The 115,343-nt window shown below is 62.4% G+C and carries 103 protein-coding genes, 1 other RNA gene and 1 pseudogene (1 of these 105 running past the window's edge); 53 read left to right on the plus strand and 52 right to left on the minus strand.

The annotated features are described in order from the left end of the window. The first annotated feature begins 178 nt into the window (after positions 1-178). The 7 genes from INT40_RS06650 (at position 179) to INT40_RS06680 (ending at position 6,311) form a co-directional block, all read left to right on the plus strand. Entirely contained in the window at positions 179-1,435 is a 1,257-nt protein-coding gene (locus INT40_RS06650) for a D-alanyl-D-alanine carboxypeptidase family protein (protein WP_101572986.1), read from the plus strand. Between the two features lie 48 nt (positions 1,436-1,483). Next, complete coding sequence (locus INT40_RS06655) at positions 1,484-1,957, plus strand: hemerythrin domain-containing protein (RefSeq protein ID WP_193095770.1); 474 nt, start codon at positions 1,484-1,486, stop codon at positions 1,955-1,957. A 402-nt stretch (positions 1,958-2,359) separates the two neighbouring features. Then, positions 2,360-2,527, plus strand: a complete 168-nt coding sequence (locus INT40_RS06660) for a hypothetical protein (protein ID WP_180958991.1) — start codon at positions 2,360-2,362, stop codon at positions 2,525-2,527. Positions 2,528-2,728: 201 nt separating this feature from the next. Beyond that, positions 2,729-3,844, plus strand: a complete 1,116-nt coding sequence (locus INT40_RS06665; protein ID WP_101572990.1) for an FUSC family protein — start codon at positions 2,729-2,731, stop codon at positions 3,842-3,844. Positions 3,845-4,014: 170 nt separating this feature from the next. Next, on the plus strand, positions 4,015-4,203 hold the full coding sequence (locus INT40_RS06670; RefSeq protein ID WP_193071482.1) for a hypothetical protein: 189 nt from the start codon (positions 4,015-4,017) through the stop codon (positions 4,201-4,203). A gap of 1 nt (position 4,204) precedes the next feature. Continuing rightward, positions 4,205-4,384 carry a hypothetical protein gene (locus INT40_RS06675; RefSeq protein ID WP_193095771.1) on the plus strand — a complete coding sequence of 60 codons (180 nt, stop codon included), beginning with the start codon at positions 4,205-4,207 and terminating at the stop codon, positions 4,382-4,384. Positions 4,385-5,138: 754 nt separating this feature from the next. Continuing rightward, on the plus strand, positions 5,139-6,311 hold the full coding sequence (locus tag INT40_RS06680) for an AI-2E family transporter (protein ID WP_101572995.1): 1,173 nt from the start codon (positions 5,139-5,141) through the stop codon (positions 6,309-6,311). Between the two features lie 23 nt (positions 6,312-6,334). Here INT40_RS06680 and INT40_RS20565 read toward each other — a convergent pair. Further along, a pseudogene (locus tag INT40_RS20565) lies at positions 6,335-6,703 on the minus strand (hypothetical protein); the annotation flags it as partial. A gap of 121 nt (positions 6,704-6,824) precedes the next feature. Beyond that, the gene (locus tag INT40_RS06685; protein WP_193095772.1) at positions 6,825-6,983 is read right to left on the minus strand and encodes a hypothetical protein; all 159 of its coding nucleotides are present in this window, start codon (positions 6,981-6,983) and stop codon (positions 6,825-6,827) included. An 80-nt stretch (positions 6,984-7,063) separates the two neighbouring features. Here INT40_RS06685 and INT40_RS06690 point away from each other — a divergent pair, with 80 nt between their 5' ends. Next, positions 7,064-7,321: a hypothetical protein gene (locus INT40_RS06690; protein ID WP_226830896.1), complete on the plus strand. Its 258-nt coding sequence runs from the start codon at positions 7,064-7,066 to the stop codon at positions 7,319-7,321. A gap of 58 nt (positions 7,322-7,379) precedes the next feature. On the opposite strand, the gene nrdF is transcribed toward INT40_RS06690, so the two are convergent. The 4 genes from nrdF to nrdH all read right to left on the minus strand — a co-directional run bounded on the left by nrdF (position 7,380) and on the right by nrdH (position 11,302). After that, on the minus strand, positions 7,380-8,360 hold the full coding sequence (nrdF, locus tag INT40_RS06695; protein ID WP_101572999.1) for a class 1b ribonucleoside-diphosphate reductase subunit beta: 981 nt from the start codon (positions 8,358-8,360) through the stop codon (positions 7,380-7,382). 146 nt (positions 8,361-8,506) lie between these two features. Further along, positions 8,507-10,633, minus strand: a complete 2,127-nt coding sequence (gene nrdE / locus INT40_RS06700; RefSeq protein WP_257930185.1) for a class 1b ribonucleoside-diphosphate reductase subunit alpha — start codon at positions 10,631-10,633, stop codon at positions 8,507-8,509. 5 nt (positions 10,634-10,638) lie between these two features. Beyond that, a complete protein-coding gene (gene nrdI / locus INT40_RS06705) occupies positions 10,639-11,052 on the minus strand; it encodes a class Ib ribonucleoside-diphosphate reductase assembly flavoprotein NrdI (protein ID WP_101573003.1) in 414 nt (137 codons plus the stop codon). 1 nt (position 11,053) lies between these two features. Further along, positions 11,054-11,302, minus strand: coding sequence for a glutaredoxin-like protein NrdH (gene nrdH, locus INT40_RS06710; RefSeq protein WP_092106910.1), 249 nt, complete (start codon positions 11,300-11,302; stop codon positions 11,054-11,056). A 569-nt stretch (positions 11,303-11,871) separates the two neighbouring features. Here nrdH and INT40_RS06715 point away from each other — a divergent pair. Genes INT40_RS06715 through INT40_RS06745 form a run of 7 tightly spaced genes read left to right on the plus strand, consistent with a single transcriptional unit; the run spans position 11,872 to position 18,168 of the window. Then, positions 11,872-12,867, plus strand: a complete 996-nt coding sequence (locus INT40_RS06715) for an AAA family ATPase (RefSeq protein WP_101573005.1) — start codon at positions 11,872-11,874, stop codon at positions 12,865-12,867. Positions 12,868-12,879: 12 nt separating this feature from the next. After that, entirely contained in the window at positions 12,880-13,764 is an 885-nt protein-coding gene (locus INT40_RS06720; RefSeq protein WP_193095773.1) for a DUF58 domain-containing protein, read from the plus strand. Continuing rightward, a complete protein-coding gene (locus INT40_RS06725) occupies positions 13,751-14,203 on the plus strand; it encodes a hypothetical protein (RefSeq protein WP_193095774.1) in 453 nt (150 codons plus the stop codon). Before INT40_RS06720 ends, INT40_RS06725 begins: the two co-directional genes overlap by 14 nt. Continuing rightward, entirely contained in the window at positions 14,194-15,168 is a 975-nt protein-coding gene (locus INT40_RS06730) for a vWA domain-containing protein (protein ID WP_193095775.1), read from the plus strand. The genes INT40_RS06725 and INT40_RS06730 overlap by 10 nt, the downstream gene beginning before the upstream one ends. Beyond that, positions 15,165-16,247 (plus strand): vWA domain-containing protein, encoded by a 1,083-nt coding sequence (locus tag INT40_RS06735; protein ID WP_193095776.1) that lies wholly within the window; start codon positions 15,165-15,167, stop codon positions 16,245-16,247. Before INT40_RS06730 ends, INT40_RS06735 begins: the two co-directional genes overlap by 4 nt. After that, positions 16,244-17,035, plus strand: a complete 792-nt coding sequence (locus INT40_RS06740; RefSeq protein ID WP_101573016.1) for a tetratricopeptide repeat protein — start codon at positions 16,244-16,246, stop codon at positions 17,033-17,035. Before INT40_RS06735 ends, INT40_RS06740 begins: the two co-directional genes overlap by 4 nt. 23 nt (positions 17,036-17,058) lie before the next feature. Continuing rightward, the gene (locus INT40_RS06745; RefSeq protein WP_101573018.1) at positions 17,059-18,168 is read left to right on the plus strand and encodes a histidinol-phosphate transaminase; all 1,110 of its coding nucleotides are present in this window, start codon (positions 17,059-17,061) and stop codon (positions 18,166-18,168) included. 116 nt (positions 18,169-18,284) lie between these two features. Here INT40_RS06745 and INT40_RS06750 read toward each other — a convergent pair whose 3' ends face one another. Beyond that, positions 18,285-19,838, minus strand: a complete 1,554-nt coding sequence (locus INT40_RS06750) for a PucR family transcriptional regulator (protein WP_101573123.1) — start codon at positions 19,836-19,838, stop codon at positions 18,285-18,287. Between the two features lie 175 nt (positions 19,839-20,013). On the opposite strand from INT40_RS06750, the gene speB reads away from it, so the two are divergent. The 4 genes from speB (at position 20,014) to INT40_RS06770 (ending at position 26,285) form a co-directional block, all read left to right on the plus strand. Beyond that, the gene (speB, locus tag INT40_RS06755) at positions 20,014-21,024 is read left to right on the plus strand and encodes an agmatinase (protein ID WP_101573020.1); all 1,011 of its coding nucleotides are present in this window, start codon (positions 20,014-20,016) and stop codon (positions 21,022-21,024) included. Continuing rightward, a complete protein-coding gene (locus tag INT40_RS06760) occupies positions 21,024-22,748 on the plus strand; it encodes a thiamine pyrophosphate-binding protein (RefSeq protein ID WP_101573022.1) in 1,725 nt (574 codons plus the stop codon). The genes speB and INT40_RS06760 overlap by 1 nt, the downstream gene beginning before the upstream one ends. A gap of 49 nt (positions 22,749-22,797) precedes the next feature. Continuing rightward, entirely contained in the window at positions 22,798-24,288 is a 1,491-nt protein-coding gene (locus tag INT40_RS06765; RefSeq protein ID WP_193095777.1) for a sodium:solute symporter, read from the plus strand. Between the two features lie 344 nt (positions 24,289-24,632). Then, positions 24,633-26,285: a thiamine pyrophosphate-binding protein gene (locus tag INT40_RS06770; protein ID WP_193095778.1), complete on the plus strand. Its 1,653-nt coding sequence runs from the start codon at positions 24,633-24,635 to the stop codon at positions 26,283-26,285. On the opposite strand, the gene INT40_RS06775 is transcribed toward INT40_RS06770, so the two are convergent. The 15 genes from INT40_RS06775 to INT40_RS06840 all read right to left on the minus strand — a co-directional run bounded on the left by INT40_RS06775 (position 26,255) and on the right by INT40_RS06840 (position 41,704). Beyond that, positions 26,255-27,298, minus strand: a complete 1,044-nt coding sequence (locus INT40_RS06775; RefSeq protein WP_193095779.1) for a DUF418 domain-containing protein — start codon at positions 27,296-27,298, stop codon at positions 26,255-26,257. The two genes, INT40_RS06770 and INT40_RS06775, sit on opposite strands and share 31 nt — an antisense overlap. 68 nt (positions 27,299-27,366) lie before the next feature. Further along, positions 27,367-27,780, minus strand: a complete 414-nt coding sequence (locus INT40_RS21170; RefSeq protein ID WP_319021953.1) for a response regulator transcription factor — start codon at positions 27,778-27,780, stop codon at positions 27,367-27,369. Next, positions 27,758-28,009 carry a response regulator transcription factor gene (locus tag INT40_RS21175; RefSeq protein ID WP_319021954.1) on the minus strand — a complete coding sequence of 84 codons (252 nt, stop codon included), beginning with the start codon at positions 28,007-28,009 and terminating at the stop codon, positions 27,758-27,760. The genes INT40_RS21170 and INT40_RS21175 overlap by 23 nt, the downstream gene beginning before the upstream one ends. Next, complete coding sequence (locus tag INT40_RS06785; protein ID WP_193095780.1) at positions 28,006-29,091, minus strand: sensor histidine kinase; 1,086 nt, start codon at positions 29,089-29,091, stop codon at positions 28,006-28,008. The genes INT40_RS21175 and INT40_RS06785 overlap by 4 nt, the downstream gene beginning before the upstream one ends. 31 nt (positions 29,092-29,122) lie before the next feature. Beyond that, positions 29,123-29,677, minus strand: coding sequence for a hypothetical protein (locus tag INT40_RS06790; protein WP_193071474.1), 555 nt, complete (start codon positions 29,675-29,677; stop codon positions 29,123-29,125). Positions 29,678-29,901: 224 nt separating this feature from the next. Beyond that, positions 29,902-30,278: a transfer-messenger RNA gene (gene ssrA / locus INT40_RS06795) on the minus strand. A gap of 153 nt (positions 30,279-30,431) precedes the next feature. Beyond that, positions 30,432-30,902 carry an SsrA-binding protein SmpB gene (smpB, locus tag INT40_RS06800; protein WP_101573034.1) on the minus strand — a complete coding sequence of 157 codons (471 nt, stop codon included), beginning with the start codon at positions 30,900-30,902 and terminating at the stop codon, positions 30,432-30,434. Positions 30,903-31,113: 211 nt separating this feature from the next. Beyond that, positions 31,114-32,343 (minus strand): M23 family metallopeptidase, encoded by a 1,230-nt coding sequence (locus INT40_RS06805; RefSeq protein ID WP_101573035.1) that lies wholly within the window; start codon positions 32,341-32,343, stop codon positions 31,114-31,116. Position 32,344: 1 nt separating this feature from the next. Beyond that, positions 32,345-33,259, minus strand: a complete 915-nt coding sequence (ftsX, locus tag INT40_RS06810) for a permease-like cell division protein FtsX (RefSeq protein ID WP_193071472.1) — start codon at positions 33,257-33,259, stop codon at positions 32,345-32,347. Then, positions 33,256-33,945: a cell division ATP-binding protein FtsE gene (gene ftsE, locus INT40_RS06815; protein WP_101573039.1), complete on the minus strand. Its 690-nt coding sequence runs from the start codon at positions 33,943-33,945 to the stop codon at positions 33,256-33,258. The genes ftsX and ftsE overlap by 4 nt, the downstream gene beginning before the upstream one ends. Positions 33,946-34,132: 187 nt before the next feature. Continuing rightward, on the minus strand, positions 34,133-35,251 hold the full coding sequence (prfB, locus tag INT40_RS06820) for a peptide chain release factor 2 (protein WP_101573041.1): 1,119 nt from the start codon (positions 35,249-35,251) through the stop codon (positions 34,133-34,135). 160 nt (positions 35,252-35,411) lie between these two features. Further along, complete coding sequence (locus INT40_RS06825; RefSeq protein ID WP_193095781.1) at positions 35,412-36,638, minus strand: globin domain-containing protein; 1,227 nt, start codon at positions 36,636-36,638, stop codon at positions 35,412-35,414. Between the two features lie 223 nt (positions 36,639-36,861). Beyond that, positions 36,862-39,633, minus strand: coding sequence for a multicopper oxidase domain-containing protein (locus INT40_RS06830; protein ID WP_193095782.1), 2,772 nt, complete (start codon positions 39,631-39,633; stop codon positions 36,862-36,864). Then, positions 39,630-40,889, minus strand: a complete 1,260-nt coding sequence (locus INT40_RS06835; RefSeq protein ID WP_193095783.1) for a hypothetical protein — start codon at positions 40,887-40,889, stop codon at positions 39,630-39,632. The genes INT40_RS06830 and INT40_RS06835 overlap by 4 nt, the downstream gene beginning before the upstream one ends. After that, on the minus strand, positions 40,886-41,704 hold the full coding sequence (locus tag INT40_RS06840) for a helix-turn-helix transcriptional regulator (RefSeq protein ID WP_319021955.1): 819 nt from the start codon (positions 41,702-41,704) through the stop codon (positions 40,886-40,888). The genes INT40_RS06835 and INT40_RS06840 overlap by 4 nt, the downstream gene beginning before the upstream one ends. 52 nt (positions 41,705-41,756) lie before the next feature. Here INT40_RS06840 and INT40_RS06845 point away from each other — a divergent pair, with 52 nt between their 5' ends. The 9 genes from INT40_RS06845 to INT40_RS06885 all read left to right on the plus strand — a co-directional run bounded on the left by INT40_RS06845 (position 41,757) and on the right by INT40_RS06885 (position 51,508). After that, a complete protein-coding gene (locus INT40_RS06845; protein ID WP_193095784.1) occupies positions 41,757-42,548 on the plus strand; it encodes a DUF2249 domain-containing protein in 792 nt (263 codons plus the stop codon). 374 nt (positions 42,549-42,922) lie between these two features. After that, entirely contained in the window at positions 42,923-44,146 is a 1,224-nt protein-coding gene (locus INT40_RS06850) for a CpaF family protein (protein ID WP_193095785.1), read from the plus strand. Further along, positions 44,143-45,072: a type II secretion system F family protein gene (locus tag INT40_RS06855; protein WP_193071467.1), complete on the plus strand. Its 930-nt coding sequence runs from the start codon at positions 44,143-44,145 to the stop codon at positions 45,070-45,072. Before INT40_RS06850 ends, INT40_RS06855 begins: the two co-directional genes overlap by 4 nt. Then, positions 45,069-46,007, plus strand: a complete 939-nt coding sequence (locus INT40_RS21180; protein WP_193095786.1) for a type II secretion system F family protein — start codon at positions 45,069-45,071, stop codon at positions 46,005-46,007. Before INT40_RS06855 ends, INT40_RS21180 begins: the two co-directional genes overlap by 4 nt. A gap of 110 nt (positions 46,008-46,117) precedes the next feature. Then, on the plus strand, positions 46,118-46,363 hold the full coding sequence (locus INT40_RS06865) for a hypothetical protein (protein WP_226830897.1): 246 nt from the start codon (positions 46,118-46,120) through the stop codon (positions 46,361-46,363). Further along, the gene (locus tag INT40_RS06870; protein WP_193095787.1) at positions 46,360-46,788 is read left to right on the plus strand and encodes a TadE/TadG family type IV pilus assembly protein; all 429 of its coding nucleotides are present in this window, start codon (positions 46,360-46,362) and stop codon (positions 46,786-46,788) included. The genes INT40_RS06865 and INT40_RS06870 overlap by 4 nt, the downstream gene beginning before the upstream one ends. Further along, positions 46,781-47,227 (plus strand): hypothetical protein, encoded by a 447-nt coding sequence (locus INT40_RS06875; protein ID WP_193095788.1) that lies wholly within the window; start codon positions 46,781-46,783, stop codon positions 47,225-47,227. Before INT40_RS06870 ends, INT40_RS06875 begins: the two co-directional genes overlap by 8 nt. A gap of 1 nt (position 47,228) precedes the next feature. Further along, on the plus strand, positions 47,229-47,669 hold the full coding sequence (locus tag INT40_RS06880; protein ID WP_193095789.1) for a pilus assembly protein TadG-related protein: 441 nt from the start codon (positions 47,229-47,231) through the stop codon (positions 47,667-47,669). 143 nt (positions 47,670-47,812) lie between these two features. Next, positions 47,813-51,508: an FtsK/SpoIIIE domain-containing protein gene (locus INT40_RS06885; protein ID WP_193095790.1), complete on the plus strand. Its 3,696-nt coding sequence runs from the start codon at positions 47,813-47,815 to the stop codon at positions 51,506-51,508. Positions 51,509-51,597: 89 nt separating this feature from the next. Here the strand turns inward: INT40_RS06885 and INT40_RS06890 are convergent, their stop codons facing one another. Together INT40_RS06890 and INT40_RS06895 are read right to left on the minus strand one after the other, a co-directional pair. Beyond that, entirely contained in the window at positions 51,598-53,073 is a 1,476-nt protein-coding gene (locus INT40_RS06890; RefSeq protein WP_193095791.1) for an amino acid permease, read from the minus strand. A gap of 131 nt (positions 53,074-53,204) precedes the next feature. Next, complete coding sequence (locus INT40_RS06895) at positions 53,205-54,206, minus strand: GNAT family N-acetyltransferase (RefSeq protein ID WP_193095792.1); 1,002 nt, start codon at positions 54,204-54,206, stop codon at positions 53,205-53,207. Positions 54,207-54,252: 46 nt separating this feature from the next. On the opposite strand from INT40_RS06895, the gene INT40_RS06900 reads away from it, so the two are divergent. Then, positions 54,253-55,062 carry a purine-nucleoside phosphorylase gene (locus INT40_RS06900; RefSeq protein WP_193095793.1) on the plus strand — a complete coding sequence of 270 codons (810 nt, stop codon included), beginning with the start codon at positions 54,253-54,255 and terminating at the stop codon, positions 55,060-55,062. Positions 55,063-55,165: 103 nt separating this feature from the next. After that, positions 55,166-57,064 (plus strand): phospho-sugar mutase, encoded by a 1,899-nt coding sequence (locus tag INT40_RS06905; protein WP_193095794.1) that lies wholly within the window; start codon positions 55,166-55,168, stop codon positions 57,062-57,064. A gap of 212 nt (positions 57,065-57,276) precedes the next feature. On the opposite strand, the gene bioD is transcribed toward INT40_RS06905, so the two are convergent. From bioD to bioB, 4 genes are read right to left on the minus strand one after another with little or no spacing between them, the layout of a single operon-like run. Then, complete coding sequence (gene bioD, locus INT40_RS06910; RefSeq protein ID WP_319021956.1) at positions 57,277-58,044, minus strand: dethiobiotin synthase; 768 nt, start codon at positions 58,042-58,044, stop codon at positions 57,277-57,279. Beyond that, a complete protein-coding gene (locus tag INT40_RS06915) occupies positions 58,041-59,174 on the minus strand; it encodes an 8-amino-7-oxononanoate synthase (protein ID WP_193095795.1) in 1,134 nt (377 codons plus the stop codon). Before INT40_RS06915 ends, bioD begins: the two co-directional genes overlap by 4 nt. Beyond that, a complete protein-coding gene (gene bioA / locus INT40_RS06920; protein WP_193071456.1) occupies positions 59,171-60,505 on the minus strand; it encodes an adenosylmethionine--8-amino-7-oxononanoate transaminase in 1,335 nt (444 codons plus the stop codon). The genes INT40_RS06915 and bioA overlap by 4 nt, the downstream gene beginning before the upstream one ends. Then, on the minus strand, positions 60,498-61,751 hold the full coding sequence (gene bioB / locus INT40_RS06925) for a biotin synthase BioB (RefSeq protein WP_374701029.1): 1,254 nt from the start codon (positions 61,749-61,751) through the stop codon (positions 60,498-60,500). The genes bioA and bioB overlap by 8 nt, the downstream gene beginning before the upstream one ends. Before the next feature lie 300 nt (positions 61,752-62,051). On the opposite strand from bioB, the gene INT40_RS06930 reads away from it, so the two are divergent. Beyond that, positions 62,052-62,669, plus strand: a complete 618-nt coding sequence (locus INT40_RS06930) for a hypothetical protein (protein ID WP_226830898.1) — start codon at positions 62,052-62,054, stop codon at positions 62,667-62,669. 33 nt (positions 62,670-62,702) lie between these two features. Here INT40_RS06930 and INT40_RS06935 read toward each other — a convergent pair whose 3' ends face one another. Then, entirely contained in the window at positions 62,703-64,238 is a 1,536-nt protein-coding gene (locus INT40_RS06935) for a GMC family oxidoreductase (RefSeq protein WP_193071455.1), read from the minus strand. 48 nt (positions 64,239-64,286) lie between these two features. Then, on the minus strand, positions 64,287-66,053 hold the full coding sequence (locus INT40_RS06940; RefSeq protein ID WP_101573129.1) for an aldehyde dehydrogenase family protein: 1,767 nt from the start codon (positions 66,051-66,053) through the stop codon (positions 64,287-64,289). A 174-nt stretch (positions 66,054-66,227) separates the two neighbouring features. On the opposite strand from INT40_RS06940, the gene INT40_RS06945 reads away from it, so the two are divergent. Then, positions 66,228-67,379: a PucR family transcriptional regulator gene (locus INT40_RS06945; protein ID WP_101573071.1), complete on the plus strand. Its 1,152-nt coding sequence runs from the start codon at positions 66,228-66,230 to the stop codon at positions 67,377-67,379. Between the two features lie 75 nt (positions 67,380-67,454). Here the strand turns inward: INT40_RS06945 and deoC are convergent, their stop codons facing one another. From deoC to INT40_RS06980, 7 genes are all read right to left on the minus strand, one after another. Then, on the minus strand, positions 67,455-68,108 hold the full coding sequence (gene deoC / locus INT40_RS06950; RefSeq protein WP_101573072.1) for a deoxyribose-phosphate aldolase: 654 nt from the start codon (positions 68,106-68,108) through the stop codon (positions 67,455-67,457). Positions 68,109-68,193: 85 nt separating this feature from the next. Next, positions 68,194-69,483, minus strand: a complete 1,290-nt coding sequence (locus tag INT40_RS06955) for a thymidine phosphorylase (RefSeq protein WP_193095796.1) — start codon at positions 69,481-69,483, stop codon at positions 68,194-68,196. A gap of 147 nt (positions 69,484-69,630) precedes the next feature. After that, entirely contained in the window at positions 69,631-70,125 is a 495-nt protein-coding gene (locus INT40_RS06960) for a cytidine deaminase (RefSeq protein WP_101573074.1), read from the minus strand. Between the two features lie 27 nt (positions 70,126-70,152). After that, the gene (locus INT40_RS06965; protein ID WP_193095797.1) at positions 70,153-71,451 is read right to left on the minus strand and encodes an ABC transporter permease; all 1,299 of its coding nucleotides are present in this window, start codon (positions 71,449-71,451) and stop codon (positions 70,153-70,155) included. 1 nt (position 71,452) lies between these two features. Further along, on the minus strand, positions 71,453-72,685 hold the full coding sequence (locus tag INT40_RS06970) for an ABC transporter permease (RefSeq protein ID WP_101573078.1): 1,233 nt from the start codon (positions 72,683-72,685) through the stop codon (positions 71,453-71,455). Beyond that, entirely contained in the window at positions 72,682-74,280 is a 1,599-nt protein-coding gene (locus INT40_RS06975) for an ABC transporter ATP-binding protein (protein WP_101573081.1), read from the minus strand. The genes INT40_RS06970 and INT40_RS06975 overlap by 4 nt, the downstream gene beginning before the upstream one ends. A 74-nt stretch (positions 74,281-74,354) precedes the next feature. Next, positions 74,355-75,422 carry a BMP family lipoprotein gene (locus INT40_RS06980; RefSeq protein ID WP_257930183.1) on the minus strand — a complete coding sequence of 356 codons (1,068 nt, stop codon included), beginning with the start codon at positions 75,420-75,422 and terminating at the stop codon, positions 74,355-74,357. Between the two features lie 325 nt (positions 75,423-75,747). Here INT40_RS06980 and INT40_RS06985 point away from each other — a divergent pair, with 325 nt between their 5' ends. After that, the gene (locus tag INT40_RS06985) at positions 75,748-77,607 is read left to right on the plus strand and encodes an ABC-F family ATP-binding cassette domain-containing protein (RefSeq protein WP_101573085.1); all 1,860 of its coding nucleotides are present in this window, start codon (positions 75,748-75,750) and stop codon (positions 77,605-77,607) included. Positions 77,608-77,652: 45 nt separating this feature from the next. Beyond that, positions 77,653-77,997 carry a TraR/DksA family transcriptional regulator gene (locus INT40_RS06990; protein ID WP_101573087.1) on the plus strand — a complete coding sequence of 115 codons (345 nt, stop codon included), beginning with the start codon at positions 77,653-77,655 and terminating at the stop codon, positions 77,995-77,997. Between the two features lie 10 nt (positions 77,998-78,007). On the opposite strand, the gene INT40_RS06995 is transcribed toward INT40_RS06990, so the two are convergent. Together INT40_RS06995 and INT40_RS07000 are read right to left on the minus strand one after the other, a co-directional pair. Next, positions 78,008-78,676, minus strand: a complete 669-nt coding sequence (locus INT40_RS06995) for a response regulator (RefSeq protein ID WP_101573089.1) — start codon at positions 78,674-78,676, stop codon at positions 78,008-78,010. An 11-nt stretch (positions 78,677-78,687) separates the two neighbouring features. After that, positions 78,688-79,887 carry a sensor histidine kinase gene (locus tag INT40_RS07000; protein ID WP_180958996.1) on the minus strand — a complete coding sequence of 400 codons (1,200 nt, stop codon included), beginning with the start codon at positions 79,885-79,887 and terminating at the stop codon, positions 78,688-78,690. Positions 79,888-80,160: 273 nt separating this feature from the next. Here INT40_RS07000 and INT40_RS07005 point away from each other — a divergent pair, with 273 nt between their 5' ends. Genes INT40_RS07005 through INT40_RS07015 form a run of 3 tightly spaced genes read left to right on the plus strand, consistent with a single transcriptional unit; the run spans position 80,161 to position 82,273 of the window. Further along, complete coding sequence (locus INT40_RS07005; protein WP_101573133.1) at positions 80,161-81,081, plus strand: ABC transporter ATP-binding protein; 921 nt, start codon at positions 80,161-80,163, stop codon at positions 81,079-81,081. Next, entirely contained in the window at positions 81,078-81,890 is an 813-nt protein-coding gene (locus INT40_RS07010; protein WP_193071447.1) for a hypothetical protein, read from the plus strand. Before INT40_RS07005 ends, INT40_RS07010 begins: the two co-directional genes overlap by 4 nt. Before the next feature lie 35 nt (positions 81,891-81,925). Next, positions 81,926-82,273, plus strand: coding sequence for a hypothetical protein (locus INT40_RS07015; protein ID WP_101573095.1), 348 nt, complete (start codon positions 81,926-81,928; stop codon positions 82,271-82,273). Between the two features lie 91 nt (positions 82,274-82,364). Here the strand turns inward: INT40_RS07015 and INT40_RS07020 are convergent, their stop codons facing one another. Then, positions 82,365-83,207: an isocitrate lyase/PEP mutase family protein gene (locus INT40_RS07020; protein WP_101573097.1), complete on the minus strand. Its 843-nt coding sequence runs from the start codon at positions 83,205-83,207 to the stop codon at positions 82,365-82,367. A 423-nt stretch (positions 83,208-83,630) separates the two neighbouring features. Here INT40_RS07020 and INT40_RS07025 point away from each other — a divergent pair, with 423 nt between their 5' ends. The 7 genes from INT40_RS07025 to INT40_RS07055 all read left to right on the plus strand — a co-directional run bounded on the left by INT40_RS07025 (position 83,631) and on the right by INT40_RS07055 (position 90,197). Continuing rightward, a complete protein-coding gene (locus INT40_RS07025) occupies positions 83,631-84,029 on the plus strand; it encodes a hypothetical protein (RefSeq protein WP_101573099.1) in 399 nt (132 codons plus the stop codon). Next, positions 84,017-84,997, plus strand: a complete 981-nt coding sequence (locus tag INT40_RS07030; RefSeq protein WP_257930184.1) for an ABC transporter ATP-binding protein — start codon at positions 84,017-84,019, stop codon at positions 84,995-84,997. The genes INT40_RS07025 and INT40_RS07030 overlap by 13 nt, the downstream gene beginning before the upstream one ends. Continuing rightward, a complete protein-coding gene (locus INT40_RS07035) occupies positions 84,994-85,782 on the plus strand; it encodes a hypothetical protein (protein WP_193071446.1) in 789 nt (262 codons plus the stop codon). Before INT40_RS07030 ends, INT40_RS07035 begins: the two co-directional genes overlap by 4 nt. Before the next feature lie 116 nt (positions 85,783-85,898). Continuing rightward, complete coding sequence (locus tag INT40_RS07040) at positions 85,899-87,065, plus strand: sensor histidine kinase (RefSeq protein WP_193071445.1); 1,167 nt, start codon at positions 85,899-85,901, stop codon at positions 87,063-87,065. After that, positions 87,065-87,727, plus strand: a complete 663-nt coding sequence (locus tag INT40_RS07045; RefSeq protein WP_101575001.1) for a response regulator — start codon at positions 87,065-87,067, stop codon at positions 87,725-87,727. The genes INT40_RS07040 and INT40_RS07045 overlap by 1 nt, the downstream gene beginning before the upstream one ends. Before the next feature lie 141 nt (positions 87,728-87,868). Then, on the plus strand, positions 87,869-88,900 hold the full coding sequence (locus INT40_RS07050) for an acyltransferase family protein (protein WP_101575006.1): 1,032 nt from the start codon (positions 87,869-87,871) through the stop codon (positions 88,898-88,900). 250 nt (positions 88,901-89,150) lie between these two features. Beyond that, on the plus strand, positions 89,151-90,197 hold the full coding sequence (locus INT40_RS07055) for a homocysteine S-methyltransferase family protein (RefSeq protein ID WP_193071444.1): 1,047 nt from the start codon (positions 89,151-89,153) through the stop codon (positions 90,195-90,197). A 276-nt stretch (positions 90,198-90,473) separates the two neighbouring features. Here the strand turns inward: INT40_RS07055 and INT40_RS07060 are convergent, their stop codons facing one another. Both INT40_RS07060 and gndA read right to left on the minus strand, forming a co-directional pair. Then, positions 90,474-91,616 carry an alanine--glyoxylate aminotransferase family protein gene (locus INT40_RS07060; RefSeq protein ID WP_193071443.1) on the minus strand — a complete coding sequence of 381 codons (1,143 nt, stop codon included), beginning with the start codon at positions 91,614-91,616 and terminating at the stop codon, positions 90,474-90,476. A gap of 86 nt (positions 91,617-91,702) precedes the next feature. Next, positions 91,703-93,196: an NADP-dependent phosphogluconate dehydrogenase gene (gndA, locus tag INT40_RS07065; protein WP_193095798.1), complete on the minus strand. Its 1,494-nt coding sequence runs from the start codon at positions 93,194-93,196 to the stop codon at positions 91,703-91,705. Positions 93,197-93,371: 175 nt separating this feature from the next. On the opposite strand from gndA, the gene INT40_RS07070 reads away from it, so the two are divergent. Both INT40_RS07070 and INT40_RS07075 read left to right on the plus strand, forming a co-directional pair. Continuing rightward, positions 93,372-93,869, plus strand: coding sequence for a gluconokinase (locus tag INT40_RS07070; protein ID WP_193071509.1), 498 nt, complete (start codon positions 93,372-93,374; stop codon positions 93,867-93,869). A 51-nt stretch (positions 93,870-93,920) separates the two neighbouring features. Further along, positions 93,921-95,324: a GntP family permease gene (locus INT40_RS07075; protein WP_180959113.1), complete on the plus strand. Its 1,404-nt coding sequence runs from the start codon at positions 93,921-93,923 to the stop codon at positions 95,322-95,324. A gap of 28 nt (positions 95,325-95,352) precedes the next feature. Here the strand turns inward: INT40_RS07075 and INT40_RS07080 are convergent, their stop codons facing one another. Genes INT40_RS07080 through rsmA form a run of 3 tightly spaced genes read right to left on the minus strand, consistent with a single transcriptional unit; the run spans position 95,353 to position 98,005 of the window. Continuing rightward, complete coding sequence (locus tag INT40_RS07080; RefSeq protein WP_226830901.1) at positions 95,353-96,159, minus strand: FadR/GntR family transcriptional regulator; 807 nt, start codon at positions 96,157-96,159, stop codon at positions 95,353-95,355. Further along, positions 96,159-97,109, minus strand: coding sequence for a 4-(cytidine 5'-diphospho)-2-C-methyl-D-erythritol kinase (locus INT40_RS07085; RefSeq protein ID WP_193095799.1), 951 nt, complete (start codon positions 97,107-97,109; stop codon positions 96,159-96,161). Before INT40_RS07085 ends, INT40_RS07080 begins: the two co-directional genes overlap by 1 nt. After that, positions 97,106-98,005, minus strand: a complete 900-nt coding sequence (gene rsmA / locus INT40_RS07090; protein WP_101574995.1) for a 16S rRNA (adenine(1518)-N(6)/adenine(1519)-N(6))-dimethyltransferase RsmA — start codon at positions 98,003-98,005, stop codon at positions 97,106-97,108. The genes INT40_RS07085 and rsmA overlap by 4 nt, the downstream gene beginning before the upstream one ends. 196 nt (positions 98,006-98,201) lie before the next feature. Here rsmA and INT40_RS07095 point away from each other — a divergent pair, with 196 nt between their 5' ends. The 3 genes from INT40_RS07095 (at position 98,202) to INT40_RS07105 (ending at position 101,874) form a co-directional block, all read left to right on the plus strand. Then, a complete protein-coding gene (locus INT40_RS07095) occupies positions 98,202-99,473 on the plus strand; it encodes a class I SAM-dependent methyltransferase (protein WP_193095800.1) in 1,272 nt (423 codons plus the stop codon). Between the two features lie 51 nt (positions 99,474-99,524). Beyond that, on the plus strand, positions 99,525-100,361 hold the full coding sequence (locus INT40_RS07100) for a sulfurtransferase (RefSeq protein WP_193095801.1): 837 nt from the start codon (positions 99,525-99,527) through the stop codon (positions 100,359-100,361). A gap of 637 nt (positions 100,362-100,998) precedes the next feature. Beyond that, positions 100,999-101,874, plus strand: a complete 876-nt coding sequence (locus INT40_RS07105; RefSeq protein WP_193071439.1) for a C40 family peptidase — start codon at positions 100,999-101,001, stop codon at positions 101,872-101,874. A gap of 117 nt (positions 101,875-101,991) precedes the next feature. On the opposite strand, the gene INT40_RS07110 is transcribed toward INT40_RS07105, so the two are convergent. The 5 genes from INT40_RS07110 to INT40_RS07130 form a co-directional block, all read right to left on the minus strand. Then, positions 101,992-103,626, minus strand: a complete 1,635-nt coding sequence (locus tag INT40_RS07110) for a glycoside hydrolase family 3 N-terminal domain-containing protein (protein WP_193095802.1) — start codon at positions 103,624-103,626, stop codon at positions 101,992-101,994. A gap of 82 nt (positions 103,627-103,708) precedes the next feature. Beyond that, entirely contained in the window at positions 103,709-105,292 is a 1,584-nt protein-coding gene (locus INT40_RS07115) for a mannitol dehydrogenase family protein (RefSeq protein ID WP_226830902.1), read from the minus strand. Positions 105,293-105,338: 46 nt separating this feature from the next. Beyond that, positions 105,339-106,292, minus strand: a complete 954-nt coding sequence (locus INT40_RS07120; protein WP_101574990.1) for a carbohydrate ABC transporter permease — start codon at positions 106,290-106,292, stop codon at positions 105,339-105,341. After that, positions 106,289-107,239 (minus strand): carbohydrate ABC transporter permease, encoded by a 951-nt coding sequence (locus INT40_RS07125; RefSeq protein ID WP_101575002.1) that lies wholly within the window; start codon positions 107,237-107,239, stop codon positions 106,289-106,291. Before INT40_RS07125 ends, INT40_RS07120 begins: the two co-directional genes overlap by 4 nt. A gap of 89 nt (positions 107,240-107,328) precedes the next feature. Then, entirely contained in the window at positions 107,329-108,687 is a 1,359-nt protein-coding gene (locus INT40_RS07130; RefSeq protein WP_101574989.1) for an ABC transporter substrate-binding protein, read from the minus strand. 173 nt (positions 108,688-108,860) lie between these two features. Here INT40_RS07130 and INT40_RS07135 point away from each other — a divergent pair, with 173 nt between their 5' ends. The 4 genes from INT40_RS07135 (at position 108,861) to INT40_RS07150 (ending at position 113,755) form a co-directional block, all read left to right on the plus strand. Further along, positions 108,861-109,850 (plus strand): sugar-binding transcriptional regulator, encoded by a 990-nt coding sequence (locus tag INT40_RS07135; RefSeq protein WP_101574988.1) that lies wholly within the window; start codon positions 108,861-108,863, stop codon positions 109,848-109,850. Further along, the gene (gene xylB, locus INT40_RS07140) at positions 109,847-111,460 is read left to right on the plus strand and encodes a xylulokinase (RefSeq protein ID WP_193071436.1); all 1,614 of its coding nucleotides are present in this window, start codon (positions 109,847-109,849) and stop codon (positions 111,458-111,460) included. The genes INT40_RS07135 and xylB overlap by 4 nt, the downstream gene beginning before the upstream one ends. A gap of 8 nt (positions 111,461-111,468) precedes the next feature. Then, positions 111,469-112,566 (plus strand): ABC transporter ATP-binding protein, encoded by a 1,098-nt coding sequence (locus tag INT40_RS07145; protein ID WP_193071435.1) that lies wholly within the window; start codon positions 111,469-111,471, stop codon positions 112,564-112,566. A 61-nt stretch (positions 112,567-112,627) separates the two neighbouring features. Further along, on the plus strand, positions 112,628-113,755 hold the full coding sequence (locus tag INT40_RS07150; RefSeq protein ID WP_193071434.1) for a glutamate--cysteine ligase: 1,128 nt from the start codon (positions 112,628-112,630) through the stop codon (positions 113,753-113,755). A 206-nt stretch (positions 113,756-113,961) separates the two neighbouring features. Here the strand turns inward: INT40_RS07150 and INT40_RS07155 are convergent, their stop codons facing one another. Beyond that, positions 113,962-114,549, minus strand: coding sequence for an NUDIX domain-containing protein (locus tag INT40_RS07155; protein ID WP_180959051.1), 588 nt, complete (start codon positions 114,547-114,549; stop codon positions 113,962-113,964). Beyond that, positions 114,536-115,343: the 3' portion of a tRNA (adenosine(37)-N6)-threonylcarbamoyltransferase complex transferase subunit TsaD gene (gene tsaD / locus INT40_RS07160; RefSeq protein ID WP_193071433.1), read on the minus strand. The gene runs 272 nt beyond the window's last position; 808 of the gene's 1,080 nt are visible here — the last part of the coding sequence; its start codon lies off the right edge, out of view; the stop codon is at positions 114,536-114,538. The genes INT40_RS07155 and tsaD overlap by 14 nt, the downstream gene beginning before the upstream one ends.

The raw sequence follows: 115,343 nt of genomic DNA on the forward strand, positions 1-115,343 counted from the left end.
AGCCTGAGATCCCCGGGCGTGTGGCGTCTGCGTGGGCGTGTGTGGGAGTTCGACAGTCTGAGTCAGAGTGGACAGGTTTGAAACCAGCTCAGTCTGACTTCGACTGTCGAAGTGCTGTGCGATATCGCACGAGTCTGTCTGAGGACTGCTGCTCCTTTGCCGTCGTAGACTGGTGCGCATGCTTTCGACCCGCACTTCCTCTGCGTCACTGACGACATCTGCTCCGCATTCGTTCGGGGCGGGAGTGCGCCTCATCGTCGGTGCCGCTCTCGCCCTTCTGCTCATCGGCGCTCAGCTGGTCCTCTCCCCCACGAGCTCACATGCGGATGCGAAGCCCGACAAGAAGCAGGAGAAGGTCTACGAAACTCCGGCCGACCTCGGCGATGGAGCGAAGCCACCGAAACCGGTGGGCATTTCATGGCTGGTGGGAGACCTCGATACGGGCGAAATTCAGGCCGCCCACGACATCGACAAGAAGCACGCGCCGGCGTCGACGATCAAGCTCCTGACCGCTCTGGCTCTGGTCGACGTGCTCGACGATCCCAAACAGAAGGTCGAGGCGAAGTTCGAGGACATGGAGATCGACGGCACCAAGGTCGGCCTCATGCAGAAGAACAAGTACACCGTCGATCTGCTCTTCCACTCGATGCTGATGTCGAGTGCCAATGATGCCGCGAACGCGCTGGGACGGGCCGCTGGCGGTCAGGAGAAGGCCGTGGCCCTGATGAATGAGAAGGCCGAGGAGCTGGGTATGACGGACACCCACGCCGCGAACACTTCCGGCCTCGACGACAAGAATCAGTACATGACGGCTGCAGACATGATGAAACTGGCGTGGGCGGTGTGTGAGGATGACTACCTGATGAGCGTCATCGACACCGAGACCATCAAGTTCCCGGGCGGGAAGAACCCGGTCACGAAGGAGAAGTTCAAGGGCTACGAGATTCAGAACCACACTCAGATCGTCGGGCAGGTCGACGGCGGGCTCGGGCTGAAGAACGGGTTCACACGTAAAGCCAAGGGCGCCTATATCGCCGTGGCCGAACGTGACGGTCACCGTGTGGTCGCGACGATGCTCGGCATCGACAACAACTCCCGACAAGCCGCGGTCGACCTGCTCGAATGGGACTTTGCCCAGAAGGAACCCAAGTCTCTCCAGACGATCCCCGTCGGGCAGACCGTGACGCCGAGCGCCGATCCCAGCGCCTCGGCGAGCAGCAGTGATGCCGGCGGCAGTGGAAGCGACTCCCACGGCACAGAAAAGGAATCGGGTGAGAGCACCGATGATTCTACGGCTGCGGCGAACGGAACCGAGGCCTCATCGTCGGTGCTGGGCATCTCCGCAGAGAATCTCCTCCCATTCGCAATGTTGGCCGGCGCTGCGGTGCTTCTCATCGCGGCAGGGACCATCTGGGTCCGAATGCGCCGGAGCTGAGTGACCTGATCTCAGATAGAATCGGGACAGTCCCGTTCGGAGGTTGCCGTGAAAACACCATTGCTGTCCACACTCCTTGAGCGCGAACATGAGGAGATCGATGGCGGAATCGAGGAGTACGCCGACGGTCTGAGCAGTGGCGGAACTGACTCAGCGCCCCTGCTGCGGGCGATGGCGGCTCTGCGACGTCACATCTATCTCGAAGAGGAATTCATCTTTCCAACGCTGCGCACGGCCGGACTGATGATGCCTGTGTTCGTCATGCTCCGTGAGCACGGTGAAATCTGGGACGCGATGGCCTCCCTCGACGTGCAGCTGGCGGCTGACGCCGATTCGCAGACCATGGACGATGCGTGCCGGGACCTGCTGACTCGCCTCGATGCACACAATTCGAAGGAAGAGCCGATCATCTATCCGCGTGCGGATGCAGACCTGCCGGATGAGGCGACCAGCCGCCTACGAGATTTCCTTGACGCGGGCGCCATGCCTGAAGGGTGGCGGTGCGAAAAGGCAACGCGGTGATCCGGTCCACAAACTGTTTGGCACCCCCTCGCGCTGCACCCCACACCTTGATTTTGACATCTTCTGATGAACTTGTATAAGCTGATGTCTTGCGTTCGAAGCAGTCCGGCTTCATCGAACCTTTGATTCCACTCTTACCGCAACATGCCATTCATTACGGCAGTTGAAGAATCAGGTTCAACTTGCAGATGAAATACGACGGACTCTATGTCTCTTCTGAATGCAGATCCCCCACCGTGACGGAGCAACCCGCACCACGGTAAAACCCAGCCGGCTCGCCACCGAGATTCTCGTTCGGCAGCTAGCACTATTCGGTGACTACCCCGTCACCAACTCAACACGAAAAGAATCGCGTGCACAGATGCATGCCATTCAACAGAACTGTAATGAAAGGAGGGAACGATGACTCAGTTCCCACAATGGGTTCAGCGTGCCGTCGAGCATGCAGGACTGATCGAACCGAGGATCAGCACCAGGAACACCGGCGAAATCACGATCAGTGATTCCACCGGACGGACCGTGCTGTTCACCGGAACATCGCTGCGTGAGACCACGCCGCTGGCGGCTTAATCGCCGCCGTCTGTCGGGTTCCTCTTCGCACTGCTGGGTCTTAAGCAGAGCGGGAACTAAGACAGTCTGACCTCAGCCCGACATTTCGCAGGTTCTGCCTGCAGGAATGTCGGGCTTTTTCATCGCCCACCTGTGCACGTCACCGATTATGAATGCCAGGTAGGGTGAACACTCCATCCTCATGGTCCGAAAGGACGACCATTGCCGCAGAACTCGCAGCGACAGCTATCGCTACTTGCCCGACGCCCCGATGTCATCACCGATCTGCTCCAGATCGTCAAGGCGGTCATCGCAGCTACCGGCGCGTGGTGGCTGTCCGATAGCGTTCTGAACTCTCAGATGCCATTCCTGGCACCGTGGGCAGCACTACTGACAGTTCACGCCACCGTCCACCGCTCGTTGTCTCGCGGTGCGCAGTCGACTATCGCCTCAACCCTCGGCGTTGCCTTGTCCTTCGTGATCGGCAACTATCTGGGCGTGAGCATATGGACATTTGCGCTTGCGCTCCTGGTCGGCCTCTCTGCTGCTCGGCTGCCTTGGATCCGCGATGAAGGTATCGCGATCGCAACAACAGGCATCTTCGTCCTCGGGAGCGGCTTCGACAGTCAGCAACCCCTTCTCGGGGAGCGGATCTTGGAACTCTGCGTCGGCGTCGCCGTCGGCATCGTCGTCAACCTTCTGGTAATTCCACCTCTGCGCGATCAACAGGCAAAGCGCTATGTCGACAGCATCAACCGGCGCATGGGCGACACCTTGGTCGAAATGGCCGATGAACTGGACGAAGGATGGGACACAGACAACGCCAACGACTGGTTCCAAACGACCAAATCTATGAGCGAGGAACTGAACTCAGCATGGCAGTCGGTCAAGTTCGCCAGGGAGAGTCAACGGGCGAACCCCCGCGACCGTCTGCGTCGGCGACGCACCCCATCCGGTGTAGCCCGCGAAGTGCAGACATCGCCGGAGGACGCCAGCTACGAGAACATCCTGCAGCGGGTCGATGAAGGCATCTCCCACCTGCGCCATCTGACCCGGACTCTGCGCGAGGGCTCTTACGATACCGGCGAATGGGACACTCGCTTCCGCGAGAAGTGGACAACAATCGTCCGAGACGCCGGTCAATCGATAGCCGACCCAGATGCGGAAGTCGAACCGATCTTCAAACGCCTCGAAGAGCTGTCGGTGAACATGGCCGAAGATGACGGCCTCCCGGAACGTTCCTGGGCCCTATACGGTTCACTGATCGCGAGCGTGCAGCACATCGCCGCCGTCGTCGATGACGTCGCCTCCGCGCGTACAGCACGCGATGCTGGCTGACGCTGGCGGGTGACGCATCGAATCACAGACGACGACTGAAGCTGGTCTTACCTCAGGCGGTCTCAGTCTGCTGTGCGACACCCATAGTGGATTTACCGGCCGTATCCACACCACCTGGCTCCTATGTGATTCGGGTGCTAGAGAGACGATGATCTGAAGAAAGTGCGACAATGGCCGAGAACAATCAAGACTCGAATGGGACGACGACGGTATTTCTCCTAGCAGGCGCGATACTCCTGTTCTGTACTTTTATGGTGCTGCCCGGTGGCCATGATGAAGTTCTTCCGGTTGGGCTGCTCGCTACGATCGCTGTCGTACTGACAGGTTCCGTCATCCGTGCTCTCGAACAGAAGGACTGACTTGCGTCTTGCATTTGGACAGATACTCGTTTTGCTCGTGATCCTGGCCGTCATCGCTGCGATTATTGTGGGCGCGATCTTCGGAGTCATCAAGCTCGTCAAGTCCACGAAACGATGTGAAGCTGACCGCAAAGAAATGCTCGATCTCATGCGTAAGCAGAATCGACACGGCAGTGAGTAAGCACTTCAACCCCGACAACGCGCTCGTCAAGAACTCTGCGCGGACCACTGGTCGGTAAGCGCCCGATAGGCATTCGCGACCTCAAGCTCACGCTCCCCCTCGAGTTCGCGATGCCCTGCGAGTTTCGCACACGCCGACGCCATGCAGGTGATGCGGCGAACCTCGGACTCGTGCGGGCGGGCCCTTTCAGGATTGAACTGGGCTGACCGCACCAATTGCACAGGTCTGCCTCATATATAGTCAGTGCGGGTCTATGGGAAGATCGTGGGCAGAAGCCGCTTCCACTTCCGACGATGGTTGAATGCACGAAAACGGCCCATCCAAGCAGTAATGCTCGGATTGGCCGAAAGCCGAGGGCGTCCGCCCCTCAGCGACTCAGAAGGTGACTCAGAAGTCCCAGTCGTCGTCTTCCGTGTTCTCTCGGCCTTGCCGATGACGCAGGAGCATCCGGAACCGCAGAGGTCGTGGTTCGCTCTTGCCTCCCGGTCAGGGAGTCGACCGTTGAATTCTAGGCGGAGTTTACGAGTTTCTACCTGGACCCATCGGGGATGAATGTGGTCAAGATTTGGGCAAATTCTGGGCCCTCGCTTCCCCTCTCACCGCACGTCGTCATGGTGCAACCACATCGCGACAGTCTTCTGTTGCTCGCCAAGGGAATACCCACGGCCACAGCCGTATGGCTCGTCGCCAAGCCCCCGGGCACACCTCGCCAACTGCACTTCCCCGCAACAACGCTTGAGGGTAGTGTGAATTCATGTTGAACGACTCCCAAGACTCCATGGAGAAGAATCGGGACGACCCTATTCCCGAAGGATTGAAGCTCGGAGCTCGTTTCACCGGCTACCTTCTGGTCATCGTCGCGGGGATCACCGTTGCGGGATTCCTGGCATTGCAAATGGCAGAAATCGTGATCCCCTTTCTGGCGGGACTGATACTTTCGGCCCTCCTGGTCCCATTGTCGTCGTTCCTGCAGCGGCATCGGTGGCCGAAGTGGCTGGCCGTGGTCACCGTCTGGGTCGTCGTCCTCGGCCTGCTGGCCGGACTCGTCCTCCTCATCACCTTCCAGATCAGAAGCGAGATTCCTGCGATCCAGAAACAGGTGGCGACGTCTCTGGACGCGGCGAAGCAGTTCTTGGCAACGCAGCCGTTCGGGCTGACCGAAGCCAAGCTCAACGACCTCGTCACCTCCTCGGGGCAGTGGTTGCAAGACAATGCTGCCGGACTCGGCTCAGGTGCCGCCGAAGTCGGCACTACAGCGGCTCACATCGTCGAAGGCGTCATCATCGTCTTGTTCGTGACGCTATTCGCACTGATCGACGGGAAAGGAATCTGGACCTGGGCAGTCCAGATATGGCCCCGGAAATCCCATCAGCGAATCATTGCAGCCGGAGACGCCGGTTGGAAGACCCTGTCGAGCTTCATTCGAATCCAACTCGTCGTCGCCGCCACCGATGCGGTCGGAATCGGCCTCGGTGCACTGATTCTGGGAGTGCCGCTGGCCGTACCAATCGCGACCGTTGTGTTCCTAGGAGCATTCGTCCCTTTTGTTGGAGCGATCATCGGCGGAGCGTTCGCAGTAGGTCTCTCACTAATGTTCAACGGATGGATTCACGCCGTCATCATGCTTGGCATCGTGATCCTCGTTCAACAAATCGAAAGCCACGTTCTTCAGCCCTGGTTGACCGGCTCACGAGTCAAAATTCACCCCTTAGCAGTGATCCTGGGCGTCACCGCGGGGGCTGCTCTTGCGGGCATTACAGGGGCATTCTTCGCGGTTCCTGTCATCGCTACTCTCAATTCAATGTTCAGAGCCGCGAAGAATCCGCCCACCGATCAGTCAGCGGCGAGTGCCCATCACACGATCAGCGATGCTGAAATGACCAACGACAGCGCTGGGAACGATCTCGAACCGAACGAAGACCGGTGAAGTCTGAGCTGATAACTCCGGGGTCACTTTCCAGCCAACGCAACTGCTGAAGGTTTGGTTGACTCCGGAGTTTGTGCCGCCAGAGCGACGGCCTTGTGGTGAACAGGCTCGTAATCAACCGGGGCCAGTTTACCCAATCTCCGTTGCCGACGCTTCCGGTGATAGGTCCGCTCAACCCAGTGCACGATCGCAGTCCGTAACCTCGCTCTTGTACCCCAACGGCCCCGATCAAGGACGTTCTTCTGCAACACGACGAGGAACGATTCCATTGCCGCATTATCACCAGCAACGCCGACCCTGCCCATCGAGCCGACTCGCCCATGATGCCGTAAAGCGTGCTGGAACTACCTGGGCCGAAATTGTGACCCGCGGTCGGTGGGGACGAGGCAGCCGGCAACGACTCGAGCCTCATTCGACAAAACCGGCGTAACTCGTGGTCGGACCGATCTCGGCGCTGGTCCCTCCACTCGCCTCGAACAGGTCGTGTCCGATCGAGGCCGGAGGTTGCCCGTATCAACCTGGGGCGAACGCTTTCGCATCGGCAGTGATATCGGCTGCGGTCTTTGTCACGACCAGTCTGGTGCCGGCCTGGGCCTTCACTCCGGCCCTTGTGAGGTCATGGCCGAGTGATCGGAATTCGCTTGCGTCGAACGCTTTGCCACCACTCCTCATGCCGCCACCTTCTGTCCGTTGATGTTCTGGCACAGGTAGTCCCTGATCCAGTTCGTGGTCCCGGACTCAGCCACAAGCACTTGAAGCTCGCGCTCCTTGAGGTGTGGCTCGTCGGGATTGTCGATGGTCTGGATGGTGTCTCCGCGGTGTCGGCCCGCGCTTCGGTGAAGGTTGTGCAGAACATGTTGGGCCACAATCAGGCGGCGGTCACTCTCGACGTATACGCCGACCTATTCAGTACCGATATGGACGATGTGGCGGCTCGGATTGATGCGGCCCGGAATCGGAGTGTGCTCAAAATGTGCTCAAACGACAATTCCGCGGCGACGGGTGAGTGAATAAACGAAAGCGGCCCACCCAAGCATTTCTGCCTGGATGGGCCGCTGACCCGGTGTTTTAGAAGTCCCAGTCGTCGTCTTCCGTCTGTTCGGCCTTGCCGATGACGTAGGAGGATCCTGATCCGGAGAAGAAGTCGTGGTTCTCGTCGCTGTTGGGCGAGAGGGACGCGAGGATCGCCGGGTTCACCTCGGTGACCTCCTTCGGGAACATCGCTTCGTACCCGAGGTTCATCAGGGCCTTGTTCGCGTTGTAATGGAGGAACATCTTGCAGTCCTCAGCCAGCCCCACTGAGTCGTAGAGGTCATGCGTGTAGGCGACCTCATTCTCGTAGAGTTCGAACATGAGGTTCATCGTGTAGTCCTTGAGCTCCTGCTTGCGCTCCTCGGACTGTGACTCCAAACCCTTCTGGTACTTGTAGCCGATGTAGTAGCCGTGGACAGCCTCGTCGCGGATGATGAGGCGGATGAGGTCGGCCGTGTTCGTCAGCTTCGCATGTGCAGACCAGTACATGGGCAGGTAGAAGCCCGAGTAGAAGAGGAATGACTCCAGCAGCGTGGAGGCAACCTTGCGCTTGAGCGGGTCATCGCCTCGGTAGTAGCTGAGGATGATGTCGGCCTTGGACTGCAGGTAGGTGTTCTCCCGCGACCAACGGAACGCTTCGTCGATCTCTTTCGTCGAGCACAGGGTTGAGAAGATCGATGAGTATGACTTCGCATGCACGCTCTCCATGAACGCGATGTTCGTCATCACTGCTTCCTCGTGCGGCGTCACTGCATCCGGAATCAGGGAGATCGCACCCACGGTGCCCTGAATCGTATCCAGCAATGTCAGACCCGTGAAGACGCGCATGGTCAGCGTCTTCTCCTCCTCGGTCAGCGTCGCCCATGAAGGGATATCGTTGCTCAGCGGCACCTTCTCAGGCAGCCAGAAGTTTCCGGTGAGGCGGTCCCAGACGTCATCATCGACGGGATCGATGACACGATTCCAGTTGATGGCATCGACATGCGAAGCCAAAGTCAGGTTCTCCAACGTTTCCATCTCTCTTCCAAGTTGCAGGTACGTCATACGTACGTGTGGTCTGCCGTGCAGACTAAGAATGTTGAGTACCCGGAGACTGTTGTGTGCGCAGGCTCGGGGTCATGAGTTCAGCGGGCCGGTTGTCACCGGCCCGCTGAACTCATCGGTCACAGCATGCAGGAAACGCAGCCATCGACCTCGGTACCTTCCAGCGCGAGCTGGCGCAGCCGGATGTAGTAGATGGTCTTGATGCCCTTGCGCCATGCGTAGATCTGCGCCTTGTTGATGTCACGAGTTGTGGCCGTGTCCATGAAGAACAAGGTCAGCGACAGTCCCTGGTCCACGTGCTTCGTGGCCTCGGCGTAGGTGTCGATGATCTTCTCATAGCCGATCTCGTAAGCATCCTGGTAGTACTTCAGGTTGTCGTTATCCATGAAGGGAGCCGGGTAGTAAACGCGCCCGATCTTGCCCTCCTTGCGGATCTCGACCTTCGAAGCCACGGGGTGGATCGATGACGTCGAGTTGTTGATGTAGGAGATCGACCCTGTGGGCGGAACAGCCTGCAGGTTCTGGTTGTAGATGCCGTGCTCAGCAACTGCAGCCTTGAGCTCACGCCAATCGTCCTGAGTGGGGATGTGCACGCCCGCCTCGGTGAACATCTCGGCCACACGCGAAGTGCGTGGTTCCCACACTTCGTCGGTGTACTTATCGAAGTACTCACCGCTTGCATACTTCGACCGCTCGAAGCCGGCGAAGGCGGACTTGCGTTCCTTCGCGATCTCCATCGACGCCCGCACACAGTGGTAGGCGACGGTGTAGAAGTACATGTTCGTGAAGTCGAGGCCCTCATCGGAGCCATAGTAGATATGCTCACGAGCGAGGTAGCCGTGGAGGTTCATCTGCCCGAGTCCGATGGCGTGAGACATGTCGTTGCCGCGAGCGATCGAAGGAACCGACTGGATGTCAGAGGTTTCCGCGACAGCAGTCAGTCCGCGAATCGCGGTCTCAATGGTCTGCCCGAAGCTATCGGAATCCATTGTGAGCGCGATGTTGAGAGAACCGAGGTTGCAGGAGATGTCCTTGCCGATGACATCATAGCCGAGATCGGAGTCGTACTGGCTGGGCTCGGAGACCTGAAGGATCTCGGAGCACAGGTTCGACATGATGATCTTGCCGTCGATCGGGTTGGCACGGTTGACCGTGTCTTCGAACATGACGTACGGGTAGCCGGACTCGAACTGGATCTCCGCCAAGGTCTGGAAGAACTCACGTGCGCTGATCTTGCTTTTCTTGATGGCGGCGTTGTCGACCATCTCTTCGTACTTCTCTGTCACGTTGACGTCAGAGAAGGGCATGCCGTAGACGCGTTCGACGTCGTAGGGGCTGAAGAGGTACATGTCCTCATTGCGCTTGGCCAACTCGAAGGTGATGTCCGGGATGACGACGCCCAGTGACAGGGTCTTGATCCGGATCTTCTCGTCGGCGTTCTCGCGCTTGGTATCGAGGAACTTGTAGATATCGGGGTGGTGAGCGTGGAGGTACACGGCACCGGCGCCCTGGCGCGCGCCCAACTGGTTGGCATAGGAGAAAGAGTCTTCGAGCAGCTTCATGACTGGGATGACACCTGAGGACTGGTTCTCGATCTTCTTGATCGGTGCACCGGACTCGCGGATGTTCGTCAGAGCGAAGGCCACACCGCCGCCGCGCTTGGACAGCTGCAGTGCGGAGTTGATGGAGCGACCGATCGACTCCATGTTGTCTTCGATGCGCAGCAGGAAGCAGGAGACGAGTTCACCGCGCTGCTTCTTGCCTGCGTTGAGGAAGGTCGGCGTGGCCGGCTGGAAACGGCCGGCGATGATCTCGTCGACGAGCTGGGTGGCCAGCTTCTCGTCGCCGCGAGCCAAGAACAGTGCGACCATGACGACGCGATCCTCGAAGCGTTCGAGGTAGCGCTTTCCGTCAAAGGTCTTCAGCGTGTAAGAGGTGTAGAACTTGAAAGCACCGAGGAAGGTCTGGAACCGGAACTTAGCCGAGTAGGCGCGCTTCGAGAGCTCTTCGACGAAGTTGAAGGAGTACTGATCGAGGACTTCGGGTTCGTAGTATTCCTTCTCGACGAGGTAGTCGAGCTTCTCCTTGAGGTCATGGAAGAAGACGGTGTTGTTGTTGACATGCTGCAAGAAGTACTGCCTGGCAGCCTGTTTGTCACGCTCGAACTGGATACGACCATCCTGGTCGTACAGGTTCAGCATGGCGTTGAGCGCATGGTAGTCAAGATCCGTCTCTTCGCGGATGATGTCTTCTACATTGCGGTCTTCAGCGAGCTCGCGCACAGTTTGTCCAATCCTAAATTCACTGCTTCGACTTCCTCTGGGGTTCCGAGGAGTTCGACACGGTACAGCACGGGTACATTGCATTTTGCGGCCACTTTGTGTGCCGCGCGACAGTATTCTTCGCCGAAACTCGTATTTCCAGCGCCGACGACGCCGACGAGATGGCGTCGATTCGATTCGATATTGAGGAACTTGATCACTTGCTTGGGAACGGCCCCTCTGTTGGCACCGGCACCGTAGGTGGGAGTCACGAGGACGAACGGTTCGTCGATCGTCAGCGTCTCTTCTTTCGTCAGGAGGGGAAGCCGGCGCGAGGGGTGCCTCAGCTTACTGACGAAGCGGTCGGTGTACTCAGAGCTGCTCGAGTAGTAGACCAGGAGCATGTCAGGCCACGACGGAAACCGAGGTCTGCTCGCCGGCCAGAGTGGCGATCTTGTCCGGGCGGAAACCTGACCAGTGGTCGTTGTCGGTGACAACGACGGGAGCCTGCATGTAGCCCATGGCCTTGACGACATCCAAGGCGTTCTCATCGACACTGAGATCGACCGATTTGTACTTCAGCCCTTTGGCATCAAGCGCACGGTACGTGGCGTTGCACTGGACGCAAGCTGGCTTGGTGTACACGGTGATCATCGCGACTCCTCATTTCTGCACTTCGGCTTAGATTTCACGGTATGTCCACGCCGGATCCTTGACCTTGACAATGACGAATATCACGTCAAGCAAGCCCGGGCATGACCACTAGATGTTGTGTTCGGGTTCGACTCTACCCCTATATCCAGTGTTACACCAGTGTTGTTTCGACCGTCCACACCCTGTGTTCAAACCGTCCACAGTCATCCACAAGTCATGAGTGACACCGATGTAGTTCGATCACCTGCGAGGACGCTGGGCAGAGCGGTCGAAAAGCCACTTCCGGGCACCTCCCCCGACCCCGTTTTCCACATCTGTCCACAGATAAATTTTTCACCTGTGGGTATTTTTTTCGGCGTGTCACATTCGCTTCTGCTTCCACCTGCCCGGGGTCCGTCTGCACTGTCGATTCCGCCTCCTTCTGCGCCCCTATTTCACGCCGTCACCCACTCCTGCAAGCCGGTCTCCTAAGGGTATGTGTCGGTACTGACACGACAGAGTCCAGTCCCGTGTCAGGCTCAGCCCATATGCTTGTCTTGTCAGCCAGTTGAGATTCGAGAGGCCCCACCATGACGGCAACGGCACCCGCCAACACCCAAGAGATCGCACACGCTCAATCGATCCTCGGCGGTCTGGAATCCTATCTGGATCATTTCGTCGTCGGTCAGCAGCGCCTGCGCGAAAGCCTGCTCATCGGCCTCCTCTCCGGCGGTCATCTTCTCCTGGAGAGTGTTCCCGGCCTGGCCAAGACGACCGCGGCGGCAGCGCTGGCCAATGCTGTGGACGGTGAGTTCTCCCGCATCCAGTGCACACCCGACCTGCTTCCCGCCGACATCATCGGTTCTCAGATCTACAACGCCCACGAAGGCTCGTTCAATACAGTCCTGGGCCCCGTCCACGCCAACATCGTCCTCCTCGATGAGATCAACCGGTCGTCTGCGAAGACGCAGAGTGCCATGCTTGAAGCAATGCAGGAGAAGCAGACGACGATCGGCGGCCAACGGTTCGAACTTCCCCGTCCCTTCCTGGTCCTGGCCACTCAGAACCCGATCGAGCAGGAAGGCACCTATCAGCTTCCCGAAGCGCAGCTCGATCGGTTCATGATCAAGGACCTCCTCACCCATCCGAGCCCCAATGAGGAGATGGAGATCCTGGCCCGCCTCGATTCGGGCGTCTTCGACCGCGACTCCGTTCCGAAGCCCTCCTGCAACCTCGAGGACGTCGAGACGCTCCAGAACTATGCACGCACCATCTATGTCGACCCTTCGATCACCCGGTACCTTGTCGAGCTCGTCCATGCGACCAGGAACACCGCCAAGTATCTGGGCCGACTCGCCCCGTTCATCGAATATGGTGCCAGCCCCCGCGCCTCGATCGCCTTCACCAACGCGGGACGGTCCCTGGCGATGATCCGGGGTCGCAACTACGTCATCCCCGAAGACATCAAGGATCTGGCTCACCGCATTCTCGATCACCGCATCCAACTCAACTTCGAAGCCGCAGCGGAGAACATCACGAGCGCCCAAATCGTCGATGCCCTCCTCATGGCTGTCCCCACTCCCTGATCGGGTGCATCGATGACTGCTCTGCTCAATCGGATCAAAGCGCGGCTGACCATCCACGCGCACCGCCGGACCCGGCGGCTCCTCGATGGGGACTATTCTTCTGTCTTCCACGGCCACAGCCTCGACTTCGATGATCTGCGCGACTACATCCCCGGCGACGAGATTCGCGACATCGACTGGAAGGCCACGGCTCGACATTCGAACCCCCTGGTCAAACGCTACGTCGCCCATCGCAGACATATTCTTGCCCTCGTCGTCGACTCCTCTCGGAACTTCGACGCAGTAACCTCAGCCGGGGTCGACAAACGCCAGCTCGCGATCCTCATGGCCGGAATGACCGGCTATCTCGCCGTCCGCCATGGCGATGACGTGATGCTCATCCACGGCAGCGCAAAGCGCACCACGGCCTCCCCGCGAAAGGGCAGCGAGGCCCATCTGGAGAACCTGCTCCAGCAGATCCTTGCCGAAGCAGGTGCAGACGGCGAGGGTTCGATCGATAAGCAGCTGCAGTGGATCGCCACTCACGTCAACCACCGGATGCTCGTTGTCGTCATCTCCGACCAGGCGCCGCTCGGCGCGAAGGAAGAGGCCACGATCAAACGGCTACGGGTACAGCACGAAATCCTGTGGATCACGATCACCGACGCGGACCTGGCACAGCTTCCGGCCGCCTCGGCCCCGTTCGACGTCTCCCGACCAGACGTCGGTCTGCCCACCTCTGTGATGGCCAACCCACACGTGCGCGCCGAATTCATGGCCGCCGAAGCGAACCGCAAGCAGCATCGGATCGATCTGCTCTCGAAACTCGGAATCTCCCACACCGAAATCGCCCACCCGGACCATGCGCTGGGAAGCCTCCACGCTCTTCTGCTGAGGCACCGCCGTGGGCCCCGCTGAGCTCGTCGGGCCGCTGGAGATCTCGGTCTGGTGGTATGTTGCCGCCGCATTCGTTCTTCTCGCCGCCGTCTTGAATCTGTTTGCCCCGCTGCTGCGTGTGGCGGCCGGATCGGGAGAGAAGTCCCAGCCGCGGATTCCCATTCCTGTCCGCAGCACCTACATGTCCCGGATCGCGACAGTCGAGTCGAAATTGGGTGCAGGCGACGCCGATGTCCGAGACTCGGCTCGGGAATTGGCGAAGATCGTGCGTGAGTTCGCTCGTGACGCATGGGGAGTCAAAGCCGAACACCTCACCTACCGAGATGCGGCAGTGGCCGGACTCGACGACCTCGCCGAGTCCTTGTCAGGTCTTTACGAAGCAGAATTCGCTGAGGACGACGCCCATGATCTGGGCTCCCAGATCGCCGATGCCAGAAAGTTGGTGGCTCGATGGTCCTGATGTTCTGGTGGCTGGCCCTCGTCCTCCTTGTACTTGCTGGGGCCACAGTCTTCTTCTTCCGCAGGCCCAAGGCCACCGCGTCATCACTGGCCGTGGCTCACAGCGCACGCATGACGAGCCTGCCCAGCTTCCGCAAAGCCATGCGGACCCGTCTGCTCACGACGGTCGCATTCCTCGCAGTCATCGCCCTCACCGGACTCTCCACTCTCGCCGGAATCTCCCGACCTGCATGGGTCGAAACAGTCAATCCGGAGAAGAAGCTGCGTGACGTCATGCTCTGCCTCGACGTGTCCGGCTCGATGCTCGGATACGACGCCGACCTCCTTGAGGCCTACCAGGAGCTCGTCGACCGGTTCGACGGTGAACGCATCGGCATGACCGTTTTCAACGCAACCGCGGTTTCCGCGTTCCCGCTCACCGATGACTACGACATGGTCCAGAACTATCTCAAGGAAGCCGAAGAAGGGTTCCGCACATGGGGCTCGGAAGGCACAGACTACTCATGGTCGACCTCACCGCCCAACATCGGCGGCTCCTCCCTCATCGGAGACGGACTCGTCTCCTGCATAGACAACTTCGACCGACAAGATGAGAAGCGTTCTCGTTCGATCATCTTCGCCACCGACAACATGCTCGCCGGTGACCCGTTGTTCGAGCTCGACGAGGCGACCGACATTGCAGTGGAGTCCAAGGTTCGGGTCTACAGCCTCTCTCCCCCATCGGTGCTGGCGAAAACGCAGACCAAGGAACTGAAATCGGTCTCCGATCGCACCCGAGGCAAACAGTTCGACATGGGGTCGGCCTCAACGATCGATCGCATCGTCGCCGAGATCCAGAGCCAGGAGGCTGAGAACACTCCGGGCCGTTCCTACACCATCGTCCATGACATGCCGGCTGTCCCCCTCGGGATCGCGGTCTTCGGCCTCGCCGGTGTCTTCGTTCTGGCGTGGAGGACGAAATCATGATCTTTGATCCCGTCTTCACCTGGTTCGGCTGGGGGTTCCTCGTCCTCGCCCTGCTGACCGTGTGCATCATTCCGACTGTGCGCGGTGATGGTCCCCGCTGGAAATGGTTCGCACGCATTGGCATCGTCGCCGTGCTCGCACTCGCCCTGGCCCGACCGGGCATTCCCATCAAATCCTCGACCGAGGAATACGAGGCGGCCGCCGATGTCTATTTCCTCGTCGATACGACGACGTCCATGGCTGCCGAGGACTATGACGGTGACAAGACCCGCCTCGAAGGTGTGAAGAAGGACATGCTCGAGCTGGCCAAGCAGTTCCCCGGCACCAGACTGAGCATCATCACTTTCGCTTCGACCGCCTCGACGGTCATGCCTCTGACCACGGATCATGCGGCGTTCGCCTCCGCTGTGGACGTGCTCAGCCCAGAGTTGTCCTTGAATTCGAATGGGTCCTCCATCACCGAGGCGGGTGCTGAACTGGATAAACGAATGAAATCCAACGACGAGGATCGTCCCGAGAACAAGAACCTCGTCTTCTACTTCGGTGACGGTGAGCAGACCGCTCAAACCTCCGTCGATTCGTGGTCGTCATTCGCCTCCCGCATCGACAGCGGTGCAGTGTTCGGATATGGCACTTCTCAGGGCGGGAAGATGAAGGAGCCCCAACCTTTCGGATACGGGTCGAGCCCCGGCGATGAACCCGGACTCGGCGATCCGAATGATCCCGGCGGGGCCGGAGATGGTGACGGGTCCGCGGGAACGAACGATGAGTACATTCGCGATGGCCAGGGCAATCCCGGGATCTCAAAGATCGACGAGGCCAACCTCAAACAGCTCGCAACCGACCTCGGGGAGAAATACCACCACCGTGATGGCGAAGCTTCGATGTCGAGTGTGTACACAGCACCGAAGTACGATCAGACACTGGTCAAGAAGGACGGACGGGTCACCGTCGACGAATACTTCTGGGTCCCCCTGATCCTCGTGTTCGCCTGGATCGCGGTCGAAATGGTCTTCGGAGTCCGCGAACTCCTTCGGCTGCGGACCATTGCTCTCACACGGAAAGGAGGCCGTCCATGAACCGGATCACTCGCACCTGGTCGACGATGCGCCGCCTTTCTCGCATCAACCTCATCATCGGGTCCGCCCTTCTGCTCGTCTTCGGCTATGTGGCCGTGACCCTCTACTTCGGGGCAGCCTCGCAGGTCCGGTACGTGTCCAACGATTTCCCCGGAGCGAAGAAGGCCTCTACCGCGTTCCTCACACTCAGCCCGATTCAACGCCATATCGGCTACTACAATCGCGGTACTGCGGAAGCGGCAGTCGGCGACTTCGAAGTGGCTGAGACCGACCTCGAATCCGCCCTCGAGATCGCTCCCCTTCGTGACGAGTGCGCCGTGCGAATCAACCTGTCCTACGTGTATGAGAAACGCGCCGACGAAGTCGCAGATCAGGATCCTGATCAGTCGGACGAACTCTACGACCAATCCCTGAAGACTCTGAAAGACGCTCCCAAGGAGTGCCAGCCCAAGAAGAGCGAAGAGAAGCACAAGAGCGACGAAGCCAAGAAGCGCGTCGAGGACAAGAAAGCGGGAGAGAAGTCGAAGCAGGAAGGCTCCGACAGCGACGACACCGATAGCTCCGAGGACGAGGATCAGCAGAACGGCGACTCCGGAGATGACTCGAAGAAGGACGAGAAGCAGGACTCCGGCGAAGACGATGAGAAATCAGATGACTCTGAAGGGAAATCTGAGAAGGAGAAGAAGCGCGAGGAGCTGAAGAAGCGCGGCGAAAGCTCGGAGCGCGACCAGCAACAGCAGGGCCCGGGTGGACAGGGCGGTCGCTCTGCCCCGGACAAGCCGTGGTGAGGCAACTGTGAAATCATGAGGCCATGAACTCTCCGGACAACTCAGCTGGCAGCACTTCGACCCCGCGACTGCGGGCCTCGCTGGAGACATTCCCGCCGTATGTTCCGGGGAAGGCTCCCAAGCGAATCGACGGACTCGTCCCGTTCAAGCTCTCCTCGAACGAGAACTACCTTCAGCCGCTGCCAGCGGTCACCGACGCCATGGTCACTCACGCGCAAAACCCTGCTCTGTACCCCGATGATGGCGCACTGCGTCTGCGCACGGAACTGGCCGACCGTCTCGGAGTCAGCATCGATGAACTCGTTGTGACCACCGGCGCCAGCGAACTACTCGTGGCACTGACCCAGATCACTTCTGACTCCACCACAGAAGCGATCTATCCCTGGCCGTCATTTGAAATGTATCCCCAGACCACCGGGCTGGCCGGATCGAAACGGATCGAAGTGCCGGTGCGCACCGACGGTCGACACGACCTCGACGCCATGGCAGCGGCGATCACCGATCGGACCAGCCTCATCATTCTCTGCTCCCCGAACAATCCGACGGGACCGGCTCTTCGCGACGACGAGGTCCGTCAGTTCCTCACCCAGGTGCCCGAGCATGTGCTCGTCGCCCTCGACGAGGCCTATTGGGAGTTCGCTACCGCCGAGGGAGTCGTCAACGGCGTTGACCTTGTGGCCGATTTCCCCAATGTCGTCCTGGTCAGGACGTTCTCCAAGGCTCACGCGCTGGCTGGATTGCGGGTCGGATACGGCCTCGCTCATAAAGCTGTGATCCAAGGGCTGCTGAAAGCGGTCATTCCCTTCGGAGTCACCGACATGAGTCAGGCTGCTGCACTGGAGTCGCTGCGTCACAGCGATGAGGTCGACGTTCGTGCTAAGGAGATCGCGGCTGTTCGCGACGACTTCGCACACGCGCTGCGCGAGCAGGGCTGGGACGTTCCTGAGGCGCAGGGCAATTTTGTGTGGCTGCCGCTGGGGCCGCTGTCCTCAACCTTTGAAGATGCCTGCGTGGAGCAGGCTGTTGCGGTGCGCAACCTCGGCGATGGGGTGCGAATCAGCATTGGGGAACGGGAAGGACTCGACCGGGTGCTCGCAGTCGCCTCCGCTTTCTACGCCGAGCATTTCAGCTGAGTAGCTTGGGTCGGCTGAGCACCTTGAGTTGGCTGGTCAGCTGAGTGAGGCGAGCTGAATCGGCTGTGCTGGTTTGCCCTGGTCCCCGAAAAATGGGCCGGGGTAGCTTATGCTTCTCAGAGTTCTGCGAGCTCAAGGGCCAGGGCCACGGCCTGGACCGATTCTGCCCGTGTGAGGTCGCGGCCCAACAGTGTCTCGATCTTCGCCATTCGTGCACGCACTGTGTGCCGGTGGATGCCGAGCTCGGCCGCGACCGCATCTCGCACTCCCCCAGCAGCGATGAAGGAACGCAGCGTCAGCAGCAGGTCCTGCTCGTCGCGCGAAGCCAGGAGCGTGCCCAGGACTCGGTCGACGAACCTCTGCGCCGCTGACCCATCGATCGACGACAGCAGAGCACGCACATCCGAGTTCGCGCTTTCGTGCTGCGTCCGCCACACGGTCCATGTGTGGTGGACTTTTGTCAACGGGATCATCTTCGCAAACAGCCGATCCAGTCCGGTGACGTCCGCAACCCGGTCGACCGCGCTAGTCTCATCGACCGCGTTGACGTCCTGGACTGTGCGAACCTCATCGACCGCACTCCTTTGACCGGCTGCACCCACCTCATCGACTGCACTCTCAAATTCGGCGGCGGGTTCGCCAGCATCCAAATGGCTGAGATCCGCGTTCCGAGTGCTGGCTTCGATGACGCCGAGCATCGCACCAGCACGAACCAGAAGCGTCCCGGCACCCAGGTCCCCCATCAGCGTCTCTGGAACCTCACCGCGCACGTTGCCGAAGACGCTGAGCTTCACACGCGCGACCGGAGCCAGACCAGTCTGCTCAACCCACTCGGCGCGGGCCTCTCCAGCCGCCAAGGGAGTGGTGAATAGCTGAGACTCCGATCGCCGAGGCGACACCTCAGTGATGCTCAGACTCAGCAATGCAGCTGCAGTGGAGAGCAACAGGGTGCGGGTACGGGAATTGCCGGCCACCTCGGCGGGGGCAAGGATCCACCCCCGCACCTGCTCGTCTCCGACCGGAACGGCCTCGACGATTCCCGCCTCGGTGCGCAGAAGACGTGGTGCCATGGAGGGTTTGAGAGACTCGGCAATCAGCTCGTGACGCACCAGATTCTCTGCATCGGTTCCGGTCAGCCCCCTTCCTGTGGGTGAGACGAATCGAACGTCCGTGCCCAGAGTGCTGGCCAGATCAGCGACGAGCGCGGCAGGGCCTTGGTGAGCGAGGTCGGTGGCGAATCGACGTCCGGCGTTGCTGGCCCGCGTGAGCTCTCGAGTCGTCTCCTCCTCACGCATCCGGGTGAAGGCATCGACGACGGCGACGAAGGGGACAGGCTCTGGGACCCCGAAGAGTGGAAGACCCTGAGCCCTGGCGTGCTCGATCAGCACCGGTGGGATCTCCTGCCACGGCAAGGCGGAGCCAAGACCGATGCCAAGTGCATGGACGCCCACACGTTTGAGACGAGTGACATAGTCGCCCACGCCGTCACCGCCGAGGTCTTGGCCGACACCGATCGTGAGCAGGACCTCTCCCCCGGCCAACCATTCGTCGACCGCGGGCAGCTCCGAGGAGTGCACGATCGTGACGTCATCTGATCGGGCGCTCGGCGAATCGACGACGACGTCGAGCGCGAGTTCTTGACGTGCCCAGAGCTGACCCAAAGTGACCATGAAATCCATACTATCCGCGGTGGATACTCGATTCACCAATTCATCCATGATGGATATCGGTGTTGTGTGAGCCACGTCCTAGGCTGATGGCAATCACAAACCACTGAGAATAACCATGCACTGCCGATTGCAGTCAGTCACTACAGAGCGCAGTCACGATTTCGAAGGAGAGCCAATGTCGACTCAACCCCTAGGGCCAGCCGATTACAGCCAGACACCACGCTTCGCGGGACCACCGACCTTCGGTCTGCTGCCGCGCATCGACGAGGTCGAAGCGCAGCGGCCGGGCGAGAAGATCGATGTCAAGATCCTCGGCGTCCCCTTCGATGCCGGTGTCAGCTACCGTCCGGGTGCCCGTTTCGGTCCCGCTCACATCCGTCAGTCCTCGAAGCTGCTGCGCCCCTACAACCAGGCCACGAACGTCCACCCATTCACCTGGCAACAGGTTGCCGACTGCGGTGACTTGGGTGTCAATCCCTTCGACATCGAAGAGGCCATCACCGAAGTCGAACGCACCTCCGATGAGATGCGCGCCGATGGAGCGAAGCTGCTCACCCTTGGCGGCGACCACACCCTGGCCCTGCCGAACCTGCGTTCCCTGCACAAGACACACGGCAAGATCGCGGTCCTGCACTTCGACGCACACCTCGACACGTGGGACACCTACTTCGGTGCTCCCTACACGCACGGGACTCCGTTCCGCCGCGCCAGCGAAGAAGGCCTGCTCGACCTCGAATCCTGCATGCATGTGGGCATCCGCGGACCTCTCTACGGCAAAAAGGACCTGGAGGACGATGCGGTGCTCGGCTTCCAGATCATCCGCAGCGACGACTACCAGTTCACATCTGTCCAGGAAGTCGTGGCCCGGATCCGCAAACGCCTCGGCGATGCACCTGTCTACCTGTCCGTCGACATCGATGTCCTCGACCCTGCTGCTGCGCCGGGCACCGGAACCCCTGAAGCCGGGGGCATGACGAGCCGTGAATTGCTCAACTCGATTCGCGGGCTGCAAGGGCTCAACGTCGTCGGTGCCGAGATCGTCGAAGTGGCACCCGCCTACGACCATGCCGAAATCACCGGGCTCGCTGCGGCCCACGTCGGCTACGAAATGCTCTCCCTGTGGGCTGCCGAGGCCAATGGTCTCACCGGCCCCACGGGTCCCAGCGGCGAAGCCCTCGGAGTCTGATGATGGCAGATGACAACAAAGACATCGCTGGCGAGGAATTCCGCAACGGCGGTCGGGCCATCGTCGCGACCCTGGCCGCCCACGGGGTCGACACGATCTTCGGGATCCCCGGCACTCACAACCTTGAGTTCTACCGGCACCTGAACGGATTCGGCATCCGTGCCATCACGCCCCGCCACGAACAGGGCGCCGGCTACGGTGCCGACGGGTATTTCCTCGTCTCCGGCAAACCCGGGGTCGTCATCACCACCTCGGGCCCGGGCCTGACGAATGTCATCACGGCTGCGGCGACCGCCTATGCGGAGTCCCGCCCGATGCTCATCCTCTCCCCCGGTGTTCCCACCGGAATGGAGCGCGCCGACGTCGGAATGCTGCATGAGACGAAGGACTCGTCCGGGGCACTGAACCGCCTGCTGGTCTCCTCCCAGCGCACCCGCACGGCCGAAGGTGCCGCCCAGGCCGTCGCCGAGGCGTTCGCCATGTTCTCCTCTTCCCGCCCGGGACCCGTCCACATCGAGGTTCCCCTCGACGTTCTCGAAGGTGTCTGGAACGGCAGCGTGCCGACTCAGATCCCGGGTCGTCGTCCGGGTCTTGATGCTCATGTCATCTCCCGTGCCGCCGAGGCGGTCGGCAGTGCAGCTCGTCCGTTCATCGTCGCCGGCGGCGGGGCGCGCAGAGCAAGTGCGGAGGTCAGGGCCTTTGCTGAGCTTCTCGATGCGCCCGTGGCCACGACCGCCAACGGTAAGGGCATCGTCTCCGAGGACCATCCTCTGTCCTTGGGCTCCAACGTCCGCTTCCCCAGCGTCCAGGCAGAGTCCGCGGCCGCCGATGTGCTCATCGTCCTCGGTTCTGAACTCGCCGACTCCGACCTGTGGGGCGGACTCATCGGAGCCCAGACCTCGGCCGGGATCCGTGATGAGAACTCCGAGCAGATCGTCATCCGCTGCGACATCGATCCTGATCAGTTGGGCAAGAACCTAGGTGGGGATATCCTCGCCTGCGCAGACGTGGGGGAATTCCTCACCGCACTGAGGACCGAGCTGAAGCAGGATATGGCCACAGCCACCTCGGCTGGATCGGACGATCCCAACGGCAGCACCACCTCGGCGAGGGAACAGGGTGCAACGCGCAGCGGAGCCAAACGTGTCGCTGACATCCGCGGCTCTTGGGGTTCGGACTTCGACTTCGAATCCATCGGTGCTCGCGTCACGCGCCTCGTCGAACAAGGTGCAGGTTCAAACGTGGTGGTCGCCGGGGACTCGTCCCAGGTGACGTACGACGGATCGGTGCATGCGCTCAATGCGAGCACACCCGATCAACTGCTCTACATGCCCGGCTTCGCGACCTTGGGCTACGGGATCCCCGCAGCCATCGGAGCGAAACTGGCCGACAATGCTCGCCCTGTGACCTGCATCCTCGGAGACGGGGCGGCCATGTTCTCGATCCAGGAGCTGATGACAGCCAGCGAACTGGGGTTGGGGATTCCCTTCGTCATCGTCGACAACGGCGGATACGCCGAAATCGAGGCTCAGATGGTCGACCGGAGCATGGAGCCGTTCGCGGTCAAGCTCGCCCGTCCCGACTTCGCGGCCCTGGGCCAGTCCATGGGCGGGGCCGGAATCACGATCGCTGAGGCCGATATCGACGAACAGCTTCCGGCTGCCGTCGCCGAGGCGCTCGCACGAACCGTGCCCACCACCATTCACATCACTGCCGGGTGCTGAAGCACCCACTGAACCGATTGCTCGCGCAATCAATCAAGAAAGGGTCGACGTGGACTCTCTAGTCGTCATCATCTACCTCGCTGCCATGGTGGGATTCGGAATCTGGGGCCGGTACAAGGCGAAGAACCAGGACGATTTCCTCGTCGCCGGCCGGCGTCTGGGTGGATGGCTGTACACGGGCACGATGTCCGCAGTCGTCCTCGGCGGCGCCTCAACGATCGGCGGCGTCGGTCTGGGCTACACCTCGGGGCTGTCGGGCATGTGGCTCGTCTTCAGCATCGGCCTAGGCATCATCCTGCTCTCGCTGCTGTTCGCTCCACGGATTCAGAAACTGGAGATCTACACGGTCTCGCAGATGCTGGAGCTGCGTTACGGGAAGGGCTCCCGCCTGGTTTCGGGCGCGATCATGACCGCCTACGGACTGATGATCTCGACGACGTCGACGGTCGCCTATGCCACGATCTTCCACGCACTCTTCGACCTCAATAAGTTCTGGTCGGTGCTCATCGGCGGTGGCATCGTCATCCTCTATTCGATGCTCGGCGGCATGTGGTCGATCACGCTGACCGACTTCGTGCAGTTCTTCATCCAGACCATCGGCATCTTCCTCATCATGCTGCCGATCGTGCTGAGCAAGTCCGGCGGCATCACAGAATTGTTCGCATCACTGCCAGCCGAACAGACCAGTCCGGTGGGCATCGGCTGGGAGGCGATCCTGGGCTACATCCTCATCTACACGCTGGGACTGCTCATCGGCCAGGATATCTGGCAGCGCGTGTTCACCGCACGCAGCCCGGGGGTGGCCAGGTGGGGCGGGCTCTCCGCCGGCGTCTACTGCCTCTTCTACGCGGTGGCCGGTGCACTCATCGGAATGGCCGCGACCAAGATCGTGCCCGGCATCGAAGTCCAAGATGATGTCTTCGTCGCCGTCGTCGATGCCGCAATGTCACCTCTGATGGGCGGACTCGTCCTCGCCGCGGCACTGGCGGCCATGATGTCCACGGCCTCGGGCTCGCTCATGGCGGCTGCAACTGTCTGCCGCCAAGACATTGTCGAGCCGGTGCTGGCTCGTAAGGATGTCACACCGGTGACCGGCGGTTCGGGTGCGGACGACAGTGCCGCCGCGGGTGGCGCGAAGTCGACACTGGTGAAGTCCCTGGTTCGCGAGACCGGCGATGAGATCCGCGATTCGCGCATCTACCTCATCGGCCTCGGCCTCGTCACCCTCATCCTCGCCATGATCATGCCCAGCGTCGTCGAGGCCCTGACGGTTGCCTACAACCTGCTGGTGGCGGGACTGTTCATTCCTATCCTCGGCGGCCTGATCTTCAAGCGCGGCACCATCGTCGGAGTCATGGCCGGCATGATCTTGGGTGCGATCACCACGATCGTCATCATGATCACGATGGGCATCTACTCAAGCGAGGCCATCTACCTGGGTCTCATCGCGTCACTTCTCGGCTACGTCATCGGTTCCCTGGCATCGAAGCCGACACCACCGGAGGTCATGGCTGCATGGAAGGAACGCCTGAACCGCTAGGGCCTTCGCCCTGCCAACCGCCGGCCATCAGTCACCCACATGCTGGTCCGCAGCGCGGCCCGCCATCAAAGAACGCACGCTGCATCGAAACACTCATGCACGCGTGCGTTCTTTGACGCTCGTCCCAGTTTTCGACGCAGCCACTGCCTTGTGGCCCAGCGCAACTTGGCTGGCTGGCCTAATGTCATCTATATTCGATGATGTCAGGCCGGTACCAACGTCGAATCCGGTTGCTGCCGAACAGCCGGCGCTCGAAAAAGGAGCGCGAAGCCGCGGAGACCGCGTGTGAGACATATATGGATCCCCTTTTTCCATATCTCTATCTCATACTCGAAAGGTCTCTCATGGCGCACACTTCCGCGCACGTCGCACACACTCTGGCCCGCCACATCGATGAGGTCTTCGGACTTATGGGCAACGGCAACGCCTACTTCCTCGATGCCCTGCTCACCTCCACCTCGGCGACCTACACCGCTGTGCGGCACGAAGCCGGTGCCGTCGTCGCCGCAGATGCACACTTCCGCACCTCGGGACGGATCGCCGCCGCGACCACCACGTACGGTGCCGGGTTCACGAACACACTCACCGCGCTGGCCGAAGCTGCGCAGGCCAAGGTTCCACTCGTCCTCGTCGTCGGTGATGAGCCCACCTCCGGGCCCCGCCCCTGGGATGTCGACCAGATCGCCATGGCTTCGGCCGTGGGCGTGCGCACCTACACCGTGGGTCGCGTCGATGCCGCGGCGGCGACGGTCACCGCCATCGAGCACGCGCTGACCTACCGAGTGCCCGTTGTCCTCGCAATCCCCTACGATGTTGCAACCCTCGACATCGGCGAGATCCCCTCGGTTCCGGGACCCGGGCGCCCTGCTCCCTTGGCGCCGACATCCGAGTTCTCACGGACCTCGCTCGATCGTCTGACGACAGCCCTCGCCGAGGCGAAACGACCACTCCTGTTAGCCGGTCGAGGTGCGTGGTTGGCAGGGGCCGAGGTCGAACTCGGCGCGTTGGCTAAGGCCACCGGGGCATTGACGGCGACTACTGCTCTGGGCCGCAACATCTTCCCAGATGCCGACCACGACCTCGGCGTGGCCGGAGGATTTGGCGCCCCTGAAGCCATGGAGCGAATCCGTGAAGCCGATGTAGCTGTCGTCTTCGGAGGTTCGCTCAACCAGTTCACAATGCGCTTCGGTGAGCTGTTCCACCCATCGACTGAAGTCTGGCAGGTCGACACCGACGATCGGGCAACGAATGCCCGGGTCGGCGGTTTCATCCGCTCAGACGTTCGCCTTGCGGCCGGCGAACTGGTCTCTCGTCTGGAGTCCTCTGGTGCGGAGTCGAGTGGCTGGCGCGAGAGCGTGGATACAGCCGCTGACCGGGCCTATGAAATGGGCACAGAATTCGCTGAGGACGGTCGCCTTGACCCTCGCGCTGCCGCTGCGCGACTCGGTGAACTGATGCCAGAGCACCGAGTCGTAGTCTCCGACGGCGGGCACTTCATCGCGTGGGCGAACATGTTCTGGGAGCCCAGCGCACCCGATCGTCTGGCGATGGTCGGCACCGCGTTCCAGTCGATCGGCCTCGGCTGGCACAGCGTTGCAGGTGCGGCACGAGCCAACCAGGATGCGACGATCGTTCTCACCACGGGTGACGGTGGCGGAGCAATGGCACTGTCCGATCTCGACACGGCCATCCGTTCAGCCGGTGGGCGGGGCATGGCGGTAGTTTTCAACGATGCGGCCTACGGTGCCGAGGTGAACCTCTACGGTCTCAAGGGTCTGGATAAGACTCCGATGCTCATCGATGAGATCGACTTCGCGGCCCTGGGCAGCGCTGCCGGAGGGCACGGTGTTGCCGTTCGTTCGCTGGCCGACCTCGAGGTGGTCAACGAGTGGAAGGCGACACCGGTCGTCGAACGGAAGTTCCTGGTCCTCGATCTGCGGACCTCGGGCGCGGTCATTGCGCCATATCAGGAGGAAGTCATTCGCGTGAACTCCTGAGGCTGGCGGGAACTGCGCTCAGACCCCCACGTGACGTTCCGCCACAGTTTCTCCAGCGGGCCTTGGCCGAAGCGACGCAGCCACAGGCTTGAGATCACGACCTGCAGAACGAGGATTCCCAAGCAGACGACCAGGCCTGCGACATAGCCTCCCTGAGAGTCGAAGCGGCTGAGGTCGGGCAGGAACGTGCGGACGGCGATGATGAGGATTGTGGCTCCGACATAGTTGCTCAGTGCCATCCGTCCCAGCGGGGAGAGCGCTCGGCGCAGCACCGCCTCGGCGGGGGTCCGCAGAAGCATCAGGACGACGACGATATAGGTCAGTGCCATGGCGATCCCCAGGCCTGCATTGATCCACTGGTTCACCTGACGGGTCACGTAGTCCGTGACCGCGAACCCAATGACCGAGATGACCACTGCACCGGCCCCCACGAGAGCCAGACGGCCGGGGTGGCGGAGGACCGAGTGGAGAAATCCGCTCCAGCTGATTGCGAAGCCGAGGAGGAAGAGCCCGGGGATCAGTGCGAGGCCTCCCCCGGTGAGGATGCCGACTATCAGCAGGACGCTTCCGATGACCGAGGCGATCGGTGCGAGCAGTCGGACGGGAATCCACGTCGAAGGCAGGAGGACGACGATTCCGGCGAGGGCGTAGGGCAGCAGGGCCTCCCCCGGCTGCAGGAACTGATGGAGGAGTCCGATGACTGCCAGGAAGAGGAAACGGCGGAGCAGCGCCAGCCGAGGCCGCGGGCTGCGCTCGGAGGCGGTCAGCCACATCAGCCCGAACCCGATTCCGAAGAGGAAGGAGAAGATCGGGAAGAAGCGGTTCTGCACGAAGTCCTCGTAGAACCTGTAGAAGGCCAGCGGGTCACCGTGGGCGTCGACGGCGCCCAATTGGAGCATGGGCGGCAGGTTGACCAGGAGGATTCCGCAGAGGGCGAAGCCGCGGATGACGTCGAGGGCGACGATTCGGCGGCGGGTTGCCGGGCGGGCTGATTGTGTCAGTTGTGTGTTCATAACATCCATCGTCGGTGTTCGGCGGTGTCTGTGGCATCGGCCATGGGACCGAAAGTCAGCCTCAGGGGTCAGCCATTCGGCCGATTCATCACTCCCGATTCCCACATCCGTGCTGCGATCTCGACCCGGTTGCGCGCCTCGAGGCGATTCTGGATGCTGCCGAGGTGGGTCTTGACGGTGCCGAGCGAGATATAGAGTTCCTGGCAGATCTCCTGATTGGTCCTCCCGTCGGCGACGAGCTTCGCCACCTCGATCTCGCGCCCGCTCAGTCTCTCGACGGCATGGGTCTGTCGGGTCGGAGTCGAGCGGCGCCGTTTGAGCAAGTCTAGGGTGAGCGAAGGAGAGATGAGAGCGTCTCCGTTCGCCGCGGCCCTGACGCCGGCGATGAGGAGGTCGGCTCCGGCGTCCTTGAGCAGGAATCCGCTGGCGCCTCCTTCCAGTGCGGCATCGACGTAGTCATCATCGTCGAACGTGGTGACCATGATGACCTTTCGAGTACGGAGTGATCTTCGGCAGGGCCGCGAGCCCGTCGAGTCGCGGCATGCGAATGTCGAGGAGGACGACATCGGGTGCCTCCCGCCGAGCCAGGTCGATCGCCTCGGCACCGTCGGCGGCCTGCCCGATCACGCTGATCGTCTCCTCGGCGTCGAGGATCAGAGAGAACCCCATCCGCATCATCTCCTGGTCATCGGCCACGGCGACTGTGATCATCCATCGTCTCTCTTCATCGTCAGCGGGAGCCGGGTGCGGACCATCCATCCGCCCTCGTGGACTCCGGCATCGATCGACCCGCCGAGGTGGCTGACCCGGGTGCGCAGACTGCTCAGCCCCGTACCGCTGCCGGCACCGATTCCGCCGGAGCCCGGACCGTTGGCCACGGTCATCAGCAGTGTCGTCGGCCGCTCCTCGCTCATCGTGAGACTCACGGTCACCGGTGCGTCGGGGCCGGCATGTCGGCGCACATTGGTCAGGGATTCGACGAGCACACGGTCGAGCACCGGCCATACTGCCTCGTCGTCGATCTCACCGGTATCGATCGAGATCTGTGCTCGTTGCCCGTAGGCCTCGACGCGGTCGCGCAGCGCCTGCGGCCCCTCGGCGATCGGAGTCCGCGATGCGGCCTCGGTGCGCGTTTCGGAGACGAGCCGTCGGATCTCCTCGAGGGCACGGGTACCGGAGGCCTCGATCTTCTGCAGTGCCGTGGAGGTCAGCTGCGCATTGTCGCTGCGCCCGGCGGCCTGGGCAAGAACGACGATCCCGGTCACCTCGTGGGCGATGACATCGTGGAGTTCGGTGGCGATGCGACGGCGCTCCGCCTCGGCGGCGGTGGCCTTTCGTTCGACCAGCGACCGGTCGGTGAAACGCAGCATCAGGCCGATCGAGATCGCGACGATGATGACAGTGGTGAAGGCGAGGCCGAAGATCAAGCCATCGGGCAGCAGACTGGGGACGATGATGTTCGCGACGGCGAGGACCGCGATGAGCGCGATTGGGCCTGGTCCCGATCCGAAGCGACCGAGCATCGCCAAGGCGACGAGGCTCAGCCACAGCACCGTCAGGCTCATCGATGCGGCAATGGCCACAAGGCCCAGGGCGACGAACACCCCAAGGACGGCGATTCCCAGCATGCGTGCAGACGTCCGGTCCAGTTGGATGCGGATGAGGATGGGCAGGACCGCCGCCACTGGGAGCACGGCACCTGTGATCAGCGGCCACCCCGTGCTGGTGAGCAGATCGATCCCGAACGCCAGGGGCACCGGGATCAACCACAGCCATGCGATGAGTCGTCTCATTGGCTTCCAGTTTAGTCTGTACGGCACAGACTCAGCGGCAGCTGCTCGAGGCGTACTCGACTTCGACGCCGTCTCCGCAATCGGTGGCGGACACGTTCCTGACCGAGGCTGACTGCGGCAGGCTGACTTCCCCGGCCTCGCGGCCATCGGCGAACATCCGCACAGCGGCGGCATCGGTCTCGGCAGAGAACGTCACCGCCGTACCGCCGATCGTCGCCGAGTCCGAGAACGAACCGTCGGACTCCTTGATCGAAATGGCCTCGGAGGGGTAGTCGAACGTGATGAAGCGAGTGAGGCGGTCGGCATCACCGTCGACAAGGCGGTGAACGAGGAGCTGGTCCTTGTTCGTGCCGGTCGCCGGAGTCGTGTCGACATAGGTGAGGTCGGCCCGGTCCTGTGCGGCGTACATGAGGTAGGGCCGACCGCGGACCTCGATCGAGGTGGGTTCGACGCCGCAGTCATCAAGGTAGGCGGTGACCTGAGATTCGAGTTCGGCCTTGGCACGGAACTCCACAATGACGACGAGGCCGATGGCCCCGGCGTTGAGGGAGCAGGTGACGGCGAGAGCGATGATGGCTTTTTTCATGGGGGTGTCCTTGTCGGATGCCAACGACTCTGCACCATCGATACTTCCGGAACGGGGACTCTGCGACGTCGACCGAACGGCCAGTCAGGCTCGGCCGATCGGCCACAATCGCCGACGGGCGAATCAGGCGAGCTCGCCGATGGCGGCGATGCGCATGAGAGTCACGACATGACGGTTGCGAACGCAGAAGCGCCCAGGAACCGTTTCCGGTCCTGGGCGCTCAAAAGTGGAGATGGCGGGAATCGAACCCGCGTCCGTCGGCAGATTGTCAGGACTTCTCCGGGCGCAGTTCGTGAAGTAGTTTCTTAGGTTCTGGCCCTCACACGAACATGTGGACCAACGAACGGAGTTGAGTAGAAGTCCCTCAGATACCCTCAACGAATATCTGAAGCAGTGGCTCCCTAAGCGACGCCAGGACCTAGAGTGGAAGCAACTCTAGACTGACGGATTCGCAGCTCGGCCTAATCAGGCAGCGAGGGCGAAATCGGTGCGGTTATTAGACTTAGCACCTATTGTTTTGCAGAGGACATTAACGAGATGACTCTGCATTCTCGGCCCGCTTCTCCCGTCGCAGTGTCCGACGTCGAAACCGATCATCCCCATATTCTGTTACCAACCCTGTCCAACTCATTCACCTGCGCAAGCAGGCTCATGCGCTGACCAGAATAACCAGCATACTCGTAGAACACCAGCCGATCCAATTGCATTCCCAAGGACAGGGCCTAGTCAGACCGATGGTGTCAGACGAGCAGACTCAGAGGAATTGTTTGGACTTGATAGCGCGCTCAGCCTCACGTTTGTCCTGCGCTTCACGCAGAGCCTGACGCTTGTCCCATTCGCGCTTACCCTTAGCCAGAGCAATCTCGACCTTGACCCGCGATCCGTCGAAGTACAGCTCCAGCGGGACGAGCGTGCGTCCCGATTCCTTGACCTTCTGCGACAGACGGAGGATCTCCTCGCGGTGCAGCAGCAGCTTTCGACGTCGACGAGCGGTGTGGTTCGTCCACGTCCCCTGTGCGTATTCGGGAATGTAGACGCCCTCAAGCCACGCTTCATTCTGGAAGATCAATGCGAAACCGTCTGTCAGCGACGCCCTGCCCTCTCGCAGTGACTTCACTTCGGTTCCGCTCAGCACGAGACCGGCCTCCCACGTATCTTCGATGAGATAGTCGTGGCGTGCCTTGCGGTTCCTCGCAATGACTTTCTTGCCAGTTTCCTTCGGCATGTCCGGCCTCCTTCCTGTGTCTCGGTTCACTGTGTCCAGCCACGATTGTCAGCCTCTTAAGACCGCCCAATCGAGTAGACACGCAGACCAACTACTCTAGCTCAATGATATCGCGTACGAAAGGCCGGGTTGCCCGGCCCACAAAGGCCACGCTGACGGCTGCTCAAGGCCCACCTCGGCGAGGCCAGGTCTCTAAAAACGCTGACCAACGTCAGGAGATGTAGGGCATCGGGTTGACGTAGCCGCCGTTCTTCATGATCTCGAAGTGCAGGTGGCAGCCGGTGGAGGCGCCGGTCGTACCCGAATCCGAGATGACCTGGCCCTTCTTCACCTTCTGCCCATCATGGACCTTCAGGTCCGTGTTGTGGTTGTACGTCGAGGCGATCGAACTCCCCTTGATCTTTCCGTGCGAGATCACAACGCGGTTGCCGTAGCCCCCGGTCCAACCGGAGGTCACGACGATCCCGTCACCGGCAGCACGGATCGGGGTGCCGCAGGGAACACCGAAGTCGGTGCCGGAGTGCAGCTTCTTCGCCCCGGTGATCGGGTGGATGCGGTAACCGAAGGGTGAGGTGATGGGATAGCCCTTGGCGGGGTTGGCCAGCGCGCCGTCACCATAGACGAACTTGCCCTTCTTCTCCTGCTCCTTCTCCCATTCACGGACCTTCTTCGCCAACCGGTCCTGCTCGTCCTGTTCTTTCTGCAGCTGAGCTTCGGTTTTGTCCTTGTTGTCGGAGATGGTCTTCTCCGCATCGTCCTTCGCGGAGATGATGTCGTTGAGGCTGTCGGACTTCTTCTTCGCATCGATCTGTGCGGCCTCTTTGGCCAGCACAGCCTCGGCGGCTTCGTCCTTGAGGTCCGAGATCTCATCGGTCACACCCGACAGGCGCTCTTCGTTGTTCTTATTCACCGCGCGCTGCTCGGAAAGGTTGTCGATCGTGCGCTGCTGTGACCGCACGGCGGAGTCCACTCGCCCGATGCCACCGTCGGCGCTTGTGCCCTCGGCCATCTGCAGCAGCATCGCCAGGTCGGAGGTGATGCCCGAGTTCTGGTACGCCTGACGCCCGATGCGCGCGGCCGAGGTCTTGTGCTTGTCGATCTCCTCCGCGCCGTCTTCGATCGAAGACTTCAGATCCTTCTGCGCGTTCTCCGCCGAGGTCAGGCGAGCGGCCATGGCATCATCCTTCTCGATGGCAGCGCCCAGAGCGTCATCAGCCTTCTTCGACGCGGCTTCAGCGTCGGGCAGCTTCTCCTGCGCCGCGTCGCGTTCTGCGATGACGCGGGCCAGGTCCTCGTCAAGTCCTTCGAACTCCTGCTGGAGCTCCTTGACCCGGTCATCGACCTTGCTCTTATCGTCACGGGGATTGGCTCCCGCCGAGGTGACGGGCAAGATGACAGCCAACACCGCCGCTGTGATGACTAAACCGAGTCTGCGCTTCATCTCAGACCTTCGTGTACTTATTCAAGGTGATCAGAGACGATGCCCCGGCCATGATCACACCGATGGCAATGAGGATCGGAGCCACGATGAGGACATTGACTCCCGAGATCAGGCTGAAGCCCGTCGCCTGGCCCTCCAGCCAACCGCTGACACCGAAGTGGACGAGCAGTCCCAGGGCACCGGCGGACAGGGTCGCACCGATCGCCGAGGCGATGACGCCCTCAAGCAGGAACGGGAGTTGGATGAAGGTGTTCGACGCACCCACCAGGCGCATGATTCCGGTCTCGCGCCGCCGGGAGAATGCGGACAGGCGGATGGTCGTGGCGATGAGCAGCATGGCACACAGCAGCATGATTCCGGCGATCGCGACCGCAACGACGGTGGCGATGTTAAGGACACCGAAGAGACGGTCGAGCAGCTGGTTCTGGTCAACGACCTCTTCGACACCTTGGGTCGAGGAGAACGATTCCTTGATGATGTCGTACTTCTCGGCGTCCTTGAGCTTGACCCTGAACGACTCGTTCATCTCATCTTCAGGCACGGTGCCTTCGAGGCTGGTGCCCTTGAACTGGTCCTGGAAGTGCTTGAATGCCTCGCCCTTGTCTTCGAAGTAGACCTCGTCGACGTAGGGGGCAAGCTCCGAGCTGTTGAGCTGATCTTCGATGTTCTTTTTCTGCGTATCGGTGGCTTCGCCCTCGACACAGTTGGTGGCCTCAGAATCCGGTGGGCACAGGAACACGGAGACCTGGACGCGGTCATACCAGTAGTCCTTCATCTGCCCGACCTGCATCTGCAGCAGGATTGCGGCGCCGACGAAGAGCAGGGACACGAAGGTCACGAGCACCACGGACAGGACCATGGAGACATTCTTGCGCAGCCCCGACCAGACCTCGGAGAGGATGAATCCGGCCCTCATGAGGCGACTCCGTAGGTACCCTCTTCGACGTCTCGGACGATGACTCCGTCGGAGAGTTCAATGACTCGCTTGCGCATCCGGTTGACGATCTCGCCGTCATGAGTGGCCATGAGCACCGTGGTTCCGTTGCGGTTGATCTTCTCCAGCACCGACATGATGTCAGCACTGGTGCTCGGGTCGAGGTTGCCTGTGGGCTCATCGGCGAGCAGGATTCCCGGTTTGTTCACCACCGCGCGGGCAATCGCCACGCGCTGCTGTTCACCACCGGAGAGTTCGTTGGGGTAGCGCTTCTCTTTGCCAGCCAGTCCCACGGTCTCGAGCACATCGGGGACCAGGGTCGACATGGCCGCCCGGGATTTGCCGATGACCTGGAGTGCGAAGGCGACGTTGGCGAATACGGTCTTGTTCGGCAGCAGACGGAAGTCCTGGAACACGGTGCCGATCCCCCGGCGCAGATAGGGCACCTTCCAGCTGGGCATCTTCACGACCGATTTTCCGGCGATGTGGATCCGCCCATTGCTGGGTACCTCTTCGCGGAGGATGAGTCGGATGACCGTGGATTTGCCCGAGCCCGAAGCGCCGACGAGGAACACGAATTCTCCGCGCTCGGCCTCGAACGAAATGTCGTCGAGTGCTCTGCGGGATCGTGCGTCGTAGGACTTCGAAACTGAGTCGAATTTGATCAAGAGGGTCTTCAATCATGTCGCGGATGGCTCGGCCGCTTCCACTGTACGTAACAGCCCCGTGATGATCCGGGAGGCTTAAGGGCGTGTGTTGCGCATTGGAGGAAGTTCACAGCGACACAGGAAGTTCACACAGCCGCCGAGGTGGTACTTGAACCAGCCGTGCAACCGCGCAGCCGCAGAAGAAGAATCAGGAGTCGTCTTCGGCCATTTCCTGTTCCTTGCGCCAGCGGATTCCTGCTTCGATGAGGCCGTCGAGGTCACCGTCGAAGACGTTCGAGGGATTGTTGACCTCGTAGCCGGTGCGCAAGTCCTTGACCATCTGGTACGGGTGGGTGACGTAGGAACGCATCTGGTCGCCCCAGCTGGCCTTGATGTCGCCGGCCAGTTCCTTCTTCTGAGCCGCCTCTTCCTTGCGTTTGAGGTCAAGCAGGCGTGACTGGAGCACGCGCATCGCGGCTTCGCGGTTCTGGATCTGGGACTTCTCGTTCTGCATGCTCACGACGACGCCGGTGGGTTCGTGCGTGATGCGCACGGCCGAGTCGGTCGTGTTCACGGACTGACCGCCGGGGCCCGATGACCGGTAGACGTCGATGCGCAGATCGTTCTCATCGATATCGACGTGGTCGGTGGATTCGATCAGCGGCACGACTTCGACGGCGGCGAAGGAGGTCTGGCGACGTCCCTGGTTGTCGAAGGGGCTGATGCGCACGAGGCGGTGGGTGCCGGCCTCCACGGACAGTGTGCCGTAGGCGTAGGGGGCGTTGACCTGGATCGTTGCGGACTTGATGCCCGCGCCCTCGGCGTAGGAGGTATCGAGCTGCTGCACGTTGTATCCGCGGTTCTCGCCCCAGCGGATGTACATGCGGATGAGCATCTGTGCCCAGTCGGTGGCGTCGTCGCCGCCGGCACCGGAGCGCACGGTCACGACGGCTGAACGCTCATCGTATTCGTGGTTGAGCAGCGTCGAGATCTCGAGTTCGGCCAGCTGGTCGTGCAGCTTCTTGAGGTCGCGTTCGGCCTCAACCTTCGAGTCCTCATCGCCTTCGTCCTCCGACATCTCGATGAGCAGCTCGGCATCGTCGATGCGCTCACCGAACTTCTCGAGCTTCTCCAGGGTTCCCTGTTTATGCGAGAGCGTGGCCGAGATCTTCTGTGCCGAGTCCGGATCGTCCCAGAAGGACGGCGCCGATGCCTGCTCCGTCATCTCAGCGACCTCGGAGCGGAGATTATCCAGATCGGACACGTCCAGGATCGCTTTGTAGGTCTGACGGAGGTTGGCGATTTCAGCAGAATAATCAGTGGGCATAATGATGCAATCCTAGTGCATGGCGGCCCTCAGGCTTGAATCCTCAGCCTTCACCCCCATCGATGACCGACGCCGAGGTGGTACGTGAAGTCGTACCACCTCGGCGCCGGTTCGGTTGGGTGCAGAACCCGGGAATGAGGCTGGGCTGCTGTTTTGCGGATCAGGCCGACACAGGCTCTGCGGCAGCGCTCCAGGTGTCGGGTCCGAAGACCTCGAAATGGACATTGTCGGCGGGAATGTCGAGTACTGCCAGACCGCGTCGCACGGCGTTCATGAACGGTGGTGGCCCGCACAGGTACACCTGCGCGTTCGCGGCGATGGGGACCTCACCGAGGTCGATGAAACCTTCGTGGACAGTGTCGGTGACCGTCCGGGCCCCAAGCTGTTCGTACCAGTGATGCATCTGCGCCCCGGGCAGCTGGTTCACCAGCTGCCCCATCTCGCGGCGGTGCGCGTGGGAGGCCATCGACTGGTCGGCGTGCAGGACCATGACGGGCCGCGTCGATTCGGTCTGCACCAGGTGGTTGAGTGCTCCGATGATCGGCGTGCATCCGATCCCGGCAGAGACGAGGAGGAGCGGCTCATCGGACTCTTCGACGACCAGGTCGCCGTAGGGCAGGGAGCAGCGCACGGTGTCGCCTTCGAAGATGTTGTCGTGGATGAAGTTCGAGACTTCGCCGGCCGGGACACCGGAGTCGGCGCGGCCGGGTTCGGCCTTGACCGTCACGGCCCATGAGGTGCGGTTCGAGGCTCTGGTCAGCGAATACTGGCGGATCTGCTGGGCCCCGTCGGGAAGTGTCACCTGCACGGAGAGGTACTGGCCCGGCTGCGCGGCGGGCAGTGCCGCGCAGTCTTCGCGGGCGAGTTCGAGGCTGACGGTGGTCGGGGATTCCTGGTTGCGGGAGGTCACGACGAGTTCGTTCCACACATCACCGGGCGCCATGTCGAAACGGGCGTAGAGGTTCTTCTCCGCCGCGATCAATGCGTCGGCCATGTCCCAGTAGACCGCGGTCCAGGCATCGACGACCTCCGGGGTGGCGGCCTCGCCGAGGACCTCGGCGATGGCGGCGAAGAGATGCTCGTAGACGATGGCGTACTGGTCTTCGGTGATCCCCAGCGAGGCGTGCTTGTTCGAGATCCGACTCATCATGGCATCGATGTTCGGTGCGTCCTCGGAGACGAGCAGGCTCGCGTATGCGGCAATTGCTCCGGCCAGAGCCTTCTGCTGTTCTCCCTGTGCCTGGTTGCCGCGGTTGAAGAGGTCGCTCTCCAGGTCAGGACGGGCAGCGAACATGCGCTCGTAGAAGATCGGGGTGATCTCACCGATCGAGGCGCCGACTGCCGGCAGGGTCTCGCGGATGACGGAAAGTGCGGGTTGGGAAATCACATCTGCCCCTTTCGTGATGCCAGTGCACCACGTGGCTGCAACGGCCTGTCCAGGTCGCTATTTTGGTTGGCGTCTGCGACATTACTACGCTGTGTAGAATTTTTTTCTACCGGTCGCAACCGTGAGAAATCTCAAGCCGAAATATGGACATCCGGTGGCTCGCAGCCGTTTCGCTGATACGTCACCCGTGTCGCTCTGGGCTTGAAGATCCGGGCCCGGCATTTCACTTACTGACATCGACCATTCCGTGGGCTCCCCGCTCGGCGTCGACCATCTTGTGGGAGACGAACGGGTAGTGTCCAGCCTCGGCGAATTCGAGTTCGACGAAGCCACCCTGTGCGGCTTCGAGGTCGAGAGTCTGGCTTGCACCCTTCTCGGAATTGTCGGGGCGGAGCAGGTATGCGCCTTCCTTATAGACGGTGTCGAACTGTCCGCCGATGATGTGGAAGGCACTCGATCGGTTCGGACCGACGTTGAGCACCCAGATCCGCACCCGCTCTCCGACGTGGGCGGTGAGCGGTTCATGGTCGTACTGGTTGGCGAAGCCGTTGAAGACCACGGCGTCGGGTTCTTCCCGACGCACCTTCTCTGAGTCGACGACCCCGCCCTGGGGTCCGAGGTAGAGCTCGGATTGGACGAACACGAATTCCTTGTCCACGGCCGGCAGCTCGGGTGGATCGATGATGACGGCACCGAACATGCCATTGGCGATGTGGGATGACATCGGCATGGTCGCGCAGTGGTACATCCAGATGCCGGAGTGGGTGGCTTTGAACGTGTAGGTGAGTGACTTCCCGGGCGCGATCGTGCGCATCGGCTTGTCCGGGGCCAGCTCACCGGCGTGGAAGTCGATCGAGTGCCCCATCGACCCGTCGTTGACCAGGGTGATTTCGAAGACGTCGCCGACCTTGCCGCGCAGGGTCGGCCCGGGCATGGTGTCGTTGAACAGCCACAGTTTCTGCCTGACGTTCGCGGCCACCATCTGTTCGACCTCGGTGACGGTGAAGATCTCCTTGTGGGTCGTGCCTCCCGGTGCGGGTGGCAGTTCAGCGTCCTGTGCGCTGAAGTCCTTGCCCGGATCGGCCATGAAGTCCAGGCCCGAGGCCGCCGAGGCTGTGCCCTCATTCGCGGCATCATCGCCGGTGGATTGCGCAGAGTCGTGATCCATTCCCGGCATCGCATCCGCCGATCCCCCATCTGCGGCATCATTGTCGCCTGCGTCCCTGGTGGCTGCGGCGCCGGTGGCGTTGACGGTGAAGACCATGCCCATCTGCTTATGGCCGGCGATCGAGCACCACCCATCGATATCGGAGCCGATGATGCCGACGTCCAGGCTCGTCGACTCCCCCGGTGCAAGCCTGCCGCTGTCGTGCCCATCGGCGAGCACGAGGTCGTGGACATCCTCATCATCCGTGTTCTTCAGGTCGATGATCAATCGGTTGCCCGCGGGCACATCGACGCTCGCCGGGGTGAAGCGCATATCTTTGGCTTCGACGCTCACGCGCGTCGTCTCACCTGTGGCGGCCACTCCCGCCGAGGTGGATGAGGCGTTGATCGCAGTCGTGGCACTCGGGTCAAGGGCGACGCCGCCGGCAACGGCGAACAGCACCGCTGCCACACCTGCTGCTGCGAGGCCCAGACTGTTTCGGTTCTCCTGCTTCTGCTGGGCCGCGCGTTCTTCCTTCGTCGCACGAACCTGCGCTTTCCGGTTGCCTGTCACGGGTTCGGGCGGGTTCTTCTTCGCTCGCCGTGAGGCCCTGATTCCGCGGAAGATCAGGGGCAGGAACGCAGCCAGCCCCAGCGCCACCAGCCCGGAGCACAGCACGCGGACCCAACTGGGAACCGGGAGCAGGCAGATCGCCAGCCCGAGGTTGATGATCGTGATCCGCAGCGCACCGAAGCGCGCGAACTCCGTGTTGGTGGCACGCACAGCGGCCGGTCCCCCGCCGAGGACGACCGGGAGGAGATAGGACAGCGCCCCGAAGAGCACCTGGGCGGCGAACCCGGCGGCCAACGCGGGCACCAGCCACGTGAAGCCTTGTGTGGCTTCGGCCCAGGTGGCGGAGGTGAAGAAGACCCAGGTGGTGGCAATCAGGCAGATGGCGAGCCAGACCATGGCCGCAGCGACGGAGAACGTCGGATACTCACGTGGCGGTTTGGCCAGCGCGGCTAAAACGAAGGGGCGGGCGATGAGTCCAACTCCACACAGGTAGCCCAGCAGTCCGATGCCGGCCGCCCAGGGATGGCTGAGCAGGGCACCGGCGAGCGCGATGGCCAGCGCACCGACGAGGATCGGCAGGGCTCTGCGAGCTGCCACCTCGGCGCCGGGCACGATCTTTGTGCGCAGCATCGTCGGCCACAGGGTCACCAGGGTGCCGATCACGGTCAGCCCGATCCACCCGAGCAGGTTGATCAGGGCGTGGGCGGCGACGAGGCGAGCATGCCACTCACTTCCGACGCCGAAGGCCAAGATGACGCCGAGGGCGACGCCGATCGGCAGCATGACTGCCGCGCTCAGGTAGTAGTGGAGGGTTGAGGCGAAGCGTGAGGCCAGGGCTGTGCGCGACTGAACCCAGAGGGTGAGCCCGTGCCAGACCACGGCCGTGGCCACCGCAATCGCACCGATGAGGACGAGGGCCCAGACGTCGACGACCATGCCGATGATGACGATGAGAGTGCCCGCGTTGAGCAGGATCAGGCGACTGCTCTGGCCTTTCCTGTCAGCGTCCGTCGATGGGGTGTGCAGCAGTGCCTCGGCGAAGTGTTTGGACCACACGAGGATGGAGTGGCTGACCGCGCCGAGGACGAGGAGGTGGATCATCAGCCATCTGGCCACAGGCAGACCGGGATGGGCGGCGATGATGATGAGCAGGAAGACGAGCCAGAATACGACGGGAATGTCGCGGATCAGCCATCGTCCACGGGCGGCGGTCGGCTCGTTTTGGCCGGGTCGGGGCAGATTGCGCGGACCCGGTGAGGAGATCTGAGGGTTCATGCGGGAGTGTCCGGTCCTATCCCGGTCGCGGCGGTTGCGGCGGCGCCGCCCGTGGCGTCCGCGCCGCCCGTGGCGTCCGCGCCGTCTGTGGCGTCCGCGCCGCCCGTGGCGTCTGTGGCGTCCGCGCCGTCTGTGGCGTCTGTGGCGTCCGCGCAAAGATCGAGTGTGAGGGGACGACGTTCGGCTCTGCCGCTCCGAGCACGCGTGCCGATCAGCGCCGAGGCTGCGGCCAGGATCGCAAATCCGAGCAGAGCGAGGATGTTGAGCACCCCGCCGACCTGCCAAGCCCAGTGCAGGTCGAGCCCGTCACCAAGGCCGATGCGCAGAATCAGCGACAGGTGCAGGAGCACGATGGGAATGTAGAAGCCGCGATTGTAGGGAAGCTGGATTCGCAGCACCGCGGGCAAGATCACGGTCGAGTGGGCGATGATCATCGAGACCGTGAAGCCGAGGAACACCGAGTGAACCACTGCGTCATAGACCCCACCATCGACGGCGTGTCCTCCGATGGTCCAGGCCAGGCCCGCAACGGCCAGCCACACATAGCCGGCCAGGAGGCAGGCACCCATGAAGCGGGTCTGGCCCGTGGACCGAACTGTCTTGCGTGCGACGTCATGGATGACCAGCCAGGAGACCAAGCCCAGGAGTGTGACACCCAAGAGTGGGTAGCCGATGCCGGGCCACAGCAGAGAGGCGAGCACGGCAAACGTTGTGGCAGTGATGATCACAAGGAACCAACGGGTGGCCACGGTTCCAATGGCGATGCGTGCGAGCTCGAGTCGTTCGGCGGCGATGGTGAAGATGACGAAACCGGCGAACCAGGGAATGAGGGTGGCCACCTCTGCGCCGCCGAGCCACATGAGCACCGCGCTCGCGGCCAGCACCGCACCGAGTGCCTGCACCAGGATCGCTTCGTCCCCATTGCGGCGATAGAGGGGAACGTAGAGAGCCACGAAGATGACAGTCCCGGCCAGGAGACAGAGCTGGCCGATGAGCAGCGGAAGCGGGGAGAGGACAGCGAGGGCGCCGAGCCCGATCAGAGCCGGGGCGAGGAAACCTGCCGGACGGGCAAGTGCCACGGCCCGTTCGAGAGAGATCAGGGTGGCGACGAAACCGAAGACCATGGCGATCCCGTGGACGCCGGGAAACGTCTCCGTCACGACCGGTGCCCACAGCCCCAGCAGTATGAGCGCTGCGTCGAGTCCGGCCAGCAGGGACAGCGCTGCCGGGATGAGGAAGTCCAGGCGTCGGATCACTGGCGGTCCCCGCGCGGGCTGCCCTCGCGTGGGCGAGCGCCTGGTTTCGGTGTTTCCAGGCGCAGGCGGCATGCTCCGGGTTCGGCGAAGGGTTCGAGCTGGCTGTCGGAATCCTGGTCCCCGAAGGTGTTCATGGCTCCACGGACCAGACCGAGGTGAACGCCGCAGACGATGTCGGGGTACTGATGGGCTGCGCTGAGCAGCGGGCAGCGGGTGAGCCTCACCTGCATGCTGTCATCGGCGGTATCCACAGCTGGTGCGAACCCGAGTTCGTCCAGCAGAGAGAGAGTCTGCTCCTGGGCAGTGGGATCCTGCTCCTGAGCAGTGGTGCCGTTGTGAGTGCCAGCGCCTGAGGCTTCATTGTCTGCGCCAGCACCTGAGCCCCCGTTGCCGAAGTCCGCCGCGAGCTGGTGGCCCCACTCGAGACCGGCGGCGATGCCGTCTCCCCGTGGTGAGTCGCTGGTGCGATGGATATACGCGGCCAGTGCAGCTGCCAGACCCGCGTATTCGGGTGCCCCCGTGGCCGCGGCACCGTCGGTGGCGAAGTACAGCCATGCCGGCCTGCCTCTCCCCTGCGAAAGCGCCTGCTCCTTGGCGGCAAGTCCCGAGGCGATGAGTGTGTCTAAGTGTTCGCGCACCGTATTGCCGTGCAGTCCAGTCATCGCCGAGAGCGCACCGATCGACACCGGTGCGGCTTGGGCACTGAGGTGATCGAGCACGGCTGCAACAGCGGGTGAGAGTCCCGCTGCCGGGACAGTTGGACTGGGTCCGAGCTCGGAGTTCTCGGCCTTGGCGGAGACGCGATTTATTTTCACGGTTTTAATTGTAATAAACTGTGGCCAAGTCTGCAGAGAAAGAGAGAACACCATGAGTAATGTCATGTTCACCTCCAATGAGGCCGAAGCCGATGTCGTCAACGACATCGAGCAGAACTACGCCGAGCACTCCGGCGCGATCGCCGCAAAGACCGAGGCACTCATCGCTGCCGTCGCCCGCGGAGACGAGTCCTGGGAGTCCGCACGCGATGACCTATCGACCTGGGCGGCAACCTCGGTGACTTCCGCGGTCAAGGCAGAGTCCGCGCATGTCCTCGCCGCCGCCAAACAGCTGACGGAGACTCGCCCCCTCGCAGAGGCGATCGATGCCGAGACCAACATCTTGACCTCCCTGCTGCGCGACGTTGCCGGCGCCGAGGACGGCGTCCGAGCCGCTGCGAGCGCCAGGGCAACCCGGTCGGTGTTCGATCTGCATGCCGAGAATATGACTGCTCGCCTCGTGCCTCTGCTGGCGGGCGAGTCCAGCGTATCCCTGGCCGACCTCTGGGCACAGGTCACCTCCGATTCTTCGATCGAGGCACACGAGCCCGACCCCTTATCCTCCGCACCGGCCGACGATCACGCGCACAGCTGCACCTGCGGGGAGTCGGATGGGCCAGAACATCCGGAACTGGATGTGCGCACGGTTCCTCATGCAATTCGCCATGCAACTGTCTTCGGTGCCCTTGACTCTGTGTCACCCGGAGATGGAATGGTGCTCGTCGCCCCGCACGACCCGCTGCCGCTCCTGGCACAGATTGACCAGCGCTACTCGGGCGGGTTCAGTGTTGAGTATCTTCAGCGTGGCCCCGAGGCCTGGCGCCTCGACTTCATCCGCGCCTGAGAACGAGGGCCATTCGCCCTCACCGATGACCGAGTCAGGGCCGAGCCCCGGACCTAGCTGCCGAAAAATAGCGCCACCGGCGGGAGATCAAGTCATCCCGCCGGTGGCGCGGTCTATGGTGTGCAGGCCCGTCGTCGCAGGCTGCTGCAATGGTGATGAGAATCTATACCCGAACACGGGAATGTGCAATGCGGATGCAGTGGTATTCCGCCTCTTGGCCTACGCCTGAAACTACACGCAGGGCATTCGGACTTTCGCTCAGAGTTATCCACAGATTCGAGAAATTGCTGGATTCTTCATTCGACTACAGATAAGTTAAAAACAAATCCAGCTGTTGGAAATGGGTTTCGTTTTCTGTCTGCCAGGGGTTCAATGTGGAAGCCACCGAGGTTATCAAGAGCGAAGTGCACAAGAGGATCAGGGACCTCGATGTGGACCCTCGCGCCGATATGCAACGCTCTCGCGAGGTCATTCGCACAGTCATCTCCGAGTACGACGAGCGCAGTCTGGTCGCGGATCTTCCACCTTTGGAAGACAAGGAAGCCACGTTTCGCTCCATTGACAATCAGCTCTCGGGGTTCGGTGCGTTGCAGGACTATTTCGATGACCCTCGGGTTGAGGAGATTTGGGTTAATTCTCCCAGCGAGGTCTTCATCGCCATCGACGGACTCCACCAGCTGACGACGACGAAGCTCACTGCTGGTGAACTCGATGACCTTATCGAGAGAATGCTGCGCACCTCAGGGCGACGGGTCGACTTATCCCAGCCCTTCGTCGACGCCATGCTTCCCGACGGTTCCCGACTCCACGTCGTCCTCCCCGATATCACCCGCTCCTTCCCTGCCGTCAATATCCGCAAATTCATTCAACGACCACGCAACCTCGCCGGCCTCGTTGCTCAGGGATCCCTGACTCCGGCGGCCGCCAGATTTCTGGATGCGGCAGTCGCCAGCGGAGCCAATATTTTGGTCTCCGGGGCCACCCAGGCCGGCAAGACCACCATGCTCAATGCTCTGGCTGGTTCCATTCCCGCCCGTGAACGCATCATCTCCTGCGAAGAGGTCTTCGAACTCAACCTGCCCAGCCGCGACTGGGTTCCCATGCAATGTCGCCAACCGTCATTGGAAGGCACCGGCGAAGTGACCTTGAGAGACCTCGTGAAGGAAGCCCTGCGCATGCGGCCAACCCGCATCATCGTCGGCGAGGTTCGTGAGGCCGAGAGTCTCGACCTGCTCGTCGCCTTAAATTCGGGACTGCCCGGGGCCGGCACAATTCACGCGAACTCCGCCCGGGCCGCGATCACGAAGATCTGCACCCTACCGCTTCTGGCCGGGGCGAACATCTCCTCGTCCTTCGTCGTCCCGACTGTGGCGGTGAGCATCGACGTCGTGATCCACCTGCGACGTGATCCGAATGGGACCCGCCTCGTCAGTGAGATCTGCGCTGTCCCCGGTGGCGTCGAAGGTGACGTCGTCGAACTCGACACCATCTTCCATTCGCCGCAGGGACAGTTGGTGCGCGGTCAGGGATTCGGCCACCTCGGCGATCGATTCGCCGCCATCGGCAAAGATCTCCATTCCATTCTGGAAACCGCATGAGCTATTCCCAATTCAGTCTCCTCATCGGTGCCTGCTTCGGTGCCGGCCTGTTCCTGCTGTGGATGTCACTGTGGCAGAGGCGATCAAGGACACGGGTGCAGAGACGATGGGTCCGCGAGCTCGATGACATGCTCACCGGTGCCGGGTTCCCACGGATGCGTCCGAGCCACCTGATCCTCATCTCGATCGCCGTCTTCATCATCGTCAGCGTCCTCGCCACTGTCCTCACGGGTTCGTGGGCGATCGCACTGTGCTTCGGAGCCTTCGCCTCGTGGCTGCCTCACCGGCTGCTCCAACATCGGGCTCGCAGTAAACAGGTGATGCGTCGTGAGCTGTGGCCCGAAACCCTCGACCACCTCAACTCCGGCGTTCGAGCCGGCCTGTCACTGCCCGAGGCGTTGAGTTCGCTGGCCCACCGAGGACCCGAACCCCTGCGACCGCTGTTCGAAGTCTTCTCCGAGGAATACCGGGCCAGCGGCTCATTCGCCATCGCCCTCGAACGCTTCCGGCAAGTCAGCGCCGACCCGGTGGCCGATCGGATCGTCGTCGCACTCAGCGTGACCAGGCAGGTCGGCGGAAGCGACCTCGGCACGATGCTGCGTGCCCTCGCCCAGTTCGTCCGCGACGATGCCCGCACCCGCAACGAACTCTCTGCCAGACAGCAATGGACGGTCAATGGTGCCCGGTTGGCCGTGGCTGCCCCCTGGGTGGTGCTCGCGTTCCTCTCCACTCGGCCAGAGACAGCGACCGCCTACAATTCCCAGACCGGACTGCTTCTCCTGGCCGCCGGCTTCGTGGTCTCTCTCCTGGCCTATCAGGCGATGAAGCGAATCGGCAGGCTCCCCGAAGAGCCTCGGGTCATCGAAGGTTCGTCCCTTTCCTCGTCGTCGTTCCACCGTTCGGCCGGGAGCAGTGAGGCCACGTGAGCACTCCGGCCGATCCACTCACAATCCTCGCCCTCGGGGCGTTCAACGGGTTCGCACTCTGTGTCTTCGTCCTCTCGCTGCCGCCGCTGCGCCGACCGACACTGTCCTCACGCATCGCTCCGTATCTGCGTGACCAGGAATCGCTGGTCGACATCTATTCTCCGCCGACTCCCCGCACGGAAGGGCTGATGGGACTGCTCAAGTCCACCACATTCGGCGCGACCATGTGGGTGACGTCGCGGATCACCACCGACGCCACATTGAGCCTGCGGATCAACCGCCTCGGCGGGGGTGCGTCTCTGGAACGCTTCCGCATCAATCAGATTCTGAGCATTCTGGCCGGAATGATCGCCGCCGGATGCGTGGCCGGTCTGCTCTCGGCACAACGCGGATTCTCCCCCGTGGTCACCCTCGTCCTCATCATCAGCGGCGGCATCGCCGGACACATCGCCAATGATTGGCGTCTGAGCCAGGCCATCGCCCGTCACGAGTCACGTGTTCTCGCGGAGTTTCCGACAGTCGCCGAACTCCTCGCCTTATCGATCACCGCCGGTGAGGGGATCGTCGAAGCACTCGAACGGGTGTGCCGCACATGCTCGGGCGACCTGGTCGATGAACTGCGCACGGCCTTGGCGACGACGAGAACCGGAACTCCGCTCGTCGACGCGCTCGATTCGATGGCGACTCGGATCGCCATTCCCGAGATCGTGCAGTTCGTCGACGGTCTGGCCGTGTCGATGACCCGCGGCACTCCGCTGGCGGAGGTGCTGCGTGCTCAGGCCGCCGATGTGCGCGAACAGTCGCGCCGTCGTCTTCTGGAGCTGTCGGGAAAGAAGGAAATAGGAATGCTGGTGCCGGTAGTCGTATTTGTACTTCCGGTGACCGTCATCTTCGCTGTCTTCCCCTCTCTCACCGTCCTCGATCTGAGCCCCTGATTCGAGCCCAATTCTGGAACCTCTGACCCGAGCCAGCGCACCTTCTCGGCTCCGCCCACGCCACCATCTGATCGCGACACCAAGCGATCGCCCTGGAAGAAGGAGACACCATGTTCCACCACCTGATGAACCGATTCGCCGTGTTCGTCATCGGCCTCTCAGCCGACGCCCCTGACCGACGAGGCGAGCGCCGAGGCGATAGCAGATGTGATCGGCCCGACCGCGGTGACGTTCCCGGATGGGTCCTCATCACTTTGATGACGGCAGGTTTGGTCGTTGCCCTGTGGGCACTGGCCGGTGAAGCCTTCACCTCGATGTTCCAGGACGCGATGAACAAGGTCCGGGGCGCCGGGTGAGTCACCGGGACTGCGGATGCGAGTCGAAACCGGAATGCAAGGCTCGTGCTGATTCCGGTTCCGCGATCGCTGAGTTCGCCCTCATCGGTTCGCTCCTGGCCCTCGTGCTGGCCGGAACCCTGCAGATCGGTCTGGTCATCCACGTCCGCAACACCGTCATCGATTCCGCCATCGCCGGTGCCCGCCAAGCCAGCCTCGCCGATCAGTCCCCGGCCGATGGCAAACGCCTCGCCTCCGAACTCATCACGGTCTCCGTGGGCGAGCGCTATGCCGAGTCGATCACCGTCACCACGGTCCAGCACGGTCAGGTCGACATCGTCGAGGTCCGGGTGCGGACTCCGCTGCCTGTCCTCGGACTATGGGGCCCCGCCGAGGTGTGGGATCTGAGCGGACGGTCCATCGTTGAGGACGTCGCCAGTGACTGAATCTGACGCGCAGACATCGGAGGAACGCCGCGATTCGGGCACGGCCGTCATCGAGTTCATCTTCGCCTCGATCGTGCTGCTCATTCCTGTCGTCTACCTCATGCTTGCAGTTTCCCAACTGCAGGCCGCCAGCTATGCCACCACCTCAAGTGCGATTTCGGCCTCGCGGATCGCGGCCCGCGATGCCGATCCCTCCGAGCGTCGAGCGCATCAGGTCGCAGACATGCATTTCACCGACTTCGGGCTCACCGGTGTTCCCGTCACCATCGACTACTCATGTTCTGGGGTCTGTGGACAAGCAGGTTCCCTCATCACCGCTCGGGTCGAGACGAAGGTGTCTCTGCCCGGATTTCCACTCCTCTTCGGTTCCAAATACTCCCCACACATCACTCTCCGTGCCAGCCACACGGATGTTGTCGCCACCGCAGGTGAGGGCTGAAATGACATCTAAGCAGCACCGAACCCCCGCCGACGACGGATCGATCACTCCGCTGGCGATCGGCTTCGTCGTCATCGCCCTGCTTCTGGCCTTCCTCATCGCGGCGCTGACGGATCTGCACATGACCAGACGAGAGCTGCAGAGCGTGGCAGACTCTGCAGCCCTGGCCGCATCCGACTCGTTCGAGCCTGCTCCTGGCGGTGAACCTGGACTGGTGTTCTCTCCCCCGGCGGCCAAACGTGCCGCCAGTCGGTACGTGGCCGCGGTGCCGACCCCGCAGGGACTGCACAATGTGGAGCTCAGCGCCGATGCCGACGGGCAGCATTCGGTCGTGATCCGCCTGCACGCCGACTACACCCCCGCGCTGCTCTCACGTTTCGTCCCCGGCCTCATCGAGCTGCAGGCCACCGCATACGCTCGTGGGTCGCTGCGCATTTCCTGAGGATGCCTTCAAACGACTCGCACGTGATCTCCTGTTGGTGCCTTCCCCCACTTCTGCTCGAATCGCCTGTGGACACAGACTCACCGTCCACAGGGACGCAAGGAGCCCTAGCCGCCGGTGGCGCAAGTCGTGATCCTGGGAGCATGAACACGCTCGGCCTCATTCATCGCATCGACGCAAACGCTAACATTCGCACCGACGTGATCGAGGCAGACTCCGAGGTGCCTGTTCTCCAGGTATTCCGCGCCGTCTTCGGCCCCATCCTGACCTCGACGGACCTCATCACAGGAAACCGTCTGCCCGCAGGCTCCGGACACCCAGAGAACACGGTGAAATCAATGGCGTGGGGACGCTGGCAGTCTCTGAACCCGGTCACAGTCCTCGGAGCGTCCGCGCTCTGTCGCGGTTCAGGATCTGCCTGCGTGACGGTGCTCGCGGGCCCCGATTCCGGATTCACGATCGACATCGATCCCCGCGCTCCTCTACTCAGTCGGATCAGTCAGCCCGGATGCCTCACCATCGTCGACCCGTGCATGTCCCGCCAGCCGACGCGACTGGAACTCGGACCCGCCAGAGAGCAGACATTCTCAGCCTTGGGCACCACAGTCTTCGCCCCCGCCTCCCGGACCACGCCCCAGCCAAGTCGAACTCGCTCAGACACTCACATGCTTCGTGCCTCCACCGCTCGCGGTCGGGAACCCACGCATGTGGCACCCAGACTGATCGACGATCCTCGCCCGGCCAAACCTCCCCAATGGTGGGCGTTCCTCATCCCCATCGCCATCGGTGGGGTCCTCGCCCTCGTCACCGGAATGTGGTGGTTCCTCCTCTTCAGCATGTCCGCGCCCATCTCCGGATACGTCGCCTACGTCATGGAGAAGCGTCGGTATGTCCGCGATTGCGCTCAATGTGTCATCGACCGGAAAGGCGCCGTCGAGACAGCGAAGCGCAGGTTGGCCACTCTGGTCATCGAACACAGGCGTCGGCTGCAGTCAGAGTCGGGTCTGTGCCTTGGCTTCGGATCAGCGCTCGGCCCCATCACTATCGCCGATGAGCTTCGCACAGGCACCGATCACCTTGACGGGACGGTCATCATCGATGATGTGCCGCTTCGCATCGACCCGAGCACAACCTCGGTGACGGTCACCGGCGATCACGAGCAGCTGCGCCGCATGGCCCTGTCCTGGTTGGCCGATCCCGCCTACGAGTGGTCCCCCGACCAGAACCTGCTCCGGCTGCCGGAGCTGCAGGGCGGTCGCTTCAGCCACGAGGATCCAACCGAGTCGATGATCTGCGTAAGCTTTTCCGGACCGGATTCAACGACGACGCTGCATGCACAGGCACCCGCGCCCACCGCCTCGATCTCCCTTTCGCTGGGCAGTCTGGCCCAGGCGCGCACCGAGGACTCCTCAGCGGTAGAAGGTCCCGTGCCCGGCAGAACTCTCACTGCCGCCCTCATGCCACCCGGCCGGTTCCTCACCCTCGAATACCGGGAGGTGAGCAGGGCCGGGAACGAGCGTCTGCCCAACCACGGCCTCGGCGACCTCTATGATGACGCGCCGCAGGCCATTCGCCGGCGCTGGGCTCGAACTTCGCCCGGACCGGTCACGATCGGGCGCGGACAAAACGGGGACATCACCCTCGACCTCTTCAACGACGGACCCCACGCACTCGTGGCGGGCACGACCGGCAGTGGGAAATCCATACTGCTCCAGACCTGGCTGCTCGCGATGGCCTTGGAACACCCACCTTCGCGGCTGAACTTCGTCCTCATCGACTTCAAGGGTGGGGCGACATTCTCCCCACTGGAAGATCTGCCGCACACGGACAGCGTCCTCGATGATTTCGATTCGGCTGCAGCCTTCCGCGCCTTAGTCTCAGTCCGTGCCGAGATCACCCGACGCGAGCGACTCCTCGCCGACCACGAATGCTCCGATGTCCTCGAACTCGACGATCGCCCGCCGAGGTTGGTCGTCGTCATCGATGAGTTCCACGCCCTCATGGCGACCCACCCGAAGGCAGCCGATCTGCTCGAGCACCTGACAGCTTTGGGCCGGTCCTTGGGCGTGCATCTGATCCTTGCCACGCAGCGCCCGCTCGGCATCGTCACCGGGCAGATGAAAGCCAACATCAATATTCGGGTGTGCTTGCGCGTGCGCGAGGATGCGGACTCCTTCGATGTCATCGGAGTCAACGATGCCGCACGCCTGCCACCTGAGAGCCCGGGCGCTGCGTGCCTCGACTCGGGTTCGTCGATCGTGGAGTTCCGGGTCGCCGTCCCCACGTCCACTGCTGTCACCACTGCCGAGGTGCGCCACCGGCCTCGTCTGCGACCGTGGGAACCTGGCCGGGGTCTTCCCACCCAGCACAGCGTCAACGGAATCCGTGTCAGCAATCTCCAACAGGCAGACCGTGAGAACCGTGACCAGTCACATCCGCCGCCGCCTCCACGTCACCCTGTGGTTCTCCCACCACTGCCCGATCTCGAGAATGTCCCTGTACTGTTTTCAGCGTCGTCTGCTGAGGGCAGCCCCAAAGAAGACGATCCAGGGGTGACGGATACGTCGGTGACCGGGATCGTGGACATTCCCAGCCACCAGAAGCAGAGCACCTGGTCATATTCTCCTGCCCTCGATGGCTCGACCATCATCGTCGGCAACGACCCAGATGCCATCGCGTCAGTCATGCGGCGAATGGCATCCAGTGCCGCTGCGACCCACCGAGTGGTGGCCCTGGGACGAATCGCAGAGTCCATGGATTGGGCCGAGGTCACTTGCGGAATGGACACCGGGTGGCGATTTCACACGATCCTCGACCATCTGCACCGTGCTTCTACGGTAGGCAACGTACCCACCGGCACCGGCACCCTGCCGGCCACGATCGTGGTGTGCAGCAATTGGAACGAATTCATCGACTCCATGGACCACCAGATGGCTGCCGAAACGGAACGGCTGCTCAAATATGGTTCTGGGTTGGGGTTGACGTTCCTGTTGGCCGGGTGCCGCACGTCTACGAGCACAAGTGCCGCCTTCACATCACAGGTAATCTTCCCACCTGGGGCAGGAGGTGACGGACTCAGCGTCGGATTGTCCCGGCAACGATTCGTCGGAACGTGGCCCGAATACAGGGCAGTGCTCGTGGGCCCCAATGCACAGGAAGCCGGTGGTGACGGCGCCGATGTGCAGTTGGTGCCTCACCAGCAGAATATCGCCCACGCATTCGACAGCCATGACAGACGCGGCACCTTCGAACCACGATGGCGCGGACTCACTGCGGTACCCGGGCGTGGAGCCCCGCGACTGGATCCGGCGGGCACAGGGATCCCGCTGGGAACCGACCCCTTCGGTGCCCTCGTTGTATGGGATCCGAACCGTGACGGAGAGGTTCTCAGTGTCAGAGGATCACCGCAGTCTGGGAAAAGCACGACAGCAGCCATGTTGCAGGAAACGTGTTCCTCTCAAGCAACAGCCAGCCGGAAAGCGCTCGCGGTCCATGACGATGCGCATCTGGAGACGAACTCGGACGCCGTCGATCTCGGCGACGGTGGCCTGCATGTGCTGACGATGCCGGTACGGTTCACTCCCGGCTACGGCTCATCATTGGCTAAGGCACAAGGCCTGGGGCCGATGCTGATCCTCGGCGCCCACAGTCGGCAGGACCTCAGCAACCTGGGTTTCCTCAGGCTGCCACCACTCGACGGGGATCCGGGGACAGCATGGTTCGTCACCGAGCAGCGAACTCAGGCAGTGAGGCTCTTCTCAGCGGAGAGAACCGTTGAGCCCAGTCCCAGCCCGGCACACCTACCGGGCTCTCTCGCGACATCGAATCGATCGTCTTAACTTCTGGATGTCTTGTATCGAGCTGGACGTCTTGTATCGACCCTGGTCACGGCAGAGTTCGCCCGGCCGATCACGATTCGAGGCGACGATCAGTCAGTGTGCGCGTTGTGCCTGCCGGCGGGCATTGACTCGGTGTGGTCGATGAGCTGGTAGGGGCGGCGGCCCTCACCCCGAACAATGGCGAAGTAGGCCAGCCACAGTGCTCCGACCCAGAGAAGACCCACCCACAGTGCCGGACGGGAATCAGGCACGATTCCGACCATGACGATGACGAAGCCGATGAACGCCACCGTAGCCCAGGACCCCACGGGCCACAGCGGCATCGGGAACTCACTGCGCAGTCGGTTCTCCTGTGCCAGCACCCGTTTCATCCGAATATGAGCGGCGAGGATGACCAGCCACACCAGAACCGTCGCAAACGTCGCCAATGCGCCCAGCAGGAACAGGGCCTGGTCGGGGTAGAGATAGTTGAGGAGCACGCCGATCAGCAGAGCCACGATCATCGTGATCACTGTCATCACCGGCACTCCGTTGCGGGTGGTGTGGGCGAAGGAACGCGGTGCCTGCCCCTGTTCCGACAGACCGTGGAGCATCCGACCGGCGCCGAAGATATCGGCATTGATGGCGGAGAGCGCCGCCGTAATGAGCACAACCTGAAGGATGGCAGCTGCCGCACTGAAGCCGACAGAGTCGAAGATTGCGACGAAGGGACTGATCTCCGAGGTGATCTGGTTCCAGGGCAGGATGCACATGATCACCCCGAGGGTGAGCACATAGAAGAGCAGGATGCGCACCGGCACCGAGTTGATGGCGGCCGGCAGCACTTTCCTGGGGTTCTGTGCTTCACCGGCGGTGACTCCGATGATCTCGATGCCGCCGAAGGCGAACATCACGATCGTGAATGATGAGAGAAGTCCCCAGAATCCGTGGGGGAACAGCCCACCGTGGTCGAACAGAGCCTCCGGACCCATCTGATCGTGGGAGGCAATGCCGAAGCCGAAGATGATGATGGCCACGCCGGCCGCGATGAGGGCGATAATCGCGACGATCTTGATGAGCGCGAACCAGAACTCCAGCTCACCGAAGACTTTGACGCCGATCATGTTGATGGCGGCGATGAAGAACACGACGGCCAGCACCCAAATCCAGCGCGGCACTCCGGGGAACCAGAAGCCCATGTACACGCCGATGGCGGTGGCGTCGAAGACGGCGACGAGGACCATTTCGAAGACGAAGGTCCAGCCGACGAGGAAACCGGCGAAGGGGTGGAGATAGCTCGATGCGAACTGACCGAAGGATCCCGAGACAGGGTGGCGGACCAGCATTTCGCCCAACGCACGCATCACCATGAAGACGGCGGCACCGCCGATGATGTAGGCAATCAGCACAGACGGACCAGCGGCCTGGATCGACTCCGAGGACCCCATGAACAGCCCCGTGCCGATGGCCGACCCCAAGGCCATGAAACGGATGTGCCGGGCACTCAGTCCCCTGTGCAGGCCCACGTTCTCAGTGTCCTTGGCATGGCTGATCGCCTCACTGCTCCCCCTGTCAGCTGAAGACATGGGTGTCCTACTTTCTCTCAAACTCTCTCGACAAGCCTGGCCCAGTCATTGTGAGCTCTGGGGCCTTCGGCCGGTAGGCGCCTCAGACACGGTCCGAGGATCGGTGAGGTGGTCCCGGCTGCAACGTCTGCTCAGCGAGCGTCGGCGGGCGGTCCCGAGAGAGTTTCGTAGCGGTAGAGTTCCGTGGCTTGACCGGATTCGAGGAGTCGGTCTGCCAGGGCGGAAACTACCGGCATGCCACTCGTGACTTCGAGGACGACGTCGGCATCGACGGAGAGCCGAGCGAGGAGGAGCTCGGCGTCGGCGATCGCTGCCCTGAACAGCTCGCTCGTAGTGTCGGAGGCTTCCTCGCGAGTTTCGAACATCGATCCGATGAAGAGTTCAGTGGGTGCTTCCTCGTCGTCACCTGGTGCCGGCATGGCATCCGTGATCTCGACGCCAGTCTGGTTGGCTTCGCGAGCGTAGGAGACAGCGAAGGCGCTCAGCCCGGAGTCTTCAGCCGCACCGGCGTCACCGCCCAGCAGAGCGGCGCCATGGGCTCCGGCGGCTTCGGAGAGGAACGCGTTGTTGACCTGTCCGATCGTCAGCGGACCAACAGCGTCGTCCTTGTTCACAGCCGTGTACCAGGCCAGAAACGCCTTCGTCAGTTTCACCGATCCGGTGGCCACAATCTCGAGGTCCTCGGCACGTCCGCCACCGCTGGGCGGCAGTGCGCCGGCGGCAACCTTAATCACTCGTGTCGTCGTCAGAGGAGTGAAGCCCAGTGCCTGCGCGAATCCGGCACCCGGGCTGCCGGCCTGCACTCGTGTGCGCAGGTCCAGTCCTTCCAGTGCGGTCCCGACGGTCTCGGCGCAGGCGGCTTCGAAGAGTTCTCGTCCCTGACCGTGGCCCTGTTCCTCGCTGGCGACCTCGACGTGGACCCACGCCCGGTGAGGGTGAAGCGGAGATTCGGCGATCGCGGCAGCACCGACGGGAACCTCGGGCACTACCTCGGCGATGACGGAGCGCAGCAGGGGTGCGTCCGAGGACGGGCGGAACAGGGACCTGGCCATATGAGCGGCCGGCGTATCGGCGTCGGTGAACACCTCGTTCAACCGCAGGTCGTCACCATCGGTCAGGTCTCTGATCGGCATTGTGTGCGCTCCTTGAACGGGTCGAGAACTTGATAATCTTGGCGTCATGACTGACTTAAGCGATCCTACCGCCGCCGCCCGCGCCGCGGCCACGACCATCAACTCCAAAGCCGGCATCGAGGCCCATGACATTGCTCTCGTTCTCGGCTCGGGATGGGGCGGGGCAGCGGAGCTCCTCGGCGAGACGATCAGCGAGATCTCCGCCGCCGAGGTCCCCGGCTTCCACGCTCCAGCCGTCGAAGGCCACGGAGCCACCCTGCGCACGATCCGGATCAAAGCCAGCGGAAAGCACGCCCTCGTCCTGGGTTCACGCACCCACTACTACGAAGGCAAGGGTGTGCGCGCCGTGGCCCACGGTGTCCGCACCGCCGCTGCCGCCGGCTGCGCCAACCTCGTCCTGACCAACGGCTGCGGCGGACTCAACCGCAAGTGGGCCGCCGGCACCCCGGTGCTCATCTCCGACCACATCAACCTCACCGGCACCTCCCCCATCGAAGGTGCGAATTTCGTTGACCTCACCGATCTGTACTCCCCGCGCATGCGAGCCATCGCAAAGGAGATCGACCCCAGCCTCGACGAAGGCGTCTACGCCCAGTTCCGCGGACCCCACTACGAAACCCCCGCCGAGGTGCACATGGCCGGAGTCCTCGGCGCCGACCTCGTCGGAATGTCGACCTCTTTGGAGGCTATCGCCGCACGTCAGGCCGGTCTGGAACTCATGGGCATCTCTCTGGTCACGAACCTGGCCGCCGGCATTCAGGAGACCCCGCTGTCCCATGCCGAGGTCATCGAAGCCGGAGTCGCGGCCGCCCCACGCATCTCCGGACTGCTCGCCGACATCGTCGCCAAGCTCTGAGCGAGCCCGCACACTCTGAGCAGCTGCTGCCCCGAAGACACACCGGCATCACTCGCCCGCCCAACCGCATCCCTCTCGCCGACAACACCGGACAAGGACAGACATGACCCGAGTAGCCGATCGCTTCACCAACGGATTCGATGCCGACGTCGTCGAGGCATGGATCGCCGACGACCCCGACCAGCAGACAGCAACCACCCTGCGCACTATCCTCGCCGCCGCGACGACCGGTGACGAAACGGCTCTGGCCGACCTCGAAGATCGCTTCGCCGGCCCCCTGACCTTCGGCACCGCGGGTCTTCGCGGAGAGATCGCGGCCGGACCGAACCGTATGAACCGCGCCGTCGTCATCCGCGCTGCGGCCGGGCTCTCCCGATTCTTGCTGGACACCGTCGGTGAGGGCTTCACAGTCGTCATCGGCTGCGATGCCCGCTACCGGTCTTCCGACTTCGCAGCCGACACCGCCGCCGTCGTCACCGCAGCGGGAGGGACAGCCATCCAACTGCCCGATCAGCTGCCCACTCCGCTGCTCGCCTTCGCCCTGTCCCACCTGCAGGCCGATGCCGGTGTCATGGTCACCGCCAGCCACAATCCGCCTGCTGACAATGGCTACAAGGTCTACCTGGGCCAGCGTCCGCTGCTGGCGATCGAGACCAATCCGTCCGCCGCCCAGGCTGGTGCCGGCGCCCAGATCGTCAGCCCGGCCGATGCCCTCATCGCCGAACGGATCGCCGCGGTCGAATCGGTCGCCTCGGTCCCGCGTGCCGAGTCCGGTTGGGAACACCTCGATCACTCAATCGTCGAGACCTACCTGGCTCGCATCGAGGCACTGGGGGTGAGAGCAGAGTCCGAGCTGTCAATCGTACTCACCTCACTCCACGGTGTCGGCGCCTCCGTCGCCGAGGCGGCTCTGACCCGCACCGGCTTCACCGATGTGCACCCGGTGCCCTCGCAGCAGGCTCCGGATCCGGACTTCCCGACGGTCTCGTTCCCCAACCCCGAGGAGGTCGGGGCCCTCGACGAATCCTATGCGCTGGCCCGCGAGGTCGGTGCCGAACTCGTCATCGCCAACGACCCCGATGCCGACCGGTTCTCCGCGGCCATTCCGGATGCCTCGACTGCGTCCGGGTACCGGCAGCTGTCCGGTGACGAGGTGGGTCTGCTGCTGGGCGAGGATGCCGCGGTCCGGTTGGCTGCCGGGACACATCATGCGGCACAGCTCGGATCCTCGCCCGGCGCCTTGGATTCGGTCGAAACCGAGGCACCGGACGTCACTGGCGGGGGTGCGGAATCACCTGCTCTGGTGTTTGCGAACTCGATCGTGTCCTCTCGAGGGCTGGCCTCAGCTGCCGCCAGCCATGGCTTCGCTGCGGCGAACACGCTCACCGGTTTCAAATGGATCTCCCGCGTCACCGGCCTCGTCTTCGGCTACGAGGAGGCGCTGGGATACTGCGTCGACCCGTCTGCAGTGCGCGACAAGGATGGAATCTCCGCGGCCGTAACCTTCGCAGCACTGGTCTCGAGGCTGAAGGAGCACGGGTCGAGCATCGAGGCAGAACTCGATCGGATCCGGAAGCGCGACGGCTTCTTCGCCACCGCCCCGCTGAGCTTTCGCCTCGACGATGTCTCTCTCATCACTACGGCTATGGCGAAGCTGCGGGAGAATCCGCCGGTGTCCCTGGCTGGGTCTCCCGTCGTCGAAATCCACGACCTCTCAGCCGGTTACGGAGAAATACCTCCCACCGACGGGATCCTGCTGCTCTCGGAGTCGAACTCCCGAGTCATCATCCGGCCTTCGGGCACGGAGCCAAAGCTCAAGTGCTACCTCGAGGTCGTCGCCGAACCCTCCGAGCTGGAGGCCTCGATCCACGCCGACACCCGGGCCGCGGTCAGTGCAGGAATGCGGCTGCCGGCCACCTCGGCGAGTGCTTCCCTCGCACCGGCCCTGACGGAGCGTCTGACCTCTATAAACACCGAGCTCAAGGCCTTCTTCGGCCTCTGATCCGATACCTGGCCCGGATGTTGGTACAAATTCTGATCATGGTGAGTGCCTCGAGGATTGGGCGCATCTCCAGTGGCTTGGAAGCGACGGCACCTGACCAGTCAGGACTGCCGCGGCTCCTGTGAGGTTGAGCGCAATGACGACCAGCGCCAATTCAGAAGATGGTTCGAACCTGCCTGATACACGGTGGAAGCAGCGCAGTCATATCTTTGTCACTGAGGCAGATGGAGCCAACCGGGTGCTTGTGCAGTGAACTCGCCACGCCCGAGGCAGTGACCGGCTCCGGCGGGAACCGCGCCGAGGATGGTGGCAATAGCGGACAGCGCAGAGTGATTGTCACGGTCGACCATCGGCGCAGGCTCGGGCCACGAGCCGATGATGATGCCGGTGACCGGAATCTGCCTGCTCCTGAGCGCTTCGGCGGTCAGAGCGGTGTGGTTGAGGGTGCCCAGGCGCGAGCGGGCGACGATGACGGCACCGATGGAGTCTCTGTCGGCCGATAGGCAGGCGACGATGTCGGCGGCCGTGTGGCCTCCGAAGTCGACGAGCGCTCCCCCTGAGCCTTCGATGAGGACGTGGTCAGCACTGGTGCGTTCGGCAACTGTGCGGATGAGCTCTGCATGCTCGGCTGCGCTGGGCAGGATCGGGACTGCGCCGGTAGTATACGAGACAGATCCGGCCGATTCCACACGGGCAGCCGGAAGCGGAGCCATCGGCAGACGCAACGTGATATTCGTAAACGTATGGATTCCGGTCAGCCGGGCGACGATCTGAGCGTCGGATTCGGCGACGACATCGCTGTAGTCGGCTTCAAGCTGCTCACGCTGAGGGTCCTCAGGGTCGATGTGCCCCGTCTGGATCGGCTTGCACATGACCACCCGCCGCCCGGCCGCTGTCAGCGTCGCGGCCAGAGCCGCGGTAGCGATAGTCTTGCCGACACCGGTGTCGGTTCCCGTGACGAGCAGGAAACGCGGAATCACTCTGCTGCCGTCGAAACGCAGGCGTCGGTGATCGACCGGATCCGCTCACAGGCATGGGCCAGCTCATCGGAGCTCAGACCAGCACGCGCGGTCGGCCGCACGCGCGTGATCCCGTCAGGGACGGATGGTGGGCGGAAGCAGCCGACTAGGATCCCCTCCTTGCGCAGCAGAGCGCGGGCTCGCACTCCGGATTCTGGAGTCGGCATCGGCACTGAGAGCACCGCGCCGGCAGGAATCGGCACCTCAAGCGCAGTTGCAAGTTGGGCACGCGAACCTTCCATCGATGCCACCCTGTCGCGAGTGATGAGGCCAAGCGCTGCATGGGCCGCTGCCGCGTTGGCCGGGGCGAGCCCGGTGTCGAAGATAAAGGAGCGGGCAGTGTTGACGGCGGCATCGCGGATGAGCTTGGAACCCAGCAGCGCTCCTCCTTGAGAGCCGAGCGACTTCGACAGGGTCGCAGTGACGACGAGCCGGTCACGGTGTTCGATCAGGCCTGCGGCGGCGCCCATTCCGCTGTGTGCCTCGACACCGGCCACGCCGATCCCGTGGGCCTCGTCAACGAGCAGCAGAGCATCGTAGCGGGCGCAGTGTTGAAGCAGTCGCGGCAGATCGGCTGCGTCGCCCAGGACGGAGTAGACCGATTCGACGATCACGAGCGCCTCCGCCTGCTCACGATAGGCCAAGGCGGCTTCGACGGCGCTCGGATCGTTGTGGGCAACGACGGTCAACGAGGCCTTCGTCAGGCGACAGGCGTCGATAAGTGAAGCGTGATTATGGGCGTCGGAGACGATGAGTGTGTCCGGCCCGGCTAAGGTCGTGACGGCGGCGATGTTGGCCAGATATCCGCTGGAGAACGTCACACATTCCGGGTGGCGCAGCCGTTCGGCCAGCGCGGCTTCCAAACGATGATGGGCGGGTGTGGTTCCGGTGACAAGCCGCGAGGCCCTGGCTGAGGTGCCATAGCGTTCGATCGCCTCGATCGCCGCCGCGCGCACGATCGGATGTTGCGACAGGCCCAGGTAATCGTTGGAGGCGAGGTCAAGTCCGTTGAGCACCAGATCATTGCGGTCCAGATCGGCGGACCGTCGCCATTCGGCTGCAGCGGCAAGGCGGGAGGCAATGACATTCACTGCAGCTCTCCTTCGGAGTGCGCCGCGGCGGCTGCGACCATCGCTGCTGTGATCGTCTCCATCGTCTCCGGCGTCGAAATGTAGGGCGGCATCGTGTAGATGTGCTGCCGAAAGGGCCGCAGCCACACGCCATGCTCTGCGGCGATGCGCGTGGTGAGTCCGACATCGACCGGGCGATCGAGTTCGATGACTCCGATGCCACCGGTCACACGCGCCTCGGTGACGTGCGTCAGCTGTCGCGCCGGGGCAAGACCGGATTCGAGAGCCGGAGAGATGCGGGCGATGGCTGGCTCCCACGCGCTCGTGTCATCGGCGAAGAGCAGCCCGACCGAGGCGGTGGCTGCCGCGCAGGCCAGCGGATTGGCCATGAAGGTCGGTCCGTGCATGAGCGCCCGGTGGGAGGAGGCGGTGATGACCTCGGCTATCGGGCCGCTGCACATGAGCGCTGCCAGCGTAAGATAGCCGCCGGTCAGCGCTTTGCCCAGGCACATGACATCCGGGGTGATGCCGGCCGACCGGCAGGCGAAATCGGCGCCGGTGCGTCCGAATCCGGTGGCGATCTCATCGGCGATGAGCACGGCGTCGATCTCGTTGGCCAGTCGCCGGAGCGCCCACAAGGCGGCTGGGTGATAGGGGCGCATGCCGCCAGCGCCCTGAAAGAGAGGTTCAACGATGATACCAGCGAGTTCGGACCCATGCGCGTCGACGAGGTTCTCAGCCAGGACTACCCATGCATCGACTTCGGCGGTGGAAGCCTCCGGCAGCGGAGGACGCGGCAGGAACAGCTGAGAGGCCAGCAGCCCGGCGAAATCGGCGTGCATCCCGCCGACCGGATCGCACACGCTCATCGCTCCGCTCGTGTCACCGTGATAGGCGCCTTCGAGGGCGAGGAAGCGTCCGCGGTCACGTCCGCGAGCCTGTTGATACTGGATGGCGAGCTTGAGCGCGACTTCGACCGAGACCGAGCCTGAGTCGGCCAGGTAGACATGGTCGAGTCCGGCAGGTGTGACCGCGACGAGACGCTCGGCCAGGTCGACGGCCGGCCCGTGAGTCAGACCGCCGAACATGACATGCGAGAACGAGCGAACTTGGGCTGTCAGTGCCGCGTCCATGACCGGGTGGCGGTAGCCGTGGACAACCGCCCACCACGAGCTCATTCCGTCCAGGAGCCGATGCGTCGTGCCGGACGCATCACACAGTTCCACATGGGGACCGGCTGCACCGGTGACTGAAAAATGCGCGCCAGAATCGAGCGGACCATAGGGATGCCACAGGAGACCAGCATCCCTCTCCAGGGTACTCTGGGGGCCTGATCGTGCCGACTCAGGCATTGGGAGAAACCTCTGTGCCAGCACCGCGGCGACGGATCGTCGGAATCGTCACGCCCGAGTTGCCTGCCTCGTAACCGACAGGCGCCAGTGGTTTGCCGCACGGCAGTGTGCCAGCTGAGACTGGTACCGATGCAGCCTCGCTCGATGCGCCGGTGCCGGCAGCGAACGCACCTTCGCCGTTCGCGTGGCCGGGTGCTTCGCTGTCGAAGGCAGCGTGATGGGCTGCCCGGTGGGCCTTGAGCTCGTCACGCAGCTGCTGGGCACTCTCGGTGCCGACAATCTCGAACCCGCCATCGACGATCATGTCGAGATCCTCTTCGGCAGCCTGGCCCTCCGAAGTGAGGTAGTCGCCGAGGAACAGGGAATTGGCCACATTCAGCGACAGCGACTGCAGCGAACGCAGGTGCATTTCGCGGCCGCCGGCGATGCGCAGTTCGCGATCCGGGCACAGGAAGCGCACAGCGCACAGAATCCTCACACAGTGCTGCGGGGTCAACGTGTTGGTGCCCTCCAAAGGAGTGCCGTCGAAAGGGATGAGGAAGTTGACCGGGATCGAGTCGGAGTCGACAGCCTTGAGCGATTCGATCGCCTCGATGATCTGGTCGTTCGTCTCGCCCAAGCCGACGAGGAGTCCCGAGCATGGGGAGAGGCCGGCGCCGCGAGCCCTGTCGACGGTGTCGACCCGGTCGGCGAAGGTGTGCGTCGAGCAGATGTCGGCGTAGTGGGACTCAGCGGTGTTGAGGTTGTGGTTATAAGCATCGACTCCGGCCTCTTTGAGGCGCTGCGCCTGGCCATCCTTGAGGAATCCGAGACAAGCGCAGACCTCGACGTCGGGAGTGGCAGATTTGATTTCCTCAACCATTCCCGAGACGCGCTCGACATCCCGGTTCGACGGACCGCGGCCGGAAGCCACGAGACAGACGCGCGAGGCACCTCCGGCCAGGCCGAATTCCGCCTGGCGCTTGGCCTCTTCCTTGGGCAGCCAGGAATACTTGAGGATCTCCGCTTCGGAGCCTAGGCGCTGCGAACAATAGCTGCAGTCCTCCGGGCACAGCCCGGACTTGAGGTTGACGAGGTAGTTGACCTTGATGCGCTTGCCGAAGTGCTCGCGCCGCAGCCGGGCTGCGGCTGCGACGAGGTCGAGCAGATCCTCATTCGGGGACGACAGGATCGCGCGGGCATCGGAGGCAGTGGCCGGGGTGCCGGAGAGCACACTCTCGGCGAGTGACAAGTAGTTAACCATAATCCAATTATTGAACACTGTTCAGGAGAGAGCAAAATCGAGCTCTCCGGACGCAGCCGCATCCGCCACCTCCAGACGTCCTCCACCTTCGGAATGATCAATGGCCGGAAGAACGGCTTACAATGACACTTGAGCGCTTCGACGGACTCGTCACTTTCATCCCCTGGCTACGTGGCAGCACTCGACCCGGCACCCAGGTGAGCAAAGCGCCACTCGGCTCACCTCCGGTGGTGATAGTCTCCATCCGCCTGATGGCGTGGCAGCTCGGAGTGGGCGGCTCCCTGATGCGAACTGAAGATCTGGTTGACTTCGCCAGTCATATACCAACCGATCACCTCACAGCAGCAGGATCCTGACCAGGGTCTCCCGATCGTGATCCTCTCGAAGCCGGAAGAGGCTGGTGCCCTGGATGAGTCGTATGAGCTGGCCCGAGAGGTCGGTGCCGAACTCATCATCGCCAACGACCCGGATGTCGACAGGTTCTCCGCAGCTATCTCGGATTCTGCACTCGCGGCCGACTACAGTCAGCTATCCGGCGACGAGGCGGGCCCTCTGCTGGGCGAGGACATCACGAGCAGGCAGACCGGAGCTCCGGACGGCAGTGTCTTTACGAACTCCATCGTGTCCTCGCGTGGTCTCGCCGCTGCCGCACGTGCTCACGACATCCGTGCCTTCAACCCTCTCACTGGTTTCAAATGGATCTCCCGCGTTCCCGGCCTGCCCTTCGGCTTTGAAGAAGCCTTGAGCTACTGCGTGGATCCGACCGTCGTCCGCGACAAGGACGGTAATTTCTCCACCGCACCCCCTGAGCTTCCGCCTCGAGGACGTCTCACTCATCATCGAAGCGATGACCCGTCTGTGAGAGAATCCGCCGACCACGCTGACCGGTTCATCTGTCGTCGATCACCGGCGATCGCCTGACCGATTCGGACATCCCTCAGGTCGCTTCCCTGACTACTTCCGCAGCAGTTCGGCAGCCTTTTCACCGATGACGACCGTCGGCGCATGAGTATGGCCGCGAATGATCTCCGGCATCACGGACGCGTCAGCAACGCGAAGCCCACTGACCCCCCGAACCCGCAGCTGCGGGTCGACGACCGATGACGTGTCGGTGCCCATCCTGGCTGTCGAAGTCGGGTGATAGAGCGTATGCGAGGTACCCTCGAGTGCGGCGGAGAGCCGCTCTTCAGCAGGAAGGCGTTCAGCACCGAGCGGCGCTATGTAGCGGCCGCTGGTGACAGCGGAGATCGACGGGGAGGCGATGATGTCGCTGACTATGCCCAGAGCCCGCAGCATCGTCGCCCGATCAGCACCTTCGGGATCGGAGAGGTACCCCGCATCGATGATGACCTTGTCGCCAGGATCGGCTGAAGCCAAGGTGATGCTGCCTCGGCTCTGTGGCTGCAGAAGAACCGGGCCGAGAGAAACTCCGTGGCTAGGGATCCCATTGAGCCCCTCCTGCACGTATGCGACCGGTGCGAAGATCACTTCGATGTCCGGAAGGGCCAGAGACTCTTTCGAACGTACGAATCCATATGCCTCAGCAACGTTCGATGTCAGCATCCCCTTACGCCGAACGAGGTAGTTGAGGACACTGCGGAGCTTTGTCGCGTCCTTGAGAGTACCGCTTTCAACCTCGAGGCAGAACAGACTCGAGAGATGATCTCGCATGTTCTTCCCCACCTCGGGAGCATCAACGAGGACCGGAATTCCGTGTGAATTCAGCTGTGCGGGGTCCCCGATACCGGAGAGCATAAGCAGCTGGGGGGTATTGACAGCACCAGCGCTGAGGACGACTTCGCGCCTGGCCTTCGTTTCGAAGCGCGCTCCATCGACCACATAGGAGACTCCAGTGGCGCTGTGCCCGTCAAAGAGCACCTTCTCAACCAATGCCTCGGTGCGCACCGTAAGGTTCGCCCGTCCCTTGGCTGGCTTCAAGTATGCCTGTGAAGTGTTGTGGCGAGCCCCTCTGAGCTGGGTCACCTGAGCCTGTGTGAAGCCTTCGGGCCGCGCAGAATTCGCTTCCTCGATTCGATAACCTGCCTCGGCCGCGGCGTTGAGGAAGGTTCGAGTCAGAGGTCGAGGGGCAATTTGAGCGGTGACGCTGATATCGGTGGCTTCGAAGGTCGGTGCCAATGCTTCCCACCCCCACGCAGGTCCGGCCAATGCGGCCCAGTTCTCATAATCAGCAGCGTACCCTGGCACCCACATCATTGCGTTGAGCGAAGAAGAACCGCCGAGTACTTTTCCACGCGGCCAGTACACAGTGCGGCCGTCCAGACCTGGTTGCGGAGTTGTCTCGTAGTTCCAATCGACAGAAGACTTGAACAGCTGGGAGAACGCGGCCGGGATCGAGATTTTGGAGTCCGTGTCCGCTGGGCCGGCTTCAAGCAGCAGCACCGAGACATCGGGGTCTTCGGACAGGCGCGAGGCGATGACGGCTCCGGACGAACCGGCGCCGACGACGATGTAATCAAATTGATCAGTCATAGGTGATGCTCCTTTGTGCACAGTGCACGATGACGGTCTGGAAAGTGTTCAGGCTTGGAATGCGTGGAAGAATATGCTGGGCAGCTTTGCCCAGCTGGGGCTGGCGGCGAATTCAGTCAGAGCCCGGCCAGTGCGGGCTGCGCTGCGTGCTGTGACGAACCACGGTGGTTTGGGAAACAGTGAGAACTCCCCACCGAGGACTGACCGGGGGAAGGGGCGGAACGGCCCGGAGACAACGGTCCGCTCGGTCTGCGGGATGAGCAGCATGTTGTGCACGACGCCGATCCCGCTCTGCACGTCTTTCAGCGAGTGCCCGGGGAAGGCGCCCCACGTGGCCTTGGGAGTGAGGAAAGCCAGGCCGGTCCACACATTGATTCCGATCGACCCGTAGCGCAGCCGTTCGATCTCGGCGTCGAATCGTGATCCCAACGCTTTGTGTGTGCCGGGGGCGATGATGACGTTCGCCCCCAGGGTGCCAGCGAGCCTGTCGTTGGCATAGTCAACAGCCGAACGGAGGAAAGCTGCGCTGTTTTCGCTCCGATGCTCGGCAGTGCTGTTTCCGGCAGAGATGATTTTGATGCCGAGAACCGCAGCGAAGTATTCGGTGGTTTCCACATCGGCAGGCTGATCAGAATCGATTGTGACCAGAAGTCGCTGCCCGTGGGAAAAGGACTCGACGTTCTCATGATCAGCCGCCGCCTGGTGCAGTCTGTTCTGGCTGCCTGCGTACCACGGAGTTCGCGAGTCGATGCGCTCCAGCGCATCTTTGAGCGCATGAAGGAACTCGTCACGTTGGCTCCAGTGCGCGTCGATGATGATTGTCTGAGCGGCGATGCAATTGTGGCCGGCATTGTGCAACCGCATAGTGGCGATGTTCTCCGCCTGGAATCTCAGGTCCGCTTTCGACCATGCGCCGGGCACAACGATGATAGGAGAGACTCCGCCGAGTTCGCTGGTGATGGGTTTGCCAAGGACCGGCGCATCGGAATGGTCGCTGCCGTGTTCGCCCCAGACGATTCGGTCATGGGTGGTGATGCTGCCGGTGATATGCACATGAGAGATGTCGGGATGTTCGCTCAGGTACTGACCGACCTCGGCGCCGCCTTGGACGATCCTCAGAAGATCGGCGTCGATAAGAGGGCCCAGCGCTTCCCGGTACACCGACAGGAGCGGCGCCAAGGAGGGGTTGATCTTGAGGAGACTGGCTCGATTGTGAGCGATGAGTTCCGTCAGCACATCCAAGGGCCCGATCGAGGTGATGTTGCCAGCTCCGAGGACGAGGCTGATCCCACCGGCCCTGCCGAGTTGCCTGGCTCCCAGCCCGGCGCCCGTACGCACTTCCTCGGCAGTGACACCAGGTAGGGTCCACACCCTCGCGGAGAAACCGTGGAACAGGACCGACTCGAGAAGATCGGCTGGCAGCACCTTCCAGGTCAGTCTGCCTCCGGCTGTCTTCGCCGGTTCGATCCCGTCCACCGGAGAGCTGCCGGCTGCCAACCGTCGCAGGCTCGCAGCGGCGGAAGAGAATCCAGCCAGAGCAGCGTACGGGCCGGACATCCATTCCTCACCGACCAGCTGAGACTCGGGGTCCACCCCTTTGATATCCGCAGCCGTACGAGTCCACCGAGTCACATTCCGGGCGATCGACTCATGTGTGCGTTCGAGCAGGCGTGAGCGTTGGGCCAACGACATGTCCGCCCAGGCCCGCACTCCTGAACCCAATGAGGTGATCGCGTCGTCCAGACGAACGGTATCCAAGGGATAGGCGGGCGCGCCGAGCCTCGCATGCGGCTGCGCAATATTGCCGGTAGTCATGTTCTCTGCTCCTCGTTGAGCCAGTTCGCTCGCAGGTTCCATCCTGCTCTGGCCGCTTCATTGCCTTCAGTGATGCCAGCATATCCACGACCGGTCGTCTTCCCCTATGGGCGGCGACCTAGACCTTGAGCGAAACCATTGTGCCTGCGCACAAGCAACAGTCACCCTGGCTTGATGAACCTCAACGGTGAGCAGAGCGGCTCCAGTCCAGCATCAGTCGGCACTCACCCTGCCTCGAGGCTGGATATCGACTGCCTTGCTCGCCTGATCGCCGATGACATCATCACCGGAGACCAAGCTTACGCAGAGAAGCACATCCCGATCGAGATTCTGGTCGACCTCATCACACCGAACATCCATTCCCTCCTCAACTATTTGGAAGGTGGGACTCTCGATCTCGGTCCTGCCTACAACACGGGACGGGTCAAGGCCGAACACGGGATGGAGCTGTCGGGTGTCCTCCATGCCTATCGCTTGGCCGGTTTGAGGTTGTGGCGGGAGCTGGCGATGACCCCGGATAGCGAGTACAGCGGCAAGGACGTGTTCCCTCTGGGCGCCGAATTGTGGACGGCTCTCGACGATCTCTCCACAGCTGCGGCCGAAGCTCACCGAGAGGCCACCGGGGCGCGTGAGCGCTGGGCCGAACAGTCTCGCATCGCCGCCGTCATCGACTTGCTCTCATCGACCGTGACATCCGAACGCCGAAATACCGCAGCCCACCTGCTGCAACTTGACGATCACTCGCGCTTCTTCGTCATGCTGACCGATGCACAGGCTTCGGGCATCGAGGTCCTGGGCGCGTGCACACATTGGGCTGAGATCGATGGTGGCCGAGTGTGTCTTTTGGCTCTACGCGACAGAACGGAGTTTCTCTCCACGACCAGTGGCGCCAGAGCAGGATTCAGCGAGGAATTCCATTGCCTCGATGATGCGGCCGAGGCCGCGCGTCAAGCTCGCATCGCGCTGAAGTGCCTGAATGATCGGGCCGAAGGCATTTATCACTTCGGACAATCTCCGACGGATACCCTCATCTGCTCCCAACCATCACAAGCCCGACAGTTGGTCAGACGAACCTTTGCCGAGTTGCGCACCCAGCCACAACCGAATCGTGACATGCTCCTCGACACGTTCGAAGCGTGGGTCGAAAGTGGCGGCTCGCTCTCCAGAGCCAGCGAGGCTCTTTACTGCCACCGCAATACCGTGAACTATCGGCTGCGCAAATTCGAGACCTTGGCTTCTCGGTCGATTTCCGACCCTGCAGATCTGACAGCGCTGACCACCGCCTTGCGAACCATCCGCCTTTTGGATTGGCCAGAGTCTGCCTGAGGCTGCCCGGGACGCCAAGATCTGCCTGAGACCGTGTCCCGCAATTGGACGTAGCCTCACGCGTCGTATCTGAGCTCAGTCGCTCAGCTCCGCGAGGATTCCAGCCGATCCCGACAGCCCCAGACGAGACGCTCCTGCGGTAATCATCTCTTCTGCAGCTTCCACGGTGCGAATTCCGCCTGAGGCCTTGACACCGAGGCGATCGCCCACGGCTTCGCGCATGAGCGAGACGGCATGTGCGCTGGCTCCGCCTGCGGGGTGGAAACCGGTCGAGGTCTTGACGAAACCTGCATCTGCAGCCTCGGCGCGGCGGCAGGCTTCGACGATCTGTTCATCGTTCAAAGCTGCGGTCTCGAGGATGACCTTGACCAGGGCGTTGCCGCTGGCCGCGACGACGCCACGAATGTCAGCCTCGACTGCGTCGAAGTCACCGGCAATGACCTGACCGACGTTGATGACCATGTCGACTTCGTTCGCACCGTCGGAGACTGCACGGGCAGCCTCGGCGGCCTTGATCTCTGGCTTGACCTGTCCGCTGGGGAAACCGACGACCGTGGCGACGACGAGATCGCCGGAATCGGAGACGGGAAGCATCGACGGGGATACGCAGATCGCGAGCACACCAAGGTCCTTCGCCTCTGACACGAGTGCTTCCACATCTGCAGGCGTGGCTTCGGGCTTGAGCAGCGTGTGGTCGATGATCGCTGCGACTTCGGCTCTGCTGGTCATGTGGTTGTCCTCCAAGGTGAATGGTGCGGTGTGATTCGTACTGCGTGAGTTGGTACTGCGGTGATGCAATGCGCGTGACGGCGACTCAGGTGATCGTCTCAAGCACGATCGACGCGGAGACCGCGCTGAGGTCGCCTCCGATCTCGACGGCATCCTCGAGAGATTCGATCGCTCGGGCGAAGCGTTCTGGAGTCGCCGTGTGCAGGGTCATCAGCGGTTGGCCTTCGGCAACGGTGTCGCCAGGCTTGGCGTGGAGTTCGATGCCGGCCACGTCCTGGACCGGGTCCTCCTTGCGTGTTCGTCCGGCACCCAGGCGCCAGGAGGCGACTCCCACGGACAATGCATCGAGCCGACTGAGGACGCCGGACGCAGGCGCCGTGATGACTTCGGTGTGCTCGGCGACGGGCAGAGCGGCGTCGGGGTCACCGTTCTGGGCCCGGATCATCTTCTTCCACACGTCCATGGCCCGGCCGTCACCCAAGGCGGCACGCACATCGACGTCGGTCTTCCCTGCCAGACGCAGCATCTCCTCGGCCAGGGCGACGGTGAGATCCACGACGTCGGAGGGGCCGCCGCCGGCGAGGACCTCGACAGACTCGCGGACCTCGAGGGCGTTGCCGACTGTGAGCCCCAGCGGGGTGGACATGTCGGTCAGCAGCGCCGAGGTCCTGACCCCGGCCGCCTTGCCCAGGTCGACCATGGTCCGAGCCAACTTCTGGGCCTTGGCCAGGTCCTTCATGAATGCGCCGGATCCGACCTTGACGTCGAGGACAAGTCCTTCGGTGCCTTCCGCGATCTTCTTCGACATGATCGATGAGGCGATGAGTGGAATGCAGTCGACCGTCGAGGTGGTGTCGCGCAGTGCATAGAGCTTCTTGTCCGCAGGAGCTAAGCCGGAGCCTGCGGCGCAGATGACCGCGCCGAGGTCCTCGAGCTGGTCGAGGATGGCCTCATTGCTCAGACCCGCCTGCCAGCCCGGAATGGACTCGAGCTTGTCCAGGGTCCCCCCGGTGTGGCCCAAACCGCGACCCGAGAGCTGTGGGACGGCGACGTCGAAGACCGCGACCAGCGGGGCCAGAGGCAGGGTGATCTTGTCCCCGACTCCCCCTGTCGAGTGCTTATCCGAGGTCGGGCGGGACAGGGATGAGAAGTCCATCCACTCGCCCGAGGCGATCATCGCCTGCGTCCAGTCCGCGATCTCACCAGGTTCCATGTCATTGATGAAGATCGCCATGGCCAGTGCGGCCATCTGCTCATCGGCGACGACACCGCGGGTATAGGCATCGATCACCCAGTCGATCTGCTCTCTGCTCAGGGTACGGCCATCGCGTTTGGCGGCGATGACGTCGACGGCATCGAATGCCTCTACGCTCACAGTGTCAGTCCTTCGTTCTTCGAGTGTGGCCGACGACCCGGCCACTGGGGTGACCGATGTGGCGGCCACTGGGGTGACCGTTCTGGTGGTCACCATTGATCGCCGAGGTGGCGCTGGGATCGCGGGGCCACCTCGGCGATATCGGGGTCAGTGCTTGGCGGAGCCTGCGCCCGGCGCATCACCGCTCAGATGATCTGGTCCGAAGGCATCGGGCAGCACAACTGACATAGGAGCCCTGCCGCTGGGCATGTTGAGCATCATCTCGGTGCCGCCGTGTTCGAACAGGAGCTGCCGGCAGCGTCCGCACGGGGCCAGGGTCGCTCCCGCACCATCGACGCAGTCGAATGCCACGATCCGGCCTCCGCCGGACATGAACAGATCGGAGACGAGTGAGCATTCTGCACACAGCGTCACCCCGAACGAGGCATTCTCAATATTGGCGCCGCTGACGATTCGACCGTCATCGACCAGTGCGGCCGCGCCCACGGGATAGGACGAATACGGAACGTATGCGCAGCGCATCGCTCTCATCGCCTCATCTCGCAGCAGCGACCAGGTGTCCTCGCTCAGGTCGTCGACCGAAACGGGGGTGGGTTCCACGCTCCACACGTGTTCAGAGGCTTCGACATCTGTGGAAGTCATAGGGGATACCTCTCTCTTAGGGTTGGACTATTTCACGTACGGCACGCCTTCGGCCGCCGGTGGGCGAACCCGGCCGACGAAACCGGCGACGGCGAGAACCGTGACGATGTAGGGAAGCATGAGCAGCAGCTCGTTGGCCACCGGAGTTCCGATGGACTGCAGAGTGTTGCCCAAGCTCTTGGAGAAGCCGAACAGCAGGGCAGCAAGCAGGGCACCCTTCGGGTTCCACTTGCCCAGGATCATCGCCGCAAGGGCGATGTATCCCTGTCCGGCCGACATCTCTTTGCCGAATGCCAGGCCCGATCCGACGGTGAAGAAGGCACCGCCGAGGCCTGCGATGGCACCGGCCATGAGGGTATTGCGCACGCGGGTGAAGTTGACCTTGATGCCCACTGTGTCGGCTGCCTTCGGGTGTTCGCCCACGGCCCGCATCCGCAGCCCCCACTTTGAGCGGAACACGAAGATCTGGAGGGCGATGACGACGACGTACATGATGTAGACGAGGATGTTCTGGTCGAAGAGCACCCGTCCCAGGATGGGGATGTCCGAGAGCAGCGGGATCGGCAGGTTAGGCAGCTGCTTCCGGGAGTTCCACAGGCCCGGGTTCTGTGTGAGGACCGTCGAGTAGAGGAAGCTGGTGACTCCGACGACCAGGACGTTGAGCACGACGCCGATGATGATCTGGTTGACCCAGTACTTCACCGCGAAGAAGGTGAGAACCACAGCCACCAGCGCGCCGGCGATCGGGGCTGCCAGGAGACCCGCATAGGGGTTCTTGACCACTGAGGCGACGACTGCGGCAAGGAAGGCACCGGCCAGCAGCTGACCTTCGATGGCGATGTTGATGATGCCGGAGCGTTCGCCGACGAGCCCGCACATGGCGCCGAAGATCAGCGGCACGGACAGTGCCAGGGCGCCAGCCAGCAGCGTGGTCAGGGGGATCACGCCGCCGCTGCCGCCGCCTGCCCAGGCAAGGAAGGACACGACGAAGAGGATGCCGAAGACCATCGGGAACCATCCGGCCAGGGTGATCCGCTTCAGGGCGAGGTAGATCGAGGCTGCGGCCATGACCACGAGGATGAGCGAAAGGACCAGTCCGGCTACGGTCGAGGACACGACGACATCCGGAATGGCGAAGAGGTCTCCGCCGGTCGCGATCCGGAATGTCGTCTCTCCGTCACGGCCGATGAGGCCGAAGAAGATGAGCGAGACGAGGGCCAGGATCGAGTAGGTGATCGGGAACTTCCACGCGATCGGGGTCAGTGCCTTGAATTGTGCCGAGGACTTCGCTGCCGGTGTCGCAGCGGCGGTGTTCTGAGCGCTCATGTCAGGCCTCCTTCCGCTTGAGCACCGGTGTGGGCAACCGGAAGATCGACCTCACGAGTGGTGGGGCCGCGATGAGCAGGACGATGACGGACTGCACGACGAGAACGATGTCGATCGGCGTCCCGGTCTGGGACTGCATGAGGTAGCCGCCGGCCTTGAATGCGCCGAACAGGAGACCTGCCAGGAACGTCCCCAAGGGTTTGGACCGTCCCAGCAGGGCCACGGTGATGGCGTCGAAGCCGATCGACCCGCTGATTCCGCCGGTGAGTTTGAATTCCGTGCCGAGTACCTGAGCCGCTCCGCCGAGTCCGGCGAGTGCGCCGGCAACGATCATCACGAGGATCGTCACCTTCGACACGGAGATACCTGCGGTTCGCGCCGCGTGCGGGTTGGCACCGACAGCCTTGAACTCGAAGCCGATGGTGGACCGTTCGAGCAGCCACCACACGAAGATCGTTGCCAGGATGGCGATGATGAAGCCGAAGTGCAGACGGAAGGGTGGCGGCAGCAGCAGGAACATCTGCGACGAATCGTCAAGCGTCCGCGACTGCGGGTTCGCCGAATCGGTGTGGGTGAACCAACTCTGCTTGAGCAGGTAGCCCAACAGGTAGCCGGCGATGGAGTTGAGCATGATCGTCACGATCACCTCGTTGGCTCCGGTGCGTGCCTTGAGCACACCCGCGATGCCGGCCCAGATCGCACCGCCGATCATGCCGCCGATGGCTGCGATGAGCATATGCACGACGGGTGGCAGGTGGAGGGCATAGCCGAGGTAACCGGCGATGGTGGCACCGAGGATGACCTGGCCCTGACCGCCGATGTTGAACAGTCCCGAGCGGAAGGCCAGGGCGATGCCCAGGCCGGTGAGGATGAGCGGGGTGCCGCTGACCAGGGATTCGGTCAGGGGCCTGATGGCGCGCTCGGTGGTGCGGGCATCCCAGTCGAAGATCGCACCGCGAAACAGTGCGGAGTAGGCGTCGCCGACGGTGGAGAACAGGGTTGAGAAGAAGACCCCGGGGGCTGCGAAGATGTTCATCGCCGCTTCGACGACTTCGGCGTTGGACACGGCGATGAGGACACCACCGACGAGAAGGGCGACGACGATGGCCAGCACCGAAACCAACCAGGAACCGGATAGGATTTCTTGCAGCAGATTCGGTTCTTTGTCCGGCTGGGCTTCGGCGCTCGGAGGCGGGGTCGCCGACGGTGCCGCCGGGGAGATATCGGTTGTCATTTCGTCTCCTCCGCCGAGGTGGTGGCGCAGTTGTCATCGGATGCCGCGGTGGCGGCGTCGCTCTTCTCAGGTGCCGCGGTGGCGGCGAGAGCTTCATCGGCAGGGACGCCTGCCATCATCAGGCCCAGGGCTTCACGCGAGGTGTCGGCACCGACGATGCCGACGATGCGGCCCGAGTACATGACCGCGATCCGATCGGCGAGTCCGTAGACCTCGTCGAGTTCCGTCGAGACGATGAGGCAGGGTGTGCCGGCATCGCGTTCGGCGATGACACGTTTGTGAACGAATTCGATCGAGCCGACGTCGAGGCCGCGGGTGGGCTGGCTGGCGATGAAGAGGCGCAGGTCGCGGCCGAGCTCACGGGAGAGGACGACCTTCTGCTGGTTGCCTCCCGACAGAGTCGCAATCGGGTCGACGACGCTGCCGAGGCGGATGTCGAACTCCTCGACCTTCTTCTTCGCCTCGTCGTTGATGACAGCGGACTTGAGATTGAGGCCCTTGGCATACGGAGGACGGTCGTAGACGTCGAGGATCATGTTCTCGCGGATCGTGAACTCGGCGATGATGCCGTCGGTGGACCGATCTTCAGGAACGAACCCGATGCCGGAACCCAGACGGTCCTTGACGGACTTGCCGACGAGGTCCTTCCCATCGAGAGTGATCGAACCCAACCTGGGGTCGGTCAACCCGATGATCGTTTCGGCCAACTCCGTCTGACCATTGCCCTGGACGCCGGCGACGGCGAGGATCTCACCACGGCGGACGTCGAAGCTGACATCGTCGACGACGACGTTCTCGGCCTTGTCGACGACGGTCAGGCCGCGGACCTGGAAGGTGGCGTCACCGGGATCGGCGTCATCCTTCTCCGTCGTCAGGGATACGTGACGGCCGACCATCTGGCTGGCCAGCTCCGCCTCGGTGGAATCAGGGGAGGCCTCACCGACGATCTTGCCGCGGCGGATGACGGTGATGGAGTCCGCGATCGCCCGGACCTCACGCAGTTTGTGGGTGATGAACACGATCGAGGTGCCCTGCTCCTTGAGCTGGCGCATGATCGAGATGAGCTCGTCGGTCTCCTGCGGGGTGAGCACCGCGGTGGGCTCATCGAGGATGAGGATCTTCGCGTTGCGCGACAGTGCCTTGATGATCTCCACGCGCTGCTGGGCACCGACCGGGAGGTCCTCGATGAGGGCGTCGGGGTCGATGTTGAAGTTGAAGCGGGCAGAGATCTCCCTGACCTTCTTCCGTGCCTCGGCGAGGTCGATGAGTCCCATGGACTTCGTCGGCTCATAGCCCAACGCCACCGACTCGGCGACGGTGAACACGGGCACAAGCATGAAGTGCTGATGGACCATGCCGATCCCGGCAGCCACAGCATCACCAGGACCGGCGAAGGTCACAGGCTTGTCGTCGAGGAGGATCTCTCCCCCGTCGGCGTCGTAGAGTCCATAGAGGACGTTCATCATGGTGGATTTTCCGGCGCCGTTCTCACCCAACAGGGCGTGGACTTCGCCCGGTTCGATGGTGAGATCGATGTGGTCGTTGGCCACGAACGATCCGAACACCTTAGTCATCCCGCGAAGCTCGAGTTTCACTGCTTCCGGTACTCCTCACAAATTCGAAAACTGCAGGGCCGAAAGGACTCGGCCCTGCAGTTTAACCTATTCGCCTATTTGGGCGTGCTCTCAGATTCCACGGTCAGCGATCCGTCGATGATCTGCTTCTTGAGCTCTTCGACCTTCTTCTTCACGTCCTCAGGAACTTTGTCATCGAAGTCGTGGAAAGGAGCCAGTCCAACGCCTTCGTTCTCCAGCGTGCCGACATAGGGCTCGGAGCTGAACTTGCCGTCCTTGTCCTCGGCTATGGTGTCCTCGACCGCATTGGCGATCTGCTTGACTACCGAGGTGAGGATGATGTCACCGTATTCTGTTGACTTGTAGCCGTCGGAGTCGACCCAGATGATCTTCACGTCTTTGGCGTCTTTTGCAGCAGAAGCTGCGCCGAGGCCGACAGGACCCGCCACAGGCATGATGATATCCGCCCCTTGGGAGATGAGCTGCTTGGTCAGCTCCTGTCCTTGGCTCTGATTGTCGAAGTCACCGGAGAACGATCCGTCCTGCTTCTCCTTGTTCCAGCCGAGGAGCTTGACGTTCTTCTTGTTCTCTTCGTTGAATTTCTTGACACCGTCAGCGAATCCGTCCATGAAGATGGTCACCGAGGGGATCTGGATGCCGCCGAAGGTGCCGACCTTGCCGGACTCGGACGTAGCCGCAGCCACATAGCCAGCGAGGTAAGCGGCCTCAGCGGTGTTGAATACGAGGGGTTTGGCATTGTCCAGCGTCACCGGCTTGCCGTCTGCATCGGAGAAGGTTGAGTCGATAAGAGCGAAGTTGAGGTCAGTGTTGGCTTCAGCTGCTTCTTGGATATTGTCTTCCAATTTGAAACCAACGCCGATTGTCATGTTGCAACCCTGCTGAACCATCGTGTCAACATTCGGCTGATAGTCGGCGTCAGATGTCGATTCGACTTCGCTGGTCTGAATCCCCAGGTTGTCTTTCGCAGCGTCCAACCCATCTTTGCTCGATTGGTTGAACGATTGGTCGTCCCAGCCTCCGGCATCCGAAACCAAACAGCCGAGGTAATCATCCGCGCTATCCGACCCTTCGCCGGATCCGCAGGCGGAGAGAACGAGGGCAGATGCGGCGACAATCGACACCGCAGATACGAGCTTCTTCACGTTTACTCTTTTCTCAAGTTGCTCACGTCCAGCACTGGCGTCGATCGGGCGCAGAGTCCTCCGCCGAAATTGTGAAACCACTGGATGATCACTCATATTTCAATGAATTTTCCGTCAGTCTAATTCACCTCAGACCCAGAACAGGGTCCGCTAGCATCCGAATCGTCGACACCGATATGAAAACGCAACATAACTTCATGTTGACGTCAGCCCACCCCGACACTCGACCGCGGCGGACACCAGCTTCTGCTCCGGTCCCCGGCTGCCCGCTCGTTACCCGCGCATGCTGGTCCCAGGACCCTTGTGCACTAAACTGGAAGGCGATATGGCACATCTTCTCGGGGCTGAAGCCCTGCACCTCGAATACCCCACCCGCATCGTCTTCGACTCCGTCACGCTCGGCGTCGACGCCGGAGACATGATCGGCATCGTCGGCCGCAACGGCGACGGCAAGTCCAGCCTGCTGGGCATGCTCGCCGGCACCATCGAACCCGATTCCGGCCGCGTGACCTACCGCGGCGGAATGCGCCTGGGCATGCTCAGCCAACGTGACACCATGGACTCCGACGCGACCGTCGGCTATTCCGTCGTCGGCGACATGGACGACCACGAATGGGCCCGCGACGCCAAAGCCCGCGACATCATCTCCGGTCTCATCGCCGACCTGGATTGGAACGCCACAGTCGGCAGCCTCTCCGGAGGCCAGCGCCGACGAGTGGCTCTGGCGGCACTGCTCATCGGAGACTGGGACCTGCTAATCCTCGACGAGCCCACCAACCACCTCGACGTCGACGGCATCTCGTGGCTGGCCAAGCACATCAAGAACCGCTGGTCGAAGAACTCCGGTGCTCTGCTGCTGGTGACTCACGACCGGTGGTTTCTCGACGAGGTCTGCAACAAGACGTGGGAAGTCCACGACCAGATCGTCGAACCCTTCGAAGGCGGATACGCCGCCTATGTTCTCCAACGCGTCGAACGCGACCGAATCGCTGCCGCAACCGAACAGAAGCGCCAGAACCTCATGCGCAAGGAACTGGCATGGCTGCGCCGGGGTGCTCCCGCCCGGACTTCGAAGCCGAAGTTCCGAATCGAGGCGGCAAACCAGCTCATCGCCGATGTCCCGGAGGTGCGCAACCCGATCGAACTGAAGAAGATGGCGACAGCCCGACTCGGCAAGGACGTCGTCGACCTCCTCGATGTGTCACTGAGCTTCGGGGAACAGCAGATCCTCGACAATGTCACCTGGCGCATCGGTCCCGGCGAGCGCACCGGAATCCTCGGCCCCAACGGTGCCGGCAAGTCGACCCTGCTCAGCCTCATCTCCGGTGAGCTCGAACCGGATGAAGGCAGAGTCAAACGCGGGAAGACTGTGAAGGTCGGAGTCCTCGACCAGCAGTTCAAGGAGCTCGACGCCATCGCCGGACAGAAGGTCCGCGAGGTTCTGTCGGAGTCGAAGACGAGCTTCAACATCGAAGGCAAGGACTACACTCCGGCACAGCTGCTGGAGCGCCTCGGCTTCGCCAAAGAGCACCTCTCGGCCCGCGTCAAGGAACTCTCCGGAGGGCAGAAGCGCCGCCTGCAGCTGTTGCTGCTGCTCATGTCCGAGCCCAATGTCATCATCCTCGATGAGCCGACCAACGACGTCGACTCCGATATGTTGGCGGCGATGGAGGACCTTCTGGACTCCTGGCCGGCCACCCTCATCGTGGTCTCTCACGATAGGTACCTGCTCGAACGCGTCACCGATCAGCAGTACGCGATCCTCGATCATGGTCTGCGGCACGTGCCCGGAGGCGTCGACGAGTATCTTCAGCTGCGCGCCGAGAGTGCGAAGTCCGGTAAGTCAGGGAAGTCTGGTAACTCTGCGAAGTCTGGCGCGGCTGGGAAATCCGGCGGGAATTCGTCGAACTCCGGCTCTGGCAACGCCGCCTCGTCAGCCGACACCGGGGCAGAAGCGCTCTCCGGGTCCGAGGCGCGGGCAGCGAAGAAAGAGGTCTCCTCGATCGAACGCCGCATGGAGAAGCTGAGCAAGCGAATTGCTCGGGCCCATGACGAGATGGCCGACCACGACCAGACCGACTTCGAGGGCCTACAGAAACTCACCGCATCTCTGCAGGAGCTCAAGGACGAAATGACCGGGCTGGAAGAGCGCTGGCTCGAAGCCTCCGAGGCTCTGGACGCCTGATCGTCAACGAAGAAGTCTGCTGATCGTCAACGAGGAGGTTCTCTGATGGTCGACACCGACCGAATGCGTGCACTGCTAGACGCCGAAGAGTCCGACACCAGAAGACTCATCGCCTCACTGTCGTCGGACATCAAGGATCTCTCCGCTGCCCGCGAGGGTGACAACAGCGACGATGAGCACGACCCGGAGGGTGCGACGCTTGCCTTCGAACGGTCACAGGCAGACACTCTGCTGCGGCAGTCGAAGGAACGTCTGACCGACATCGCCGAGGCGGTGGCCAGGCTTGAGGACGGCACCTTCGGAATCTGCGTCAGCTGCGGGAAGCCCATTCCCGACGTGCGTCTCGAGGTCCGTCCGTACGCTCAGACCTGCGTCGCCTGCGCAAGCTGAGCGAATCGGTTCATTCCGATTGACGCCTGACACTGTGGTAGTGGGCGAGCAATGCGAGTTGAGTTCGATTAACACAGTCGAATTTCGACATCAGGCGTGAGACATGGCCTTTGATCGTTGCTTCGCTGAGATAGAGATAGGCGCCGATCTCAGCGTTGCTGCACCCGTCTGCCACTTGTGCCAGCACCTCCTTCTCACGGTCGGTGAGATCACCGTCATCGGGCTGTGGCGTCGTTGGCCGCTCTGGCTGGAGCTGTGATTGAACGAGTCTTTCCAGGCTTTCCGGTGAGAGCACAGCACCACCGGCAGCGATGACACGAATTGTCTGCACTAGTTGATCGGTCGGGGTGGTTTTGAGGAGGTAGCCGGAAGCTCCGGCGCGGAGCGCAGCGAGAACCTGAGCGTCACTGTTGAACGTGGTCATAACGAGCACTCGTGGCGGTGTCGGCATTCTGACGATCTCGGCAGTGGCGGCGACTCCGTCCACCCCGGGCATCCGGAGGTCCATGAGCACAACATCCGGGGTCAGACGCAACGTCTCTTCGACTGCCGCCGCACCGTCCATCGCTTCCCCGACTACGTCGATGTCCTGGGCAGGAGCCACGAGCTGGTTGAGGAAGGCACGGACCATGGGGTCATCGTCGACGATGATCAGCCTTGTTCGTGGGTCGTTCGACATCTGATCATTATTCACTGGCTGGCGCCTTCCCTGGAAACCGGTTGCTGCGGAAACTGTGCCGACAAGACAAATTCACCGGTTTCGTCGCAGTCGGCGTGGAATCTCCCGCCCAGCAATTCCACGCGGCGGGCAAGCGCGGACAGGCCGTTTCCCGACCCCGTCGTTGCAAGGCTGCTGCCGGTTGCCACCTCATTGCGCATCTCGAACCGAACAGAATCGTGTCCCACCACCAACGTGACGAATGCCCGAGTACCGGGTGCGTGCTTGTGCAGATTGGTCAGCCCCTCCTGAGTCAACCGTACAAGCGTTCGCGCGACGACTTCGGTAACGGTGGTCGAGTGAGCATCGGTCGCCAGCTCAATGCTTGGAGCCACATGCCGACTCTTTTCGACAAGCTCTCGGATCGCCTCAGTGGGAATCTCGACCTGTTTCGAAGGAGTGTCGCGCTGTTCTCCGGAACCATCAGAAGTTGCCGGTGTCTGCCTCAGAACACCAACGAACTCTCTCAGCTCTTCGAGGGCACTGCGTCCGGTGTCGCCCATTGTCGCGGCAATGCCGCGGAGGTCGGTGTCAGGAGCCGTCGCTGCGATGACATTCGCCTGCATGACCAACAGCGTGACATGGTGCGTGACCGTATCGTGGAGCTCCTCAGCGAGCTTCTCACGTTCGGCCCGTCTGATTTTCTCGTCTGCCAGCTCTCGTTCCTGCCGCGCTCTGTGCAATTGATCATGCTGAGCCCGCCTGAGAGGCAGCACAAGACTGACGCATGCTCCGGCGAGTATGGGCGCCGAGGCGGCGAGTACGGTGATGATCACGGGAGCGCCGTCGATTGTCATACTCACGGACGCACTGATGACCCAGCAGGTCAGCCCGGCAGCTCCGGTGACGAACTGTGCTGGTCGGGACGCAAATCTGACGAGGTTGGCGCTGACGATGGCTGTGGACACCGGCATCCACAGCAGAGCTCCCTGTGAATACAGCTCTCGCCACTCCGGCCCAAGTGCGAGCAGGAGTGTTCCGACGATGAAAGGGACCGTTCCAGCAGCTGCCGGTAGTCGGTCGCTGAAACCGATCAGAACCGCGCCCAGCATCTGCAGCACGAATCCCGCCACGAGGGCGTCAGTGTTCCCGCCCGGCAGCACCAGTGTCCCAAACAGCGTGTCGGCTACTGCCAGAACAGACAGTATCCCGAAGGGAATCCGCTCTTTCATACATCCCCCAAACCAGCAGATGGAATGCTCTGCCCGATAGTTCCCCATCAAACCACGGTTGGGCATCTGAGACATCACTTCGGCGAGGAACACCGAGGCGATGCGACGAATGATGGCGCTGCTCCCCTACCAAAGTAGGTTCTCCCGGCCGACGTCCTACTTTCGACTTCGGCAAATCCAACCGTAAAGCGCTGGTGTCAGCCGTTCGCACGCGATTTGATGGATGACGAACCCACGAAACATGTCCTCACACCGAGCTGGATCGGAGACAGTATGTCCATTGAAGTTGCCGCCCTGGTGAAGACATACGGGGAGGTTCGGGCAGTCGACAACCTGACTTTCACGGCGCCTTCCGGAAAGGTCACGGGCTTCCTCGGTCCCAACGGTGCCGGAAAATCCACCACCATGCGAATGATCATCGGCCTGGATCATCCGACATCCGGCTGCGCGACTATAGGCGGACGTCCGTTTTCTGATTTCACCAATCCGGTGCGTGAAGTGGGTGTCCTTCTTGATGCTGCGAGCGCGCCCTCGCGTATGAGCGCCCGGACTCACCTTCGCTGGATCGCCCAGGCGGCGCGGATTCCACGAGACCGGGCCGATGAAGTCATGGAGTTGGTGGGACTGGGTTCCGCAGCGAGCAGACGTATCGGTTCATTTTCTCTGGGCATGCGACAGAGGCTGGGGATAGCCGTGGCCATCCTCGGAGACCCGGGGACCATTCTGCTTGACGAACCGGTCAACGGTTTGGACCCGGAAGGGATTCGCTGGGTACGCGATCTGATGCGGAGCATGGCAGACGAAGGACGAACTGTGCTCATCTCGAGCCATCTGATGTCGGAGACGCAGCAGGTAGCTGATCGTGTGGTCGTCATCGCGCGGGGACGTCTCCTCAGGGACATGCCTACCAAAGAACTGATGAGCAACGTGCCAGGCGATGACACACGTGTTCGCTGCAACGATCCGGGCGCGCTGAGTCGAGCGCTCGAACGTCACGGTGCTCGTGTCAGACGAGAGGACTCAGCAGCAGTGGATCTCTTCGTTCGCGGTGTCACACCCGAGACGATCGGCGAAATCGCACTGCAGAGCCACGTCGTCATCCACCTTCTCACGCCGGTCGCAGCTGACCTGGAGGACGTCTTCATGCAGTTGACGTCAGCAGAGAACCTGCAGACAGGAAGGACTGCCGAATGATTGCGACTGCGCTCAATGTCCATGCAGACGCTCCGCCACGGATCACTGCGACCATAAGATCCGAATGGACGAAGCTGTGGGCCGTTCCCTCCACTCCCGTCCTCATCGTCATCACAGGCGTTCTCACGATGGGGTTCACGGCGCTGATCACGGTATTCGGTGGCGACGCTGCAATCGCTGCCCCACATGGCGAAAGCCAGTATCAGACGATCTTCTATGGAAGCGCCTTGGGGGTGTTCGCCTACGCGTTCCTGACGGCCGGATTCATGGGGTCTGAGTACCGAAGCGGGATGATCGCCTACACCTTGACCGCGACAAGCAGCCGGACGAAAGTGCTGCTGTCCAAGCTGATCATCGTAGCCGTACTGGGCTACGCGGCCGGACTGATGATCTCACTGGGCAATCTGGCCGTCACACAAGGCGGCCTGACGGCAGCAGGGCTTCCTCTGCTGGATCCGATGGCACCATCACTTGTCCGAGCCATAGTGGTGTTCACTGGAGCGGGGATGATGGTGCAGGGGCTTTTGGCCTGCATGCTGGCTGTTCTCTTCCGCAACGCCACGGCCGCAGTCATCTCCCTCGTGCTCGTGAACACACTGCCAGTCGTGGCAGCACAGTTCTTGGGAGAGTCCTATGCCATGAGCATTCCACGCCTGCTGCCGGGATCCCTTCTAGAGAGCCTCGCCGGCCTCTCTGTCCCTGGATCGGCCGGCTATCTGCCCTGGGGATGGGCAATGATCGGCCTCATCACCTGGCTGTCCGCCATTTTCAGCGTCTCACTCATCGTCATGCGCAAGCGCGACGCTTAAGGGACCCAAGGCACTGCTACTCGGGAAAGGAAGATATGAGTCTCAAACTGACAAGCGCACACTTCACCACCATCGGAGAACCGGAAGATGTTCTGCACACCGTCAGGAACGCACTTCAATCAGTCGGATATTCGTGGAAGGCAACCGGTTCGGTCTCGGCGACCGCCAGCAAAGCCGATGCTTCCAGCGCTGGAGAGCAGCCCCGCGGATCGGCGAAAACTCAGATCGAAATCGTTCTTGACGGGCCGATTCTCAGAACCAGACGCATCTCTCGAGGCAACCACAAAGGATTTGTCGGTGTGGTCCAAGTCCAGCAGGACCACCGTCGTGCGGCCAAAGCCGTAGAAAGGGCACTGTTGGAGGCTGGGCTTCTCAGCGACTGATCTTGGCACCTCCGCACCTGCCTTGCCTGCATCGTCCATACCGCTGTCTCGGCGCTTCCTTTCTGCTCTCAGCGGCCGTTGCCATCGTCGGCTATCTCCGTGTGGAAGCCTGCCGGGAATGACTCGCGCTCATGTGCTCATTGAGCACACCGTAGTCGAGCGCGCTGCTCAGTGCGGAATAGCTGCCGCATGAGACAAGCTCTGCTGTGGAGTCCTTCACGACCGCATATGCGGCCTGAGCGACACTGGAGCCAAGACTGATTCTCGCCGCACCGCATTCCCCCAACTCTCTGACGCTGAGGCTTCCCGGGCCGGCCATGACATTGACTGGGGCAGTGATTCCAGCTGTAAGAGCGGATACAGTCTCTGCAGACACAGCACCAGGAACGAAAATCCCGTCCGCGCCGGCGTCAAGGTAGCGCTCTGCGCGAGCGATCGCTTCCGAGATCTGCTCGGGCTCTGTCCCGAGTCCCGTCAGAAGAACATCTGTTCGCGCATTGATGAACAGCTTCGTCCCAGCGGCGTCGGCGGCCTTTCGTGCAGAATCGATCCGCGCAGCAAGGGCGTCGGGTGTCCGGAATCCGTCTTCGATGTTGACACCGACGACCCCGGCATCGAGTAGCGCCTTCACCGTCTCACCGACATCGTGTCGAGCCTCGGCATATCCACCTTCTATATCCGCGCTCACGGGTACTCGAACTGCCTCGGCAATGGCGAAGACAGCAGACAGTGCCGCAGATCGGTCAAGCTGGTTTCCATCCGGGACACCCGCAGACCAGGATATGCCGGCGCTTGTCGTCGCTATAGCCTGGATGCCTGCTGCTTCGGCGAGCAAGGCCGATCCGACATCCCATACATTGCTGAGGAGGAGAGGGTGCTCTCCGTGATGCAGAGCGTGGAAATGGTTCGTCTTCTCTGAGTGATTCGGTTTCATGCCTTCAGTCAAACAAGACTCGATGCTCATGTCTGGCGGATTTCGGACGTCACCGTTCCTCTCGGGGCCTATGCGGTGCCAACGCTTCGCAACTCTAGGAGGTCAGTCTCGACGAGCCCTGACTCGAGGGATTCGGCGACCCTAAATACGGACTTCGAGAGTCCCCGAAGAGTCCAGCGCAGTCCCGTGCGCACGACCATCGGGCCCACAGCCAGACGAAACCGATAAGCCGCGCCCGTTCGGCCCATCGCCACGTCATGACCGCGAACGTCCAGGCGCAGGATCGACGTTCCGACTCTGCCCAGTTCTCGCCGTTGGGCATTCGAGAAGACCGAAAGTCAGTCGAAAATACATACTTCGGTCGCAAACTTCGAAGCCTGAGGACGATTCGGAAGAGCCAATGACATTCTTAGGCTCGATGTCATGAACACATCAGTCATCAAATCCACCGAATACATCGCGGCTCTCCGCACTGAACTCATTGGTGCAGGGCCGGCAAAGCGTGCAGTCGCGCTGCTCAACCAGCGGACCCTCTTCCCCCATCGCGGGAAGGCGACCTTGACTTCAGGTCAATTGGAGCTGGCAGGCTGGGATGACAGAGGCGCAATCGCGATCAGCCCAACCTCGGTTCGTCGAGTCACCCGACAGTTCGACAGTCATTACGGTGCCTTCGTCGGCGGTGCCTCAGCCAAATGGGGAGCTCCCATCATCATCGAGCTCAAAGACGGGACCGCACTCTACGTTCTGTTCGACCATCGCGCGTTCCTCGAAAAGACGGACAACCCAGCGTGGGAGGACGCACTGCTGGGGTGGCTGTCGTGATTGAAGCCCACCATCTCACCAAGCGCTATGGCACGGCGACTGTGGTCGATGACCTCTCGTTCACGGTTCGGAGTGGGTCCATCACCGGGTTTCTCGGACCGAACGGTGCCGGAAAGTCGACCACTATGCGATTGATCTTAGGACTCGACCGTCCCAGTGAGGGCGTCGCCCTCATCGACGGCGAACGATTCCACAGTCTCCCTACGCCTGCTCGAACTGTCGGTGTCATGCTTGAGTCGGGTAGTCGGCAACCTCGTCTTTCCGCCCGCGCTCATCTGTCCTGGCAAGCCAAAGCAGCACGTCTCCCATCGTCACGAGTCGACGAGGTGCTCGAACTGACCGGACTCGCCGAGGCAGCGCGGAAGGAACTTCGCGATCTTTCACTGGGAATGCGCCAACGCCTCGGGATCGCGTCGGCGCTCCTGGGCGACCCCACACATCTGATTATGGATGAGCCGATCAATGGACTCGACCCTCAAGGCGTGCTGTGGGCCCGGTCGCTGTTCCAAGAGCTGGCAGCACAGGGGCGCACGGTGTTCATCTCCAGCCATCTTCTGTCCGAGATGGAAGCAGTCGCTGATCGAATCATCGTCATCGGCCAGGGGCGTTTGATCGTTGACTCCACGATGGACGATCTTCAGCATCAGGCTCGATCCAGTCACACCATCGCTGTATCTCCACAAGCTCTCGAACTCACACAAATTCTTGAGAAGGACGGTGCAAGGGTGGACGTGGCCGCAGACGACGAGAACAGAAGAACCCTGAATATCCAAAATCGTACGGCATCTCAGGTCGGAGAGATTGCCGCGAAGAACGGTCTCTCTCTTCATCGACTTGTCCAAGAGAAGTCAACGTTGGAACAGGCATTCATGCATCTGACGGCGGGAGCCCTCGAATATCAAGGCACAGGCCACAAGCCGCCGAGAGCACCCGTTGCCTCGACTGATAAGGATGGAGGCATCAAATGACCAGTTCTATCGAAGACAAGAAGAGGGGACTCCGCCCCCGATTGCTCGACTGCCTGACGAGCGAAATGGTCAAGGCTCTGAGCACCAAGTCGACGAGTGTCACTCTCGCGATCTCAATCGGAGTCTCCTTGTCCGTCACCGCGCTCATCAGTGTGTTCAATGACGGCAGCGCAGATCCGCTGTCGCTCAGCTTGATCGGCCCTTTCCTCGGGACATGGCCTTTGGTCGTCCTGGCTGTCAGCATCGTGGCAACAGAGTATTCGACCGACATGATCCAGCAGTCCCTTGTCGTGACGCCCCGACGCGGTCGACTCATCGCTTCGAAATTATTCCTTGTGACAGGTATCAGCCTGTTGGGAGGTCTGATTCTCGCTTTCCTGTGCCTTGCGTTGAGTCAGCTGATCCTCGCGGGGAGCGATAAGCCGAGCATAGGATTGGGTGATATTGAGACATTTCGAGCTGTCACCGTGACCGGTGCATTCGCCGTTGTCTACCCGTTGATCGCTGCGTGCCTCGCCTTCGTCACACGCAATGCAGCGGGTGCCGTCCTGCTCACTCTGTTGATCGCGTTTTTCCCAATGGTGATGGCCGAACTCGGGTCATCATGGTGGGCCGAGACCGCGGTGCGGTTCGCACCAGGTGGCCCCATGGAAAGTCTCACTGGCCAAGCACAGCCAGGAACCGTTGGATATATGGAGACCGGGCCAGCCGCACTGATCACAATTGCATGGCTCGTGGTGTTCGCCATTGCGGCATTCATCAGTCACATACGCCAAGACTCCTGAGCAGGGCCCCCTCTCCCCATGGAAGCGGATACAGGTCGCAATTCCGGGTGGCACACGGCAAGCTGGTATGACCGGCGCGGAGATCCGCGTCGGAAATTCCTACGTAGGGTCGACAAATGAGAGACATCATCGTCGTTGATTCTCATCGAGTCTCACACGAACGCTGGTTCGATGCCGGTGCGATGGCGGTTGCCGCCGTTATGGTCGCCGTGTGGGTGATCGACTCCAAACCCGAGCCGAGTTATGCTGGACCGTTCTTCTACATCGTGAGCTATACGATCGGACTCCTCAGCATCATTGCTCAGGCGTGGCGCCGCAAGTATTCCTGCATTCTGGCGGGCACTCTCATTGTCGGTTCAATCTTTCTGCCGGTGCTGTCCGGGCCCAGCCTTGTCGCTCTGTTCTCTGTTGCACGCCATCGGCCGTTGAAACCTACTATGTGGGTGACTGTGCTTGCCTTGGTCAGTGCTCCATTGCAGATTCTCGTGGGATCACCGCTCGCAGACAATGATTTCTGGAGAGGAGCCATACCGCTTCACCTAGGATGTCTTCTCGTCGTCGGGTGGGGCATGGCGATGCGCTCCCGCAGAGAGGTAGTACGCTCGCTCCAGGAACGTGCGGAAGGCTTGGCTCGGGAGCGAGATCTCGTGGCTGATTGGGCCCGACGTGTTGAGCGGGAGGAGATCGCCCGCGATATGCATGACTCGCTGGCTCACCGTCTGTCCCTCATCAGCATGAGTGCCGGGGCTTTGCATTATCGACAAGAGGAGATCCCCTCCGACTTGGCAGACCTTGCAGCGACGTTGCAGAAGAATTCCACCAGTGCCCTGGCAGAGCTGCGGTCTGTCGTAGGTGGAATTCGTTTAGGAAGAGCCGACGAATGCGCTTCTGCTATAGATCCTGGACAATTCAGCGTCGCGGATCTCATCGCGGATTCGCGCGCATCAGGGCAAGACGTCAAAGCTGAAATCTCGCTGGCTCCAGACCTTCCCCCGAGCATTGCACGCATCTCCTACCGAACGGTTCAGGAGCTTCTGACCAATGCACGCAAACACAGTCCCGATCATTCCGTCACCCTCGCCATGACGGGAAACCCTGAGTCAGGGCTTTCGATTCTGTCGACGAATGGACTGGAGAGCGGGACTGATGGGAACCCATTGGGAGGATTCGGTCTGCTGGGAATGGCAGAGCGCGTCAAAGTTCATGGCGGTCGGCTGTCCGCGGGTCGTACGGTTGCCGGTCGGTTTGAAGTAGAAGTCTGGCTCCCTTGGAAGGAGGACTGATGGAGCGTCCAGGAACTCCGATCACCGTAGCTGTCGTTGATGACGACCCCTACGTGCGATCGGCTTTGACTGCTGTCCTGTCTGCGACAGACGGATTGTCTCTGGTGGGCTGTTTCAGCGATGGGCTGGAGGTCGTCGAATTCGGTCCCAGGGATGTCGACGTGGTTCTCATGGATATTCGAATGCCTCAGATGAACGGTATCCGAGCTACCGAGGAGCTCAAACGACACACCGAGTCACCAGCGGTCATCATGCTCACAACCTTTCATCTCGATGAGGAGGTCACTGAAGCTCTTCGCGTTGGAGCGACCGGTTATCTGATGAAGGACACGGCGCCCACCGAGCTGGTGGAAGCCATTCGCAAAGTCGCACGCGGACAGACGATTCTCTCGTCGTCTGTGACTCGGCAGCTGATCGATCTGGTGCGTTTCAATGCTGATCGGCGGCAAGTCGCTCGGCAGCGGCTTGAGACGTTGACGCCACGAGAGTTGGAAGTCGCCGTCGCGATCAGCACCGGACAAGCCAATTCTGAAATCTCTCGGGAACTGTACATCTCCGTCCCTACTGTCAAAGCCCAAGTCAGCAGCATCTTCACCAAGCTTGGTGTGACCAGCCGATTGCAGATAGCGCTCATCGTACGCGACGCTCAGGCAACGCAATGAGGAATTACTCGTGCGGATCCTCGAATCGCGTGGCCGACATACCTGCGGTTGGTCTTGAAAATCCTGAACAGTACCTGACTTCCGCCTTACAGGGGGATGGGTTCTTTCTGCTTCGAGCGGCAGACACGCTATCGTGGCGTCGTGCCCACACGAGATCACCGCCTAGACCGCGCCAAAGGCATCCTCATCTTCGCTGTCGTGCTCGGCCACCTGCTGGCCAGGACGCACCCATGGGAAGATGGCGTTCTCAGCGCGCCGATGTACCTCATCTATTCGTTCCACATGCCGGCATTCGTGTTCCTGGCCGGGATCACAGCGAAGTCGACGCGACTTCCCGAACGAGTACTGACCTTCTTCGTACTGCTGTTCACTGTACTGCCCCTGATGTGGGGGTTCATGTGGTTCGTCGGTCTCGAACCTGACTACAGCTTCCTGACACCGTTCTGGTACACATGGTTCCTGCTGTCGATGGCGTACTGGATGATCACCGTGCCGTTCATCGAGCGTTTCCCACGGACCGTTCTGGTCACCTCGGTGGTGGTGGGGCTCTTCGGCGGCATCCTGCCGATCCTCGATACGGAGCTCTCAGCATCGCGGTCCATGATCTTCTGGCCCTTCTTCGTCGTCGGCAAGCTCTACGGCAAACAGATCCTCAACTGGGCGGGCAGTCTGCGCACCTGGCAGAAGCTGTTCTTCACCGCGGCGGCCCTTGGCTCTGTGGGCTACTTCTACCTCGACCAGGTCGACTACCACTGGTTCTACGGCAGCCTCAACTTCGCACATTTCAATGTCAGCGTCCCCGAAGGCGTCGGCCTCCGGCTCATCATCAACATCGGGTCCGTGCTTATGACGCTGATGCTGCTCATGTGGGTCGGTGAAAAGGACAACATCATCGCCAAGATCGGCCGGCACAGCCTCGCGATCTACGTCATCCACGGGTTCGTGGTCCGTGGTCTCCAGCCGGTTCTAGACGACAGCCAGGATGCGCTCAGCACCCCCATCGTCCTCGCGATCTGCCTGGCCTTGGCCCTGCTCACCACCTTCCTGCTGTCATGGTCACCCATCGAACGAGCGCTGCGCTGGTATTCATCGACTGTCACCAAGCTGCTGCTCATGCCGTTCGCGCAATTGGGTTCGCAGCCCGGCAAGCATTCGGACAAGGCTTCGTCGTAGGGCTCTGTCCCAGGCCCCTTTCCCAGGGCCTTGTCCCAGCGATTCGCGACCGCTGTGTAAGCGATTCTCAACCGCTGCATAGCGCCATGAGGCGTCTGATTCGCTGAGAATGACTCCGAGTGTCATATGACTCTTTTATGTCATTGTGACGTCGGCAACTCCTTCCGAGATGGTTGGATGCGGAGAGTTCGGGTTCTCAGCCTGAGCGAGTTCAATCGCCTGTCCTCTACCTTCCATACGGAGAGCACTCATGACCAGCAACGCTCTGACCCAACGCCTCGACGCCGGACCTGTCATCTGCGCCGAAGGATTCCTGTTCGAACTCGAGAAGCGCGGCTACCTGTCCGCTGGAGAATTCGTGCCCGAGGTCGCGCTCGAATTCCCTGACGCCCTGCGATCCCTGCACGTGGATTTCCAGCGCGCAGGCTCGGACATCGTCGAGGCCTTCACCTACAACGGCCATCGCGAGAAGATGCGGGTCATCGGCAAGGAAGATCTCCTCGAACCTCTCAACCGCTCGGCCCTGCAGATCGCCCGCAGCGTTGCCGACGCCAAGCCCGGCAACTTCATGGCCGGGAACATCTCGAACTCCAACATCTGGGACCCAGAAAGCCCTGAGCGTCAGTCCGAGGTCCGTGCCATGTTCACCGAAATGGTCGGTTGGGCTGTCGACGAAGGTGCTGACCTCATCATCGGTGAGACCTTCTACTTCGCAGGTGAGGCCATCGCCGCAGCCGAGATCGCCAAGGCCAGCGGCCTGCCCGTCGTCCTCACGCTGGCTCCCATGGCCTTCCAGGAGATGGCCGATGGCGTCGGCATTGTGGAGACTGCGCAGAAGCTCGAACAGCTGGGCGTCGACGTCGTCGGCCTCAACTGCTTCCGCGGACCTGCGACGATGCTGCCGTGGCTGAAGGAGATCCGCGCGGCGGTGTCCTGTCACGTCGGTGCCCTGCCCATCCCCTACCGCACGACGCAGGAAGAGCCCACATTCTTCAACCTCTCCGACCCCCGCGCCGAGGTGCCTTCCCCGCACAATCGCACCTTCCCCACCGCTCTCGATCCGCTACAGACGAACCGCTACGAGATCGGCGCGTTCGCGAAGGAAGCCTATGGCCTGGGCGTCAACTACATCGGCGTGTGCTGCGGGGCTACCCCGATGCACATCCGTGAAGTCGCCGAGGCGGTCGGGCTGACCACCGACGCCAGCCGGTTCTCGGAGAACATGAAGAACCACTTCATGTACGGCGACAACGAACGCCTCGCCGACAACGTCGTCGCCCTCGGCTCCACCGCCTGAGGCCAACAGTCAGCAGCACCGCGCGCCAGCAGCACCGCGCGCCCGTCGGCAGCGCGCCCCGCACCGGCAGCATCAAAGGTCTCCTGCCCAACGGGACGTTTCTGTGCTGAGAGCGTGCAGTGGAACTGCGGGTAGGAATGGTGGCCACGGGTAGGAACAATCGATTCCCCGCTGCGGTGGCCATCACGCACTGAGAGCGCCAAAGCTTCCCGTTGCACAGGGAGGTTTTGGCGCTCTCAGTGTGAGGCGAGGCTCTCGCAGCAGAACCCTGCGGGGTCAGCCCTGAGGCGTCACGCCGATCGAATCGAGTGCGGCTTCGAGGCGGGAGATGGTGCCGTCGATGTCGCCGAGTTTGTCGAGTCCGAAGAGTCCGATCCTGAAGGTCGAGAAGTCTTCCGGCTCATCACACTGCAGGGGCACGCCGGCCGCGATCTGGACGCCGGCTTCCTTGAAGCTCGCGCCGGTGGCCAGCTTCGGGTTATCCGTGTGGACGACGACCACGCTGGGCGAGGCGAACTCGGGTGCCGCGACCGAGGGCAGTCCACGATCGGCGAAGACCGTGCGGACCCGGTCACCGAGTTCGAACTGGGCGGCGGCGAGCTTGTCGAAGCCGCGTTCCTCGGTTTCGAGCATGAGCTTGGCGTTGTGCGCCAGCGAATCGGTCGGCATCGTCGCGTGATACGGCGCCCGGCCCTCTTCGTATTCGTCGGCGATGAACAGCCACTTCTTCAGGTCCATGGCGAAGCTCGACGAGGTGGATTCCTGGACGGCGGCACGGCCAGCTTCGCTGAGCATGACGTAACCAGCACAGGGTGAACCGCTCCAGCCCTTCTGCGGCGCGCTGATGAGGACGTCGACGCCCAGGTCGGTCTGTGAGGCCCACACAGCACCCGAGGCGATGCAGTCGAGGACGAAGACCCCGCCGACATTGTGGACGGCGTCGGCGACCTGGCGGATGTAATCATCGGGCAGGAGCATCCCGGACGCGGTTTCGACGTGGGGTGCGAACACGACGGCTGGGCGTTCGGCCTCGATGGCGGCGACCACCTCGGCGATGGGAGCAGGAGACCAGGCCGACTGGTGCTCATCACTGCTCGGCGATGCCTTGAACACGGTGGTCTCGCTGGCGATGTTCCCGGCGTCGAGGATCTGTGACCAGCGGAATGAGAACAGTCCGTTGCGGACCACGAGGCACTTCCTCCCGGTCGCGAGCTGCCGGGCCACGGATTCCATGGCGTAGCTGCCGCCACCGGGGACGATGGCCACGCTGTGAGCGTCGTAGGCCTCGCGCAGGACGCGGTTGATGTCCTGCATCACGGAGACGAATCGTCCCGACATGTGGTTCAAGGATCGGTCGGTGAAGACCACCGAGTATTCGAGCAGGCCGGCGGGGTCAACATCTTCGTGTGGCAAAGTCATGTCTCCAACATTGCCACGTTCATGAGATTTGGGCCACTACCGCCCAATTGCAGAGACGTCGCCCCTCAATGCAGAGACTCAGGCCCTCATAGAGTCACTTCGCTGCGGTCACCGGACCACAGCGTGTGGAAGCTCCCGTCCCGGTCCGTGCGCCCATAGGTATGCGACCCGAAGAAGTCCCGCTGACCCTGCACCAGCGCGGCCGAGGCCCGCGAGGTACGGATGCCGTCGAAGTACGCCAGCGCCGAGGCAAGTGCTGGGATCGGAACACCGTGCACGGCGGCATCGGCGACCGTATCCCGCAAGGCCTGCTGTCCTGCGTTGAGTGAATCCTGGAAGTAGGGATCGGCCAGCAGCGAGCTCAGCGCCGGGTCCGCCTCGTAGGCTTCGGTGATTCTGTCGAGGAACCGGGCACGGATGATGCAGCCTGCCCTCCAGATCCTGGCGACCTCGCCGAGTTCGGTGTCCCAGCCGTATTCCTGTGCGCCCGCAGCGATCTCGTGGAAGCCCTGCACATAGGCCAGGATCTTTCCCGTGAACAGTGCCTGGCGCACGTTCTCGATGACCTTGTCACGATCGACGGGCGCCGAGGTGGCAGTCGAGGGGCAGTCCAACGTCGTCCCCGAGGAACGGAGGACGGAGGCCGAGGAGAGAGATCTGGCCGCGACCGCCTCGGCGATGGTGGCGACGGGGACACCCAGGTCGAGTCCGGTCTTCACGGTCCATCCCCCGGTCCCCTTGGCTCCGGCAGAATCGGCGACGATATCGACGAACGGCTGGCCCGTGGCTTCGTCGGTGTGGTCTAGGACCTCGGCGGTGATTTCGATGAGATAGGACTCCAGCTCTCCCCGATTCCATTCCCGGAAGACCTCGGCGATCTGGCACGGGGTGAGCCCGAGCCTGGTTCGCAGCAGCGCGAAGGCCTCGGCGATGAGCTGCATGTCGGCGTATTCGATGCCGTTGTGGATCATCTTGACGAAGTGACCGGCCCCATCCGCGCCCACATGGGCGATGCACTCCAGCTGGTTCGCCCGTTCGCCTCGCCCGTCGGCGGGTTCGGCATTCCCATCGTCGGGTTCGGCACGAGCGGCGATGGGTTCGAGGATCGGTCGCAGCCTCGACCATGCGGATTCGGTGCCGCCGACCATCATCGACGGGCCTTCGAGGGCACCGACCTCTCCCCCCGAGATGCCGACACCGACGAATTCGATACCGGACTCGGCGACAATCTCACCGCGGGTCATGGTGTCGGTGAACAGCGAATTTCCGCCGTCGACGATGATGTCTCCGGGTTCGAAGACCTGGACGAGATCGTTGATCGCCGAGTCCGTGGCCTTGCCCGCATTGACCATGAGGATCGCCACGCGCGGACCCGAGAGTCTGTCGGCCAGATCCGCCGGTGAGGAGGCGACGAGGAAGTCCGCCTCGGGGTGCTCAGCCGCTACGCCATGAGCTCGGTCGACGTCGCGGTCGTAGATGGCCACACGTGCGCCCGACCGGTCGGCCAGGTTCCGGGCGAGGTTTCGTGCCAGGTTCGAGCCCATCACTCCGGTGCCGATCACGCCCACTTCCGCGGTCATACCCATTCCTCTTCCTCGTGCCTGATGCTCGCGCCTGGCGGCTGCGCCTCACAGTACTGCCTGACAACACATGTCCAGGTTGACAGGTGCACCCGTCTCATTTAAATTTTTATAAATCTGATTTAATGAGTGCAGTTTAGCAATGTCATCATATTTTTACGAGAGGCCGATTGAGATGGACCTTCCCCCGCTTGTCATCATGGGGGTGTCCGGCACAGGGAAGACACTGATCGGCCGTCGCTTGGCTGCAGAACTCAAGCTCGCCTTCGTCGACGCCGATGACCTTCACAGCCCGGACAACAAGGCGAAGATGCACGCTGGGGTCCCTCTCACCGATGAGGACCGATGGCCGTGGCTGAGGAACGTGGCGAACGAGCTGAGCGCGACCCCGCCGCCCGTCGTCGCCTGTTCCGCACTGCGACGCAGCTACCGGGACTATCTGCGGGAGCAGGCCCCGGACACCTTCTTCGTCCATCTCACCGGGGACCGCGAGATCATCGTCGAACATCTCGCGCGGCGTTCGCATGAGTTCATGTCGCCGACTCTCATCGACTCGCAGCTTGAAACCCTGGAGGCCCTCACTGTCGAGGAAGCGCATTTCCTCGCTCCCATCAACCTCTCCCCCGCCGAGGTGTGCCGATACATCATGGAACGCCTCCCCTTTGCCGACTGACCCCTGCCCCGTGTCACCTGACCATTGCCGAACCTCAAGGAAGAGGAAATCGTGACCGAGATCGACCTCAACTGGACGCTGTCCGCCCCCGCACTGCTCGTCATCGCCGCCGCAGCCATCGCCGTGCTGCTGGTCCTCATCATCCGCTTCAGACTGCATGCCTTCATCGCACTCGTCATGGTCAGTGTGCTCACCGCCCTGGCCTCAGGCATCTCCCCCGGCGACCTCGTCCCGGTCATGTACGACGGCTTCGGCTCCACTCTGGCCAGCGTCGCACTCCTCGTTGGCCTCGGCGCCATGTTGGGTCGGATGCTCGAACTCTCCGGCGGGGCACAGGTACTCACGGATGCGCTCATCAAGGTCTTCGGGGAGAAACGGGCGCCCCTGGCTCTGGGCCTGACCTCGCTGCTGTTCGGGTTCCCGATCTTCTTCGATGCCGGTTTGGTCGTCATGCTGCCGATCATCTTCACAGTGGCCAAGCGCCTCGGCGGCTCTCTGCTGCTCTATGCCATGCCATCGGCGATCGCCTTCTCGGCCATGCACATCTTCGTACCGCCGCATCCCGGGCCTGTGGCGGCATCGGGCCTGCTGGGTGCGAACGTCGGCCTCGTCCTCATCTGCGGTCTCATCATCGCTGTTCCCGCCTGGTACCTGTGCGGGTATCTGTTCGGCCTCTTCGTCGGCAAACGCGTCGACGTCCCCGTCCCCTCACTTCTGGCACATGACCCGGCCGAGGAATTCGCAGATTTCAGGTCCTCACCGAAACTCTCAACGGTCCTGTTCCTACTGGCTCTGCCGCTCGTGCTCATCTTCCTCAACACCGGGCTCGACTTCGCCGGTGAGGCCGGCTGGGTCGACGCCGAGTCCACTGCGATCACCTCCTTGCGGATGCTCGGTGAAACTCCGATCGCCCTGCTCATCACTGTCTTGGCGGCGATGTGGCTGCTGGGGTGGCGCAAGAAGAAGGGCGTCAGCATGGTCGAGAACATCGTCGACTCTGCTCTGGGCCCGGTCTGCTCGATCATCCTCATCACCGGAGCCGGCGGCATGTTCGGCGGTGTGCTGCGAGCCAGCGGGATCGGTGATTCCATCGCGGACTCCCTGGCGGCGTTGGGGCTGCCGGTCATCGTGGCCGGATTCGTCATCGCAGCGATCGTGCGCGTCGCCCAAGGCTCGGCGACGGTCGCACTCACGACCGCTGCGGCCCTCATGCAGCCAGTTGTCGTCGGCAACCCGGACTTCTCGAGTCTGCAGGTCGTCGCCATCGTGCTGTCCCTGGCGGCGGGCTCCGTGGTCGCCAGCCATGTCAACGATTCAGGCTTCTGGCTCGTCTCCCGGTTCTTCGGTATGGATACCAAGACCACGCTGAAGACCTGGACCGTGGGCCAGACCATCCTCGGTCTCGTCGGATTCGCCTACAGCCTCGCCCTCTATGGAGTCGCGAGTACGTTCTGATCCCTGCATTCGGATCAGGCCGCAAGGATCAGTACGTCCTGAGGCGGGGCTGGCCCTCCCAGGCGTCTTCCATCTCGGTGAATGCTCGATCCATCATCTTCGTCATCGCAGCGTGAGCTCGTTCGGGGTCCCCGTTGCCGATGGCGTCGGCGACATCGAAGTGCCATTGCAGCGCTTCCGGGTGGGGGAACTTCGGCATCAGACCGGCATGCGTGCGGCCGCGCAGGATTTCGGCGACGACTGTGTCGAAGGAGGCGAAGAGTTCGTTGCCACCGGCTCGCAGGACTGCGCGATGGTAAGCGATGTCGACGTCGAGCACCGCCTCCACATCGCCCTTGCTTCCGCTGGCGCGCATTCTCGCGGCCAACCGCATGATCTCCTCGGCCACATCGGCTGAGGCATGGATCGCGGCGAGGTATGCGGCCTGCGGTTCGATGGCGACTCTCAGCTCCGTCAGCGAGCGCAGCTGCAGGGCCGGGGTGGCGGCCATTCGCCACCGCACCACCAGTGGATCGAGGATGGTCCATTCCTGCATGGACAGAATCACCAAGCCCAGGCGACGGATCGGTTTGACCATCCCCAGGGACTCCAGGACGCGGACCACTTCGCGCACCACGGACAGCGAAACCTCGTAGCGCACGCGCAGCTCCTCGGCTCGGATGACCGTTCCCGGTGCCAGGGCGCCGGTGACGATGTCCGTGCCGACTAAGTTGAGCAGTGTTTCGTGGAGATTGCCGCCGGCTGCACGGCCTGCTGTCTGCGAGTCACGTTCCCGCTGGTCGCCTGCCCGCTCGTCACCTGCAGACCCCATGCTCGGATCCTTTGCGTCAGCCATCAGTGGTGGTCGATGACGTGGGCGCCGGGGGCCGGACCGGTGGTCCGCAGCGCTTCCTTGACTCCGCGCGTGGCCTGGAGCAGGACCGCGAGGTCGAGTGCGTGGTGGGCGTCGCGGGCGAGGAACCCGATCGTCGGACCCGAGCCGCTGAGCAGGGGCAGGAGTGCACCGGCGGCACGGCCGGCCTCCATCACCTCGGCGAGTTCGGGCATGGCCGATATCGCGGCATCGGTGAGGTCGTTCGCGGCTGCCGCAGCCAGGCTGTCCGGGTCACCGGCGGCGAGCGCGGTGAGGACCTCGGCTGGCACTTCGGCAGGCTCGGGGTCGGGTGTGAGCTCATCGAATCGTGCGTACATCGCCGGTGTGGACAGCTGCCCCGCCGAGGTGGCCATGACCCAGTGGAATGAGCCGCGGGTGAGGACGGGGCTGAGTTTCTCCCCGCGTCCGTGGCCGATCGCCGTTCCTCCGTGGAGGAGGAAGGCGACGTCGGCGCCGACGGCGACCGCGCAGTCGTGGAGGATCGACTCCTCGACTCCCCCGAGTAGGTGGGCGGCACCGCACAGCGCCGCGGCCGCGTCGGCCGATCCGCCGCCCATGCCGCCTGCGACGGGCACCTGTTTGTCGATGACGATGTCGAGGTCGCGCAGCACGTCGACATCGCGTTCGTCTTCGAGCGCCGTGATGAGAAGATTGATGGCCTTACGGGCGAAGTTCGAGTCGTCATGGGGAACGTCGGCGTCTCCGTACCGACCGCCCACGACGATCGAACCGCTGCCGCCGGGGATGAGAGTCACGGTCTCATTGAGGTTGAGTGCTTGGAACACGGTGGCGAGTTCGTGGTATCCGTCATCGCCTGCCCCACCCACGCCGAGGTGGACGTTGATTTTCCCCGGTGCCTGCACCTTCACCGGTGTCTGGGTCGTGGGACGCGAGTGCAGCTGGGCGCTCATGATTGTGGGCTTTCCTGAGCTTCGGTGCCCTCCGCTGCAGTACCCGCTTCTGCGCCGGCCGCCGCGAGTCGTTCGAACTCGGTGACACCGAGGGCTTCGCCGCGCGTCTTCGGGTCGATGTCTGCGGCGCGCAGCAGGTCTTCGGCTTGCTGAGGGCTGCCAGCCCAGTTCGCCAGGGCCGCGCGCAGGGTCTTGCGTCGTTGGGCGAAAGCCGCGTCGACGACACTGAAGAGGCGACGACGCTGTTCGGGGTCACGGTGGGTGCGAGTCACGTCGATGTGGACGAGACCGGAGTCGATGTTCGGTGCCGGCCAGAACACGTTCTTGCCGATGCGTCCGGCCAGGGTGACGTCGCCGTACCACTGAGCCTTGACGCTGGGCACACCGTAGGTGCGTGATCCGGGGCCGGCGGCGAGGCGTTCGGCGACTTCGAGCTGGACCATGACGAGCACGGTCTTGAGGCTCGGGAAGATCTCGAGGAAATGCAGCAGCACCGGCACCGCGACGTTATAGGGCAGGTTCGCGACCAGGGCATCGGGTGCCGTCGGCAGCTCGGTGACCCTGAGCGCATCGGCGTTGACGAGCTCGAAGTTCGCAGGCTCGTCAGAAGCGGCCGTCTGCCCGTATTTCTTCACCGTCGCCGGCAGCCGTGCGGCCAGGACCTCGTCGATCTCCACAGCCGTGACATGATGCCCGGCTTCCAGCAGACCCAATGTCAGCGAGCCCAGGCCGGGGCCGATCTCGACCACGCTGCTGTGGTCCTGAAGCTTCGCGGACGTGACGATCGAGCGCACGGTATTGGGGTCGATGACGAAGTTCTGCCCCTTCTGCTTAGTCGGGCGCAGACCGATGTCGGAGGCGATTTCGCGAATGTCGCGTGCGGTCAATAACGTCACAGCAGACAACTTACAGCACTCGTTCGCAGGCACAATCACCGAACGCCCCTGTCGCCATTTCCTTATACTCCTGCAACATCGTCAGTCATGTGGCTAAGCGGTGACTGCCATACGACCGATACGACTAAGAACCGTCGGCCATACATCCGAGACGCACCAGTCATCGGACCGGCACCAGGACGATAGGGTGAACAGTATGGATCCGCAGACACTCACCGAACTCCTTGACGTTTCCGTGCTCGACCGGCTCGACGGGATCGAGGACCTGCCTGCGGACGAGCTTGCCCGATCGGCAGCTCTGCGCAAGGAGGGCTATTCCGCCGAGGTGACCGCCGGACTGCTGACTCAGGCACAGCTGCGTAAGGACGCCGTGAAGAAACTCGGCCCCTTCGCAGAGGACATGCTGTTCACACGCGATGGTCTGGCCCAAGCCACACGACTGCCCGTCGCCGCCCACCATGCCCGCCGCCTCCTCGGCGAGGGCAAGGACACCCGTGGCAACACAAACACCAATGACGATCAGAGCACCGATGCCGCAGCGGCCGACTCCGCACCCACGATCGCGGATCTGGGCTGTGGGATCGGCGCCGACTCCTTCGCCTTCGCCGGGATGGGCGCCCAGGTCACCGCGGTCGACGCAGACGAGGTCACCGCCGCCATCGCCAGCTTCAACCTCCGCCACCTGGGCAATGCCAGCGTCGAGCATGCCCGCGCAGAGGACGTCGACACCGCCGCATTCGACGCCCTGTGGTTCGACCCTGCCCGCCGCACGGTCGGCAAGGGCACCAAGGGCGGTTCCACCGCACGCATCTTCGACCCCGAAGACTTCTCCCCCTCCCTGTCCTGGGTCATCGACAAGGCGCTCGCGGCGAAATCCGCGGGCGTCAAGCTCGGACCGGCACTCGATCACGGCCTCATTCCCGATGAGGCCGAGGCACAATGGGTCTCCCACCTCGGCGAGGTCGTCGAGGTCTGCCTCTACTTCGGCGAGGCCCGGCAGCGCCCCGGACGCAGCGCCCTCGTGATGGGTGATCGCACCCTCTTGGTCCACGAAGATGATCTGCCAGAAGACGATGAGGACGGTGTCGGCGAACTCGGCCAGTACCTGCTGGAACCCGATGGAGCGATCGTGCGCGCCGGACTCGTCACTGCACTGTGCGGACCGTTACAGGCTCGTCGCGTCCACCCGAAGATCGCCTACCTGACCACGGACGTCGACCCCAGCGGACCTGCCTCGGCCGGGGTCACCTCCTATGAGGTCACCGATGTGCTGCCGGCAAAGATCCCGAGCCTGCGCAAGGCCCTCATCAGCCGCGACATCGGCTCGGTCGTGATCAAGAAACGCGGAGCTGATATTGTTCCAGACCAGGTCAGGCGTCAGCTCAAACTTCCGGCAGGAGACAAGGCGACACTGGTCTTCACGCGCCTCGGCGATCGCCATGTCGTCCTCCTGACTCAGCCCTGCTGAACCGACTCCCCCGCACACCGCCCTCGATCCCACCTCACTAGGAGAATCCCCATGAACCGCTCCGACGTTCTCATCACCGCCGACGAACTCCTCGCCCGCCTCTCCGACGACGGATCCACGCCGAGGCTGCTCGACGTCCGCTGGACACTGCAGAAGCCCGATGGCCGAGACGACTTCGCCGCCAGGCACATCCCCGGAGCCATCTACGTCGACATGGACACGGAACTCGCCGCGCGCTCGGATCACGACCCAACCGAGGGCCGTCACCCGCTGCCGTCTGCCGAAGCGTTCCAGGAGCAGGTCCGGACCTGGGGCATCGACCAGCTCACCGAGGTCGTCGTCTATGACGATAATTCCAGCCTCGGCGCTGCCCGAGCATGGTGGCTGCTGCAGTGGGCGGGAATGAAGGCACGTGTCCTCGACGGCGGTCTGAACGCATTCGTTGCAGCCGGAGGCGAGCTGACCGCCGGAGCCGGTGACCCCGTACAACCGAGCACCGTCACGATCACTCCCGATTCGATGCCCGTCCTCGACGCCGATGCTGCCTCAGCGTGGACCGGAGTCCTGCTCGATGCCCGCGCCGGTGAACGCTTCCGCGGAGAAACCGAACCGCTCGACTCCCGGGCTGGCCACATTCCGGGTGCCAGGAGCGCCCCGGCCGCTGAGTACACCGCCGATGGAAAATTCGTCGACGAGGAGACTCTGCGTACGCGCTTCTCAGACCTCGGTGCGCTCGATCAGCCAGTCGGCGTCTACTGCGGCTCCGGCGTCACCGCCTGCCACAATGCTCTGGCGCTGGCGAGCCTCGGTGTTGAGACGAGCCTTTACCCGGCCAGCTGGTCGGGATGGTCCTCCGACCCCGCCCGCCCGGTCGCCACCGGGAGCTGAGACTCGCAGCGCGAGCCTGACAGCCCGCCCGCTGTACCCGCCTCACTTGCGGGCGCCAGCTCGCGAACAGGAGTGCCATCGCCAACGGTTGGTAAGTTCGTCTCGATCCGGTCGCTCAGATCGAGACGAACTTACCAACCGTTCTCCCAGCGCCGCACGGTCGCAGCGCCTCACAGTCCCTGCGCCGCACGTGCACCCCACGGTTCGCGTGCTTGTCGCACACTTCGCGTACTCGCCACACTGTTCTTGCGGGCGCCACACTGTTCGCGAGGCCGTAGAAAAGTCATGGCGAAAGTGTCATCTTCGAGTTGTCATACAGACCTATTCGTTACATAAGCCCATCGACCATGACGAGAGATGGGTCATATCTATGCTGGAAACCTACGCCGAAACAAGCAACTGTTACAAAAACTTTGGTACTCAATAAGCCTCTGACCAGCATCTTCGTAAACGATCACGACAAAACCCCGTCTAATATAACGAAAACGTGACATTGGGTCACTGATTGGTTACAGTTGTGAAGGTCGGTCGCGAAAGTGCCGGCTTCACAGCGAGAACCGCACGCCACGCTCGATGTGAAATCTCTACGGACCACAGTGGCGGTTGGGAATCTTCCAATAGGTGACGAGAGGAAAACGTGGCAACTAAGCAGCATGGCCGCCGCGCCGCAGAAGCTAAGGTCAAGACCCCTTTGACCGAACTGACCGATATCCTGAGTGCCAATTCCGCCGTCTTCGGACGTCGCGCAGCCGTTGTTGCTGCCAGCGGTGGCCTGCTCACCGCAGCTGTCCTCCCGGCAGCCGGACAAGGAGCCGATGACAACGTCGCAGTCTCCGCTGAGTCAGACGCTCAGACACAGGTTGAGTTCAAGAATCAGACGGCGACCGTCGACGCTGGCGAGGGTTCGTCATCTAAGGACAAAGACAAGAAGCAGGGCGCTTCATTCGGCGCAGAAGTCGAAAACGTCACTGCTGAGGCAGCTCCTAAACCGAAGCCAAAGCCGAAGCCCGTCGAGACCGCCGAAGATAAGAGCGACGACGAAGCTGCACCGGCCCCGAAGCCCGCCGAGGACAAAGACGACTCTTCTGATTCCGCAAACACCGGTTCCTCGGACTCCGGTGACAAGGACAAGAGCAAAGACTCCGGCTCCGATGATGCCGGTTCGATCGACGGCTCCAAGGCCGAGCAGGTCATGGGCTGGGCAGCCAAAGGCGTCGGAACCCCATACGTCTACGGTGGAACCTCGCAGAGCGGCTGGGACTGCTCCGGTTACACCGCCTGGGTCTACAGCAAGGTCGGTGTGAACCTGCCTCGCCAGTCCGGTGCTCAGAAGGCTGCCGGCAAGGTCGTCTCGCAGTCTGAAGCCAAGCCCGGTGACCTCATCTGGCACCCCGGCCACGTCGGCATCTACGCCGGTGGCGGACAGATGTACGATGCCGGTTCCCCAGGTTCAGGCACCTCGAAGCGCAGCTACAGCTGGATGGGCAACGTCACTTTCATCCGCGTTCTCTGATCCAATACACATAAAGAAACCCTTCGTCCGGCTTGATGGTCCCAGCCGGATGAAGGGTTTCTTTGTGTCTGAACTCGGTTCCGCTGCTGTCCGAGGTCTCCGCTGCTGCCTGAAACCTCAGTTGCAGTCCGGAGCCTTATCGCTTCCCTCATAGTCGACAGGCAGTTTGCCTGAGGCACTGAGATCTCCCTTGAGCCATTTCGCCACGGCTTTCAGAGCATTGGGGTTGCTGTCATAGGCGGTAACCGCCGATTTTGCCGAGGTATTGCGCATCGTCCACGGTGCAGTAGTGCCCACCGCCACCTCGGCGGAGGTGTTCGGGCTCAGGCTCACACTCGTACCGCCGGACCCGACCTTCAGCCCCGCCTCCTTCGCCGCCTTGGTCAGCGCGGTCTTCTCCTTCTCGGCCCCGCCGACGATGGAGATGGAGTCGGTGCCCTCGAAGGAGCATTCGCCCTTGAGCACCGTCAGCGACTTCTCGGCCACATCGGTCAGAACCTTCTTCGGGTCCTCGGCACCGGCCGCCCCGGCGCCCTCAGAACCAGAATCCTCGGCGAGCGCCTTCTGAGTCTCGGCGGTGGCCAGCTGCATGGCAACCACGCGCTCGGCCTTCTTCACCAGATCGGCCTTCTTCAGGTCACCGTCCTTCATGGCCGTGACCACTGCTTGCTGGGCGGCGGAGGAATCCGGTGGCATCAGAGCGAGATCGGCACCGGCGGACAGGGCTTTGACCGTCTCTCCCCCATTCAGATTCTGGTTCACGGCCTTCATGTTGAGCGCATCGGTGATGATGACGCCGTCGAAGTCGAGGGTCTCCCGCAGCGAGGTGTAGGCGTTCTTGTTCAGCGTCGCCGGCGTCGTTTTCGCGTCGGGGAGGCCGATGTGTCCCATCATCACCATCGGAATGCCGGCCTTGACGGCGGACTTGAACGGCAGCAGGTCCGAGTCTTCGAGTTCCTTGATGTCCTTCTTCGACACCGGAAGGCTCTCGTGCGAGTCGACGTGGAGGCGACCGTGGCCGGGGAAATGCTTCGCGGAACTGGCGACACCGCCGAGGTGGTATCCGGTCACAGCCTGGGCGACGACCTCAGCGACGCCCTTGTGATCGTCCCCGGCCGAGCGCACGTTGATGGCCACGTCCTTCTCGCCGGTGGTGACATCAGCGTCAGGGGCGAAGTCGATCGTGAAGCCCAGGTCGGTGAGGTTCTGGCCCTGCACCTTGGTCGCGTTCTGCGTCAGCTCGGGATCTTGGGTGGCAGAGAGTGCCATCAGCGGTGGGAACGGAAGCGCACCGGTACTCAACCGCGACACCGGACCGCCCTCCTGATCGACGCCGATCGACACGGGCTGTCCCTTGGAGCGGGCACCGTCGACTGCCTCGGTGACGCCCTTGACCTGGTCAGGTGTCGGATTCTCGGGCAGATTGTCGGCCATGATGATGACCCCGCCGAGGTGGTTGTTCTTAAGCATGCTGACCCCGGTCTGCGTGTCGGTGCCTGACCAGGTGCCGATGATGAGTGACCCAGCCAATTCCTCGGCGGAGAACGAATCGACGATTTTCTTCGCTTCGTCGGCGAAGTCCTCGGGGCTGATATCCGCGGGGTCGACGGCCTTGTCTGGTTCGGCCTTCTGCGCAGTTTGCGGGGAGCCGTCCCCCTCGGTCTTCTTCGGTTGCGGGTCGGAAGTTCCGCCGGAGCAACCAGTCAGGGCGAGTACGGCGGTCGCGGCGATGATGCCAAGTCTGGGGCGCATAGGCACCATGCTAATCGCCGAAGCTGAACCGACGAACTACGCCTGGCGGTGTGATTCGCTGCCGGCTCGGAGTCAGCTGGCCTCAGAGCGCTTCGTGGGCGGCGAGTCGTCGCACGGTCTCCTTCGCACCCTGTTCGTGCAGGGAGGCCAGCGCTGTCAGGTAGTGCCCAGTGAAGCGGGAGTCCTCGGCCAAGGGCCCGAAGAACTGTTCTTGCCGGACGAAGGCCAAAGCATCGGCCGCCTGTGAGTTCGCGACCTGCTGCAGCTGTGCGGCAAAACGGTCGACGATGGTGAACGGCGCTCCCTGCTCGTCGCTGCCCTCGGCGTAGCGGGCCCACGATGCGCAGATCGCAGCCGAGACCTCGACCGGTGCGCCGGAACCCAGATTGTCAGCGATGACGGGGACTAGCCATTTGGGGATGCGGTCGGAGGATTCGGCACCGAGTCGGGCCAGAGTGTCGCGGATCTCCGGATTGCTGAAGCGTTCGATGAGTGAGTCTTTGTACCCTTCGAGGTCGATGCCCGGCAGTGGTTCGAGGCTGGGCGTGCCTTCCTCATCCATGTATCTGCGCAGGTAGGAAGCGATATCCGAGTTCTCCATCGCTTCGTGAGCATAGGTGTAGCCGGCGAGGAGGCCGAAGTACGCCAGGCCCTGATGCCCGGAGTTGAGCAGGCGCAGCTTCATGTGCTCATAAGGTCTGACGTCGTCGACGACTTGGACGCCTGCCCGTTCGTACGTAGGCCTGCCTGCAGTGAACGCGTCCTCGAGCACCCACTGGAAGAAGGGTTCAGCGACCACGGGCCAGGCATCCTCGAGTCCCGCGTCCTCGCACAGCTCGGCCCGGTCGGCATCGGTGGTCGCCGGGGTGATCCGATCGACCATGGCGTTCGGGAACGCCACATGGGCATCAATCCAGTCCGCGAGTTCTGGGTCGACGAGGCGGGCGAAGGCACCGAACATCTTCTTCGCCACATGGCCGTTCTCCGCGATATTGTCACACGACTGCACGGTGAATGGGGGCACACCCGCGTCGCGGCGACGACGCAGGGCCTCGATGACATACCCGAAGACGGTACCCGGCAGCTGCCCCGCGGCCAGTGCTGCCACATCGGCGACGATCGTCGCGTCCTCGGAGATGAATTCCCCGGTCACCGGGTTGACGTTGTATCCGCCCTCGGTGACGGTGAGTGAGACGATGCGGATCTTCTCCTCACCGAGGAGGTTGATGAGCCCCTGCGGATCGTCGGGTCCGTAGCGGTAATCGATGATCGACCCGATCACCCGTCGTTGACGAGTGCCGTCGGGATGTTTGAGCGTCAGGGAGTAGAGGTGGTCCTGTCCGGCGAGCGCATCTCGCATGCGCACGTCGTGGGGCAGGACTCCGGCTCCCACGATTCCCCAGTCTGTGGCCTCTCCCGCGCTCATGAGGTCATCGAGGACCATTGCCATATGGGCCCGGTGAAAGCCGCCGACGCCGAAGTGAACGATGCCGGGAGTCACTGTGCTGCGGTCATAACCGGGTACAGTGACACCGCGTGCCGCAATCCGTTCAAGCGTCGATTCGCGCAGTGACAACAGATCAAGATCATCGTGTGCGCGGTCATCGCGTGCACGACCATCTTGTGCAGGGTTCGTGGCAGGTACAGCGTCTGTGGGTTTCATCATCTCTCCCCTGATCGTCGGTCGAGCCGGTCGGACATTCGGTTGAGCATCACTTCACTGCACCCATCGACAGACCCTGGACGAGTTTGTCCTGGGCGGCGATGCCCGCAACGAGCACCGGCACCGAAATGATCAGCGAAGCCGCGCAGACCTGGGACAGGAACAGTCCCTGGGAGGTGACGAAGCTGGTGAGGAACACGGGTGCCGTCGATGCCGCCGTCGAGGTCAGGACGTTGGCGAAGAGCAGTTCGTTCCACGAGAAGATGAAGCAGATGAGGGCTGTGGCCGCCAAACCGGGTGCGGTCAGGGGCAGCAGGATCTGCATGAAGACACGGGGAAGCCGGGCACCGTCGAGCTCGGCGGCCTCGAGCACCTCAACCGGCACCTCGGCGAGGAATGAGCGCATCATCCACACGGCGATGGGCATGTTCATCGCGGAGTAGATGATGATGAGCAGGAGCCAGGTGTCGAGGATGCCGAATGCCTGCGCGACCAGGTAGATGGGCAGCAGTCCCGCAACCATCGGCAGCATCTTGGTCGACAGCAGGAAGAACAGCACGTCTGACCAACGCTTGATCCGGCGAATGGCCAGCGAGTACGCGGCCATCGTCGACAGGACCAGCACGATGAGGGTCGAGACGATCGCCGCGACCGCGGAATTGATCAGCGCCGGCCAGGGGTTCGCACCGCTGCCTCCGCCGAAGAAGTTGCTGTAGGAGTCCAGGGTCAGGGGTGCGAAGAAGCTGGGCGGGTTCGTCGAGGCATCTGTTTCGGCATGCAAGCTGGTCAGCAGCATCCACAGCAGCGGGGACACGAAGAGTAGTCCCACGAGCCAAGCCAGGAGGCCGAGCAGAACTTTTCCGGTTCTGCCCTGCCCCGCACGCCTGGGCGCACTTGCCTTCTGACGCGGAGGACTGCCGTCTGCCGGGTCGGTGGTGGCCTGGCCGACAGGGTCTGCAGGCCCCGTGGATGCTGTCGATGCAGACATGTCTGAGGTGCTCATGAGTTCTCCTCCTTGAGCAGAGTGGACGCGGTTCGCAGTGCGAAGGTCGCGATGACAAGTGAGGCGATGACGACGATGACGCCGACGGCGGAGGCGACTCCGTAGTCTTGGGCAACGAAGAACTCCTGGTAGATGACATAGGGCAGGTTCGCGGTTCCGAGTCCGCCGGAGGTCATCGTGAAGACGGTGTCGAAGTTCTGCACGATGTAGATCGTGCCGAGCAGCGCCGCGAGTTCGATGTAGCGGCGCAGGTGCGGCAACGTGATGAATCGGAATGTCTGACCAGGTCCGGCACCGTCCACCAGAGCCGCCTCGTAGACGTCCATGGGTCGCGACTGCAGACCGGCCAGCATGATGAGCATCATGAACGGGGTCCACTGCCAGACGAGCACGATTCCGATCCCCAGCAGCGGGTGTGTGCTCATCAGGTCCGGCTGCGGCGCATTCTCACCGAAGACGGAGGTCAGCAACCCATTGACCAGTCCATAGGAGGGGTTGAAGATCGCATGTTTGAACAGCAGTGCCGCGGCTACGGGAACGACCAGGAATGGAGTGATCATCAGCGTGCGCACGAACCCACGTCCGATGAACTTGCGGTCGAGGAGAAGCGCGATGGCCAATCCCAGCACAGCCGAGACCAGCACAACAGAGACGGTCAGCCCCACGGTGACGAATACCGCACGCAGCAGATCCGCATTCGTGAAGACGGTGATGTAGTTCTGCAGGGTGCCGAAGCTGATGTCATCGGGGTAAGCGGCGTTCCATTTCATGAACGAGATGACGATCGTGATCGCGAACGGAATCTGCGTGACGAGGATGACGAAGATCAGAGCCGGCAGCATTGGGGCCCGCAGCGACCACCGCTTGCGAGCACTCGAGGATGCGGGGCTGGGCGAGGTGGGTGCGGGCGCTGCCCGAGTTCGGCGATCTTGCGCAGGAGCTGACATGGACGACCTCCGGTGATGGATGACAGTGGGTGGCAGTGTGGCCGGATGCTTGGGCGGAGACGCGATCGCCTCCGCCCAAGCCGCCTGAGTCACTTCTTGTACTTGTCTCCGACCTTCTCTGCTTCCTTCTGTCCCTTCTTCAGCGCCTTGTCCACTGTGGTGCGTCCGGCGATCGCCGAACTGATGTCCTCGGAGATGCCCGTCGCCAGATCAGCGAATTCGGGAATCGTCACGAACTGCACTCCGAGAGTCGGACGCGGCTGCACACCGGGGTTCTTCGGATCGGCCGAGTTGATGGCGTCCTCGGTCTGCTTGTAGAACGGTTTCGCGGCCTTCTGGTAGTCCTTGTTCTCGTAGGTCGAGGTGCGTTTGCCTGCGGGCACGTGCTGCCAGCCCAGTTCTTCGGCAACGGTCTCTTCATAGTCCTGCGACGAGGCCCAGGCGACGAACTGCTTTGCAGCATCCTGGTTCTTTCCTGCCTTCTGGATGCCCCAGGCCCAGGTGTAGAGCCATGAACTCGACTTGGTCTCCTTCACCGGAGCTGCGACGTATCCGACCTTGCCTTTGACCGGTGAGTCATCGGCTTCGAGGGTTCCCGTAGCCGCCGTCGAGTCGTACCACATCGCAACATTGCCCTGTTGCAGGTTGGTCAGGCATTCGGTGTATCCGGCCTGTGGTGCTCCTGATTCGCCGTGGTCGTTGATGAGATCGACGTAGAAGTTCGTCGCTTCTTTGAACTCTTTGGAATCAACCTGAGCGTCCCAGTTCTCATCGAACCAAGTTCCGCCGAAGGTATTGACCACGGTGGTCAGGGGCGCGAACATCTCGCCCCAGCCGGGCAGGCCGCGCAGGCAGATGCCTTTGGTTCCCTTCTCGGCACCGTCGACCTTCTTCGCCAGATCGGCGACCTCGTCCCAGGTGGGATTGTCCGGCATGGTCGCCTTCGCCTTTTCGAAGATGTCCTTCCGGTACATCAGGAAGGAACCTTCGCCGTAGAACGGCTCCCCGTAGATCTGGTCCTCATAGGTCATCGATTCGGCCATCGGCGCGAGGATGTCGTCCTGGTCGAACCCCTTGGCATCGACGACCCCCTCGTCCATCGAGGTCAGCCACCCGTTCTTGGCGTATGTCGGGACTTCGTAGTTCGACATCGAGGCCACATCGTAATTGCCCGCCTGGGCGGAGAACTCCTGACCGATCTTGGCGCGGACCTCGTTCTCCGGCAGCACCGTATAGTTGACCTTGATGCCGGTGTCCTTGGTGAAATGATCCGCGGTGAGCTTCTGCAGGTCCTGCATCTGCGGATTATTGACCATGAGTACGTTGACTTCTTCGTTTCCTCCGCCGCTCGAACTGCCTCCGGCGCCACCACACCCTGCGAGTGTGAGTGCTCCGACCACTCCGATGGCCGCCGCTGTGACAGCCCGGCTCGTGATCTTCTGCTTCATCGTGATTACCTTCCCTCGCCATTGCGGGATTACTGCCCGCCCTCGGGTGTGCTTGAAGAAATACATATGAGCATCAGTGCTCACATGTGCAATACTGTGTCATGATTTAATCAGATGTGCAATAGATCACAGATGAGCGGCGACGTGGCCGCAATCGACTCGAGAGGAGGGCCATGAGCACAGCACCCACCGCCAGACACCGCCGGTTCCTGGCTCAGCTGGCCAGAGAGCACTATGTTCAGGGCCGTTCGAAGGTGGAACTGGGCAAGGCCCACGGACTCAGCCGATTCCAAATCGCTCGCCTGCTGCAAGAAGCCGTCGACAATGGAGTCGTCACGATCACAATCGAAGCCGATGCCGGCGCCGACGAGGGCAGAGCCGAAGCGCTCGCGGCGACACTTGGCCTGAGGTCAGCAGTCATCGTCGACCTTGAACACGAGGGTGACGCCGCCCAGCGAATGGGACGTGCCGCACTCTCCTACGTCGACCGTCGTGCTCGCCCGGGGATGCGCATCGGGCTGGCCTGGTCACGCACACTCGACGCAGCGGCACAATTCGCTCCCGCACTCCCCCGCTGCACCGTCGTCCAGCTCGCCGGTGCACTCCAGCTCGGCTCGCAGCGTCCCAGTTCCGGGATCTTCGCTCGGTTGGGACAGGACGCCGCCGTGACCATGGTTCGGCTGCCGGCTCCTCTGCTGGTCACCGAGGCGGACACCGCCGCCGATCTCAGCGCCCTGCCCGAGATCTCCAGTGCCCTTGCCGCAGCGGACGATCTCGATCTTGCAGTCATCTCCGTCGCCGCCTGGGCGCAGGAGCAGTCCTCGGTCTGGGAGAAGTGCAGCCCCGAGCAACGCGCGGCAGGGTTGGCTGACGGAGCAGTGGCCGAAGCCTCCGGGCGCCTCTTCAATGCCGCCGGGGTCGAGGTCGACACCATCGACGATCGTGTCATCGCCGTCACCCTCGATCAGCTGCGACACGCAGCGACCACCGTCGGTGTGGCTCGCGGAGCGCAGCGCGCCGAGGCTGTTCGCGCAGCCTGCGCCGCAGGCATCCTCGACGTCGTCATCGTCGACGAGGCATTGGCCGGAGAAATCCTCGACCGCTCGGCGAACGAGGCACAGCCAGACGCGCAACCTGCTGTGCAGTCCGAGGAGTCCCGATGACTGCCGACCACGGAGTCCCGGTGCCTACCGAGCGCAATGCCCCACTGGCTGAAACCCCACTGACTTCAGAACGCGGCTTGGTCGCCGGAGTCGATTCCTCGACACAGAGCTGCAAGGTCGTCATCGTGGACCCAGACACAGGGCAGATTCTGCGCACCGGGTCGGCCCCCCATCCTGCTGGAACCGAGGTCGACCCCGAAGCCTGGTGGTTCGCCCTGCAGGAGGCAATCTCTGACGCGGGTGGCTTCACTGATATCGCCGCCGTGAGCATCAGCGGACAGCAGCATGGTCTCATCACTCTCGACCAGCACGGGCAGGTCATCCGCGACGCTCTGCTGTGGAACGATCTGCGCAGCGACGCGGCAGCTCGGGCACTCATCACAGAGATCGGGGCAGACGAGTTCGTCGACCGGGTCGGCGTGGTTCCTGTTGCATCGTTCACCGGGGCCAAGCTGCGGTGGCTGCGCGATCATGAGCCCGAGAATGCTTGCAGGGTGGCAGCCGTGGCCTTGCCCCATGATTGGCTGACCTGGCGCCTCCTGGGTTACGGACCGCATGATTCGGCCGCGCCTCGAGGTCCTGTCCTCGAGGCGCTCGTCACCGATGCCTCCGATGCCAGTGGAACTGCGTATTTCTCGGCGGTCACCGGACGCTACGACCTTGACCTCTTCCGCACAGCATTCGGTGCCACGGCGCGAGAGGCTGGTGCCCCCAAGGCTGAAGCGGCCGCTGACATCGCACCCATCATCCTGCCTCGTGTCCTGCAGCCCCACGAGAGTGCCGGTCAAACACCCGAGGGCATTCTCGTCGGCCCTGGCGCCGGAGACAATGCGGCAGCCGCATTCGGACTCGGAGCCGTACCAGGCGACGTCGTCATCTCGATCGGCACCTCGGGAACCGTCTTCAGCCCCACCGAACTCAAGATCAACGATCCGTCCGGAATCGTCGCCGGATTCGCCTCGGCCGACGGTGGGCGGCTTCCACTCGTCGCCACCCTCAACGCCGCCCGTGTCCTCGACTCTGCGGCAGCGGTGCTGCGAGCCAGCCATACCGACGTGGCTGCACTGGCCCTCGCCTCGACTCCTGGTGCCGATGGGCTCACTCTCGTCCCCTATTTCGAGGGCGAGCGCACTCCCAACCTTCCTGATGCAACAGCCCGCTTAGAAGGCATGACCTTGGCGAATTCGTCTCCGGAGAATATCGCCCGAGCTTTTGTCGAGGGCATGCTGTGCGGTCTGGCGGACGGGCTCCAAGCGGTGCTGCGACAGGGCCTGAGCGTCAGACGACTGCTCCTCATCGGCGGGGCGGCCCGCAACCCTGCAGTGCGCGAGGTGGCCAGAGACATCTTCACCGTTCCCATCGACGTACCCGAGCAGGCTGAGTACGTGGCCATCGGAGCCGCGCGGCAAGCGGCCTGGACATTGACCGGCACCTCACCGAGGTGGCAGGTCGAACTCGTCGCAACTCTGCACCCGAGACCATCACGGGTACGCGAGCAGTATCGCTCGTTCGCTCGCACCAGCGTCACCGATGACAACAGCCCTACCCACGAGAAGTCACACAATGATCACCGCAGATCGTCGGGTGCCCACGCACCCGTGGAAGGTTGAGATTCACTATGGCAACAGTCACTTTCGATAAGGCAATGCGCCAGTACCCAGACACGCTCACCCCGTCAGTCAATGAGATCAGCCTCGATATCGCCGATGGTGAGTTCCTCGTCCTGGTCGGTCCTTCTGGCTGCGGGAAATCCACAACTCTGCGTATGCTCGCCGGCCTCGAACCCGTCGACGGAGGGCACATCAGAATCGGTCAGGACGATGTCACCGAGGTTTCGCCTCGGGAGCGAGACATCGCCATGGTGTTCCAGAACTATGCGCTCTACCCACATATGAGTGTCGGGGAGAACATGGCCTTCGCACTCAAGATCGCTGGTGTGGCCAAGACCGAACGCAATGAACGGGTGCGTGAGGCCGCTCAGCTGCTCGACCTCGAGCCCTACCTCGACCGCAAGCCGAAGGCCCTCTCCGGCGGGCAACGACAGCGGGTGGCCATGGGACGAGCCATCGTGCGTTCCCCGAAGGTGTTCCTCATGGACGAACCACTGTCGAACCTCGATGCCAAACTGCGGGTGCAGACTCGTGCACAGATCGCCTCACTCACGCGCCGCCTCGGCGTGACCACTGTCTACGTCACGCACGACCAGGTCGAGGCGATGACGATGGGCGATCGGGTTGCGGTGCTCGCTGACGGGAGGCTGCAGCAGGTGGACACTCCGCGGGCGCTCTACGACCGACCCGCGAATCTCTTCGTGGCTGGCTTCATGGGTTCTCCGGCGATGAACCTCATCGATCTGCCGCTGCGTGACGGGGTGCTGCACATCGGTGAGTCAGAGATCGGACTGAGTGACGCGCAGCGCTCGCAGCTCACAGAGGATCAGGTGACGGCCGGAATCCGCCCGGAGGACTTCCGACTCGAGCCCAGTGGCGGTCTGGAAGTCAGGGTGGACCTAGTCGAGGAACTCGGCGCCGATGCCTATGTGCATGGTCGGGCAACAGAGGGTGCCGGCGACATTCCGATCGTAGCCCGAGTCAGTGGACGCACACGCGTGGTCAGAGGTGACCTGGTCAGGGCCGTTCCCAACTTCTCTCGCCTCCACCTCTTCGACTCACAAACTGGTGCGCGCCTGTCCGATGAGGCCGAACCTGCGGCCTGAATGTGGCGCTCAACAAACGGCCGAGGCAAGAAAATCGGGCGCGGAATACTATGATCGACCCATGGTCGATTTCGCACGCTCACCCCGCTCCACGCTTGGAGTCGAATGGGAACTGGCTCTCTTGGACGGGGACAGCCTTGATCTGACTCCCGCTGCCGATGTTCTCCTCGCCGATGTCGCCCAGTGTGCACCCGAGTTCGAGAAGCAGATCGTGGGTGAAATGCTCACGAACACGATCGAGCTCGTCACCGGCGTCCACAAGCAGGTCGCCGGTATCGCTGAGGACCTGGCCACGTCAATGGGTGCCCTGCGCACCCTGACCGACGGTCGCGGGATCGAACTCATGTCTGCCGGGACCCACCCATTCGCACAGTGGCAGTCACAGGAGGTCCGAGACAAGGACCGCTACCTCGAGCTCGTCGATCGCACCCAGTGGTGGGGTCGGAATATGCTCATCTTCGGCGTGCACGTCCATGTCGGCATCGACTCCCGGGACAAGGTCCTGCCGATCGTCAACGCACTCCTTGCCTACGTCCCCCATCTGCAGGCTCTGAGCGCATCATCACCCTTCTGGGGCGGAACCGACACCGGTTACGCCTCGAACCGGGCGATGATGTTCCAGCAGCTGCCCACCGCAGGTCTGCCGTTCCAGTTCGAAGCGTGGTCAGACTATGAGAAGTATGTCGACGACATGCTCACCACCGGCATCATCGACAACATCAATGAGATCCGCTGGGATATTCGTCCTGCCCCGCACTGGGGAACCGTTGAGGTCAGAGTCTGTGACGGGCTGCCCACGCTCGAGGAGATCACCGCGATCACAGCCCTCATACAGTGCCTCGTCGACGACTTCTCTGTCCGTCTTGATGCCGGCGAGGCCCTGCCGACGATGCCGGACTGGTTCCACGATGAGAATAAGTGGCGTGCTGCCCGTTACGGCATGGACGCCATCATCATCGAGAACGCCGAGGCTGATGAGCGCCTGGTCACCGAATGCTTGGCCGATGAGGTCGCACGCCTGACCCCGGTGGCCGAACGCCTGGGCTGCCTCAGCGAGCTGAATTCCATCACCTCGATCATCGACCGCGGTGTGCCCTACCAGCGGCTGCAGAACGTGTACAAGGACACTGAGTCACTTACCGAGGTGACCAGGTCCCTGATCAGCGACCTGCGCACCTCGTATATCTGAGCCCCCTGCCGTCTGGCAGCACCCTCGCAACTGCCGCCGGGAAGTATCACTGCGGCAACGCCGGAGCTTCGAAACACCTAGGCGTGCAGAGTGGTATCGGCGCTCCGGCGCTGTCTCGACGTTGCGCGGCCGAGTGCAGCGAGAACCAGCGTGCCCACAAGCACCTCCCGCGCTTACAGGCCCCCCGTACTCACAGGCCCCCGTGCTCACAGGTGCGGGCGAAGAAGTTCCAAGAGCACGGGCAGCGACGCGGCGACCCCGGAGTGCAGGTTGTAGTCGGTGAGTTCGTCGATGGGCACCCAGGTGAGTTCGATGCTCTCCGGGTCACTGATGATCGGTTCGAAATGACGCAGGGCCCGAGCGATGACCGTCGTGTACGACCAGTCACCGAGGTCGAGGACATAAGTGTCGAGAACCTCGATGCCTTCGCCCGCGAGGTCTGGCACACCGGCTTCTTCCCATGACTCGCGCACGGCCGCTTCGATGGCGGATTCGCCCAGGTCACGGGCACCACCGGGGAAGCCCCAGGTTCCTCCTTCAACGGACCACAGCGCACGGTGCTGCATGAGGATCCCGTGTTCGGGATCAAGCAGCATCAGCCCCGCCGCCCCGTTGAGTCCCCAATGCTTCTGCCCGTCCGAGCCGAGAGTCCATCCGTCACCTGATCGCCGAGGCGGTAGGTAGTCGGGCAGATCCTTCGAGTTCGGGCCGTAGGCGGTCTCATCGCGTGAGGCACCGCTGCGGTCGTGTGTGTAGGCGTTCTGGTCGCCGGCGTTCGGGTCAGACGAGGACATGATCGACATCCAATGAAGAGACTGCGGCAAATGACAGGTCGCTGGGTCCGATTCCGCGGCGGACGAGTTCAGCTCCGAGGGCTGCGACCATGGCCCCGTTATCCGTGCACAGGCTCAGTGGCGGCACCCGCAAGGTCATCCCGGCCTCGGCGCACCTGGCTCCTAAAACCTCGCGCAGGTGGGAGTTCGCGGCGACTCCCCCGCCGAGGACGACATGGTTGATTCCGGTGTCGGCTGCGGCCAACACAGTCTTGGTCACGAGGACGTCGACGACGGCGTCTTCAAACCCCGCGGCGATGTCGGCGACCCGCAGGTCCGTACCCAACGTCTCGGCCTTCGTGACCTCCCGTAGTGCTGCCGTCTTGAGTCCGGAGAAGGAGAAGTTGAAGCGACGCTCGGGGTCGCGCATGTCCTGCTTCTTCGCCAGCCCACGAGGGAACTTCACGGCGGTGCGATCGCCGGGGATTCCGCTGCCGTCGAGCTGTCCGAGAGCGGCCTTGGAGATGTTCGGCCCACCGGGGTAGTTCAGCCCCAGCAGGCGTGCGGTCTTGTCGAAGGCTTCACCGGCGGCATCGTCGATCGTGGCGCCGATGAGTTCGATGTCATCGACGACGTCGCCGATGCGCAGGATCTCGGTATGCCCGCCGGAGACGAGGAGCGCAATGGTCGGTGTGGTCAGGCCGTCGACGTCTTCGGCGATGAGGTCCACCGCCACATGCGCGGCGAGGTGGTTGACCCCATACAGCGGCAGGTTGAGCGCCGCGGCCAGGCCCTTGGCGGCACCGACTCCGACC

This window comes from Brevibacterium sp. FME17 (assembly GCF_014897515.1).
Lineage (GTDB): Bacteria > Actinomycetota > Actinomycetes > Actinomycetales > Brevibacteriaceae > Brevibacterium.

What these genes read in the sequence shown, in the direction of transcription:
- INT40_RS06650 (WP_101572986.1), top strand. Translation starts at nt 179, where the DNA reads ATGCTTTCGACCCGCACTTCCTCTGCGTCACTGACGACATCTGCTCCG.
- INT40_RS06660 (WP_180958991.1), top strand. Translation starts at nt 2,360, where the DNA reads ATGACTCAGTTCCCACAATGGGTTCAGCGTGCCGTCGAGCATGCAGGA.
- INT40_RS06670 (WP_193071482.1), top strand. Translation starts at nt 4,015, where the DNA reads ATGGCCGAGAACAATCAAGACTCGAATGGGACGACGACGGTATTTCTC.
- INT40_RS06680 (WP_101572995.1), top strand. Translation starts at nt 5,139, where the DNA reads ATGTTGAACGACTCCCAAGACTCCATGGAGAAGAATCGGGACGACCCT.
- INT40_RS06685 (WP_193095772.1), bottom strand. Translation starts at nt 6,983, where the DNA reads ATGAGGAGTGGTGGCAAAGCGTTCGACGCAAGCGAATTCCGATCACTC.
- nrdF (WP_101572999.1), bottom strand. Translation starts at nt 8,360, where the DNA reads ATGGAAACGTTGGAGAACCTGACTTTGGCTTCGCATGTCGATGCCATC.
- nrdI (WP_101573003.1), bottom strand. Translation starts at nt 11,052, where the DNA reads ATGCTCCTGGTCTACTACTCGAGCAGCTCTGAGTACACCGACCGCTTC.
- nrdH (WP_092106910.1), bottom strand. Translation starts at nt 11,302, where the DNA reads ATGATCACCGTGTACACCAAGCCAGCTTGCGTCCAGTGCAACGCCACG.
- INT40_RS06715 (WP_101573005.1), top strand. Translation starts at nt 11,872, where the DNA reads ATGACGGCAACGGCACCCGCCAACACCCAAGAGATCGCACACGCTCAA.
- INT40_RS06720 (WP_193095773.1), top strand. Translation starts at nt 12,880, where the DNA reads ATGACTGCTCTGCTCAATCGGATCAAAGCGCGGCTGACCATCCACGCG.
- INT40_RS06730 (WP_193095775.1), top strand. Translation starts at nt 14,194, where the DNA reads ATGGTCCTGATGTTCTGGTGGCTGGCCCTCGTCCTCCTTGTACTTGCT.
- INT40_RS06735 (WP_193095776.1), top strand. Translation starts at nt 15,165, where the DNA reads ATGATCTTTGATCCCGTCTTCACCTGGTTCGGCTGGGGGTTCCTCGTC.
- INT40_RS06740 (WP_101573016.1), top strand. Translation starts at nt 16,244, where the DNA reads ATGAACCGGATCACTCGCACCTGGTCGACGATGCGCCGCCTTTCTCGC.
- INT40_RS06745 (WP_101573018.1), top strand. Translation starts at nt 17,059, where the DNA reads ATGAACTCTCCGGACAACTCAGCTGGCAGCACTTCGACCCCGCGACTG.
- INT40_RS06750 (WP_101573123.1), bottom strand. Translation starts at nt 19,838, where the DNA reads ATGGTCACTTTGGGTCAGCTCTGGGCACGTCAAGAACTCGCGCTCGAC.
- speB (WP_101573020.1), top strand. Translation starts at nt 20,014, where the DNA reads ATGTCGACTCAACCCCTAGGGCCAGCCGATTACAGCCAGACACCACGC.
- INT40_RS06760 (WP_101573022.1), top strand. Translation starts at nt 21,024, where the DNA reads ATGATGGCAGATGACAACAAAGACATCGCTGGCGAGGAATTCCGCAAC.
- INT40_RS06770 (WP_193095778.1), top strand. Translation starts at nt 24,633, where the DNA reads ATGGCGCACACTTCCGCGCACGTCGCACACACTCTGGCCCGCCACATC.
- INT40_RS06775 (WP_193095779.1), bottom strand. Translation starts at nt 27,298, where the DNA reads ATGAACACACAACTGACACAATCAGCCCGCCCGGCAACCCGCCGCCGA.
- INT40_RS21170 (WP_319021953.1), bottom strand. Translation starts at nt 27,780, where the DNA reads ATGGTCACCACGTTCGACGATGATGACTACGTCGATGCCGCACTGGAA.
- INT40_RS21175 (WP_319021954.1), bottom strand. Translation starts at nt 28,009, where the DNA reads ATGATCACAGTCGCCGTGGCCGATGACCAGGAGATGATGCGGATGGGG.
- INT40_RS06785 (WP_193095780.1), bottom strand. Translation starts at nt 29,091, where the DNA reads ATGAGACGACTCATCGCATGGCTGTGGTTGATCCCGGTGCCCCTGGCG.
- INT40_RS06790 (WP_193071474.1), bottom strand. Translation starts at nt 29,677, where the DNA reads ATGAAAAAAGCCATCATCGCTCTCGCCGTCACCTGCTCCCTCAACGCC.
- smpB (WP_101573034.1), bottom strand. Translation starts at nt 30,902, where the DNA reads ATGCCGAAGGAAACTGGCAAGAAAGTCATTGCGAGGAACCGCAAGGCA.
- INT40_RS06805 (WP_101573035.1), bottom strand. Translation starts at nt 32,343, where the DNA reads ATGAAGCGCAGACTCGGTTTAGTCATCACAGCGGCGGTGTTGGCTGTC.
- ftsX (WP_193071472.1), bottom strand. Translation starts at nt 33,259, where the DNA reads ATGAGGGCCGGATTCATCCTCTCCGAGGTCTGGTCGGGGCTGCGCAAG.
- prfB (WP_101573041.1), bottom strand. Translation starts at nt 35,251, where the DNA reads ATGCCCACTGATTATTCTGCTGAAATCGCCAACCTCCGTCAGACCTAC.
- INT40_RS06830 (WP_193095782.1), bottom strand. Translation starts at nt 39,633, where the DNA reads ATGAACCCTCAGATCTCCTCACCGGGTCCGCGCAATCTGCCCCGACCC.
- INT40_RS06845 (WP_193095784.1), top strand. Translation starts at nt 41,757, where the DNA reads ATGAGTAATGTCATGTTCACCTCCAATGAGGCCGAAGCCGATGTCGTC.
- INT40_RS06855 (WP_193071467.1), top strand. Translation starts at nt 44,143, where the DNA reads ATGAGCTATTCCCAATTCAGTCTCCTCATCGGTGCCTGCTTCGGTGCC.
- INT40_RS06865 (WP_226830897.1), top strand. Translation starts at nt 46,118, where the DNA reads ATGTTCCACCACCTGATGAACCGATTCGCCGTGTTCGTCATCGGCCTC.
- INT40_RS06880 (WP_193095789.1), top strand. Translation starts at nt 47,229, where the DNA reads ATGACATCTAAGCAGCACCGAACCCCCGCCGACGACGGATCGATCACT.
- INT40_RS06885 (WP_193095790.1), top strand. Translation starts at nt 47,813, where the DNA reads ATGAACACGCTCGGCCTCATTCATCGCATCGACGCAAACGCTAACATT.
- INT40_RS06890 (WP_193095791.1), bottom strand. Translation starts at nt 53,073, where the DNA reads ATGTCTTCAGCTGACAGGGGGAGCAGTGAGGCGATCAGCCATGCCAAG.
- INT40_RS06895 (WP_193095792.1), bottom strand. Translation starts at nt 54,206, where the DNA reads ATGCCGATCAGAGACCTGACCGATGGTGACGACCTGCGGTTGAACGAG.
- INT40_RS06900 (WP_193095793.1), top strand. Translation starts at nt 54,253, where the DNA reads ATGACTGACTTAAGCGATCCTACCGCCGCCGCCCGCGCCGCGGCCACG.
- INT40_RS06905 (WP_193095794.1), top strand. Translation starts at nt 55,166, where the DNA reads ATGACCCGAGTAGCCGATCGCTTCACCAACGGATTCGATGCCGACGTC.
- bioA (WP_193071456.1), bottom strand. Translation starts at nt 60,505, where the DNA reads ATGCCTGAGTCGGCACGATCAGGCCCCCAGAGTACCCTGGAGAGGGAT.
- INT40_RS06935 (WP_193071455.1), bottom strand. Translation starts at nt 64,238, where the DNA reads ATGACTGATCAATTTGATTACATCGTCGTCGGCGCCGGTTCGTCCGGA.
- INT40_RS06940 (WP_101573129.1), bottom strand. Translation starts at nt 66,053, where the DNA reads ATGACTACCGGCAATATTGCGCAGCCGCATGCGAGGCTCGGCGCGCCC.
- INT40_RS06945 (WP_101573071.1), top strand. Translation starts at nt 66,228, where the DNA reads ATGAACCTCAACGGTGAGCAGAGCGGCTCCAGTCCAGCATCAGTCGGC.
- deoC (WP_101573072.1), bottom strand. Translation starts at nt 68,108, where the DNA reads ATGACCAGCAGAGCCGAAGTCGCAGCGATCATCGACCACACGCTGCTC.
- INT40_RS06960 (WP_101573074.1), bottom strand. Translation starts at nt 70,125, where the DNA reads ATGACTTCCACAGATGTCGAAGCCTCTGAACACGTGTGGAGCGTGGAA.
- INT40_RS06965 (WP_193095797.1), bottom strand. Translation starts at nt 71,451, where the DNA reads ATGAGCGCTCAGAACACCGCCGCTGCGACACCGGCAGCGAAGTCCTCG.
- INT40_RS06970 (WP_101573078.1), bottom strand. Translation starts at nt 72,685, where the DNA reads ATGACAACCGATATCTCCCCGGCGGCACCGTCGGCGACCCCGCCTCCG.
- INT40_RS06985 (WP_101573085.1), top strand. Translation starts at nt 75,748, where the DNA reads ATGGCACATCTTCTCGGGGCTGAAGCCCTGCACCTCGAATACCCCACC.
- INT40_RS06990 (WP_101573087.1), top strand. Translation starts at nt 77,653, where the DNA reads ATGGTCGACACCGACCGAATGCGTGCACTGCTAGACGCCGAAGAGTCC.
- INT40_RS06995 (WP_101573089.1), bottom strand. Translation starts at nt 78,676, where the DNA reads ATGTCGAACGACCCACGAACAAGGCTGATCATCGTCGACGATGACCCC.
- INT40_RS07000 (WP_180958996.1), bottom strand. Translation starts at nt 79,887, where the DNA reads ATGAAAGAGCGGATTCCCTTCGGGATACTGTCTGTTCTGGCAGTAGCC.
- INT40_RS07005 (WP_101573133.1), top strand. Translation starts at nt 80,161, where the DNA reads ATGTCCATTGAAGTTGCCGCCCTGGTGAAGACATACGGGGAGGTTCGG.
- INT40_RS07010 (WP_193071447.1), top strand. Translation starts at nt 81,078, where the DNA reads ATGATTGCGACTGCGCTCAATGTCCATGCAGACGCTCCGCCACGGATC.
- INT40_RS07015 (WP_101573095.1), top strand. Translation starts at nt 81,926, where the DNA reads ATGAGTCTCAAACTGACAAGCGCACACTTCACCACCATCGGAGAACCG.
- INT40_RS07020 (WP_101573097.1), bottom strand. Translation starts at nt 83,207, where the DNA reads ATGAAACCGAATCACTCAGAGAAGACGAACCATTTCCACGCTCTGCAT.
- INT40_RS07025 (WP_101573099.1), top strand. Translation starts at nt 83,631, where the DNA reads ATGAACACATCAGTCATCAAATCCACCGAATACATCGCGGCTCTCCGC.
- INT40_RS07035 (WP_193071446.1), top strand. Translation starts at nt 84,994, where the DNA reads ATGACCAGTTCTATCGAAGACAAGAAGAGGGGACTCCGCCCCCGATTG.
- INT40_RS07040 (WP_193071445.1), top strand. Translation starts at nt 85,899, where the DNA reads ATGAGAGACATCATCGTCGTTGATTCTCATCGAGTCTCACACGAACGC.
- INT40_RS07045 (WP_101575001.1), top strand. Translation starts at nt 87,065, where the DNA reads ATGGAGCGTCCAGGAACTCCGATCACCGTAGCTGTCGTTGATGACGAC.
- INT40_RS07055 (WP_193071444.1), top strand. Translation starts at nt 89,151, where the DNA reads ATGACCAGCAACGCTCTGACCCAACGCCTCGACGCCGGACCTGTCATC.
- INT40_RS07060 (WP_193071443.1), bottom strand. Translation starts at nt 91,616, where the DNA reads ATGACTTTGCCACACGAAGATGTTGACCCCGCCGGCCTGCTCGAATAC.
- gndA (WP_193095798.1), bottom strand. Translation starts at nt 93,196, where the DNA reads ATGACCGCGGAAGTGGGCGTGATCGGCACCGGAGTGATGGGCTCGAAC.
- INT40_RS07070 (WP_193071509.1), top strand. Translation starts at nt 93,372, where the DNA reads ATGGACCTTCCCCCGCTTGTCATCATGGGGGTGTCCGGCACAGGGAAG.
- INT40_RS07080 (WP_226830901.1), bottom strand. Translation starts at nt 96,159, where the DNA reads ATGGCTGACGCAAAGGATCCGAGCATGGGGTCTGCAGGTGACGAGCGG.
- INT40_RS07085 (WP_193095799.1), bottom strand. Translation starts at nt 97,109, where the DNA reads ATGAGCGCCCAGCTGCACTCGCGTCCCACGACCCAGACACCGGTGAAG.
- INT40_RS07095 (WP_193095800.1), top strand. Translation starts at nt 98,202, where the DNA reads ATGGATCCGCAGACACTCACCGAACTCCTTGACGTTTCCGTGCTCGAC.
- INT40_RS07100 (WP_193095801.1), top strand. Translation starts at nt 99,525, where the DNA reads ATGAACCGCTCCGACGTTCTCATCACCGCCGACGAACTCCTCGCCCGC.
- INT40_RS07110 (WP_193095802.1), bottom strand. Translation starts at nt 103,626, where the DNA reads ATGCGCCCCAGACTTGGCATCATCGCCGCGACCGCCGTACTCGCCCTG.
- INT40_RS07115 (WP_226830902.1), bottom strand. Translation starts at nt 105,292, where the DNA reads ATGATGAAACCCACAGACGCTGTACCTGCCACGAACCCTGCACAAGAT.
- INT40_RS07120 (WP_101574990.1), bottom strand. Translation starts at nt 106,292, where the DNA reads ATGAGCACCTCAGACATGTCTGCATCGACAGCATCCACGGGGCCTGCA.
- INT40_RS07125 (WP_101575002.1), bottom strand. Translation starts at nt 107,239, where the DNA reads ATGTCAGCTCCTGCGCAAGATCGCCGAACTCGGGCAGCGCCCGCACCC.
- INT40_RS07130 (WP_101574989.1), bottom strand. Translation starts at nt 108,687, where the DNA reads ATGAAGCAGAAGATCACGAGCCGGGCTGTCACAGCGGCGGCCATCGGA.
- INT40_RS07135 (WP_101574988.1), top strand. Translation starts at nt 108,861, where the DNA reads ATGAGCACAGCACCCACCGCCAGACACCGCCGGTTCCTGGCTCAGCTG.
- xylB (WP_193071436.1), top strand. Translation starts at nt 109,847, where the DNA reads ATGACTGCCGACCACGGAGTCCCGGTGCCTACCGAGCGCAATGCCCCA.
- INT40_RS07145 (WP_193071435.1), top strand. Translation starts at nt 111,469, where the DNA reads ATGGCAACAGTCACTTTCGATAAGGCAATGCGCCAGTACCCAGACACG.
- INT40_RS07150 (WP_193071434.1), top strand. Translation starts at nt 112,628, where the DNA reads ATGGTCGATTTCGCACGCTCACCCCGCTCCACGCTTGGAGTCGAATGG.
- INT40_RS07155 (WP_180959051.1), bottom strand. Translation starts at nt 114,549, where the DNA reads ATGTCCTCGTCTGACCCGAACGCCGGCGACCAGAACGCCTACACACAC.